Raw genomic sequence first — 115343 nt, forward strand, 5'->3', positions numbered from 1 at the left:
TCCTCACAGCCGCCATGTTCGGCACCATGATCCCCTTGTTGCTGGAGCGATTGAAGGTCGATCCCGCCATGGCCACCGGACCCTTCGTCACCACGCTCAACGACATCACCGGCCTGCTCACCTACTTCACCGTGGGCCACCTGATGTACGGACTCTTCTCCTGACCGTGCGCATCCTGCTGGCCGATAGCGTCCATCCCCTCCTGGCCGAACGCCTGGCGGCCGCCGGTCACGCATGCGAGGCGGTGCATACCCTCGATGATGCCGCACTCGCGCAGGCGGTGGCCGACGCCGAAGGACTGGTGGTGAGGAGCCGGCAAGTGGGAGCGGCCCTGCTGGCACGGGCGAAGCGGTTGCGCTTCGTCGGCCGCGTGGGTTCCGGCCTGGAGAACATCGACACGGGCTGGTGCCTGAAGCATGGTGTGCGCGTGTTCAATTCGCCCGAAGGGAACCGCGACGGTGTGGGGGAGACCTGCGTGATGCTGCTGCTGGCGCTGATGAAGGCGCTGACACGCGCCAACGCCCAGGTGCACGGCGGCCTGTGGCTGCGCGAAGAGAACCGGGGCACCGACCTGCGCGGCAAGACCGTGGGCATCATCGGCCACGGCCACATGGGAAGCGCCTTCGCCGAAAAGCTGCGTGGCTTCGGGGTGCGCATCCTGGCGCACGACAAGTACAAGGACGGTTTCGCGCGCGCCGGCATCGAGGAGGTGCGCCTCGACGTGCTGCTGCGCGAGAGCGACGTCATCAGCCTCCACCTGCCGCTCACCACCGAAACGCATCATTACGCCGACCGTGACTTCTTCCTGCGCCTGGGCCGCCCGATCTGGTTCCTCAATACCTCACGCGGGCCTGTGGTGCACACCGCGGCCCTGCTCGACGCGATCGACCAGGGGCGCGTGATCGCCGCAGGACTGGACGTGCTCGAATTCGAGCGCCATGACCTGAGCGGGCTTGACCCGTCGATCGATCCGGCCACCCAACAGCGGCTCTTCGGCCACGGGCGCGTGCTGCTGACGCCACACATCGCCGGCGTTACCTTCGAGGGACGCGTGAAAATGGCCGAGACCCTCGCACACAAGATCCTCCAAGCCTTTCCCCATGGCCCGTCGTAGCCCCTCGTTGGCGGCCGCCGCCCTGGTGATCCTCAACGCCTGCCAACCCATGGAGAACCTCCATCCCGACGTCCACGGCCATCGCGGCAGCAGGGGCCTCATGCCGGAGAACACCATCCCCGCCTTTCTCAAGGCCATCGACCTGGGCTGCGACTTCCTGGAGCTGGACGTGGTGCTCAGCGGTGATGATGAGGTCATCGTATCCCATGAGCCGTGGATGAGCGGGCGCATCTGTGTCACACCAGATGAAGAGCGCATCACGCCCGACCGCGAGCGCTCGATCAATCTGCACCGCATGACGGTGACCGAGATCCAGGAATACGATTGCGGCGGACTCGCGCATCCGCTCTTCCCCGACCAGAAGCGCGTGTTCGCCTACAAGCCCACCTTGCGGCAGGTGGTGGAGACCTGCGACGAGCATGCGCTGCTCAGCGGCATGGTCAGCCCCTCCTACAACGTGGAGATCAAGAGCGACCCCGAATGGTACGGCACCTACCAGCCCCCGCCCGCGGACTACGCGCAGCGCGTCATCCGCGAGATCGACGACCTTGGCATCGCCAATCGCTGCATCGTGCAAAGCTTCGATCCCGCCATCCTGGAAGCGATCCATGCCGAACGGTCCGACATCCCGCTGGCCTTCCTGGTGGAGAACACGGACGGGCTGAAGAAGAACCTGAAGCGGCTCACCTTCAAACCGCACATCTACAGCCCGCACTACGGCCTCGTGGACAAGAAGCTGTTGGAGGCCTTGCGCGAAGAGGACATCGAACTGGTGGTATGGACCGTGAACGAGAAGAAGGACATCCGCCGCATGCTCGACCTCGGCGTGGACGGCATCATCAGCGACTACCCGGACCGCGTGGTGATGGAGATGGAGGGCCGCGAGTGATCAGCGCACCACCAGGCGGGCCGTCACCCGGTTGCGTTGTTCCACCAGCAGTTCGCGCCCGCCGAGGAGCTTCTCCAGTGTGGCCTCGTCGAAGTGCCGCACGGTGACCAGTTCGCAGCCGTCATTGAACTTCACCTCATAGCTGCCACGCAGCTCATCCATCAATTGGTGCGCACGGGGCGTGTCGTCCACCACCACGTGGAAGGCCACGGCGCTGTTCTGCATCAGGTCGATCCGCACGTTGGCCCGCGCGAAGAGGCCGAAGATGTGGTGCAGGTTCTCCTCCACCATGAAGCTCAGGTCGCGCGGCGTGATGCTGATGAGCAGCTGCTTCGGCTTGATGATGAAGGAGGGGACCAGCGAGTCGCTCTCGCTCACATCGTTGATGGTGCTGCCCGGCGCGTCCAGGTCCATGAAGGAGCGCACATAGAGCGGGATGTGCTTCTGCTGCAAAGGCTGCAGGGTGCGCGGGTGGATGACGCTGGCGCCGAAGTAGCTCAGTTCGATCGCCTCACGGTAGCTGATGTGCGACAACAGCTTCGTGTCCGGGAAGCGGTTCGGGTCGGCGTTGAACATGCCGGGCACGTCCTTCCAGATGGTGACGCTCTCGGCGTCCAGCAGGTAGGCGAAGATCGCCGCACTGAAGTCCGATCCCTCGCGGCCCAGCGTGGTGGTGAGGCCTTCTTCGGTGGCACCTGTGAATCCCTGCGTGACCACCGGGAAGCGGACCGGCTCCTGCCCTTCACCACTGGCGAACTGCTCCTTCACCAATGCCGCGCTCGCTTCCCAATCCACGCGGGCCGCACGATGCAGCGCATCGGTGCGCACAAGGTCACGCGCGTCCATCCAGGAGCAGACCTCCATGGCTTCGCTGAGATAGGCGCTCACGATCTGCGTGCTCCACAACTCGCCGTAGCCCACGACCTGGTCGTAGTCCTGGTCGGCGTTGGTGGTGGGCGTACCGGTAAGCAACTCATCCAATTCATCGAAATACTCCAACAACCAGATTTCCGCCTCCTCGAAACCGGGGGCCACTTCGCGCAACACGCCCAGATGCCGCTGCCGCAAGGCCTCCATCTGATCGCGCACGTCCTTGCCATCGCGCCAGTCCCACACCACACGTTCCAGCGCGTTGGTGGTCTTGCCCATGGCACTCACCACAATGAGGATGTCCTCGCCGTCAAAGTGCTTCAGCACACGCGCGACATTGCGCACACCTGCCGCGTCCTTCACGCTGGCCCCTCCGAATTTGAAGACCTTCATGGCTTCATGAGTCTGGACATCACTTCGCGCGTCATTCTGCCATTCTCCCACTGGGTATCGAACTCAGCGCCCAACCGCGCATAGAAGCGCATGGCGCCCTTGTTCCAGTCGAGCACCTGCCAGGTGAGATGGTGGTAGCCGCGGTCCAAGGCATCCTGCACACAGGCGCGGAAGAGCCGCTCCCCGACCCGCTGGCCACGTGCACTTTCGGTAACGACGATGTCCTCCAGGTAACCCACCCGGCCACGCCAGGTGGAGTAGCGCTCATAGCATACCGCTATCCCGACCAGCCTGGCGGTTCCATCACCCGATCGCTCCGCCACCCACCCCCACCAGACCGGCTTCTCACCAAAGCCCGCATCCAGCATCTCCGCTTCGGTCACCGTAACCGCCTCCGGCTCCTTCTCGAAGGTGGCCAGCTCACGCACCAGTTCCAGCATCGCTGGCACATCGCGGGCTTCGGCACGGCGGATGATCGCGTCCATCGCCGGCAAAGATGGACACTGCGCATCTTTGCGGCGCTTGGCCGTGTGGCGCAAGAGCATTGGGTCGACCCGGTGGGTCGACGGTACAGTACCAAAGCAACAAGTCCCGAGATGTCCCGCATCACCACCCTCGCCGAATTCATCGTGGAACGCCAGGCGGAGTTCAAGTACTCCACCGGCGAGCTCAGCCGCCTGCTCACCGCCATCCGCCTCGCGGCCAAGATCGTGAACCGCGAGGTGAACAAGGCCGGGTTGGTGGAGGACATCATCGGCGCCGCCGGCAACGAGAACGTGCAGGGCGAGGAGCAGCAGAAGCTCGACGTGGTGGCCAACAACCTCTTCATCAACGCGCTGCGCAACCAGGGCGAGTGCTGCGCCGTGGGCAGCGAGGAGAACGACGACATCATCATCTACGAGAACGAGCGCTCCAGCAAGGGCAAGTACATCGTGCTGATGGACCCGCTGGACGGCAGCAGCAACATCGATGTGAACGTCTCCATCGGCACCATCTTCAGCATCTACCGCCGCCTGGACGACAACAAGCCCGTGACGCACGCCGACTTCCTGCAGCCCGGCAGCGCACAGGTGGCCGCCGGCTACGTGATCTATGGCAGCAGCACCATGCTGGTGTACACCACCGGGCATGGCGTCAACGGCTTCACGCTGGATCCCAGCATCGGCACCTTCTGCCTGAGCCACCCCGATATGAAGGCGCCACAGCAGGGCAAGATCTACAGCGTGAACGAGGGCAACTACAACGACTTCGCGCCCGATGTGCAGGTCTACATCAACAGGTGCCGCGAGCAGCGCATGAGCGCCCGCTACATCGGCAGCCTGGTGGCCGACTTCCACCGCAACCTGCTGAAGGGCGGCATCTACCTCTACCCCGCCACGGCCAAGGCGCCCCAGGGCAAACTGCGGCTGCTCTACGAGGCCAATCCCCTGGCCCTGATCGCCGAACAGGCCGGTGGTATGGCCACCGATGGCACCCGGCGCATCCTGGACATCGTGCCCACCGAACTGCACCAGCGCTGCCCATTGTACATCGGCAGCAAGGCGATGGTGGAAGAGGCGATGAAAGGGTGAGGCCCGCCCCGGTGGGGCATGGCATGCCATGTGGCGTTCCCTTCAGCGACGACGCATCACCGTTGCAGCACGATGCGCGCGGACCTGAGTGGCGCTCCTTCCGACCGCAGCGTCAGGAGGTAGAGCCCATCCGTCCAATCCGCAGGCAGCTCCAAAGACCACATCGGCACCAGATCGCCGACCCGATCCATGTGCATGCGCGCGCCAGCGGCATTGAAGACCTCGACCACACCACGCCTGCCGATCATGTCCGGATCTAGTTGAACGATGATGCGTTCACTGGCCGGGTTCGGATGGACACGCAGACCGCTTGGGGGGGCCATCACGCCGATGTTGGTCCCGTCGAACTCGATCACTTTCATAAGGAATACATCCGGTCCCCCGTTCGACGTGTGGTTCTGCGTGCCCGGGCCGGGATCGAGATCGGCCGTGGAAGCGAACCAGCCGGTCACATACAGGTCGCCCGCATCATCCAATACCAGTGCATTGGCCTGGTCAGCGCCTGTGCCACCCATGATGCCGGCCCGGATGAACGCACCGCCATCATCGAGGCTCAGCACGAACATCTCGTCGTTGCCGGCCGCCACCACCTGATGGACCTCCGGGCCGGGATCAAGGTCCGCGGTCCCTTGGAAGATGCCCACCACATGGACCACACCGTCCGCATCAGCCGCGATCCCAAAACCTTCGTCATACCCGGTGCCGCCCATCGACCGGGCCCATACCAGGTCGCCGTCCGTGGTGAATTTCAGCACATGGATGTCATGGTCGCCCACAGCGGTCATCGATGCCGTTCCCGGTCCCGGGTCGAAGTCGATGGTGCCGCTGAAGCGGCCGGTGGCGTACAAGTGCCCCTGGTGGTCGAGGGTGATCTTGCGGCCATAGCCACGCGGCTCGGTGTGGTAGGTGGTGGTGGTGATGGGGATGGACCGCACCCACACGAAGTTGCCGTTCGGGTCGAGCTTGTGGTAGAACACGTTCCAGGTGCCCACCGAGGTGAGGTTCGCGGTGCCGGGCCCGGGATCGAAATCCACCGTGCCCCGGAAGTAGCCGGAGGTGTAGATGTTGCCTTCGTCGTCCAGCACCAAGGAATGCGCCCGGCTCTCGTGGGGTGCGGTGCCGAAGTTCACGGCCCAGATGAAGTCCCCGTCGTTGGTGAGCTTCAACACGAAGATGTCCTCGTGACCAGCGGTGAGGAGGTGGACACCGGGTCCTGGGTCGAAATCGCGCGGACCACCCTGATAGTAGAACCGCCCGGCCACCACCACGTTGCCTTCATGGTCGATGGCCATGCTGTAGCCCTGGTCCCACCAGGTGCCCCCGACGATGCCCTTGGCCCACACGAAATTGCCGTCGGGATCGAATTTCGATATGTAGATATCGGCCTGGCCGGTGGTGGCGGCGGTCATGGTGAAGGTGCCGGGTCCGGGGTCGAAATCCGCCGTGCCTGAAAACCCACCCGTGGTGTACACGTTGCCTTGGTCGTCCACGGCGATGGAAAGCGGCGCATCGTAGTGGGGGCCACCCATTCTTCGCGCCCAGACCAGATCGCCTTCCATGGTGAACTTGGTCACGTAGATGTCATTGCCTCCGGCCGAGGTCAGATCCACCACGCGGGGTCCGGGATCGAAGTCCACCGTACCATTGAAAAGTCCGGTCAGATAGACATGTGTGCCATCCAGGGTGAGCGCAACGCCCCTGTCAGTCCCGTTCGAGCCCATGGTGGCCACCCAGGAGGGTGCCAGTACTTGGGCATTGAGCCCGGAGGTGATCAACAGGAATGCAGCGAGATGGAGGAATTCGTGGCGCATGGCGTTGGGCATTGGTGGCCCGAATAGAAGTTGTCCAACACCCCGGACCTTCAAGCATCGAGTGAGCGGCCACTTTCCCGATCGAATGGCGAAGGGTGCCCACCGTCCGCGCGCTCGGTGGCCCTCCCCTAGCTTTGCCATCCCGACCCGATGCCCTACTTCCGTGGGTACCGGGCTTCGGGCTTTTGTGCATCCATGGAATTGACCCGCCTCACCATCCTCAAGCTGGAGGATATCCTCTCCCTTTACACCTCCGACCCCCGCTGCGCCCAGGCCGCCCATGCCCTGGCCACCGAACGCGCGCGAGTGCAGCTCACCGGCCTCGTGGGCAGCGGGCGGGCCTTCACCGCCTCGGCCATCAGCCGGCAGGTGGGCGGCACCCATGTGTTCGTGCTCACGGACAAGGAAGAGGCCGCGTATTTCATGAACGATCTGGAGGCGCTTCGGAACGTGCAAGGGGAAGAAGGTGCGAGGGTGCGAGAGAAAAAGAGCGAGGACCTGTTCTTCTTTCCCGCACCATCCCGTTCGCCCTATGACCCAGAAGGCCACCACGATGGCGAACGGGTGAGCAGGACCGAGGTGCTGGAGGTCTTGATGAAGAAGCCGAAGCACCTGGTCCTTGTCACGTATCCGGAAGCGTTGGTGCCATTGGTCGTGGGCCGCGAAACGATGCAGCGGAACACCCTCGCCATCAAGCGCAACGAGGAACTGCCGATCGAAACGCTCGAGGAATGGCTGCAGGCGACCGGCTTCACGCACGCGGACTTCGTTTACGAGCCAGGCCAGTACAGCGTGCGTGGCGGCATCGTGGACGTGTTCAGCTACGGCAGCGACAGGCCTTACCGCATAGAGCTCTATGGCGACACCGTGGAGAGCGTACGCCGCTTCGACCCGCAGGACCAGCTGAGCGTGGAGCGCCTCGCCGAAGCGGTGATCGTGCCCGATCTGCAGGATGAGGATGCCGCACGGCAACAACTCTTCTTCCAGCAGCTACCCGCCGATGCCATCATCTGGTACAGCGACCCCAAGGCCCTGAGCGATGCGGCCGCCAAGCAACTGAAGCGCCTGCGCGAAGCCTACGAGCGCCTGCCGGACAAGGACGCGCACCCGAAGCCGGATGATCTGCTGGCGAAGGACGGGGAGTTGGTGGAGGCGGTGTTCGGGTTCAGGAATGTGCGGTGGGGAGGGCAGTTGCCGGTTGTTGGTTCTCAGTTGTCAGGTGGGGCCGCACTTATGCACCGTGACCCATCGCCAGAAGAGATCTCGGTCACGATACGGCCGGACAACCAACAACCGCCAACCGACAACCGCTTTCTCATCCATATCGAATTCTCCCAGAAACCCCAACCCGCCTTCGCCAAGGACTTCCAGCAGCTCTCCGCCGACCTCCACAACCGCGTCACCGCCGGCTTCACCAACCTCATCGCCTGCAGCAACGCCCGCCAGAGCGAACGCCTCTACACCATCTTCCAGGACATGGAGCACGAGGTCTGCTTCACGCCGCTGGTGCTGGACCTCCACGAAGGCTTCATCGACCCCACGCTGAAACTGGTGCTCTACACCGACCACCAGATCTTCGAGCGCTACCACCGCTTCCGGCTGAAGGAGGGCTTCCGCAAGAACACGCAGGCGCTCACGCTGAAGGAGCTCACCCAGCTCAAGCCCGGCGACCTGGTGGTGCACATCGACCACGGCATCGGGGTGTTCAGCGGGCTGGAGACGCTGGACGTGAACGGCAAACCCCAGGAGGCCATCCGCCTGATCTACCGCGACAACGATGTACTGTACGTGGGCATCCACAGCCTGCACCGCGTGAGCAAGTACAGCGGCGAGGAGGGTGGCAAGTCGCCCCAAGTGAGCAAACTGGGCACCGCCGCGTGGAAGAACCTGAAGGAGCGCACCAAGGCCAAGGTGAAGGCGCTGGCCTTCGACCTGATCAAGCTTTACGCCCGGCGCAAGGCCAAGCCCGGCCACGCCTTCCCGCCGGACAACTACCTGCAGCACGAACTCGAAGCGAGCTTCATCTACGAGGACACGCCCGACCAATTGAAGGCCACGCAGGACGTGAAGGCCGACATGGAGAAGCCCACGCCCATGGACCGCCTGGTGTGCGGCGATGTGGGCTTCGGCAAGACCGAGGTGGCCATCCGCGCCGCCTTCAAGGCCGTGTGCGATGGCAAACAGGTGGCCGTGCTCGTGCCTACCACCATACTCGCGCTGCAGCACTACAAGACCTTCCGCGACCGCATGAAGGGCCTGCCCGTGACGGTGGACTACGTGAACCGCTTCCGCAGCGCCAAGGACCAGGCGCGCATCCTGAAGGAACTGAAGGAGGGGAAGATCGACATCCTGGTGGGCACGCACCGGCTGGTGAGCAAGGATGTCGTCTACAAGGACCTCGGCCTGATGATCATCGACGAGGAGCAGAAGTTCGGCGTGAACACCAAGGACAAGCTGAAGACCCTGCGCGAAACGGTGGACACGCTCACCATGAGCGCCACGCCCATCCCGCGCACACTGCAGTTCAGCCTCATGGGCGCGCGAGACCTCAGCATCATCGCCACGCCGCCGCCCAACCGCCAGCCGGTGCAGACCATGGTGCAGCCTTTCAACGAGCACATCATCAAGGAGGCCATCGAGTACGAACTCTCACGCGGCGGGCAGGTCTACCTCGTGCATGACAAGGTGAAGAACATCGAACACATCGCGGACATGGTGCGCAAGCTGGTGCCGGGCGTGCGGATCAGTGTGGGCCATGGGCAGCTCGAAGGGCACAAGCTGGAGGAGGTGATGATGGATTTCATCGAGGGCAACACCGATGTGCTGGTGGCCACCACCATCGTGGAGAACGGCCTGGACATCCCCAACGCCAACACCATCATCATCAACGAGGCGCAGAACTTCGGCCTCAGCGACCTGCACCAGTTGCGCGGCCGCGTGGGGCGCAGCAACCGCAAGGCCTTCTGCCACCTGCTCGCCCCCGGTCCGCACCTGCTGCCCGACGTCTCGCGCAAGCGCCTGCAGGCCATCGAGCAGTTCAGCGACCTGGGCAGCGGCATCCACATCGCCATGAAGGACCTCGACATCCGCGGCGCGGGCGACCTGCTGGGTGCCGAGCAGAGTGGCTTCATCAACTCCATCGGCTTCGAGACCTACCACAAGATCCTGGAGGAAGCCGTGCGCGAACTGAAGCACGAGCACTTCGCCGAGCTCTTCGAGGACCGCCAACTGGCGCGCGGCGGCACACGCGACCAGAGCGACGATTGCATCATCGAGACCGATCTCACGATGCTGATCCCCAATAGCTACGTGAGCGAGACCGCCGAACGCCTCGCGCTCTACCGCAAGCTGGACGACATCAAGGACGAAGCGGAGCTGCGGAAGTTCACGACGGAGGTCACCGACCGCTTTGGACCGATCCCCGACCAGGTGCACGAACTCATGGAAGGCATCCGCCTGCGCTGGCTGGGCCAACGCATGGGCCTGGAGAAGATGGTGCTGAAGAAGGGCACGCTGATCGGCACCTTCATCGCCGACCAGAAACACCCCTTCTTCGAGGGCGATGGCTTCAACGCGGTGCTGCGGGCGGTGCAAGCGCAACCACGGCGGTTCAAGGTGTATGAGAAAGCGGGGACCTTGCGGATCAGCGTGCAGGATGTGAAGAACGTGCACGCGGCGAAGGAGGCATTGGAGGGGGTGGTGGGGTTGACGGCGTGATGCGGATGCCCGCTGTAACAAAGCACCTGCTGCTGCGTCCCATTCCCATGAGACCCACCACGTGGTTCGGCAGCATGTTGTTGTCGACCATCTTGATGGCCCAGGACCAGAGGCCTCAGGTGCTCACCCTCGGCGTGTTCCATTTCAACTTTCCGAACCTCGACGCGCGGCAGGTCGCGGAGGATGACCGGATCGACGTGCTGGCACCGCAATATCAAGCGGAGATCACGGACATCGTTGATCGCCTCGCACGGTTCGCACCCACCGTGATCGTCATTGAACGAACACCGGCCGAACAGAGCAGGTTCGACTCGCTTTACCACGCCTACCTCGCCGGCCGGCACGCCTTGTCACGTTCCGAGGAAGAGCAGATCGGGTTCCGCCTGGCGAAGCGTTTCGGCCTGCAAACGCTCCACTGCACAGATGAATGGGGCCGATTCACCCCCAATGTGGGCTCGCTCATCAGTGGCGCCGATAGCGCAGGCTATCGCCGGTTCGAGGACTACTTCAATGCCGACCCGGACGGCGCATTGCGTTCCAAGTCCACGCGAACGCTCCAGGAAAAAGGCATCCTGGCCGCGCTACGCGAACTCAACGACCCCGCGAACATCGAACGCAGCCTCGGGGACTACCTCATCGGCCTCTTCAAATACGAGGAGCATCAAGGCGACTTCACGGGCGTGGATTTCGAGACCGGCCGCTGGTTCAACAGGAACCTGAGGATCTTCCGAAACATCCTGCGCATTCCCGTCTCCCCCCAGGACAGGATCCTGGTGATCTATGGTGCCGGGCATATGAACCTGTTGAACACCTTCTTCCGCAGCTCGCCGGAATTCAAGCTGGTGAGTACGATCGAACAACTGCGGTAAAGCCCAAAGCGCATCTTCAAAATGCCCCTCGGGCTCCGCTCGGGTCCCTCGTGGCCATGCGTCGTTGTCGGAGATCTCACAGGGGTGACCAACCATTCTCGGCTCCGACGCATTTGCTGTACGCGGAACACCTCTCGCTCGCTGCCCAAAGCGATCCTGAGATGTGCGCTAGTGCGCCGTGCTATCGCCTCCAGCGCCTTCCAATTCCGCGATCGTCCGCCGCGCCGCTTCCAAGCGTATACGGTTGTTCTTCGATACGAGCATGTTGGTGATGAACTTCTCCATGCGGTGGTGCAGCGGGATGAGCAGGCCAGCGATGACCACCATGGCCAAGAGGATCAGCAGCGGTGACTGGTCGAACACCTCGCCGAGCACTGGACTAAGCAGCAGGTTGATGAACTCGAAGAGCAGGAGCAGCGCCATCAGCGAGAGGTTCTTGATGGTCTTGGCACCCACCACCGATGTGCGGCTGATGGCCAGCAGGAAGACCAACAGCGTGATGACGATGAGCGCGATGATGCCGAACTGGATGTTGCGGGAGCGCTCCTCCTTGGCCTCCTCCCTGGCCTTCGCCTCCTCGCGATCCTTCAGTTCCTGCGTGAACAATTGGTTCTGCAGCTGGCTCCTGTTCTGCAAAGCCGTGAGCGAGTCACGCCACGCATGGGCGAGCTTCGAGTACACCAACGCGCTATCGGTCATGCCATTCGCCTCGAACGCATCGGACAAGGCTTTGGTGGACCGGATCATGAGGGATGGCGCCGCACTTCGTCGGTGGCCGCGAATCCCTTGCGCGCCCAAGCAAGCGCCTCCGAAGCACGCCCCTGGCCGATGAGCAGCTTCGCATACCCGGCCGAAGCACCGATCAGCGCATCCAGCGTTCCGGCTGAATCCGCTACTGCCAAGCACCGCTTGAAGTAGGGCTCTGCCACGTCGTTCTCGCCACGCGCAGCATGCACAGCAGCCATGATGAGCTTGTAGGCGGCGTAGCCGTAAGGATCCTTGCCCGGCACCTTCATGACATCGAGCGACCGTAGAACCCTTGACCCAAGCCATAGGCCTGTGCCTTCCGCATGTAGCGCAAGGTGCCATCGATATCCCCGACCTGCTGGTACACGATCGCGGTCTCCTTGCAGGTCAGGCTCATGCGCATGCTGTCCCCGATCTGCTGGTAGCCCTCGAAGGCGATGTTGAAGTGCTTCAGCGCCCCATTCACATCGCTGAGCTTGGTGAAGGCCACGCCGATACCGAAGTTGGCCATGGCGAGCAGCGTGTCGTTCTTGATCGCTTCCGCCAACTCAAGTCCCCGTATCGCCGCCTTCATGCAGTCGTCCGTGCGACCGACAAAAGCGTACTGGCCGGTGAGCCTGTTGATGGCGATCATCTTGGCCCGAGGGTCGGTCGCCGCCCGCTCGCGTGCTTCCAGTGAATCGATCGGAAGGCCGCGCAGCCTGGCGACCAGCGTATCAAGCGGCTGGGCGTGAAGCGAGACCACCGTGCCGAGCAGAAGCAGGCCCGCCGTGAATACACGGATGTCACACAACGGCCGGAACCGGAACATGGGTGAGATGAAAGCATAAAGATGCGGGTTCGCGGATGAACGCGCTGATGCCTCCACCAACGGTAATGAGAGCCATGTGCAGTACCCGGACCTTTACGACCATGAAAGCCGCCATCGCCACCGCCTACGGAAGCCCCGACGTCATCCACATCGCGGATGTCCTCACGCCTTCGCCGAAGATGAACGAAGTGCTCATCCGCATCCACGCCTCGGCGGTGAACGCGGCCGACTGGCGGCTGCGCAGTGCCAACCCGTGGTTCGTGCGGCTGGTCTTCGGGCCGTTCAAGCCGCGCCGGCCAATTCTGGGCGTGGTCTTCGCCGGTGAAGTGGTGGAGACCGGGACGGACGCGAACAGGTACAAGAAGGGCGACCGCCTCTTCGGCTGGACGAGCATCATGGGGCTGGGCGGCCACGCCGAGTACATCGCGCTATCGGAGAACGGTGCCTTCGCTCCGATGCCTTCCGGGATGAGCTACACCGATGCAGCGGCGATCCCCTTCGGCTTCGGCACCGCAAGGCACTTCCTCAGCAAAGCGAAGGTGGGCAAGGACCAGCGCGTGCTCATCTACGGCGCATCGGGCGCGGTGGGCAGTGCGGCCGTGCAGCTGGCGCGCAGCCTGGGCGCGGAAGTGACCGGCGTATGCAGCACCCGCAACGTGGAGCTGGTACGCTCGCTGGGTGCCCGTGAAGTGATCGACTACACGAAGGATGATCTCCTCGCCCATCGCGATCGCTTCGACGTGGTCTTCGAGACCGTGGGCAAGTTGCCGTTCAAGGAAAGCATCGCTTTAGTGAAACCGAAGGGGACGATCATCACAGGCTCGGAGATGCCCGCACAGATGCTGGCGCGTGTTTTCGCCAGCAAGGGCGGTAAGAAGGTGACCGTGATCGGTGGCACAGCGGGGGAAAGCGCGGATGACATGCGCCACCTGGCCGAACTCTGGCGGCGCGGGGAGATCCGCGCGGTGATCGACAGCACCTACCCGCTGGCGCGGATCCAGGAGGCGCACAGTGTAGCGGAGAGCGGAAGGAAAGTAGGGAACGTGGTGATCACCTGCTGATCAAGCGCGCTCAGCAGGGAACACGGCCGCTCACACCTCCTTCAGATCCACCGCCTCCACCGCCTTGATGTGCGGTGCCACACGCTTGATGGCCTCCTCCACCCCGGCCTTCATGGTCATGGGGCTCATGGCGCAGTTGGTGCATGCCCCATGCAGCCGCACGCGGGCGATGCCGTCGGCGGTCACCTCCTCCAGCGTGATATCACCACCGTCAGCTTCCAGGAAGGGACGCAGATCGGCCAGCGCGGATTCGATGCGCTCGGTAGTGTGCAGGAGTTCGCGGCGGTCCATGGTCAGGCGGTCACACGTCGACCTTCGGCCTCCAGCGTGGCAAGGCACTGTTGGAAGGCCGCACAAAGGTCGGCAAAAGCACGGGCGGCGGGCGTCTCGCCTTGCAGCACGGCAGGTCGGCCCACATCACCGGCTTCGCGAATGCTCTGTACCAGTGGCACCTCGGCCAGAAAAGGCACTTCCAGTTCCTCCGCGAGCGCGCGGGCGCCACCCTTGCCAAAGATGTGATAGCGGTTCTCCGGCAGTTCGGCCGGGGTGAACCAGGCCATGTTCTCCACGATGCCCAGCACCGGCACGTTCACACTGGGCAGGCGGAAGAGACCCACGCCCTTGCGCGCATCGATCAAGGCCACGGGCTGAGGGGTACTGACGATGATGGCCCCGCTGAGCGGCACGGCCTGCACCAGCGAGAGGTGGATGTCGCCCGTGCCCGGCGGCAGGTCCACCAGCATCACATCCAGATCGCCCCAGTCGGCATCCTTGATCAGTTGCTCCAAGGCCTTGGTGGCCATGGGCCCGCGCCATGCGATGGCCTGGTCGGTCTGTGCGAAGAAGCCGATGCTGAGCAACTTCACACCGTAGCTCTCCACCGGTACGATCCATTGCCGGCCGTCCTTCTCACGGGTGTCGGGTTTCTCGTGTGGCACATCGAACATCATGGGCATGCTGGGGCCATATATGTCGGCATCCACCAGGCCCACCTTCAAGCCACGCGCCGCCAGCCCTGCCGCCAGGTTGGCGGTGATGGTGCTCTTGCCCACCCCGCCCTTGCCGCTGGCGATCGCCACGATATGCTTCACGCCTGGCAGCACTTTCCGGAGGTTGCCGCGCTCACCGCTCAACGGCGTCACTGTGGCCATCACCGTCACATCCTGCCCCAGCACCTGCTTCAGGTTGAAGGTGACGGCTTCCTCCATGCGTTTGCGGCTGTGCATGGCGGGATTGCTCACCTCCACATGCACGCTCACGGAGTTGCCGGCGATGCGGATGTCGCGCACCAGGTCGAGCGCCACGATGTCCTTCTTCAGGTCGGGTTCGATGATGCGGGAAAGGGCGGAAAGGACGGCCTCCTTGGTGAAGCTCATGGCGGGTGCGAAGCTAACGCCTTGGCGAACCGCGTGTTCAGGGCCGCTCGCTGGCTGGCGGTGTATCCACGCGTGTCCTGGAGCGGGCGGGATCCATCAACCACAACTGGGCTATGGACGGGTCCTCGAAGAAGCCGATGTCGTAAGGCGCTCCTGGGGGCGTGGCGTTCACCATGCGATCCACGGCCAGCAGGTTCAATCCATCCTCGCTGTTCACGATCGCGATGCGTTCCAAGCCGGCCGCCATCACCTGCGGGGTGAACTCCTTCATGGACCACACCTGATCGTCGTAAAGAATGGGACCCGCCTTTCGCCCATCGCTCATCCAGAGTTTCGCGCCGGTGGCGCGCACCACCTCCAAAAGGCGCAGCAGCAAAGACCTATAGGCTTCGCCCGCCACGGGCCTCTTCCAGACCAGCTTCACCAACCGCTGCTCCGGGTGGACCTCGATGCTGCCATCAGCGTCGTCGTGCAGGATATCGACCTTCATGGGCCTCTATAGGATACCGAAAGGTACTCCGGGGGCGATCACAATCCGAGTTCCACCGCCGGATCCCAATAGCGCCTGGCGAAGTCCACCACCTGGTCGTCCGCCACTTTCACGCCCTCCTTCTCCAGCAGTTCCTGCATGCGCGTGGGTGTGCCGAAATGGTGCTTGCCACTGAGCATGCCGATCCGGTTCACCACGCGATGGGCAGGCACGACAGGGCGCACGCGGTGGCTGTTGTTCATGCAATAGCCCACCATGCGGCTGCTGCGCGCGGCGCCGAGGTACTTCGCGATGGCGCCATAACTCGTCACGCGCCCCTTGGGGATCCGGCGCACCACGGCCATCACATCGGCGAAGAAGTCGCGCTCCTGCACCGCCCCGTCGATCACCTGGCGCTTGGACATGGAGCGAATGTATGCGGGTGCGCGGACGCGCTCATGACCCGAAGCGCACGTAGCGGATCGTCCTCCCCTCGGCCAGCCAAATGCTTTCATAATAGGTGCGGATGTTGAGCACGGCCTGTTCTTCCGGGGAGACGCGATGCACCAGGTCGGTGTGGATGTTGGCACTCTTCTCGTGCAGCGGCAGCTTGTGCTCCGCGATCATCTCCAGGGTGTACTCGTACAGCACGGGGCTGTCGGTCTTCAAGTGGATGATCCCGCCAGGTTTGAGGATCTCCCGGTAGCGCGTGAGGAACAAGGGACTGGTGAGGCGTTTGCGCGGCTTGCCCAGTTGGGGGTCGCTGAAGGTGAGCCAGATCTCGTCCACTTCCTGCGGCCCGAAGCAGCGTGTGATGTGGTCCACGTGCGTGCGCAGGAACCCCACGTTGGCGAGGCCCTCCTCCTTCGCCATGCGCGCACCGCGCCACAAGCGGGCCCCCTTGATGTCGACCCCGAGATAGTTCCTTTCCGGATGAAGACGCGCCAGGCCAACGGTGTACTCGCCGCGTCCACAACCCAGCTCCAGCACCAGGGGTGCTTCACGCTTGAAGAAGTCCGCGTTCCATTGCCCGCGCAGCGGAAGCCCTTCCTTCGTCAGCGCCTCGAAGGTGGGCTGCACCACATGGGTGAAGGTGGCGTTCTCGGCGAAGCGGAAGAGTTTGTTCTTGCCCATGGCGGAAGGGGCGGCGAAAATACCGTGAAGCGCCGGTGAAGGATGGCGTGTGATCTTGCGTTGCCTGAACACGGAGTTGACATGGCCCGCCGCACCTTTGGCTCCCGGGATGTTCCATGGCGCGCGCATACTGGTGGCCCCGCTCGATTGGGGCCTGGGGCACAGCACCCGCTGTGTGCCCATCATCAGGCGTCTGCTCGAATTGGGCGCCGAACCGGTGATCGGTGCCGATGGCGGCCCGCTCGCCCTGTTGCGCGGCGAGTTCCCGGCGATACCCTGGGTGCGCATTCCGGGTGTTCGTATCCGCTATGGCAGTGGCCGTAGCCAGTTGTGGAGCATGGCCCGGCAATTCCCGGCCATGGTGCGCAGCGTGCAGGCGGAGCGCGCGTTGTTCGACCGCATACGGCACGCAATGCGCCTCGATGCGGTGATCAGCGACCAACGCTTCGGCATCCGCGCGACGGATCTGCCCAGCGTGATCGTCACGCACCAGGTCTTCCCATTCACACCCATCGCCCAAAGCGCCTTGCGCCAGTTGAACCTGAGGCACATCGCACGCTTCCACCGTTGCTGGGTGATGGACGAACCCGAAGCGCCCGGACTCGCCGGTGAGTTGAGCCATGGCGAGCGCATGCCGGCCAACGCACGCTACATCGGCACCCTGAGCAGGCTGAGGTCCGACGGCCCCGAAGCCCGCGACCCCTACCGCATCGTGGCCGTCTTCAGCGGACCCGAGCCGCAACGTGGCATCCTGGAGCGGATGCTGTTGGAACGCCTGCCCCACATTCCCGGCGAACATCTCATGGTCCGCGGCCTTCCCGGTGATACGCCGGTGCGGCGGCATTGCAACATCACGGTCGTGCCGCACCTGGCCGCCGATGACCTGGCCATGCATCTCCGCGCGGCCGAAATGATCGTGTCGCGCAGTGGATACACCACCCTGATGGACCTGGTGGCCATGGGGCGCACCGCGCTGGTGGTGCCCACACCGGGCCAGGCCGAACAGGAATACCTGGGCGCGCTGCACCGGCGTACCGGTCGTTTCGTGGTGCAGCGCCAGGACGATATCGACCTGAAGCGCGCGCTGGACCGCATCGACAGCGGGCTGGTATCACGGCCGCGCTTCGGGCAACCCCTGCTGGAGGAAGCGCTGAAGGAACTGGCCGGGTTGATCCCGCGACCCGTGGCGGCGGCCTAACTTCGGCGGTCCATGCACCGTCACGCCCTGCTTCTGTCGGCCGCGCTGTTCGCGGCGCATTTCGTTCCAGGCCAACCCGATCTCGATGCCCGGCTCCATCGCCTGGAGCAGGACCTTGAGCGGATCGAGTCGCAGCGTGCCGCGCACGTGGCGCGGATGGACTCCTTCAAGCTGGCCATCGTGCGCCGCGACCTGCGCGCCAAGGGTCTGCCCAAGGTGCATGAGAGCGAAAAGGTGGTGGAACACCCCGGCCACATGCTCGTGTACGACCAGCGCCACAAGCAATCGAAATGGGTGGCGCACATCGCCACACCCGACCTGGTCACCGGCAACCTGGCGCGCATCGATTCCTTCCTGCCCGACCCGCTGGTGGAGGCCGGTACGGCGGCGACCGTGGACTACTGGTTCAGCGGATACGACCGCGGCCACCTCGTGCCCAGCGCCGACATGCGGTGGAACTACGACGCCCTGCAGGCCACCTATCTCTACAGCAACGTCAGTCCGCAGAAGCCCGAGTTGAACCGTGGGTCGTGGGCGGAGCTGGAGGACTGGGTGCGGCGCTATGTGAACTTCAGCCGGCGGCGCGTATTCGTGGTTACCGGACCGGTGCTGCGCGAAGGGCTGCCCGTGATGCAGAAGCCCAACCGCGAGAATGACGTGAGCATCCCGGAACTCTTCTACAAGGTGGTCGCCGATCTGGACGGTGATGCGCCCAAGGGGATCGCCTTCCTCCAGGCCAACGGCGTGAACGACCACCCCACGATCAGCTACGCGGTCACCATCGACAGCGTGGAGGCGCTCACCGGCATCGACTTCTTCGCCGCCCTGCCACCGGATGTGCAACAGCACATCGAAGGTTCCTTCAACACGAAGGACTGGTACGCCGAGGGCGACCCGAACTACGGCGAGGTGGCACCCCTGAAGGCCCCGCTGCCCAAGGGCATGTTCAACACCGTGCAGGCGCGCTACCATGTGGGCAAGACCGCCACCATCTGTGGCACGGTGGTCAGTTCGCGCAAGACCGCCAAGGCACAGGCCATCTACCTGAATCTGGACCGCCTGCACCCCAACCAGGATTTCTACGCCACCATCTGGTCGTACAATGGGCCCAATTTCAGCTACGACCCGGAGACCTACCTGCTGAACAAGGCCATCTGCGTCACGGGCAAGATCACGCTGTTCGACGACATCCCGCGCATCAGCATCAACAACGAGAAGGAGATCGTCTTCTGGGACGAGATCTCCCCGAAACCGTGATCGGGGCGATCACGGCGCCTTCCGCAGCGTGAAGCTGAAGGTGGTGCCCTCCCCTTCGGTGCTCTTCACGGTGATCGTCTGGCCGTGCGCATCGATGATGTGCTTGACGATGGCGAGGCCAAGACCTGAACCGCCCTCGTTGCGCGAGCGGCTTTTCCCCACGCGGTAGAAGCGTTCGAACAAACGTGGCAGGTGTTCCTCGCTGATGCCGATGCCATCATCACTCACCTCCACCAGGATCTGGTCGCCCAAGGGGTAGCTCTTCACGTGGCAGTTCCCGCCTGGCCGTCCATAGTTGATCGCGTTGCTGAAAAGGTTGGTGAAGACCTGCGCCAGCCGGTCGCGGTCCGCGATCACCGGTGTGGGCGAGGTGAGTTCATTGCGCATTGTCATGCCCTTCTCGCTCGCCTGCAGGTCGAAACCCTCCATGGTCTCCTTCACCAGCGTGTGCAGGTCCATACGCGCGGTGCGCAGTTCCATCACGCCGCTCTCCAGCTTGGTGATCAGGTCCAGGTCCTCCACGATCTTCATCAGTCGGTCCACCCCGTTGCTGGCGCGGTTCAGGAAGTCGCGGTTCACCTTTTCATCCTCCAGTCCGCCTTCGAGCAGGGTGAGGATGTATCCCTGGATGTTGAAGATGGGCGTCTTCAACTCGTGGGCGAGGTTGCCGATGAACTCGCGGCGGAACTTCTCGCGCTCCTGCAGCTCGCGTATCTCGGCGCGGCGTGCGGTGGCCCACTCGCTCACCTCGGTGTTCACCTTGCCCAGCACGTCGCCCTCCATGTCCAAGCGCTCGGGCTCCTTGCGCGCGCGCCGCAGCTCGTGCACGGTGCGGTAGAGCACCTTGATGCGGCTGTGGATGAAGCGCTCGATGGCGAAGCCGAAGACCCCGTAGGCCACCCCGAAGAGCAGAACGGCGGCGATCAGGGCGCGCCAGACGCCACCTTCGCCCAGGGCGAGCAGGATCACCAGCACCACCGTACCACCCGAGAGCGCCACCAGCAAAGCGGCGAGCAGGGCGACCTGGCGGGGAGAAAGCTGGCCCAATGTGTGGCGGCTTGATGGTGCCGGCCGATGCTTCGGCAGGCGGCCAAAGATAGCCGCGCCCCCGGGGAAGGCCCGTCCGGCAAGGCTTTGCGGCCATCATTTAAGACAGGCTTAACATGGGCTCTGGGACTGGCCGAAGGGGCCGCATGCGGAAAACCCGACCTTCGCGCCATGCGCTTCGGCATCCTGGAGTTCCTCACCCTGGCGGGCTCGCTCGGCCTGTTCACCTATGGCATGAAGGTGATGAGCGAAGGCCTGCAGAAGGTGGCCGGCGGCCGCATGCGCGGGGTGTTGAAGGCGATGACCGCCAACCGGGCCGCAGGCGTGCTCACCGGCCTGGTGAGCACCGCGGTGATCCAAAGCAGCAGCGCCGCCACGGTGATGGTGGTGAGCTTCGTGAACGCCGGACTGATGCAGGTGCGGCAGGCCATCAGCGTGATCATGGGCGCCAACATCGGCACCACCATGAAGGCGCTCGTCTTCAGCTGGGCGGTGTTCTCCTCCACCAGCATCACCCAGTTCGCCATTCCCATCATCGGCCTGGCCTTCCCGCTGCTCTTCATGCGCACCCCGCGCGCCAAGGCCGGTGCGGAGTTCCTCATCGGTGCGGCATTGCTCTTCCTCGGCCTGGAGTTCATGCAGGTCCACGCGCCCACACCATCGGCGGACATGTTGATGATGCTGGAACGATACGCCGGCATGGGCCTGTGGAGTGTGTTGCTCTTCGTGCTGGTGGGCACCGCGCTCGCCGCGCTGCTCCAATCCTCCAGCGCCTCCATCGCACTAACCCTGGTGCTTTGTGAGAATGGCACCGTGGGCTATCCCATGGCCGCCGCCCTCGTGCTGGGCATGAACATCGGAACCACCGTCACGGCCAACCTGGCATCACTGGTCACCAACGCCTTCGCCAAGCGCACCGCACGCTTCCATCTGCTCTTCAATCTGATCGGCGTGGCCTGGGCGGTGGCGCTCTTCAGCCCCTACCTGGACCTGATCGACGCGCAGGTGACCCGCTTCTTCGGTGCTTCACCCTACACCGACGCCTCCTCCGTCAAATGGGCGCTCACCTTCCTTCACATCTCCTTCAACATGGTGAACACCCTGCTGCTCGTGGGGCTTGTGCCCGTATTGGACCGGATGATGACCCGGCTGGTGCCCGCACGCAGTGAGGTCGACGAGGAGTTCAGGCTGGAATACCTCGACGCTGACATCCCCCTCACGCCCGAAGTGTCCCTGATCGAGGCGCGCAAGGAGATCGGCCGCTTCGGACAGGTGGCCCACGAGATGCTCCGCATCATGCGTGAATTGCTGATCGTGAAGGACGCCCAACAGAGCCGCCGCCTGCTGGACCGCATGGCCAAGTACGAGCAGATCACCGACCGCGTGGAGGTGGAGGTGGGCAAGTACCTCACGCGTGTGAGCACCGAGGCGCGCAACGAGGAGGTCTCGCTGCGCATACAGGGCTACCTGGCCATCATTGGCGATCTGGAACGTATCGGCGACATCTTCTTCCAGATGAGCAAATCCGTGGAACGGAAAATGGATGAGCGGCTGTGGTTCACGCCCGAACAGCGCGAGAACCTCATGGCCATGCTCGATGCGGTGGAGCAGGCCTTCGAGGTGATGCACCGCAACCTGGGTCCGGACCAGGAAAGCGTGGCGTTGGACGAGGCGGAGGAGGCCGAGCAGCGCATCAACCACCTGCGCGACCAGCTGCGGCGCGGCCACCTGAAGAGCATCGAGGCGGGCGACTACAACGTGAAGAGCGGCCTCATCTACAACGACCTGTTCTCCAGTTGCGAGAAGGTCGGCGACCACCTGATCAACGTGTCCGAGGCACTGGCCGGGGAGATGTGACGTGCGGACGCATGCCGCCCACCACTACGGCACGACCTTGATCGCGTCGGTGACGATCGTGTTGCTCACGTTCAGCGCGCGGTCGGCCATGCGCACCTGGAAGCGCACCGTGTCGTACTGGCCGCCGGGGAAAACCGGCCATTGAAGGCCCACGGCGATGTCGCCCCGCAGTGAACGGTTGCGTCCGGTGGGCACCAGGCGTGGAATACGGTAGTAGAGGGGCAAGAGCAGCGAAGGACGCACCCAGTCGCCGTTCTGCAGTTCCTCGTACTCCACGAAGAGGTTGTGGTACCACTCGGAATCGGCGTCGAAGGGCGGTTGGATGTCACTGGGGTCGAGACCCACGTCGCCATCGCCATCGGTGAAGAAGACGACCAGCGAAGCGGAATCGCCGAACTGCTTGAAGTCCCAATCCGTGATGCGCGGCTCGTCGGGGTAGTCCTCCGTCTTCAGGCAGCCCGCCAACAGCAGGGCTGGCAGGGCCATGTACAGGGATACTTTTGCCGCCGCGCGCATCATCGCTCCAAAGTTAGCCTGCGCACCACCATGCCGCCAGCCGTTCCCCGGTCCATCGCCAGCCTCCTGGATCGGCCATTCGCGGTGGATGGTGCCGAGGCCTTCAACGCGCTGGCCCTCGAACTATTTCATCTGCATGCCGAACGGAACCCGCTCTACCGCGGATTCCTGGAGGGTCTGGGCCGCCCACCCGGCGAGGTGACCCGGACAGCGGACATCCCCTGCCTGCCCATCACCCTCTTCCGTGGACACCGGGTGCTGCTCGAAGGTCTTGGCGCCGAACTGCGCTTCACCAGCAGCGGCACCACCGGCACCACCACCAGCACGCATCATGTGCCCTTTCCGCAGCTGTACGAACGCTCCTTCATGGGGTCTTTCCGCAGGGTGTATGGCGATCCGGCCGAATGGCGCATCCTGGCCCTGCTGCCCGCATACCTGGAAAGGACCGGCAGCTCGCTGGTGTACATGGCCGAAAAGCTCATCGCGGCCACGGGCGATCGCTTGAGTGGCACTTACCTGTACCGCTACGATGAACTGGCGGAGGTGATCCGGCGGTCGGAGGACGAAAGCAGGAAGACGCTCCTGCTGGGCGTCACCTTCGCGCTGCTGGACCTGGCGGAAAAGCATCCCATGCGACTGCGCCACACCACCATCATGGAGACCGGCGGCATGAAGGGACGAAGACCGGAGCTGGTGCGCGAGGAGCTGCACCGCATCCTGAAGGAGGCTTTCCATGTGCCGGCCATCCACAGCGAGTATGGCATGACCGAGCTGCTCTCCCAAGCGTGGAGCACGGGCGATGGCATCTACCGGTGCCCGCCGTGGATGCGGGTGCGCATCCGCGAGGTGAATGACCCTTTCGCTCTCGTCCCGCCCGGCCGCACCGGTGGCATTGATGTGATCGATCTGGCCAACATCGCCAGTTGCCCCTTCATCAGCACGCAGGATCTGGGGAGGATGCGCCCTGACGGCTCCTTCGAAGTGCTGGGACGCTTCGATCACAGTGAAGTGAGGGGCTGCAATCTGATGGTGGAAGGTTAGTGCACATGCGCATGCGGCCATGTGCACATGTGCACATGTGACCATCAAGCCACCTTCACCAAGAAGTAGTTCTTCTTCCCCCGTTGCAGCAGGATGAACCTGCCACCCATCAGGTCATCGGCATCCACCACACGCTCCTCGTCCACTTTCTCCTTGTTCACGGCGATGCTGTTCTCCTTCAGCGCGCGGCGTGCTTCGCCCTTGCTGGGCAGGAAGCCGCCCACCTCAGAGAGCAGGTCCACAATGGTGATCCCCTTTGCCAGCATGTCGCGTGTCACCTCGGCCTGGGGCACACCCTCGAACACCTCCAGCCACTGCTTTTCGGCCAGCGCGGCCAGCGCTTCGGCGGTGGCATTGCCAAAGAGGATCTCCGAGGCTTGACGTGCGGCTTGCAGCTCCTCCACGCCATGCACGCGTTGGGTGATCTCCGCGGCGAGCTCCTTCTGCAGGGTGCGCTTGTGCGGCGCAGCGGCGTGGTCCGCGCTCAGGGCTTCCAACTCCTGCTGGCCGCGTGTGCTGAAGATGCGGATGAAGCGTGGCGCGTCGGCATCGCTGCTGTTGAGCCAGAACTGGTAGAACCTGTAAGGCGAGGTGCGCGCGGCATCCAGCCAGATGTTGCCGCCTTCGCTCTTCCCGAACTTGCTGCCATCGGCCTTGGTGAGCAGCGGGGTGGTCACCGCGTAGGCCTCGCCACCGCCCATGCGGCGGATCAACTCCGTGCCGGTGGTGATGTTGCCCCACTGGTCGCTGCCGCCCATTTGCAGCGTGCATCCCAGGACCTTGTTCAGATGAACGTAGTCGTAGCCCTGCACCAGCTGATAACTGAATTCCGTGAAGCTGATGCCGGTCTCCAGGCGCGTCTTCACGCTGTCCTTGGCCATCATGTAGTTCACCGTGATGTGCTTGCCCACCTCGCGGATGAAGTGGAGGAAGCCCATGTCCTTGAACCAATCGTAATTGTTGACCAGTTGGGCCGGGTTGGTCGGATGCTCGAAATCGAGGAAGCGTTGCAACTGGGCCTTGATGCAGGCTTCGTTGTGGCGCAGGGCCTCCTCGTCCAGCAGGTCGCGCTCGCTCTTCTTGCCGCTGGGATCGCCCACCATGCCGGTGGCGCCGCCCACCAGCGCCACGGCGCGATGGCCTGAAAGCTGGAAGTGCGTGAGGAACATGATCTGGACCAGGTTGCCCACATGCAGGGAATCGGCCGTAGGGTCGAAGCCGATGTAGCCGCGCTGCGGTCCTTTGGCCAGATGCTCCTCCACGCCGGGGGTGCTGTCGTGCAGCATGCCGCGCCAGCGCAGCTCGTCGATGAATCCGTTCGCCATGCCTGTGTGCCACGCCGGCCCAACGTTCCAGGGCAGCTCAGCGGCGGCCAAAGATACCCGCCGCGCCTGCCTGGCAGGCAGGATGCCACGGCAGGGCCGGACCTGGCGCGCCTAACTTGCGGCCCACCGAAGCGGCTATGGACCTGATCACCGGGGCGACAGGCATCGTAGGGGCACATCTGCTGTTGCGCCGACTGGAACAAGGCGCTGCCGTGCGGGCCCTTCGCCGGCCTGATTCCGACCTGCGTGTGGTGGAGCGGATATTCCGCCACTACCGACCAGATGCCGCCGAACTGTTCTCGCGCATCGCATGGGTGGAGGGCGATGTGCTGGACATCACCACCTTGAAGGAGGCCATGCTGGGCGTGCGCCATGTGTACCACTCGGCCGCGCTGGTGTCCTTCGATCCGCGTGACGACCGGCGGCTGATGCGCGTGAACCGCACCGGCACGGCCAACGTGGTGAACGCGGCCCTGCTCACGGGCGTGGAACGCCTTTGCCATGTGAGCAGCACGGCGGCCATCGGGCGTGGGACCGACGGCGAGATCCGCCACGAGGAACTTCCCTGGGACGCCGACCTGCGACATTCTCCCTATGCGCTGAGCAAATACGCCGCCGAGTTGGAGGTGCACCGTGGGATGGCGGAAGGCCTGGACGCGGTGTTGGTGAACCCCTGTATCGTGATCGGGCCGGGCGCGCCGGGCAGGAGTTCCATGACGTTGGTGGAACGTTTGGCGCGCGGCATGTCCCATTACCCGCCAGGCAGCAATGCGGTGGTGGACGCGCGTGACGTGGCCGAAGCGATGGAACGTCTCATGGCAGGACCCGGCGGCGGTGAACGCTTTCTGCTGGTGGGCGCCAATATCAGTTACAAGGAACTCTTCGCATCGATCACGCGGGCTTTCGGACATCGAGCGCCGGAGAAGCGGCTCCGGCCCTGGATGCTCCATCTCGCCTGGCGCATGGAACGGCTGCGAGCGCTGTTCGGTGGAAAACCCCTGGTGACACGGCACACGGCCGCCAGCGCCCTGGAACAGCGCGCCTACACCGCGACCAAGGCGGAACGTGTGCTGGGATACCGCTTCCGCGGACTGGAGGAAATGGTGGACAATGTGGCGCGCTACGTGAAAGGCGCACACGCTCACTGACGGATCCCGTCCTTGCGCTGGCCCAGTTCGGTGAGGATCTCCTCGTAGACGGGTCGCAACAACTCAGGCCGCTCACTGTAGTACTTGAAAGTGGCCTTGAAGGCTTCCTCGGTGATGCCCTGCGCCTCAAAAAGCTCCTCGTAATAGCTCTTCGCCGGGGCGGTCTGGTGGATGCCCAGGCTCAATTCATGGTTCACACGCGCTTCGATCAATTGTGCTTCCAGCAACACTTCCTTGAACTTGTCGCGCGGCAGCACGCCTTCGGGTACCGGTTCCCCGCCACCGCCGCAGGCGGCGAGGAGACAAGCGAAGCCGATCCATGCGGCGGCTCTCATCGATCGAAGAGCAATCGTTCACCACGGACCTTGCGGTCCACCTTGCCGGCATCGAAGGCCACCCGGCCATTCACCCAGGTGGTGCGCACGCGCGATCGGAAGCGTTGGCCGGTGAATGGCGACCAGCCGCATTTGTACAGCAGATTCTCCGGACCCACGGTCCAGGGATCGTCCAGGTCCACCAGCACCAGATCCGCGTGCTGCCCTTCGCGCACAAAGCCGCGATCGCGGACCTGGAAAAGACGCGCGGGCGCATGGCACATCCTGTCCACCACTTCCTCCAAGGTGAAGACGCCTTGATGCATCATCTCCAGCATGGCCACGACAGCATGCTGGATGAGCGGGCCGCCGCTGGGGCACCGCGTGTAGGGCATGGCCTTCTCCGCCAACGTGTGCGGCGCATGGTCGGTGGCCACCACATCGATGCGGCCTTCACGCACCGCACGGCGGATGGCATCGCGGTCCGCGGCGGTCTTCACCGCCGGGTTCCATTTGATAAGCGCCCCCTTGGAGGCGTGGTCGGCATCGGTGAACCAGAGGTGGTGGACGCAGGCTTCGGCGGTGATGCGCTTCCCTTCCAGCGGACCGGGATCGAAGAGCTCCGTTTCGCGGGCGGTGCTGATGTGCAGCACATGCAGACGTGTGCCGTGCTCCTTCGCGAGCGCCACGGCATCGCTGCTGCTCTTGAAACAGGCTTCAGCGCTGCGGATGCGCGGATGTTCCTCCATGGGGATGTCGTCGCCCCAGCGCTCCAGAGCGGCCCGTGTGTTGGCCCGTATGGTGGCCTCGTCCTCGGCATGGATCGCCAGGATCATATGTGCGCGACGGAAGAGCGTGTCCAGCGTCACAGGGTCGTCCACGAGCATGTTGCCCGTGCTGCTGCCGAGGAAGGCCTTCAGTCCACAAACTGTGCGCGGATCGGTGCGCAAAACCTCGTCGAGGTTGTCATTCGCCACGCCCATGTAGAAGGACCAATTCACCACCGAGTTGGCCGATGCTATCGCGTACTTCTCCTCCAGCAGTGCCTGTGTGAGCGTGTTGGGCACCGTGTTGGGCATTTCCATGTAGCTGGTGACCCCCCCGGCCGCAGCGGCCGCGCTGGCATGGGCGATGTCCTCCTTGTGCGTGAGGCCCGGCTCGCGGAAGTGGACCTGGTCGTCGATCGCGCCGGGCAGCAGATGCAGTCCTTCGGCATCGATCTCGTTGGCGCCCTGCACCGATCCGATGCCCTCCGGCGCCACGCGTTCGATGCGGCCATGGCGCAGCGACACGTCCGCTTGGAACACCAGGCCCTCGTTCACCACGGTGGCGGCACGGATCACGGTGGTGCTCATTTCCGGCGCAGGGTGGAACGCATCCTCAGAACGCCGAGGAAAGCTTCGTGGAAAATGGACATGCTCATCTTGCTGCGACCCTTCACGCGGTCCACGAAGGTGATAGGCACCTCGGCGATGCGGAAGCCCTGCAGCTTGGCGCGGTATTTCATCTCGATCTGGAACGCGTAACCGATGAAGCGGATCTCATCGAGGGGCAGGGCCGCCAACACTTCCCGGCGGTAGCAAACGAAACCGGCTGTGGTGTCGCGCACGCCCAGGCCAAGCACGATGCGGACGTAGAGCGATGCGCACCAACTGATGGCGATGCGGTGCCAGGCCCAATCCTTGACACGACCACCCTTGACATATCGTGATCCCACGCTCACGTCCGCACCATCCATGCAGGCGGCATCCAGGCGCAGGAGGTCAGCGGGCGCATGGCTGAAGTCGGCGTCCATCTCGAAGATGCGTTGATAGTTCCTTGCCAAGGCCCATTTGAAGCCTGCGATGTACGCCGTGCCCAGACCGAGCTTGCCTTCGCGGCGCAACAAATGGAGTCTTTCCGGATACGTGGCGCGCAAGCCCTCCACGATCTCGCCCGTGCCGTCCGGCGAGCCATCGTCCACCACCAGCACATCGAACTTCGGCTCCAACCGGAACACATGCGCGAGTATGTCGCGGATGTTCTCCTGCTCGTCGTACGTGGGGATGATGACCAGGCGCTCGGACAATGGCTGATCCGCTAGGAGGCCAAAGATAACCGGGCCTCTCAGCGCAGCAGGGTCACATGTCCGGTGCGCGTCACGCTTCGTCCCGTGAAGAGATCACGCGCGGCGAGTCGCCACACATAGGTGCCGATCGGTGTTTCGGTACCGTCACTCCAGCGGCCATCCCAACGGCCCTGTGGATCGCGTGTCTCGTACATGAGACGACCCCAGCGGTCGAAGATCTCGAAGTGGAAGTGCGCGGGATCGGCACCAGGCACCACCGCACCGAATAGGTCGTTGAAGCCATCACTGTCGGGGGTGAAGGCATTGGGCACGAACACGCCCAGACCGTCCTCCACGGAGATCACCTTGCACAAGGTGTCCGCACAGGCGGCCGAAGCGAAGGCCACCAGGCAAACGGTGTAGTCGCCGCCCAGGTGATCGGGGAAGGTGAAGCTGGGCTCGGGGAGGTTCGAGCCGCCCAAGGCCCCGAAACTCCATTGGTACCAGCTTGCTCCGGTGCTTTGGTTCTGGAACCAAGCCTCCGAGGCGCTTGTGCTGAGGACCTCGGGCAGCATGCTGAAGGAGGCCACGGGCTGGTCGGCCACTTGCACCAGGCCGGGAATGGTGATCGCATCCGCTCCGCATCCATTGTCGGCGGTGATGGACAGGGTGATGTCGTAACTGCCAGGGGTGTCATAGACCACGGTGATGGGGCCACAATCCTGCACCACCTGGCCATTGCCCAGCCACCAGGTACAGGTGCCCGGTCCGTTGTACCCCTGGGTGAAGGTCACGGTGGCCGGGACACAGGTGCCATCGCCGCTCATCATCACCTCGGCCACGGGCGCTTGGATCACTGCCACGGTCACCACCGCCGTGACGGCCGGACATGGAGCGGGCGCTTGCACGGTGTATACATAGTTGCCCTGGGCGTTGATGGCCGGGTCGAAGATGCCCGAGAAGGGTTGTCCGGCCGGGCCGGTCCAGGCACCGCCCGCATCAGGTCCGCCGCCGAGCTGCGCGAAGAGGTCCAATGGGCCGTCGTTGGTGCAGAGTTGCGCGGTGGTGCCGGTTCCGGCGTTCGCGGCTTGCGTCACCTGGACGGTGATGGTCGCCTGATCGGAGCCGCAGCCGGGTTCGGACTGCACCGTGTAGGTGTACAGGCCTTGCGCTCCACTTCCCGGATCGAACACGCCGCTCGCCGCGACCCCGCCCGGACCGGCCCACACACCACCCTGCTGCGCATTGCCACCCAAGAGGGATCCGAGGTCCACCACGGCATCGGTGGTACACAGTAGGATCGCGGCATCCTCACCGGCATAGGGCGCGGGTACCACGGACACCTGCACAACGGCACTGGCCGGTGGGCATGCTGGCGAAGTGCTCACCGTGTAGGTGTACACGCCCGGTGGATCAAGCAGGGGATCGAAGACGGTATTGTGCGGCAGCCCATCCGGACCGGTCCATGTGCCGCCAGCATCGAGTGTGCCGCCGAGGCCTTCGAACAGCGAGATCGTCGATGCGTCCGAGCAGACCTGCAGCGCGCCGTCGGTCCCGGCCAAAGGTGCCTGTGCCACGCCCACCAGCACCGTGGCCTGGGCATCCGGACAAACACCTCCTCCACTCACCGTGTAGGTGTAGATACCTGCCGGGCTGCTGCCTGGCGTGAACGATGGCGTCGCGTTGTTGCCATTGGGGTCCGTCCAGGAACCGTTCGCATCCGGTGTTCCGCCAAGCAGACCGAACAGCGTGATCACGCCATCACTGCTGCAGAACGTGACCACCGTGTCTCCACCGGCATCCGGCGCATCATCCACGTCAATGAGCAATTCCGCCTGCGCGGATGCGCACACGATGCCAGCCACGATGTAGGTGTATGTGCCAGGTGCGCTGGAGCCCGGAATGAAGTCGCCCAGGAAAGGCGAACCATCAGGAGCGATCCATGATCCCCCGGGTTGTGGTGCTCCGCCCAACGCATTGAACGGTGCGAAGGAAGCCGAGGTCTCGCAGAGGTGGACCGATGCGGACAAACCCGCTGTTGGTGGTGTCTCCACGGCCATGGTCACCGTGGCGCTCGCGCCGGGGCAGGGCGCCGGCGCAGCCACCGTGTAGGTGTATGAGCCCGGTAAGGAAGTCGCCGGATCGAAGCTGCCATTCATCGCACCGCCCGGGCCGCTCCAGCTGCCGTTCGCATCGGGCGTGCCGCCCAGCAGCGTGAAGAGGTCCACCGCAGCATCGTTGCCGCAGAGCGTGCCGCTGCCATCGAGGCCCGCGTCGGCCGCCGTGCTCAGCGCTATCGTCAGTGTGGCGCTCGCATCAGCGCAGGGTGCCACACCGCTCACCGTGTACACGTAGTCGCCAGCGGGATCGGCAGCGGGATCGAACACGCCGCCCATCGCGCCGTCAGGACCGTTCCAGCTGCCGCCCGCATCCGGCGTACCGCCCAGTTGCGTGAAGAGATCCACCGCAGCGCCGAGCTCGCACAGCGTGGCGCTCGCGGCGTTGCCGGCCACAGGTGGCGTTTGCACGGACATGGTCACCGTGGCGCTCGCGCCGGGGCAGGGCGCCGGCGCAGCCACCGTGTAGGTGTATGTGCCCGGCAAGGAGGTCGCCGGATCGAAGCTGCCGTTCATCGCACCGCCCGGGCCGCTCCAGCTGCCGTTCGCATCGGGCGTGCCGCCCAGCAGCATGAAGAGGTCCACCGCAGCATCGTTGCCGCAGAGCGTGCCGCTGCCATCGAGGCCCGCGTCGGCCGCCGTGCTCAGCGCTATCGTCAGTGTGGCGCTCGCATCAGCGCAGGGTGCCACACCGTTCACCGTGTACACGTAGTCGCCAGCGGGATCGGCAGCGGGATCGAACACGCCGCCCATCGCACCGTTGGGGCCGCTCCAGCTGCCGCCCGCATCGGGTGCTCCGCCCAGTTGCGGGAAGAGATCCACTGCCGCGCCAAGTTCGCACAGCGTGGCGCTCGCGGCGTTGCCGGCAACAGGTGGAGCCTCCACGGCCATGGTCACCGTGGCGCTCGCGCCGGGGCAGGGCGCCGGCGCAGCCACCGTGTAGGTGTATGAGCCCGGTAAGGAAGTCGCCGGATCGAAGCTGCCATTCATCGCACCGCCCGGGCCGCTCCAGCTGCCGTTCGCATCGGGCGTGCCGCCCAGCAGCGTGAAGAGGTCCACCGCAGCATCGTTGCCGCAGAGCGTGCCGCTGCCATCGAGGCCCGCGTCGGCCGCCGTGCTCAGCGCTATCGTCAGTGTGGCGCTCGCATCAGCGCAGGGTGCCACACCGCTCACCGTGTACACGTAGTCGCCAGCGGGATCGGCAGCGGGATCGAACACGCCGCCCATCGCGCCGTCAGGACCGTTCCAGCTGCCGCCCGCATCCGGCGTACCGCCCAGTTGCGTGAAGAGATCCACCGCAGCGCCGAGCTCGCACAGCGTGGCGCTCGCGGCGTTGCCGGCCACAGGTGGCGTTTGCACGGACATGGTCACCGTGGCGCTCGCGCCGGGGCAGGGCGCCGGCGCAGCCACCGTGTAGGTGTATGTGCCCGGCAAGGAGGTCGCCGGATCGAAGCTGCCGTTCATCGCACCGCCCGGGCCGCTCCAGCTGCCGTTCGCATCGGGCGTGCCGCCCAGCAGCATGAAGAGGTCCACCGCAGCATCGTTGCCGCAGAGCGTGCCGCTGCCATCGAGGCCCGCGTCGGCCGCCGTGCTCAGCGCTATCGTCAGTGTGGCGCTCGCATCAGCGCAGGGTGCCACACCGCTCACCGTGTACACGTAGTCGCCAGCGGGATCGGCAGCGGGATCGAACACGCCGCCCATCGCGCCGTTGGGACCGTTCCAGCTGCCGCCCGCATCCGGCGTACCGCCCAGTTGCGTGAAGAGATCCACCGCAGCGCCGAGCTCGCACAGCGTGGCGCTCGCGGCGTTGCCGGCCACAGGTGGCGTTTGCACGGACATGGTCACCGTGGCGCTCGCGCCGGGGCAGGGCGCCGGCGCAGCCACCGTGTAGGTGTATGTGCCCGGCAAGGAGGTCGCCGGATCGAAGCTGCCATTCATCGCACCGCCCGGGCCGCTCCAGCTGCCGTTCGCATCGGGCGTGCCGCCCAGCAGCGTGAAGAGGTCCACCGCAGCATCGTTGCCGCAGAGCGTGCCGCTGCCATCGAGGCCCGCGTCGGCCGCCGTGCTCAGCGCTATCGTCAGCGTGGCGCTCGCATCAGCGCAGGGTGCCACACCGCTCACCGTGTACACGTAGTCGCCAGCGGGATCGGCAGCGGGATCGAACACGCCGCCCATCGCGCCGTTGGGACCGTTCCAGCTGCCGCCAGCATCCGGTGCACCGCCCAGTTGCGTGAAGAGATCCACAGCCGCACCGAGTTCGCACAGCGTCACATTGGTGCTTTGACCGGCATCCACTATGAAGGAAATGGTGACCGTGGCGCTTGCGCTGGAAGCCGGACAGGGCGGCAACGCATCCACCGAGTAGGTGTAATCACCCGGAGGGTCGACCGCAGGATCGAACACACCCGCGAAGGGACCCGAAGGCCCCGACCATGATCCGCCAGCCATGGGTGTTCCTCCCAGCACACCGAACAGATCGACCACAGGGTCGCTGGAACAGATCGACAACGTGACATCGGATCCGGCGTCCGCCGCTGTATTCACCTCCACGGTGACGGCCGCGCTCGCGTCCAAGCAGGGGGAATTTCCCACGACCGTGTATACATACAAGCCGGGCATCTCCGCAGCCGGGTCGAAAAGCGACGATACCGGCCCGGCCGGCCCCGTCCAGCTTCCACCAGCGTCCGGCGATCCACCGAGCGAGTTGAAAAGCTCGACCGCGATATCGCTTTCACACAGGGTGATCGCGCCATCACTGCCCGCGTCCGCTGCTCCGTTCACGATCACGGTGACAACGGCGCTCGCATCCGCACAGGGTGCGGTTCCACTCATGGTGTAGGTGTAGGTGCCTGGTGTCGCATTTGTGGGATCGAATACGCCGTTGCTCGCGCCCGACGGTCCCACCCATGCTCCACCCGCGTCCGGCGATCCGCCGAGTTGTGCGAAGAGGTCCACGGCGGCGCCATCATCGCAGAGGGTGATCGCGCCATCTGATCCAGCATCCACAGCGGTGTTCACGCTCACCGTCACCGCAGCGCTGGCGTTCGCGCAGGGCGCCGTGCCGCTCACGGTATAGGTGTAGATGCCCGGTGTCGCCAAGGCGGGATCGAACACGCCGTTGCTCGCGCCCGACGGTCCCACCCATGCTCCACCCGCGTCCGGCGATCCGCCGAGTTGTGCGAAGAGGTCCACGGCGGCGCCATCATCGCAGAGGGTGATCGCGCCATCTGATCCAGCATCCACAGCGGTGTTCACGCTCACCGTCACCGCAGCGCTGGCGTTCGCGCAGGGCGCCGTGCCGCTCACGGTATAGGTGTAGATGCCCGGTGTCGCCAAGGCGGGATCGAACACGCCGTTGCTCGCGCCCGACGGTCCCACCCATGCTCCACCCGCGTCCGGCGATCCGCCGAGTTGTGCGAAGAGGTCCACGGCGGCGCCATCATCGCAGAGGGTGATCGCGCCATCTGATCCAGCATCCACAGCGGTGTTCACGCTCACCGTCACCGCAGCGCTGGCGTTCGCGCAGGGCGCCGTGCCGCTCACGGTATAGGTGTAGATGCCCGGTGTCGCCAAGGCGGGATCGAACACGCCGTTGCTCGCGCCCGACGGTCCCACCCATGCTCCACCCGCGTCCGGCGATCCGCCGAGTTGTGCGAAGAGGTCCACGGCGGCGCCATCATCGCAGAGGGTGATCGCGCCATCTGATCCAGCATCCACAGCGGTGTTCACGCTCACCGTCACCGCAGCGCTGGCGCTCGCGCAGGGCGCCGTGCCGCTCACCGTGTAAGTGTAGATGCCCGGTGTCGCCAAGGCGGGATCGAACACGCCGTTGCTCGCGCCCGACGGTCCCACCCATGCTCCACCCACGTCCGGCGATCCGCCGAGTTGTGCGAAGAGGTCCACGGCGGCGCCATCATCGCAGAGGGTGATCGCGCCATCTGATCCAGCATCCACAGCGGTGTTCACGCTCACCGTCACCGCAGCGCTGGCGCTCGCGCAGGGCGCCGTGCCGCTCACCGTGTAAGTGTAGATGCCCGGTGTCGCCAAGGCGGGATCGAACACGCCGTTGCTCGCGCCCGACGGTCCCACCCATGCTCCACCCACGTCCGGCGATCCGCCGAGTTGTGCGAAGAGGTCCACGGCGGCGCCATCATCGCAGAGGGTGATCGCGCCATCTGATCCAGCATCCACAGCGGTGTTCACGCTCACCGTCACCGCAGCGCTGGCGCTCGCGCAGGGCGCCGTGCCGCTCACCGTGTAAGTGTAGATGCCCGGTGTCGCCAAGGCGGGATCGAACACGCCGTTGCTCGCGCCCGACGGTCCCACCCATGCTCCACCCACGTCCGGCGATCCGCCGAGTTGTGCGAAGAGGTCCACGGCGGCGCCATCATCGCAGAGGGTGATCGCGCCATCTGATCCAGCATCCACAGCGGTGTTCACGCTCACCGTCACCGCAGCGCTGGCGCTCGCGCAGGGCGCCGTGCCGCTCACCGTGTAAGTGTAGATGCCCGGTGTCGCCAAGGCGGGATCGAACACGCCGTTGCTCGCGCCCGACGGTCCCACCCATGCTCCACCCACGTCCGGCGATCCGCCGAGTTGTGCGAAGAGGTCCACGGCGGCGCCATCATCGCAGAGGGTGATACTCGCATTGAGGCCCGCATCCACAGGCTGGTTCACCGTGATGGTAACGGTAGCGCTGGCATTGGCACATGGCGCAGTTCCGTTCACGGTGTAGGTGTACACGCCGGGCAAATGCGCAGTTGGGTCGAAGATGCCGGAGGCGGCACCGGAAGGTCCGGTCCAAGCGCCACCAGCATCGGCTCCACCGAGGAGCGCGAAGAGGTCCACGGGCGCGGCGTCACCGCATAGTGTGAGGCTCGCCGGTTGACCCGCATCGGGCGCGGCCACCAGGGCGATGACCAACGCCGAGGAGGCATCCGGGCAAGGCGTGGCGCCGGTGACCAAATAGGTGTAAAGGCCAGCGGGATCGGTTGACGGGTCGAAAGTGCCACCCATCAAACCCATGGGGCCGGACCACTGGCCACCGGCTTCCGGCGTACCTCCCAGTTGCCCAAGAAGATCGATTGGCGCCGCATCATCGCATACGGTCACGGCCCCATCAACCCCGGGGTCGGGGAGGGTATTGAGCACCACGGAGATGGTCGCGGTGTTCGTGACGCACGCATTGCCCACGGCATAGATGTAGTCGCCGGGGAGATCCGAATCCGGGTCGAAGAGGGGCGCATGGGGCTGGCCATCCGGGCCTGTCCAGTTGCCTCCTGCGTCGGGCGTGCCGCCCAGTTGCGCGAAGAGGTCGATCACCGCCGTACCGGTGCAACTGGGCACCACGGCACCAAGGCCCGGGTTCGGTGGCACGGGTGGCACCTGTGCCGCGGTGATGAGCACGGCCGTGGAAGCCTGGTTCGCGATCGGGCAGTCGTTGTCGGTGCCCTCCAGAAAGACGTTCACCGGCAGGATCGTCGCATCAGGCAGCCAGCAGATCGTGGCCACGGCCGGGTTCGATCCGTTCACCGTGAAGGTGGCCCCGGGCAACTGCGCGACCGCGTTGGACACCACTTGCAACACACCGCCGGCGTCGGGATCGATGAAAGTGTAGTCCACACAAAAGGCCTGACCATCGCAGACCTCGAATTGGTTCGGCGCCAGGATCACACCGCCCGTGTTGTTCGACAGGCCCTGCGGTACGGGTACCAGGCCGGGGCAAGGCACCACGGCGAACATCATGTCACGCTTGATGTAGCCGATGAGTGTGCCGTTGGCCGTGTACGTGTTCACCTGCACCACCACCACGTAATAGCCGATCACGGTGGGTGTGAACTCGATCTGCCCCGTGGCGGGATCGATGGTGATGCCCGGGATGGGTTCGGCGCCGGTGAAGCCTGGATTGTACCACACCACGGTGGGGTTCGGCGCGGCATAGAGCGCATCCACCAGGGAGAAGACCATGGTGTGCCCATTCGGATCGCTGGCACCCAGGTTATAGGAGGCGGGCTGCCCCACGCAGAAGTAAGGGATGCCATCGTCCTGGGTCAGCTGCGGAGAGGTGTCGCACAGCCCGCCGGTGTTGTTCAGCGTGGCATTGACGTACATGCCCGTGACGAAGGTGAGGTTGTTGGAAGCGTTGCGGCAGCACAGGCTCCAGGAGATGTTCCAAGCGTTGCATGGCGAGAGGAACAACTCCACTTCGTAACGGTAATAGCGGAAGCCCGGCAAGGTTCCACCATTGCAGGTGGTGTTGGGCAGTTGTGCGTCACAGACCGGGGAGACCTCCTCGTTGAAGACGTTCACCTGGTTGGTCAGCGTGAAGTTCACCCCACAGTTGTTGGAGAAGTTGATGGTCTGCGGGATCACCGCGGCACCATCGCAGTTCACGTAGGTGTGCAGGCTGATGCGGTAGAAATTGCCACCCAGGCACTCGTAGGTGATGCTGCCCCCGCTGTAGTGGTCGGCACGTGCCGCCGGGGACGAGCACAAGGCCGCCAGCAGGGTGAAGCAGAGCCACCAGGTACGTGATCGGATGCCGTCTTTGCGGTACATGCGAATGCCCTTGGGCGGACGAGGGACCACCCAGCGGCGGGAATGACCCTCAAACTTAGCTGAACGTTGTCTACACCTGACCTTCGGCCCGGCCGGATATCCCACCGCCGTTCGTGGGATCCCGCCCGGGCGGGGCTTTTACCCCGGAGATGGAATTAAGGTTGGGGGAACATCCCGTGACCAAAGCCCGACCTTACTTTTGACGCCCTTCCATCCTACCCCCCGTTCCCCCTTGCCTTCCGCCTGCCCAAGCCGCACCCGACATGCCGGGGCATCACGTCGGAGGTCGTCGGCCGTGGCCGTGGTCCTTCTGGCCCTGGTGCCATGGGCCACCGCCCAGAACGACACCTCGCTGGTAGCCCCGCCACCGGACACCACCGCCTTGGGCACGCAGCCCCAACTGCCGGTGTTCACCATCACCGCCGATGACCTGGACGCCGAACTGGGCTCGCAGGACATTTCGGGGGTGTTGCAGGGCTCCCGCGATGTGTTCACCGCCACGGCCGGCTTCAATTTCGGTTCGGCCCGATTCCGTATCCGCGGCTACGACTCCCGGCACATGCTGGTGAGCATCAACGGCATTCTGGTGAACGACATGGAGACCGGCTGGGCGGGCTGGTCGCAATGGGGCGGCTTGAACGACGTGACCCGCTGGATGCAGGTGCGTACCGGCATCGCCCCCTCCCGGTTGAATTTCGGTGGTCTCGGTGGGTACACCGACATCCATGTGCGGGCCAGTGAACTGCGGCCCGGGCTGCGGGTGAGCTACGCCAGCGCCAATCGCGCCTACCGCAACCGCCTGATGTTCACGTATTCCACCGGCATGAATGCCAAGGGATGGGCCTTCAGTGTGGCGGGTTCACGCCGATGGGCCGAAGAGGGCTACGTGCCGGGCACCTCTTTCGACGCCTATGCCTACCTGCTCAGTGCCGAGAAGAAGATCACTGATCGGCACAGCCTGGTCTTTTCCGGCTTCGGCGCGCCCATTCAACAAGGGCGGCAGGGGTTGGCCGTGCAGGAGGCCTACGACCTGGCGGGCACCAATTACTACAACCCCAACTGGGGCCTCCAGAACGGCGAGGTGCGCAACGCCCGCATGAGCTTCACCCACCGGCCCATGCTCATGGCCGCGCACTACTACACGCCCAACGAGAACACCACCTGGAACACCACCCTGTTCTACACCTTCGGGCGTGACGGCCGCACCGGGCTGCAGTGGTTCGATGCGCGCGATCCCCGGCCGGACTATTACCGATACCTGCCCAGCTTCTACCAGATCACCAACCCGGGCCTGGGCGACGAACTGGCCGACGCCTGGCGCAACGATGTGAACACCCGGCAGATCGACTGGGACCAGCTGCACTTCGCCAACGCCAAGAACCTCTTCACGGTGCAGAACGCCGATGGCATCGCAGGCAACTCGGTGACCGGCGCCCGCAGCAAGTACATCGTGGAGGAGCAAAGGGCCGACCCGTCGCGCATCGGCATCAACACGGTACGCACCAAGACCTTGGGCGAAGGCCGGACCCTCACCCTGGGCGGCAGCATCCATCACCAGCGAACACACTACTTCAAGACCATCGACGACCTGTTGAGCGGCGACTATTGGCTGGACGTGGACCAGTTCGCCACACGCGACTTCAACGACACGCTGATCTCCCAGAACGACCTGGACCGCCCCAACCGCGTGGTGCGCCAGGGCGACAAATTCGGTTACGACTACGACATCCACACGCGCTACTACAACGCCTTCACCCAGTTCGAGCGGGTCTGGGGCCGCCTGGAGTTCTATGCCGGCGCGGAGATCGGCCATACCACCTTCTGGCGCGACAGCCGCCTGCGCAACGGCCGCTTTCCCGAGGAGAGCTTCGGCGAGTCGGACCGCCAGGCCTTCTTCCACTACGGTCTGAAGACCGGCGCCATCTTCAAGCTCAGTGGCCGCCAGTTCCTCAGCGCCAACGCGGCGTACATGACCAACCCGCCCGTGGCGCGCACCGCCTTCATCTCGCCCCGCACACGCGGCGCCGTGGTACCGGGCCTTACGAACGAAAGCATCTACACGGGCGACATCAACTACATCCTGCGCTTCCCGCGCCTGAAGGGACGTGCCACCCTCTACTACACGCGCATCATGGACCAGATCTGGTCGCGCAGCTTCTACCACGACCAGTTCCGCACGCTGGTGAATTACAGCATGACCGGCGTGGACCAGTTGCATACCGGCGCCGAAGTGGGCATTGAGGCCAACCTCAGCAGCACCTGGACCCTGACGGCCGTCTATGCTGGCGGGCAATACCTCTATGACTCCCGGCCCACGGCCACCATCACCCGCGACAACAGCCCGGAGATCTTCGCCCAGGACCGCACCGTGTACTGGCGCAATTTCCGTGTGGGCGGCATGCCGCAGACCGCTGCCAGCCTGGGTCTGCGCTACAACTCGCCCAAGTTCTGGTTCGCCGGTTTCAGCGCCAACTACTTCGACGACCTCTACCTGGACCCCAACCCCGACCGCCGCACCAGCGCCGCCATCGGCAACTTCTTCGAGAGCGACCCCCAGGTGGACGCCCTGCTGGAGCAGACCAAGCTCGACGCCAACTACACGGTGGACGTGTTCCTGGGCAAGAGCTGGATGTACAAGCGGAAGTACCGGATCGCGGTGAACGCCACGGTGAGCAATCTGTTGGACAACCAGGATTTCCGCATCGGCGGATTCGAGCAGCTCCGCTACGACCGTACCGACATCGACCGCTTCCCCCCCCGGTTCAGCTACCTCTTCGGGCGCAACTATTTCGCCATGCTGACCTTCAGCTTCTGACCCCATGAGCACACGCTTTCCAACACAGGCACTTTCGCTCCTCGCCCTCACCGTCCTGCTGACGACGGGCTGCAAGAAGGAGTTCGATGAACCGCCCATCCGGCAATTGCCCGTGGGCCAGGTCCTCACCGTGGCCGAACTGCGCGGCCTCTTCCAGGGCACGCCCGTGCGCTTCGGTGGTGACAGCTCGGTGTATGCGGTGGTGACAGCCGATGAGCAGAATGGCAACCTCTACCGCAACATCTTCGTGCAGGACCACACGGGCGCCATCCAACTGCGCCTGCAGAACCCCGGCGGCCTGTACCAGGGCGATTCCATCCGCATCTACCTGCCCGGCACCGTGCTCAGCACCTTCAGCGGCATGCTCCAACTGGATTCGGTGGACGTGGACAACAACGTGGTGAAGCAGGCCACGCAGGTGTACAAGGCGCCCACGCTCCTGACGATTCCGCAGGTGACACCCGCCATGCAGGGCATGCTCATCCGGCTGGAGAACGTGGAGTTCGCCACCAGCCAGCTGGGCCTGACCTACGCCAACGCGGTGGACCAACAGACGCAGAACCGCACGCTCACCGACTGCGACGGCAACACCATCATCGTGCGCACCTCCGGCTACGCCAATTTCGCCGCGCAGCAGCTGCCCACCGGCAATGGCGGCTTCGTGGCCGTGGTGGGCCAGTTCAACACCGACATGCAGTTGTTCATCCGTGACATCAACGAGGTGCAATTGACGGGCACCCGCTGCGATGGTGGCGGCCCAGGCCCCTGCGACTACGATGTGCAACCCGTGCAGGGCTTCACACAGACCTTCGCCGACGTGCCCGCGGACAATGTGGACTACGCCAACCCGGATTGGCTGAACATCGCCCATGTGGGATCGCGCCTGTGGCGTGGACGCGTTTTCCAGAGCGATCGGTACGTACGTGCCACTTCCTTCGGATCGAACCAGACCAACGAGGCCTGGCTCATCACACCGCCGGTGGCCATGGGCGGTGGGCAGGTGGGGCTGAGCTTCCGCTCGGCCACGGCCTTCTGGAACGAGGCCTCCTGGCCACATCCCCTCACCGTGAAGGTGAGCAACGACTTCGACGGCTGTGACATCGCCGCCGCCACCTGGTATACGGTGACGGGCTACGCGGCCTCCACACAGGCCACCCCCAACTATACCTTCGTGAACAGCGGTCTGGTGGAACTCACCTCCTTCCTGCCCCAAGGCGCGAGCGGCGAACTGCACGTGGCCTTCCTCTACAACGGGCAGCACCCCGGCGGCGTCACCACCACGCTGGACCTCGATGACATCAGCATCTCACAATGACCAACACGCCTTCGTGGCGACCAAAACCGATCCCCATGAGACACATTACCCTGATCGCCTGTGCCGCATTGCTCGCCCTGCCGATGAGCGGGCAGGTCATCTTCCAGAGCGGCTTCGAGGACTGGACCGGCAACCTGCCCGATGATTGGTACGGGGTCCGCAGCAACCTGCCCCAAAGCGGCGTGGAGCAGGTGAGCACCAATGTGCACAGCGGCGACTTCGCCGTGCGCCTGATCAAGGCGTCCACCGGCCACCAGCGTTTCACCACACAGGACCTTACCGTGGTGAACGGCGAGACCTATGAGGTGAAGTTCTGGGTGCGTGGTGAAGGGCAGATCCGCATCGGCCTGTACGACGGGCGTCCCACCGGATCGGGTTACGCGCCCTATGTGCCGCAGGCCTTCGTCACCATCACGGGCAACACCTGGCAGGAAGTGAGCCTGAACATCACCGCCGCCATGGACGCCACCGACGCGCAGTTCATCCTTAGCCTGCAGAACACCGTGGCGCCCGAGCACCTCGTGGTGGACGATGTGACCATCACCGCACAGACCGTGGAACCGCCTCCCACGCTCACCATCCAGCAGATCCAAGAGACCACCGACCCGGGCGGCGCATCGCCGCATGTGGGCGTGACCGTGGCCACCGGTGGCGTGGTCACCGCCGTGCTCAGCAACGGCTTCTTCCTGCAGAACGGCGGCGGACCCTGGAGCGGCATCTTCGCCTTCAGCACCATCAACACGCCAGCCATCGGCGATGCGGTCACCTTCACCGCCAGTGTGGAGGAATACTTCGGCATGACCCAGCTCACGCAGTTGAACAACTTCGTGGTGAGCAGCAGCGGCAACGCCCTGGTGGTGACCGATGTGGGCACGACCCAGGTGAACACGGAGACCTATGAGGCCGTGCTGGTGAAGGTGTCCAACGCCACCTGCACCAACGCGAACGCCGGCTTCGGCCAGTTCATCGTGGATGACGGCAGCGGCGGATGCCTGGTGGACGACGTGATCTACTCGTACACGGCGACACAGGGTACGATTTACAACGTGACCGGCCCGGTGCAGTACGCCTTCAACGAGTTCAAGATCCTGCCGCGCGATGCCGGTGACGTCAGTGTCGTCACCAGCGTGGGCGAAATGCTTTTCGCCGACGCGCGCATCTACCCGAACCCGTCCAGCGGATCGCTGTGGCTGGAATTGCCCGCGATCGACGGCCGCATCGAAATGACCCTGACCGACGCCATGGGCCGCATCGTGCATGAGGCGGTGCTGGTCCAGGAGCGCAGCGTGGTGGATGTGAGCGGCCTGGCCTCCGGCAGCTACCTGCTGACCTTGCGCAGCACCACGGGCCTGTGGAGCACCCGCGTGGCGGTGGCCCGCTGATGGGACGAAGCGAACAAGGCGAAGGCCCGCTGCGGACGTCCGCAGCGGGCCTTTCTGCTTCTGGGACGGAGCGGGATCAGTTGCCGGCGTCCTTCACCAGGATGAGGAACACCGGGAAGTGGTCGCTGAACCCGTCCTGGTAGGTGTCGCCCACGTAGGTGCGCCAAGGGTAGCCAGCGAAGTTGCCGTCCTTCTGCCGCAGGTAGGGTTCGTTGAAGATGCGCACACCGTAGTAGCGATAGCGGCCTCCCTCGCCGGTGACGAGCGCCGGGGAGATGATGATCTGGTCGAACAAGTTCCAGGCATCGCGCCAGGCCAATGAGCCTATACCTTTCTGATAGGATGCCCACATGGGATTGAAGAGCAGTCCGTCCTGCGCCTTGGCCTTCTCGCCCGTGCTCCGCAGGAAACGCAGCACGCTGGGGTTCACGGGATCGTCGTTCAGGTCGCCCATGTACATGATGCGCGCATTGGGCGTTACGGCGAGCAGGGAATCGATGATGCTGCGACCCAGTTCAGCGGCCGCCTTGCGCAGTGGAGCGGAGCGCTTCTCGCCGCCGCGTCGCGAGGGCCAGTGCGCCACGATCACGTGCGTGGTGTCACCATCGAGCACGCCGCTCACCAGCAACTGGTCGCGGGTACGGAAATCGGGGTTGTCCGGCAGCGTGAGCGTGTAGCTCTTGTGGTAAAAGGGCTTGAAGAGCTTCGGGTTGTACATCAGCGCCACGTCCACACCACGGCGATCGGGGCCGGGCACATGCACCACCTGGTAGCCGCGGTCCTTGATGGGGGGCGTGGCGGCGAGATCCTCCACCACCTGCTTGTTCTCCACCTCGCACAGACCCACGATGGCCAGCCCGCGCGGATCAAGGTCCTTGCCCATGTCGCCGATCACCTGCGCCAGCCGGTCCAACTTGCGGTGGTAGCGCTGGGTGTTCCACTGCTTGGGCGCACCCGGCGTGTACTCCTCATCGTTCAGACCTGGAGTGTCCAGCGTGTCGAAGAGGTTCTCCACGTTGTAGAAGCCCACCAGCAGGGGCGCGTATTCCTGTTTGGTGTTCTGCGCGGCGATCGGTCCATGCCAGAGCAGCGTGAGGAGAAGAGGGGTCAGCGCAAGGTGTCGCATGGGGTGTCCGGAGCGGGCGGCCAAATTAGACCAGCGCGGGCGGCCCGGCGCATGTTGGATGTGAAGCTGGTGTGAAGGTGAGGTCGATCCGGCGTGCGCTTCCTCCAATGGCATGCCACGTGGGCCTCATGACCATGCCGAAGCGCCTTTCTTTGTGGCCTCCGGTACATGATGCGATCCATCCTTCTCCTACCCTTCCTCGCTTCGCTGGGCCATGTGCTGGCGCAGATCCCGATCGCCCAGGCGCGCGACCTGCCCGTCGGATCGGTGGTGACCGTGCGCGGCATCGTGCTCAACGGCGCGGAACTGGGATCCATCCGCTACGTGCAGGACCCCACGGCCGGCATCGCGGTCTTTCCGGGCGCGGGATCCATCGGGGGTTTCAACCCGCCGCGCGGCGCGGACATGACAGTGACCGGCCCGCTGAAACTCTTCAACGGCCTGCTGGAGATCGATCCGGTGCAGAGCTTCACCGTGCACAGCACGGGCAATGCCCTGCCCACCGCGCAGGTGGTGACGCCCAATGGGATGGGCGAGAGCAACGAGAGCGAACTCCTGCGGATCAACGCCTGTCAGTTCAGCGGCGGCGGCAACTTCAGCAGCGGCACACGCGGCTTCACCAGCAACGGCCAGCAGGGTGTGATCTTCCTGCGCAGTGGGCACCCGCTCGTGGGCACGCCGGTCCCCGCCGGCATCGTGGACCTGGTGGGCATCTGCTCGCAATTCGCCACGGGGAACCCGCCCGTGGGCGGCTACCAGTTGCTGCCGCGTGACGCGAGCGACTTCCCTGCCTCAGGCACCATCACGGTGACGAGCGATGTGACGCAGAAGGACATCACCTCCTCGGGCTTCAAATTGGAGTGGAACACCAATGTGGCGGGAAGCTCGCGTGTGCGCTTCGGCCTCACACCCAGCTACGGGTCGGTGGCCTCGGCCACGGGCACGCACACCGCGCACAGCGTGCAGCTCGGCGGCCTGACGCCCGCGACCTTCTACTACGCGCAGGCCTTTTCCGTACTGGGCACGGACACCGCCTTCGCGCCACCGGGCATCTACTCCACGGCCTCGGCCTTCGCGGGCGACATCAAGGTCTACTTCAACCGGCCGGTGGACAACAGCGTGTCGCAGGGCAGCCCGGCCATCCACATCGGCAGCGCCATGCTGGACACCATCATCGCCTACATCGATCGCGCGGAGAGCACGCTGGACATCGCCGTGTACAACACCAACAGCAATGCCATCGTCAGTGCCGTGAACGAGGCCCGACAGCGCGGCGTGCAGATCCGCTGGATCGCTGAGGGCTCCACGGGCAACACCGCGCTCTCCAGCCTGCATCCCGCGATACCGGTGCTGTACCGGCAGAACAGCCAGGGCAGCGGCATGCACAACAAATTCATCGTGGCCGATGCCGATGGTGGTCCCACCGCGCATGTGCTCACCGGATCGGCCAACTTCACCAATCAGAGTTTCACCAGCGACGCCAACAACCTGGTGATCGTGCGCGACATGGCTCTGGCGCGGTGCTACCGCAGGGAGTTCAACGAGATGTGGGGCTCGAACGGCGCCATGCCCAACGCCGCCAACAGCAGGTTCGGCTCGGCCAAGAACGACGACACACCGCACCTGTTCAATGTGGGCGGCACCCTGGTGCAGAGTTGGTTCTCACCCAGTGATGGAACCACGGCGCGGATCGCACAGTCGCTCGCCACCTCGGACCAGCGGATCGAGTTCGCGCTCTTCGCCTTCACCACCAGCACGCTTTCCAACGTGCTGCTGGAGCGACAGGCGCAACCATCCGTGACGGTGCGCGGCATCATCGAGGAGGACGATATGGTGATGTGGCTCTATGAGGCATTGCTGGCCGGCGGGGTGGACGTGCGGCCCGATGGCGCACCGAATTTCCTGCACCACAAGTACGCCATCGTGGACCGCCACATGCCCGGTAGCGATCCGCAGGTGATCACCGGCTCGCACAACTGGAGCTTCAACGCCGAGAACCACAACGACGAGAACACGCTGATCATCCACAGCGCCGAGGTGGCCGACCAGTTCTACCAGGAGTGGCATGCGCGCTGGATCACCGCCGTGGCCATCGACGAAGAGCATATGATCGCGAACGGACTGCTGCTTTGGCCCAACCCCACGGACAACCTGCTGTTCATCGGGCTGGGGGCGCACATCACACCCACGGCGGAGGTGCGCATCACGGACATGGCCGGGCGTGTGGTCCATGCCGAACGTCTGGCGCAATTGCCGGCGGCACTGGACGTGTCATCCCTGGCACCGGGCAGCTACGTGCTGGACCTGATCGCCAACGATCTCCGTGCGCAGCGCCGTTTCGTGCGCTACCGCTGATCGGCCAGCTTCGGGAAGAACAGCGGGTTGCGCTGGTTGTACAGCCGCAGGAAGCGGAAGAGCGCCTCGGTGCTGTTCCGCTGCTTCTTGGACAAGGCGCGGAACTCCTCCTGCAACACGGGGTCGTGGCGCAATGCGGCGTCCATGCCCGAGGCGTTGAAGGGCAGGAACTCGCCGCTGCGCATATCGATGATCTGCTGCACCAGCACCGTGCGCGTGACCCCGCCGTAGGGATACATGTAGGGATCCCAGTCCCGGTAGCTCATCTCGTAGGTCATGTGGCTGAGCATGCCCATGAGCCCGATGCGGTAGAAGCCGTTGCCCGCCGCGATGTACACCGCGTTGTTCTGGCAGAAGCCCCACAGCCGGTCCTTGCGGATCACCTGGCGCTCGCCGCCCCCGGGCTGCCAGTAGAGTTTGCTCACCGAACGGCGGATGTCCTTTACGGGCAGGCCCTGATCATCGCGCAGCAAGGCGATCGGCACGGTGGGCTTGTTGAAGCGAAAGGCCTCGAAGTCGGCATAGACACCATCGCTCAACTCGAAGCCGCCGTAGTACTCCACCCAAACCGTGTCCTGCTGGGCATGGAGCGCCGCGCCCCAGCAGAAGATCATCGCGCTATGGAGCAAAGCACGCATCATGCGGAAGCGGCTTGCCGGATATGGGCGATCACCTCATCGGGGGCTTGCGCATGCACCCAATGGCCGGCGAAGGAAACCGTCTCCACCCGGGATGCGGGGAACTGCTCCCGGATCGCGGGCAGGTCCTCGCGCAGGATGTAGCCGCTCTGCCCGCCACGGATGAAGGTTGTGGGCACCGTCACGGTCTCCGGGCCGATGGATGCCAGGATGCCCGGTAGGTTCTTCTCCAACCCGGCCACATTGGGGCGCCAGGCCAATTGGCCCTCGCTTGCCCAGTAGAGGTTCTTCAGCAGGAATTGCACCACGCCCGGCTCCTTCACGTGGCGTGCCACATGTTCCTCCACCTCGCGCCGCGTGCGGCCGGGAGCCAGATCCGCCGTGGCGAGCGCGTGGATGATGTGGTCGTGGTTGTTGGCATGCTCACGCGGGCTGATGTCCACCACGATCAAGTGCTTCAGCAGTTCCGGCCAGCGCTGCGCGAAGGCCATGGCCGCCTTGCCACCCATGCTGTGCCCCACCAGCACGATGTCGCGCAGGCCCAGCCTGTCCACCAGCGCATGCATGTCGGCCGCCATCAGCGGGTAGTTGGTCTCCGTGGTGTGCGGCGATCGGCCGTGGTCGCGCAGGTCGGCCACCACCACGTGCAGCGGTGGCGATCCATCCGTGGGTTCCGAGAGTTCACGCGCAATGCTGCCCCAATTGTCACCGCTGCCCAGCAGGCCATGCAGGATCACCACGGCGGGCGCATCCGCAGGGCCCAGGCGGCGGTGGAAGAGATCGACGGTCATCGCAATTCGCGCAGGTAAAGGGCCACGGAATTCTCCAGGCCGTAGGTGAGCGCGTCGCAGATCAGGGCATGGCCGATGGATACTTCCAGCAGGCCGGGCACGTTCCGCTGGAAGAAGCCCAGGTTGTGCAGGTCCAGGTCATGTCCGGCGTTGAGCCCCAGGCCCAGTCCGGCGGCCCGTTCCGCGGCAAGCACGAAAGGCGCAACGGCCGCTTCGCGATCGGCGTGGAAACCCCGCGCATAGGGCTCGGTGTAGAGTTCGATGCGGTCGGTGCTCGTGTCGGCGGCATGGCCGATCTGTTCGGTATCGGTCTCCATGAAGATCGAGCTGCGGATCCCGGCCGCCCGGAAACGCGCGATCACCTCACGCAGCGCCGCCTTGTGCGCCCTGGCGTCCCAACCCGCGTTGCTGGTGAGCACCCCGGGGGGGTCGGGCACGAGGGTCACTTGCGCGGGCCGCACCTGAAGTACGAGGGCGATGAACTCCTCCGAGGGGTAGCCCTCGATGTTGAACTCGGTGGTGAGCAGCGGGGCCAGGGCCAGCACATCGGCGCGGCGGATGTGCCGCTCATCGGGCCTCGGATGCACGGTGATCCCCTGCGCTCCGAAGCGCTCGATGTCCAGCGCCATGCGCACCACATCGGGGTTGTTGCCGCCCCGCGCGTTGCGCAGCGTGGCCAGCTTGTTGATATTCACGCTCAGCCGCGTCACCCTTGCGATCTCTACCTTGGTCCGCCGCGCGGCGGTGGCCAAAAGTAGGCAGGCCCCACAGCGCACGCGCCCAGCACATGCACGCCATCGACCTCATCACGCCCGACATACCACCCCTGAAGCCGCAGGACGACATCGGCCGCGCGCTCGACTGGATGGAGGAATTCAAGGTGGCCCACCTGCCCGTGGTGAAGGACCGCCTGTTGGTGGGCCTGGTGAGCGACGCCTCGCTGGTGGACCACAACGACCCGCACGCCGCCGTGACCAGTGTGATGGAGCAGGTGGAGGTGCCCTTCGTGAAAGGCGGCCAGCACATCTACGAGGTGATGAAGCTCTTCAGCGAGCGCGGCCTCACCGTGGTGCCGGTGCTGGACGAACTGGGGCGCTATGCCGGTTGCATCAATGAACACGAGGCCCTGCGCCGCCTGGCCGAGGTGACCAACATCCAGGAGCCGGGCAGCGTGGTGGTGCTGGAGATGAACCAGGTGGACTACAGCCTGCACCAGCTGGCGCGCATCGTGGAGGAGAACGACGCGAAGATCCTCAGCGCCTTCAGCCGCAGCATGCCGGACAGCACGCGCCTGGAGGTGACCCTGAAGATCAACCGTGAAGAGATCAGCCCGGTGCTGCGCGGATTCGAGCGCCACGACATCTTCGTGAAGAGCACCTACCAGGGCTCCAAACTGCACGAGGACCTGCGCGACCGCTACGAGGGGCTGATGCGCTACATCAACCTGTGACGCCCCGGCCTGCCATGCGACCGGCAAGCTTGTTCCCCTTCTTGCTGCTCTTCCTGTCGCCCGGCGCCCTGCATGCTTCCGGTCACGCCATGCCCGCCGCCGCGGACACCACCGTGCTGCGCATCGTGGAGATCGTCATCGTCGGCAACAAGGTCACCCGCGAACGCATCATCCTGCGCGAACTGCTTTTCGCCCCCGGCGACACCCTCACCGGTGCGCGCTTCTACGAAAAGCTCGAACGTGGCCGGCAGAACCTGATGAACACCGGCCTCTTCAACACCGTGGTCCTGCTGCCGGTCTACCTGGACCCACGAACGGTAGTGGTGGAAGTGCGGGTGAACGAGCGCTGGTACCTCTGGCCTGCCCTGATCTTCGAGCTGGCCGACCCCAACTTCAACACCTGGTGGCTCACACGCGACCTGGACCGCGTGAACTACGGCCTCTACCTCTACCGCTACAACTTCCGCGGCCAGAACGAGACGGTCTACGTGAAGGCGCAGTTCGGCTACACGCGCCAGTTCGCCCTGCGCTACAAGGTGCCTTACGTGGATCGCCGGCAACGCTGGGGCCTCAGCATCGGCGGCAGCCACTTCCAACAGGCGGAGGTCACCGCCGGCACGGTGGACAATGTGCGCATCCTGCTGGCCAACCCGGAAGGACCCAACCGCACCGAACGCAAGGTGGACGCCGAACTCACGCTGCGGCGCGCGCACGATGTGCGGCACTACTGGCGCATCGGCTGGACACAGGCCGAAGTGACCGACACGGTGACGGCCACCGCCCTGGACTACTTCAAGGGCGACGCCACCACCACCGAATTCCTGAGCCTGGGCTACAGCCTGGTGTGGGACCGGCGTGACATTCGCATCTTCCCGCGTGCCGGCCACTATGCGGAACTGAGCGTGGCCCGGCTGGGGCTCGGCATCGCCGATCGGAACGCGCCGGACATCACCACCACCTACCTCGCTTGGAAACATTGGTGGCGCACCGGCGACCGGGTGACCCTGGCGCTGGCCCTGCGCGGCAAGGCCACCTGGGGCACGCCGCCCTATTACGTGCAGGAGGGCCTCGGCTATCGGCATTACGTGCGTGGCTACGAGTACTACGTCATCGACGGCGAGCACTTCGCCCTGGGCCGCGCCAACTTCGTGTACCAACTGGTGGCCCCGCGCGACTACCGGGTGGAGCGCATGCCCATGGAGGCCTTCCGCACGCTGCACTTCGCCCTCTACGCCAATGCCTTCGTGGATGCCGGCCGCGTGTGGGACAGCCGCTACGCGCAGCAGAACTTCCTCGCGGAACGCTGGCTCTCCGGTTACGGTGTGGGCCTCGATCTGGTGAGCAGTTACGACCAGGTGATCCGCGGCGAATACACCCTGAACGCCTTGGGCGAGCACGGCTTCTTCCTACATTTCAGTCAACCATTCTGAACCACATGCGCACGGCGGTGAACGGACGGACCATGGACGCGGACAGCGCGCCGCTGGTGCTTGAGGTGTTGTCCCGTATGGCCGCCCACGGGCTGGAACCCCTGATCACGCCCGCCTTCGCCGCGTGGCTGCAGGACAGCGGCGGCAGCCATGCCTGGCCCGTGCTGCCCGAGGGCGATCCCGCCCAACAGGACATCGACCTGTTCATTGGCCTGGGGGGCGACGGCACCCTGCTGGACACCGTGACCCTCGCCGGCCGCAGCGGCATACCCGTGCTGGGCATCAATCTGGGCCGGCTGGGCTTCCTCTCCAGCGTGCGCATCGAGGAAGTGGACGAGGCGCTGAAGGCCCTGCGGCAGGGACGCTACGCCCTGCAGGACCGCAGCCTGCTGGAAGTGACCGGCCACGACGAACTGCTGGGCGCCCGGAATTTCGCCCTCAACGAGGTGAGCATCCACAAGCGCGACAGCGCCAGCATGATCGCCGTGCACGTGCATCTGGGTGAGGACTACCTCAACACCTATTGGGCGGACGGCCTCATCATCGCCACGCCCACCGGCAGCACCGCCTACTCGCTCAGTTGCGGCGGCCCCATCCTCTACCCCACCGGCGAGGCCCTGGTCATCAACCCCATCTCCCCGCACAACCTCAACGTGCGCCCCTTCGTGGTGCCCGACCACTACACCATCCGCCTGCGCCTGGAAGCCCGGCAGGACCGCTGCCTGCTGAACCTCGATGCCCGCTCGGTGACGATCGACGGACAGAGCACCGTCACCATCCGGCGTGCACCCTTCACCGTGAAGCTGGTGCAACTCGATGGCCAGGATTTCCTCCACACCCTGCGCACCAAGCTCAACTGGGGGCTGGATCTGCGGAGCGGCCGCATCGGGTGAAGGAGAAGCACCCCGGCGATCCCTGGGCGAATGATCCCCTCTGGGCTGGCTCGAAGCGCCAACATGCAAGTGATGGATCCCTAGCCAAGAATGGTTCCAGACCCGAACCGCGCAATGGGCTCACAGGTATCACACCGGCCAGGTGACGCTTCGGTGTTGCTCTTGGAGCATATCTTCTTCCGCCAGACTTGTATAGAAATGAAGCATTTCGTCATTGCATCGCTTGGAAATCTGATGTTGGCATGCTACGTTCGTTCCACCCTATTCCATCGATCATGCGCTTTTATCCCCCCCCCCCCGCAAGATCCCTTTCCTGCTTATCGCCTGCGCGGCCGCAGGTCTTTTTGCTGAAAGCGCCTTCGCCCAACCGCTCAACATCACGCTCGTCCGCAGCAACTACAACGGCTATGGCGTCAGTTGCTTCGGGGGCACAAATGGTAGCATAGAGGCCATCGTCACCGGGGGAACAGCACCCTACACCTATTTGTGGTCCAACCAGGACACCACAGCCGCCATCAGCGGCCTGGCAGCGGGTTACTACCGCGTAACGGTGTCGGATGCGGACAGCACATCGCGCTATGCGGAGATCACCCTCTCGCAGCCCATGGCCCTCATTGTGGGCTTGACGCCCTACACCTGGCCCAACGGCTACAACGTCAGCTGCCACCAGTGCTACAAAGGCAGCATCCAGACCAGCGTGCAGTATGGCGTGCCACCCTACACCTACCTGTGGCAGGATGCCATCACCACGCAGCACCGCACGGCCATCGGTGCAGGCAACTACCAATTGGTGGTCACAGACCACAATGGCTGCCAGAACCAACCCGGGGCGCTGTTCCTTTCGGAACCCGCCGACAACAACTGGGACAAGGGTGGCAATGCGGGCACGGACCCGGAGGTGGATTACCTGGGCACGTCGGATCCCACGGACTTTGTGCTGAAGAGCAACGGAACGGAGCTCGTCCGCCTGCTTGCAGGAGGGGGTATCAAGCTGGGCCTGCCGTCCGGGATCCTCGGTCTGGACGATGACGGCGAGCTGCGCGCTTTCCTCACCAAGCCTTGGTGCTGGCCGGCCGGGGACACGACGGTGGCCCCTTGGTACACCTGCGGGAATGTCATCGACAACCCGAATGGCATCTACTTCATCGGCACGGTGAACAATGCTCCACTGCCCTTGCGCACCAACAACCAGCAACGCATGGTCATCACCAGCGAGGGGCGCGTGGGGATCGGCACCAACCCACCGGCTGGCGCGGTGGATGGCTACCGGCTCTTTGTGGAGGATGGTATCGCCACGCGCGATGTGCTGGTGAAACTGGGTGAATGGCCGGACCATGTGTTCGGGGAGTACTACCACTTGATGCCGATAAAGGATCTCAGGGCGTTCTTGAAGCGGCACCGGCATTTGCCGGGCATACCGTCGGCTGTCGAAGTGGAGGCCAAGGGAGGCGTGGAGGTTGGCGACTTGCAGCGCCGCATGCTGGAGGTCATCGAGCAGCAGGCGCTGTACATCCTGCAATTGGAAGAGAAGTACCAAGGATTGGAGCAGCGGATCATCACCCTTGAAGCGTCCAAATGATGCGCTGGGCATCCATCACCTGTGCGGTCATGTTCGCCAAGCTGTCATTCACAGCCATGCTTCGCGCGCAAACACCCTACCCGGACCACTCCATCCAGGATGTGTCTTGGAGCAGCGGCACGCACCATTTCGCCGTGGTCACCCAGCACATCATAGCACCGGGCACCCCCACCTTGCCTGTCCTGATCACAGGTACGGCCGATGCCGAGTTCGTTTCCGGTTCCCAGGTCCGCTTGGCACCAGGTTTCCATGCGGGTGGCTTCAATACCGAAGGCCGTTTCAGGGCCTATATCGACGAAAGCCTTGGTCAGCCTGCGGACCTGATCATTATCGCCCCGGACCCGCAAGGGGCCTTGGTGGACAACATCGTGCACGTGCCGAAGTGGGAGAAGTTCGAGGTGGGTTTGCGCTTGCCCCAGGAGTATCAAGATGCTACCGAGCGTTTTTTCGACCACTACTATTCCGGCGGAGTGATGGAGGATGCTACGCCGGGCAATGTCCATCCTGTGTATGACCTTAACCCGTATGCGGACGACTCGCTCCAGTTGGTGATGACGCTGACCTCCCCATCAGGTTCCAAGATAAAATGGGGCTTCTTCATGAGGGAGGGTAGATGGTCCAGTGAAGATCCTGATGCCAAGCTTGTCGAAGCCCCTGATGATCCGCTATACCCCTACCACATTCGATTCCGTATCGCTCCGGATGTGGAAGGGCCTTGGCGTTTCGACTTGGCGGTAAAAGCTCCTCACACCCAGACGCTGGCCGATCAAGCTCTCCCCGAGCATGACTATTGGGGCTATAAGTTCCACTGCGGCCCTCCGGTGCCAGGCAACAGGGGCTTCTTGAAGGTCAGTGAAGCTAACCGCCGCAACCTCCAGCTCGAAGATGGTACACCCTTCTTCGGTTTGGGACCCAACCTTGCCGACAAGGCCAGTAGCGACTGGTACTTCCTCATGCGTGACTACAACTTGATGAAACAAGCACTGGAAGACCTTCATTCGATGGGAGGCAATTTCTCTCGTATGTATCTCATGCGCTCGATCTTCGCTCCGGAATGGGTGAATCTAGGCGTTTATGATTCTTACCGAGCACCTCAAATTTGTTTGTCCAACCCACCTTGGGATCTCATCTATCGCGGTAACTGCCAATATCAATGTTGGGCGTTCGATCAATTGCTCGATCATATCCATGATAATGGCATTTACGTGCAATTATGTGTTGACCCCTATCCGCCTATCAAGGCCTACGAGATCCCAATATGGGGACCCCATGCATACGTCTTGAACTATCTGAACCCTATCAGGGATCCAAGTACTGGAAGGTATGACCTCAAAGAGTTCTTCTATGAGGGAGGTGATCCTGCCAACAAGAACAGCGGAGTATTCTAGAGGCCATCTCAAAAATAGTTGAGGTGTCCTGAGCCATGAACAACGGGCGTTTGACAACCGAAGAAGGGAGGGTCTTGATCCTTTCACCGTGCATGTCCTCTTTCGATGTCCAAAACGATGGACTGCACGGACGCCCAGTGGGAAGCGGTCAAGGACCTGCTCTCACCTATTCAAGAGAGGACCGAGACGCGTGGCAGGAAGCCACTGGATGCTCGGGAGGTGTTCAATGGGGTATTATGGATCTGCCGGACAGGAGCCAGATGGCAGGATCTTCCACCGCGCTACCCTCCTTACCAGTCGTGCCATCGGTACTTCCAGCGCTGGTGTCAGCAGGGCGTATGGGACAAGGTGCTGTGGGCCTTGGCGCAGGACCTCAAACGAAGAGGGAAGATCGACATCACAGAATGCTTCATCGATGGCACCTTCTCCAGTGCCAAAAAAGGGGGCTCCATATCGGCCCGACTAAGCGAGGTAAAGGCACCAAGATCATGGTCGTCACAGACGCTGCTGGTCTTCCTATCGCCGTACGGACCTTCGGAGCCAGCACCCACGAAGTGAAGCTCGTGACCCAAACGCTGGCCGCGCGTTTCATGGAAGAATTGCCCCAAGTGCTCATCGGCGACAAGGCCTACGATAGCGATCAGCTCGATCGCAAGCTCAAGCGCAGGAAGGTCCGCATGATCGCACCGAACCGCGCAGGGCGTTCAAAATCCCAAGATGGAAGGGAGCTTCGCAGATACAAGCGGAGATGGAAGGTGGAGCGATGCTTCGCCTGGCTCAACAACTTCAGGCGTACTGTGGTCCGCTACGAGTATCACAGCATCAACTTCCTGGGCTTCGTCCAGCTCGCTTGTGCCATGATCCTCATGCGCAAACTATTTTGAGATGGCTTCTACTACTGGAAGAGGAAGTACAAGTATATCATGTCCCGCTGGGGCTATTCTGTCAATATCGCGGCATGGGAGCCTTTCAATGAGGTCGATCAGATGCTTACGTATAGCTATGATGACCTGAGTATCCAAGAACCTCATCCACTTTGGGATATGTGTCCGATCAATAGGATAGAATGGCCCATGGATTCCTTGCTGCCTGTCATCATCGATGAATGGTTGACGGACATAACGGATCATGTCCGCGGTGATGTGGAGCACGATGATCTCGTTTCTTCACCGTTGGGAGAAAAGAACAAGCTCTGGCTCATGAGCTATACTGGAGGGACGGGACCGGCCAACAGCGCCCATTACTTGCCCTTTTCCAATGAAGCGGTGGACCTGATCGATGTTCATCACGGTATCCATCCCACACTGGTCGATCAGGGCCTTCCTGCCTGGCATCTGAGAGGTGCGTTCGACCAAGTGCAGGACTTCCGGACCCAGTACCCGCCCACCACTGAGGCCCTCCGCAAACCTTTCAGTCACGGGGAGTTCAACCATTATACCCACCTGACCGGATTCAATTCTCTGGTTGAGGGGATCTTCCACAACTATGATGTCTCATTCCACAATGAGCTCTGGGCTTCGGCTTTCAGTGGCAAGTTTGCGACGGGGACCACTTGGTTGTGGGGCAGGGTGTTCTGGTGGGAGGATGCATTGCCGCAACCGCCGAATGACCCCAATAATCCATTCCAATGGAGTCCACTCCAGCAATCTTCGAATGTTCTTGGGGAAGATAATGAAATGTATGTTGGAGGTATTTCCATTCCTGTTAGGAACAAGAGGATACACCACCACTTCAAGCCGCTGGCCGATCTGCTGGCGCACCCCAGTTGGCAGGACTACGAATTTTTCAACGGGGACTACACCGTACACAAGGTGTTCGATGAAAGCGATGCGAACGAGATCGAGGCATACTACCTGAAGAACACGGACAACAACGTCGCCATCGGCTGGGTGCATAACCGCAACGCCTGGGTGATGAACAGCTTCTACCTCAGAAGCAACACTCAGAATTTCCTCGGCTGCGATCCGCCGAGCACACAATCCATCACGCTCACCGGTTTCGAGCAAGCCACTGACTAGAAGCCATCTCAAAATAGTTTGCGCATGAGGATCATGGCACAAGCGAGCTGGACGAAGCCCAGGAAGTTGATGCTGTGATACTCGTAGCGGACCACAGTACGCCTGAAGTTGTTGAGCCAGGCGAAGCATCGCTCCACCTTCCATCTCCGCTTGTATCTGCGAAGCTCCCTTCCATCTTGGGATTTTGAACGCCCTGCGCGGTTCGGTGCGATCATGCGGACCTTCCTGCGCTTGAGCTTGCGATCGAGCTGATCGCTATCGTAGGCCTTGTCGCCGATGAGCACTTGGGGCAATTCTTCCATGAAACGCGCGGCCAGCGTTTGGGTCACGAGCTTCACTTCGTGGGTGCTGGCTCCGAAGGTCCGTACGGCGATAGGAAGACCAGCAGCGTCTGTGACGACCATGATCTTGGTGCCTTTACCTCGCTTAGTCGGGCCGATATGGAGCCCCCTTTTTTGGCACTGGAGAAGGTGCCATCGATGAAGCATTCTGTGATGTCGATCTTCCCTCTTCGTTTGAGGTCCTGCGCCAAGGCCCACAGCACCTTGTCCCATACGCCCTGCTGACACCAGCGCTGGAAGTACCGATGGCACGACTGGTAAGGAGGGTAGCGCGGTGGAAGATCCTGCCATCTGGCTCCTGTCCGGCAGATCCATAATACCCCATTGAACACCTCCCGAGCATCCAGTGGCTTCCTGCCACGCGTCTCGGTCCTCTCTTGAATAGGTGAGAGCAGGTCCTTGACCGCTTCCCACTGGGCGTCCGTGCAGTCCATCGTTTTGGACATCGAAAGAGGACATGCACGGTGAAAGGATCAAGACCCTCCCTTCTTCGGTTGTCAAACGCCCGTTGTTCATGGCTCAGGACACCTCAACTATTTTTGAGATGGCCTCTACTACATCACCTGGTTCCCGACGCGGATGAACACCACCGTATGTCCCGATGACGATGAGGATCTTTCCGGTACGGGAATGATCACGCTCGACCTTTCCACCGCGCCTTTGGGCGGCACGCTCAACAACTACATGGACACACTCCACGCCGACTATGCCTTCATCATCACCCCCGCTCCCTTCGTGAAGAACATGCTCTTCGCAGCCGAAGATGAAGTTCCCGCCATGGATACCGGATGGGACTTCGTTCTGTACCCGAACCCGGCACGGGATGAACTGTACGTGAAGATGCCGGACGATACCCCTCACGACATCACCCTCCTCGACCTTTCAGGCCGACGGATCCAAGCATGGAGCAGCGTGACCGGCCCAATGCTGCGTCTTCCCCTTGGACAACTGGCCAAGGGAGCCTACTATGTGAGAGTTGCCGAAGAAGCACACAGTAGGACGAAGAAACTTATTATTCACTGAGACATGCGGATTCAAACATTCCTAACGATCGCGGTCGCGTGGCCATGTACCATACATGCCCAACAGACGTTCGAGAGGCTGTATCAATCGGGTACCAGTTACAGCTTCGACCTGATCGAACTGCCCGGCCATAGCATCCTTACAGCAATGGGCGCAACGCTGCTATTGGACCCGGAGGGCTATGTCGATCACGCGAGCTTCTTCCATGAGGGGGGCACATATTTGGTGCAAACGATGAGGGCGGCTGGTGATAATGAGTTCTACTTCACCACAGGTCTCAATGCGGGTTCATGCGCATCGAGCAATACCGGTGCCACGCTTATCCATCCGGTACTCGGCAAGATGGATTCACTTGGGAGCGTGCTCGCTTTGAAATATTATGATTTGAACCCAGGGATTTGCTGGGGCATTCCCGGTGGATTGGAAGTATCAGAGGATATGGGTGCGATTACTTGGGGGCGGGAACGAAATTTCTATGCGATGAAACTCGATTCCGAATTTGAACATGTCTGGTTGAAGAAGATTGAACATCAAGGTGGTTTTCAGTTCATCAAGGAGCTTCCCGGCGGTGACCTCTTGGCGGGTATCAATATGGATACGGCTGGGGCGGTGGTAGCACGGATGGATTCGGACGGCAACTTACTCTGGTGCAAGAGCTATATCCGTCCCAGGGGCATGGTCCACGATGTAGTGATCGAGCCGGACGGTTCCTTCCTCATCAGCGGCTTCACCGATAGCACGGCTTCCACCAACCCGTTCATCCCGTACCCGCCCAGCTATCACCCCAAGCTGTTCATGATGAAATTGAACGGCCAGGGGGAAGTGCAGTGGTGCCGTGGCTACGACAGTGCGCCGAATCTATGGTATTTGCATAATGCCTCACGTATTGTAAAGACCCTTGACGGCAAGTATGCCGTGCTGGCCACCTTGGGCTATCCGCAGAACAACTCCTTCTTCAGGCCCTTTCTGATGAAGACCGATATGAACGGGGACACACTCTGGATCCGGTCGGTCGGGGCGAACGGTTACGATTACCAAGCCCAGGATCTTCTGGCTTATTCGGACGGAGGTTTCCTTTTCAGTGGTATCGTTTGGGGCGATATGCCGGGTCTGAATAGCAGCCTGAATTACATCTATAAAACCGATTCATTGGGGCATTTCACGTGCTTGGAAAAGCACCATCCCTTACAGGTCCTGGACCTATTCCCTGCGGATAGCAGCTTCGTCCTCACGTCAGTGGATGGCGCAGCAACCTCTTATCCCGTTCTTGTTAACGACAGCATCTTGGATCCCCAATTGCTACTGTTGTACGATGCATGCATAGTGACCAACGGAGTATCTACCATGCAGGCCCGCAAGCCCCGCATCTATCCCAATCCCACCCCGGGCCGCTTCACCATGGAGTTCACCGACCCACTGTTGCGGGACAGCTTCTACAGCGTGTATGATGCCACGGGCCGGTTGCTCTACCAGCGGCCGCTGCCCACCGGTGCCACCTTGGAGGAGGTAGACTTCTCGCGCTTCGGGCGGGGCACCTATGTGTTGCGGGTCACGGACCCCGAGGGGCAGCGGCATGAAAGGGTGGTGGTGGAGTAGCTTCGGGGTATGGGCCGGTCCTTCACCCGTGAGCTCAGGGTCCCCGAAGACGGGAGACCCTGCGAGGGCGGAAGCCTGTTCTTCGCGTCCGACGATGAGGTGCCGCCTGTTGAAGCCGGTTGGGATTACACGCTGTACCCCAACCCCACACGCGACGCCCTGTTCCTGCGCTTTGTGGACGATGCGCCGAAGGACATCACGGTCCTGGATGTGGCAGGCAGGCGGGTGGCATCACAGACCAACGTGACTGCGACCACCCATTACCTGCCCCTCGGCCAGTTGGCCAAGGGCGCCTATTGGGTGCGTGTGACCGATGGGGAGAACATGAAGGCCAAAAAACTGATCATCCACTGAGCCATGAGATCCTTAATCCTGTTTGTTCACGCGCTCGTCTGTTCCATTGGGGCACAAGCGCAACCGACTTTTCAGAGAATATACACTGGGTCAGGGGGGGGGGCAATTAATGGAAATGTCCAACGGCAACTTCCTCACAAGAATAACACGACAAAATGGGATATCAATAATGAATCCGGAAGGACAGATCATCTACTCACATAGTTATATCATTGATTCGCTTATTGGAATAATCGCGGTCCGTATGTACACAGACAATGATTTGTTTTTTGTCTCCGGATATCGAAAAGACTCATGCTCCCATTCCGGGTCCTCTACCATCCCATTCACACACCCGGCCATCGGAAAAATGGACTTGGGGGGGGTATGGATCTGTACCACTATCGCTTGGGTGGATCAGATTGCTGGGGATACCCGATGGATCTGCTGGTCTCGAACACGAAGGGTGTCATCACTTGGGGACTTGCTCCTGCATTCTTCGCTTTGAAAGTCGATTCCTCCCTGGCACCCGTGTGGGCCAGGCGCTTCAGCAACAACGGCGGCTTCCAGTTCATCAAGGAGCTTCCGGGAGGCGATCTACTTGCAGGCATCAACATGGACACGGCTGGAGCGGTGGTGGCACGCATGGATGCGGACGGCAACTTCCTTTGGTGCAAGTCCTACATCCGGCCCCGAGGAATGGTGCATGATGCGGTGATCGAGCCGGACGGCTCTTTCCTCATTACCGGCTTTACGGATAGTACGGCCTCTACCAATCCGTTCATTCCGTACCCGCCCACTTACCACCCCAAGCTCTTCATGATGAAGTTGAACGGCGATGGAGAGGTGCAGTGGTGCAAGGGCTACGACAGCGCGCCAAACCTGTGGTATTCATACCATGCCTCACGGATTGTCAGGACCCTTGACGGCAACTATGCGGTATTGGCCAACTTGGGTTATCCGCAACACAACTTCTTCTTCCGGCCTTATCTGATGAAAATCGATCTGAACGGTGACACACTGTGGACCCGCTCGATGGGTGCATATGGCTACGATTACTACACTCTGGATTTACTCGCCCATTCCGATGGCGGTTACATATTCGATGGTGGTGTCTGGGGAGACTTGCCGAATATGCATACCGGCCTGCCTTACATCTTCAAGACCGATTCTTTGGGGCATTTCTCTTGCTCAGAACATGTGCATCCGGTGCAGGTGCTGGATCTCTTCCCCACTGACAGCAGTTTCGTGCTCACCTCCATCGATGGTGCCACCGTTCACCCTGCCTTTGTGAACGACACCATCTTCGACCCCATCAACGTGTACGATGCCTGCCTGGTGACCAGCCTGCCGCAGCACCACCCCACCAAGCCGCGCAGCATGCGGGTCTACCCCAACCCCAGCCCCGGCCGCTTCACCGTGGAGTTCCCCGATCCGCTGCTGCGGGAGAGCTATTACAGCGTGTACGATGCGCTGGGCCGCTTGCTCTACCAACGGCCACTGCCCACCGGCGCCACGCTGGAGGAAGTGGATCTCTCACGCTTCGGGCGGGGCACCTATGTGCTGCGGGTAACAGACCCGGAGGGGGTGAGGCATGAAAGGGTGGTGGTGGAGTAGGGCTTGCACCGCCAAGCCGTACCCGCCCGTCGTCCGGGCATGTCCGGGCCTGCGCCCCCGGAAGTTAAATTCGGCCCCCGAAGGCCGGGGATACCATTGCCCGGCCCCCTGCGTTAGGCAGCCGATGACGCGCATCCTGTTGCTGTTCCTGGCCCTGGCCGCCGCCACGGCGCACCACGCGCAGGTGAACGAGGTGGGCATCACCGGCGGAGCGCTCTACTACATCGGCGACCTGAACCCCACACGGCACTATCCGAAGGACACCCGTGCGGGCATCGGCCTGGTGTTCCGCCACAACATGAACGACCGCATGGCCCTGCGGCTTCAGGGACTTTACGGCAACCTGCAGGCCTACGACAGCAACAGCCCGGATACCCTGCAGCAACTGCGCAACCTGCACTTCCGCACCCGGCTCTACGAGGCCTCCGCCCTGCTGGAGATCAACTTCTTCAAATACCGCTCGCGCGACAAGGGCAGCCGTCTGTGGACCCCCTTCGTCTTCGGCGGCCTGTGCTACTTCCGCACCAGCCCCCAGGCCCTGCTGAACGACACCTGGTACGACCTGCAGCCGCTGGGCACCGAAGGCCAGGGCACCACCATGAACCCCGGCAGCCAACCCTATAAGACGGACCACATCGGCATCCCCTTCGGCGCGGGCTTCAAGTTCAACTTGGGCAAGCTGGACCTGCAGATCGAGTGGGGCCTGCGCCGGACCTACACGGACTACATCGACGATGTGAGCGGCACCTACGTGGACCAGGACCAATTGCTGGTGGAGAACGGACCCCTCTCCGCCGCCTTCGCCGACCGCAGCGGCCTGAACGATCTGCCCGGCTTCAGCAACACCGGCCGCGCCCGCGGCAACAGCAACACCCGCGACTGGTACCAGTACACCGGTCTCACGCTCACTTACATCATCAGCCGGTTCTCCGACTGCGACGAGCAGTACAATTGGATGCGCAAGAAGCGCTGAACCGGCCGCTTTGGCCAACTTTGCCCCCCTTTGGCGAAGACCGACAAGACAACGGAAGCCCTGCGTGAGCGCATCGACCTGGAACGGGTCCCGCGCCACGTGGCCATCATCATGGACGGCAACGGCCGCTGGGCCAAGCTCCATGGTGAGCACCGCGTGGTGGGCCATGCCAACGGGGTGCGCAGCGTGCGCGAGGCCCTCACCGGCTGCCGCGAGATCGGCGTGGGCCACCTGACGCTTTACGCCTTCAGCACCGAGAACTGGAACCGCCCCCGCAGCGAAGTGGACGCCCTGATGGACCTGCTGGTGAAGACCGTGGTGAAGGAGATCGACGAGCTGGACGAGAACGGCGTGCGGCTGAAGGCCATCGGCGACCTGGCCAGCCTGCCGGGCGATTGCCGGGAGATCCTCCAGCAGGGCATCGGCCGCACGGCGGGCAACGAGCGCATCACCCTCACCCTGGCCCTGAGCTACAGCGCCCGCTGGGAGATCGTGCACATGGCGCAGGAGCTGGCGGCGAAGGCCCGTGCCGGCGCCCTGGATCCCGCCACCATCGATGAAGCCATGGTGGCGGCGCACCTGTCCACGGCCGGCAGCCCCGACCCCGAACTGCTGATCCGCACCAGCGGTGAGTTGCGCATCAGCAACTTCCTGCTCTGGCAGATCGCCTACGCCGAGCTGTGGTTCACCCCCGTGCTCTGGCCCGACTTCCGCAAGGAGCACCTCTTCCAGGCCGTGCTCGATTTCCAGAACCGCGAGCGCCGCTTCGGCCTCATCAGCGAACAGGTGGCGCCCGGCCAATGAGCTACAGGATACTCGCCTTCCTGCTGGCGGCCATGGCCGCTTTGGCCTCCGTGGCCCAAACGGAGCGTGAACCGCTCATCGACTACGACTACCCGCAGGAGTACGAGATCGGCGGCATCACCGTGAGTGGCACGCTGAGCACCGACCCCAACGCCGTGAAACTCTTCACCGGCCTGCAGGTGGGCGACAAGATCACCGTGCCGGGCGAGCAGGTGGCGCGCGCCATCCGCAACCTTTGGGACCAGAAGCTTTTCAGCGACGTGCGCTTCGAGGTGGCCGAGATCCGCGGCCGCACCATCTTCCTGCACATCGCGGTGGTGGAACGCCCGCGCCTGAGCCGCTTCAAGTTCAACGGAGTGAGCAAGAACGAGGCGGACAAGCTGCGCGAGGAGGTGAAACTGGTGCGCGGCCAGCAGGTGAACGAGGCCCTGCTCGCCAACACGCGCACCCTCATACACCGCCACTACCGCGACAAGGGCTTCCTGAAGGCCACCACCACCATCACCGAAAAGCCGGACACGCTGATGGACAACAGCGTGCTGCTGATCCTGGACGTGGACAAGGGGCCGCGCGTGAAGATCAAGGACGTGGTCTTCCACGGCAACGAGGAACTGCCTGACAAGCGTCTGCGCAAGGCCATGAAGAAGACCAAGCGCAAACGCTGGTGGAACGTCGTGGGCAGCAGCAAATTCCTCCCCAGCGACTTCAAGGACGACAAGGGCCGGGTGATAGACCTCTACAACGAGAAAGGGTACCGCAACGCCACCATCACCGGCGACACCATGTTCTTCGTCTCGCCCAACAGGATCCAGGTGGAATTGACCGTGGACGAGGACGAGCGCTTCTACTTCCGCAACGTCACCTTCACCGGCAACACCAAGCACAACGATGAGGTGCTGCGCGGCATCCTCAACATCCGCAAGGGCGACGTGTACAACCGCCGCCTGCTGGAAAGCCGCCTGTACATGAACCCCGCCGGGCGCGACATCAGTTCGCTCTACATGGACGACGGCTACCTGGGCTTCTACCCCGAACCTGTGGAGATCCTCGCCGAGGGCGACAGCATCGACATCGACATTCGCATCCGCGAGGGCAAGCAATACCGCATCCGCAACGTCATCATCAAGGGCAACACCAAGACCAACGAGCACGTGGTGCGCCGCGAGATCCGCACACGGCCCGGCCAGCTCTTCAGCCGCAGCGATGTGATCCGCACCCAGCGCGAACTCGCCACACTGGGCTACTTCAACCCGGAGAACATGGGGGTGAACCCCATCCAGGACCCGCGCACCGGCACGGTGGACCTGGAGTACACCGTGGAGGAGAAACCCAGCGACCGCCTGGAGTTGAGCGGCGGCTGGGGCGTGGGCCGGTTGATCCTGTCGCTGGGCCTGTCGTTCACCAACTTCTCCATGCGCAACGTGCTGAAGAAGGACGCCTGGGCCCCGCTGCCCAGCGGTGACGGCCAGACGCTGAACCTGCGCGCGCAGACCAACGGCCGCTTCTTCCAGAGCTACAGCATGAGCTTCGTGGAGCCCTGGCTGGGCGGCCGCAAGCCCAACGCGCTCAGCTTCTCGGTGTACCACACCGTGCAGACCAACGGGGTGGACAAATTCATCAACACCTCCGAAGGCCGCGAGATCAACCCCCTCCGGCAGTCGCTGCTGATCACCGGCGCCACGGTGGGCCTGGGCAAACGGCTCACCTGGCCGGACGACTACTTCATCCTGCGGATGAACCTCGGCTACCAGCTCTACGACCTGCGCAACTTCAGTTCCGGGCAGGTGATCTTCGCCTTCACGGACGGATCGGCCAATGTGCTCTCACCCCAGATCTCCATCTCGCGCAATTCGGTGGACCAGCCCTTCTTCGCGCGCACGGGCTCGGACATCACCTTCTCGGTGAAGGCCACCCCGCCCTTCTCCCTCTTCCAGCCCGATCGCGACTGGGCCAACCTGCCGCCCGAGCAGCGCTACAACTGGGTGGAGTTCCACAAGTGGAAGTTCACCACGCAATGGTTCAACAAGCTCACCAACAGCAAGAGCGGCCACAACCTGGTGTTGATGGCGCGTGCGGGCTTCGGTTTCCTGGGCCGCTACAACGCCGCCGTGGGCGATTCGCCCTTCGAGCGCTTCTTCATGGGTGGCGTGCCCCTCACCGGTTTCCAGCTCGATGGACGCGAGATCATCAGCCTGCGCGGCTACGACGACTTCTCCCTGGCGCCGCAGGTGGGCAACTTCATCGTGGGCAAGTACACCACCGAATTGCGGTTCCCGGTCTCGCTGAACCCCTCGGCCACCATCTATACCCTGGGCTTCTTCGAGGCGGGCAACACCTGGCAGAACTTCGACCGTTTCAACCCCTTCCGCCTGTACCGCAGCGCCGGGGTGGGCCTGCGCCTCTTCCTTCCCATGTTCGGCCCCATGGGCCTGGATTACGGCTGGCGCCTGGACGATGTGCCCGACCTGCCCAACATGGGCCGTAGCCAGTTCCACTTCACGATCGGCATAGACTTTGGCGAACTCTGAGGCCGATCGCCGTAATTTTAGCTGCTTCAGCACCCTCCCATGCGACATCTCCCCATCCTGCTGGTGGCCTTGGCCCTGATCGGCCTGCCGGGTATGGATGCGAGCGCCCAGCGCATCGCGTTCGTCAACACCAAGTACATCCTGGACCAGATGCCGGAGTACACCTCCGCCCAGAAGGAACTGGACCGGCTCTCGCGCACTTGGCAGGACGAGATCGACGACCGCCACGCACAGATCAAGCGCATGCGGGAGGCCTACAACGCCGAGGGCATCCTGCTCACCGAGGAAATGAAACGCTCGCGCTTGGAGGACATCCAGGACCGGGAGCGGGAGGCGCGCGACCTGCAGAAGCGGCGTTTCGGCCCCAATGGCGACCTGTTCAAGAAGCGGCAGGAACTGATCCAGCCCATCCAGGACCGGGTGTACACGGCCATCAAGGAAGTGGCCGGCACCAGCTACCTGGCCATCTTCGACCTCAGCGCACAGAGCGGCAATCTGCTCTTCGCCAGCGAGAAATACGACAAGAGCGACAGCGTGCTGCGCAAGCTCGGCATCCGGCCCGGCAAGGGCGGATCGGAGAGCGGGCGCGACGATGATTTCGGGCAGGACCCCGAGGACAGCCCCGCACCGCCGCAGGGCGACCCGCGCGGCGGAGGACAGAACTCTGGAAGCGGCATCGGAGGAGCCGGTGGCGGCGCCGGAGGCGGTGGCCGCGGCGGAGGAGGTTCAGCCCCCCCTAAACCACGATGAACAAATGAACATGAAGACCCTTTTGATCACCCTTGGCCTGCTGCTGTCCGCAGCTCCGGCCGCCCTGGCCCAGCACACCAAGTTGGGCCACATCGACCGGCAGAAGCTGATGTTGCTGCTCCCCGAGCGCAAGGACGCCGAGACCAAGATGCAGAAGTTCGCCGAGGAGCTGGACAAGCGCCTGCGCGCCATGGGCACCGAATACCAGCAGAAGGTCAGTGAGGCCCAGGCGAATGCGGAGAAGATGACCAACACCGAACGCGAGATGGTCGTGCGTGAGATCAACGAGTTGGAACAGCGCATCCAGGCCGCCCAGGAAAAGGCCCAGGAGGACCTGGCCAAGCAGGAGGAGGAATTGCTGCGGCCCATGGTGGAGCGCACCAACAAGGCCATCCGCGAGGTGGCCGAGGCGAACAACTTCACCTACATATTCGATACCAGCGCCGGCTTCGTGCTCTATTGGGACAAGGGTGAGGACATCCTGTCCCTGGTCAAGACCAAGCTCGGCATCTGAGCGATCCCGTGCCCCCCGACGCCCGCCCCATCGGTGTATTCGATTCCGGCATAGGCGGACTGACGGTGGCCGCTACCATCCTGCAGGCGCTCCCCACAGAGCGCCTGCTCTATTTCGGCGACCAGGCCCACCTGCCCTATGGGCAACGCTCGCTGGAGGAAGTGCGCGGTTTCAGTGTGGCCATCACCGGTGCGTTGCTCGCCGCGGGCTGCAAAATGATCGTGATCGCCTGCAACACGGCCAGCGGGGCCGCACTGCGACACTTGCGCGCGCTCCATCCCGAAACGCCCTTCGTGGGCATGGAGCCCGCCGTGAAACCCGCCGTGGAGCATACCACCACCGGCGTGGTGGGCGTGATCGCCACCACGGCCACCTTCCAGAGCGAGGTCTATGCTTCCGTGGTGGAACGCTTCGGCCGCGGGGTGGAGGTATTGCACCAGCCCTGCCCCGGCCTGGTGCGCAGCATCGAATCCGGCGACCTGGACGGCCCCGGCACGGAGACCATGCTCCGCGGCTGGCTGGAACCCCTGATGGCGCGTGGCATCGATGCGCTGGTGCTGGGCTGCACGCACTACCCCTTGGTGCGGCCCCTCATCGAGCGTATCGTGGGTCCCGGCGTGCGCGTGATCGACCCCGCACCAGCGGTGGCCCGGCAAGTTGTGCGCCTGGTCCGTGAGCATGGCCTGGCTGCACCACCTGACCAACAAGGTGGCATGGTCTGTCACACCACAGGTGAGGCAAGGGCTTTCGCGGACATGATGGCCCGCATCGGCATGCCTGACTTTCCCGTAAGCGAGGTGCACTGGGAAGCCAATGGCTCGCTCAGGCTTCCTGCTTGAACCAGCCGGCGTACTTCAGGTAGTTCGCCGCGATCCGTTCGATCTCGTTCTTGGAGAGGTCGGCGCTCACAGGGCCGATGCGCCTGGCGGGAACCCCGGCCATGAGGCTGCCCGGCTCCACCACGGTGTTCTGTGTCACCACGGCCCCGGCGGCGATCACGCTGCCCTCCCCGATCACCGCATGGTCCATCACGATGGCGCCCATGCCGATGAGCACCTTGTCCTTCACCGTACAGCCATGCACGATGGCGTTGTGTCCGATGCTCACATCGTCGCCAATGGTGAGCGCCGCCCGCTGATAGGTGCAATGGAGCACCGCGCCATCCTGCACGTTCACCCGGTGGCCGATGCGGATGCTGTGCACATCGCCGCGCACAACGGCGTTGTACCACACGCTGCAATCGTCACCCATCACCACATCACCGATCACCACGGCGGTCTCGGCCAAGAAGGACCGTTCCCCCATCACCGGCGTGAAGCCCCGAACGCCGCGGACCAGGCCCATGTCAGTGCTTTTCGGAACGTTGGCAGCACGATGGCAGCGCCTGGAAGGCCTTGGGGTCGGCCGGCAGCTCGTCGGCGCTGTAGCCGATGCGTGTCACGGCCACACGCACACCGTCCGCATCCGTGCGGCGCGGATCGTAGTCCACATGGATGACCCCCCGCTCCAGGTCCACCTCCACTTGCTTCACACCCTTGGCGAACAGCAATTCGCTCTCGATGGTCTTCTTGCATGTGCCACAGACCGCGGAAGTGCGGATCGTCAGGCTTTCCATCTTCTTCTTGTCCTGGGCCTGCCCGGCGATGGCCGGAAGCAGGAACAACAGCATGATCAAGGTCCTCATGGTCGGTCGGTCGGGTTTTCCTTCTTCCGGGGCAGGGTGTAACGCAATCCGCCATAGACCATGGCCAGGTTAGTAGGCCCCCAGATCAGCGAAGCGTCAAAGTACGGGCCGAAAGGATCCTCCGGCGCGATGATCTGCCTTCGTTGCAGCGTGTTGGTGATGTTCTCCGCACCGAGGTAGAGGTCCCACTGGCCCATCACCCGCGTGAGCTGTGCGTGCATGGTGGCGAATGACGGCGCGCGTTCGCCGAAGCGGTAGGCCTCGGGATTGGTGGAGGTATCGGGGATGCGGCTCTCACCGAAAAGCTGCAGGCCAATGTCGAAGCGCCATTGCTCCTTGCGGTCGGCATAGGCCAGGTCGATCATGCCGCGGTGCATGGGCGTGAAAGGCCGCTCCAGCAACCGGCCATCGTAGGTGGTGCGCGCATCATACCAACGGTAGTTCAGCCGCAGGGTGAGCGGTGCGGCCAGCTGCACCTGCACATCGGCCAGCATGCTGGTGCCATAGGAGAGTCCATCCAGCATGTAGAACGCTATGGTCTGTGGCGAGCGGTCCAGGTCCATCACCACCTGCTGGGTGAAGCGCGTGTGGTAGGCGTCCACACCCACCTCCCACTTGCGGTCCAGGAGTTTGAACTTGTGCAGCAGCGACGCGCCGAAATTCCAGGCGCGTTCCAGGCCAAGCGGGCCCTCCACCACCACGTTGCGCGAACTGGCCAGCACGGTGGCGCTTTCGGCCAGCGGGTTGGCGCTGCGGAAGGCATGGCCGGCCGAAACGCGGGCCACGGTGAGCGGACCCAGGTCATACTTGATGTGCAGGCGAGGACTCACCGTATTGCCGAAGTGGTCATTCGCGTCGGCACGCAGGCCGAGCACGGATGTGAGCTTCTCGCGTTTGCGGGTATACTCGGCGAAGATCCCCGGCATGCGCTCGGTGCGCGTGAAGGCACTGTCGCGGAAAGCCTCCCGGTAATCATCATACTGGAAGGCCAGACCGGTCTTCACGGCATCCTCGCATCCGCCGAGTTGCTGCTGGTACACCAGATTGCCGTAGAAGCTGGTCTGCGTGCCATCGTATCCACGTTCACCGTACAGCGAGCGCACATCGTGGTGCTTGCCCGCGGCGATGAGACCGATGCTCTTGTCGCGTGCCTCGCCGAACACGAAGCCATATTTCCCCAGCACGTCCACCATCTCGTTGCGGATGTCGATGCCATAGAGCATGTCCGGACGGTGGCCCACATGTTCCGGTGGAACGGGCATCGCGCCATGCTCGGCGGATTGCCCCCCGGTGCGGCGGTCGTCCACGTAGCGCGCTGCCAGTTGGGCCGTCCGCTTGTCGTCCCGGTATACCCAGCGGTCCATCACGTTGATGCGCCGCGTGATGGGCATGTCCATGAAGCCATCGCCGTTCTGGTCCATTTCGTTGTCGAACCAGTTGCCGTGCACCAGCAGCAGGTTGTCGCTGTGTTGCCCGGTGCTTTGCGCGCTGTGGATGTTGGCCTCCAGACGGCCCTGGGTATTGCCGTACATGTTCAGGTAGAACGGCGACTCGTCGGCCGGTTGCAACAGGCACACGTCGATCTGTCCGGTCATGGCATTGGGGGCGTTCACCGCCGTGCCCACGCCCTTGCTGAGGTTGATCTCGTTGATCCAGGTGCCCGGGATGAGCGTGAGCCCCGAAGCGGTGGACAGCCCGCGGATGAAGGGGATGTTCTCCAGGCTGATCTGCGCGTACTTGCCATCGAGGCCCAGGAGGCGGATCGTCTTCGTGCCACTGATGGCGTCGTTGTAGCTCACGTCCACCGAGGCGTTGGTCTCGAAGCTCTCGCTCAGGTCGCAACAGGCGGCGCGCTTCAGTTCCATGGCGGTGATGATCTCGGTGGCCAGTTGCGAGCGCGTGTCCAGCAGGGTGCTGCTCTGCCGCTCGATGATCTCCACCGCCCGCAGATCGGCACCGGGCCGCAGGGTGAAGGACACGGGCCTGCCGGGATGGGCGGCCAGCAACACGGTGTCCGGCGCATAGCCCACGAAGGAGGCCACCAGCCGTGCGGGCCAGCTATCGGGTGGCGGCACCTCGAACCGTCCCTGCGCATCGGTGGCCGTGCCGATGGTGGTACCCACCCACAGCACACTGGCGCCGGGGAGGCTTCTGGGGTCATCGGCCTCTGTGCCGAGCACCACGCCCATGATGGGATCCTGCGCCACCAGGCACAGGGGCAGCAAAGCCAGCGAAAGGATCGGATATCTGTAGGAACTTGTCATGGATGGTCTTTGGGGACGTGCGAACGGAACGACACGAGATGGCGCATGGGCCACCGACCGGCGGATCGACGCCGGCAATAAGACCGATCCTAGATGCGGAAGAGGCGATGCGCCACCAGACGCTCCGTGCCACTGGACGGTGGCGGCCGTGTGAAGACCTCGCCACGCGACCCGGGCGCTTCGCGGGTTCCCGGGTCGAACACCTGCGGGATGAAGCAGGTCCACATCGGGGAGAAGACCATCTCAGGCGCCGGAACGAAAGGCAACACTTCGCCGCCGGCCTGGCCGAACACACAGCAGACCGGACTGATGGCCGGCCCCTCCGGAAGCTCATTCTCCGGGCAGCAGTCATCGATCTGGCCCAGGGCCCAAACGCTGTGCCCCCCGATCAGGCAGGTCATGCGCGAGAGGGCCATGCCGCTGGTGGCGAACAGCAACAGCATCGTAACGGCCAGTGTGGCCCAGCGATGGCGATGCAGAAGTTGGCGCATGGTGCGTCAAAAGTAAGGTGAACGAGCCTCGCCCGGGGGAGCGGAAACGGCCATTCCACTTGGGAAGCCAGCCAGGCGACACACCTACCTTTGCCACCGCCTCGCACCATGAGCACCACCGCCCGCCCGCCCGTATCCGTTTACGCCGAAAGCACGCCCAACCCGGCCAGCATGCGCTACGTGAGCAGCCGCCTGTTGGTGGCCGACGGCCGGCTCTTGGAATTCCGATCCCCCGATGAGCCCAATGGTGTGTCGCCCCTGGCGGAGCACATCTTCAACCTGCCCTTTGTCACGGGGGTGTTCATCTCAGGCAACTTCATCACCGTCACCAAGAACGCTTCCGTGGATTGGGACCTGGTGCAACTGGAGTTGCGCGAGTACCTCCAGGAGTACCTGAACACGGATGGCCGCGTGGTATACGAGGACGCCCCCGCCCAGGCCCTGGCCGACGCCAATGAGCGCGCCAGCACCCATGCTGAAGCGAGAGGCCCCGACGATGAGAAGATCATCCGCGTGCTGGAGGAATACATCCGCCCGGCCGTCGAAGGCGACGGCGGGCATATCGCCTTCAAGTCCTTCGACGGAGGCGTGGTCACCGTTTCGCTGCGCGGCTCATGCAGCGGCTGCCCCAGCAGCATGGTCACCCTCAAACAGGGCATCGAGAACCTGCTGAAACACGAGGTGCCCGGCGTGCGAGAGGTGGTGGCGGAGGAACTCTAATTTCGAGGGACGACGTCCCTCGAAACTGGCCCCACCCCACCGAATGACCTTGGGCAAGCGACTTCCGCGACGCGCGGGCATCTACTTCTGCACCTTCGCATGCTGGGACCACTTGCATTCGATCGCCCGCACCAATTGTCACGACGCCATATACGAGAAGCTGCAACGTTGGGTGGACAAAGGCTGCGCGGTCAACGGCTACGTGATCATGCCGAACCATGTGCATCTGCTCCTCTACGTGCCGGAACAACTCTCGGTGAATGACGTCCTGGCCAACTGCAAACGCTGGTGGGCCAAAGTGATCCTCGACCGGCTCACGGTGGCCCGGGACACCATCATGCTGGAGCGCTTGCAGCGGGATGTCGACACGTCCCGCTTCGCGAAAGGTCAATGGTTCCGGGTGTGGGAACCTTCTTCCGACATCAAGTACTGCGCATCGAACAGCATGGTGGTCCAGAAGCTCCGCTATATCCACCAGAACCCATTGCAAGCCCATTGGATGCTGGCCAGAGTGCCCGAAGAATATCCGCATTCCTGCGCAGGCCAATACGCGGGTGGCCCAACAGCCGGGATGACCGTCACGCCTTGGATGGCCCACTCCAACTGAACGGGAAGTAACAGGCATGTGCAATTCCCTGGGGTGAAGCATCCTGTAGGAAACGTACGGCCATGAAGCGCATCTCCTCCCTCCTGCCCACCCTGCTCATCGCGGCCGCCACATGCAGCGCCCAAGCCACGGGAGAGATCCGCGGACGGGTATTCGACCAGACCGGTTCGCCGGTGCCCATGGCGCATGTGGTGGCCATCCAGCATGATCGAACGCACGGCGTGGTTACCGATCTGGAAGGAAGATTCGTCATCAAGCCCCTGCCTACCGGCCTCTTCACGGTGCGTGTTTCGCACGTCGGATTCCAGACGCGCAGCTTCACCGGCGTGGAGGTCACCGGCGACCGGGCGAGCCTGATGCGCGACATCCGTCTGGGCTTCGCCACCACGGTGGATACATTCGAGGTGTCCGGCTTCCGACGCCCGCTCATTGAAGCCGACAACCCCACCCGCATGAGCCTGCTGGCCGACGACTTCGCACGCGACCCGAACAAACGCGACCCGATACAATTCATCGGCAAGAGTTTCGTGGGGGTGACGGCCTCCCTCACGGGCGACGGATTGCATTTCCGGGGCTCGCGTACGGAGAACATGGTGTCCTTCATCGACGGCGTGAAGGTGAGTGGCGGTGTGCCCCGCGTCCCACCATCGGCCATCAGCAGCGTGAGCGTGTACACCGGTGGCCTGCCCGCACGTTACGGTGATGTCACCGGTGGCGTGGTGGCGATCGAGACCAAGAGCTACCAGGAGGTCTTCGAGGCCGAACGGACAAGGCGACAACGCTTGGCCGAAGCCGCTTGGGAAGACGAAGAGGATGGACTTTGAACGACGGCCAGCATGTTCATGCGCGGTACATCCAGTGATGCGGCGGACGACGACACGGTGGTGGCGCGGCTGCGCACCGGCGACCGGCGCGCGCTGGGCACCTTGTGGGACCGCTACGCGCACCTGCTCTACGGCGTGGGGATCAAATACCTGAAGGACGCCGAGCGCGCCAAGGACACCGTGGCCGAACTCTTCGCCGTGCTGCCTGAACTGTTGCGGCGCCATCAGGTGGAACACTTCCGCCCCTGGGTGCATACCGTGATGCGCAACCGCTGTCTGATGGTGCTGCGCAGTGAAAGGCCCGGCCGGTCCCTGGACCTGGAGCGTGTGGACATACCCGGCCACGACGAGGCAGGTGAGGCCCTGCTCCGAGAGGCCGGTCTGCAACGGTTGGAGAACGCCATCGCCCAGCTGAACGCCGACCAACGCACCTGCATCGAAGCCTTCCACCTGCGGCGCATGAGCTATGCGCAGGTGGCCGCGCTCACAGGCCACGATGTGGAACAAGTGCGCAGCCATCTCCAGAACGGCCGCCGGAACCTGCGTCTGATACTCCTTCGCCATGCCGACCAGAACGACCGATAAGCCCTTCGCCGCCGGGCCACCCTTGGACCGCGCCACCCTGCTGGCCTATGCTGAAGGCCGCCTGGATGCCGCGCGAACGCATGCCGTGGAGCAACAGCTCGAAGCCGATCCATTGCTGCGCGAAGCGATGGAGGGGTTGATGGTGCCCGGAGCGACCACTGGTTTGGAAGCCCTCGACAAATTGCGGCCCGCCGGTCCGGGCTGGGGACCCTGGGCCTTGGGCGGCGCGTTGGTGGTCGTGGCCGGCGCCTGGCTGGTGTTGTCTCCCATGTTGGATCCCCATGATGCCGCGATCGACCCGCTACCAGCAGGGCCGGCGCCCACGCACCATTCCGCGGAACCACCGATCGTGATCGACCCGGCCGAGATCGCGGCTGCGGAGGAGCAGCCGGAAACACTGCTAATCGGCCACCGGCCCGGCGACCGGCACCTGGAGACCACCGTGCCGCCAGTACCACGTGAACCCGGACCTGAGCCATTGCGCGGAAGTGATGTGCGCCCAAGGCCCGGAGATATGCAAGCCACACCGGCCGCGGCGAAACCAGCCCGTGCCATCACCAGGCTCGTCTTCGTGCAAGGCTTCAAACTCGCGCACCCGGACGATCTCCATCCATCAGATCCACATACAGGCCGAACGGGAAGCGGCGTACTGGCGCGCTTCCCCGACAGCGGATCGCAGCGATCCACCGAAGGCGAGCAACGCATGATGGGCTATCTGCCCTTCATGGACGAGGCCATGACGCGCTTTCGACAGAACGACCACAAGGCGGCGCTGGAGGAGTTCCGCTTTCTGCTGACACAATACCCCGATGATGTGAACGCGATCTTCTATGCGGGGCTGTGCGCATACAACCTCGGCATGTACTACCGGCATCGCAACTTCTCGATCGTGCCGCATCGCATGAGGTGCGCGTGTTCGACGAGGAGGCCGCCTGGTACCACGCGCTCACATCACGGCGAATGGGCGAACAGGCGCAGGCGCAGGAGGCCTTCCGGCGCATCGCGGCGCAGGGCGGATTCTACGCGGAGCAGGCCGGGGCGATGCTCGATTGACCCCGGCGTCGCCGCCTGCCCACGCGGACTACCTTCGCAGCCCGCGCCCTGCACGGCGGACATCATGGAACAGCACGACCCCACCCGCATCGGCGGTGTACCGGTGGAGGAGATCGCCCACCTGGTGGGCACCCCGGTGTATGTGTATGACGCGGCCGTGATCGAACGGCAGGTGAAGCGCATGCAGGCGGCCTTCTCCGGCATGCCCACCCGCATCATGTACGCCTGCAAGGCGCTGCCCAACATCCACATCATGCGCCTTGTGCGCAAGCTTGGCACCGGCCTGGACACGGTCTCCATCCAGGAGGTGGAACTGGGCCTGCACGCGGGCTTCCGCCCTGAGGAGATCCTCTTCACTCCCAACATGGTGCCCTATGAGGAGTACCGCCGTGCGGTGGAACTGGGCGTGCATGTCAACATCGACTCCATCCCCGTGCTGGAGCACTTCGGCCAGGAGTTCGGCGGAAGCGTGCCCGTATTCCTGCGCATCAACCCGCACATCATGGCGGGCGGCCACGAGCGCATCAGCGTGGGCCACATCGACAGCAAGTTCGGCATCTCCATCCACCAATTGCGGCATGTGGAGCGCATCATGGCCACGCACGGCCTGCACGTGCATGGCCTGCACATGCACACCGGCAGCGACATCCTGGACACGGGTGTTTTCCTGCAGGCCGCGGAGTTGCTGCTGGACCGCGCTGACCTCTTCCCGGAATTGCGACACCTCGATCTGGGCAGCGGCTTCAAGGTGGCCTACCAGGAGGGCGACGTCACCAGCGACATCGAAGAACTGGGCCAGCGCCTGGCGGAACGCATCGGCATCTTCAACAAGCAGCGCGCGACGCCCGTGGAGGTGTGGTTCGAGCCGGGCAAGTTCGTCGTGAGCGAAGCGGGCACGCTGCTGGTGCGCACCACCCTGGTGAAGCAGACCACCGCCACGGTGTTCGCCGGCGTGGACAGCGGCCTGAACCAATTGATCAGGCCCATGCTCTACGGCGCCTACCACCGCATCGAGAACGCGAGCAACCCGGAAGGCCGCACGCGGATCTACACCGTGGTGGGGAACGTTTGCGAAACGGACACCTTCGGCCAGGATCGGAAGATCACCGAGGTGCGCGAGGGCGACCTGCTGGCCATCCGCAACGCGGGCGCCTATGGTCACGCCATGGCCAGCAACTACAACGGCCGCTTCCGCCCGCCCGAGGTGCTGGTGCGCGACGGCAGGGCCACGATCATCCGGCGGCGCGAGACGCTGGAGGACCTGCTGGCCACGCAGGAGGAGGTGGAGCTGGCCGGGGCCTGAAAAGACGAACGGGCCGCCGCAAGCGGGGCCCGTCCATCTCCCTGATCCCAACCCAACCTACAAAGACAACACCTTGAATTCCGTGCGGCGGTTGCGCTGGTGCTGCACATCCGAGCACTGCTCGCACTTGCAATCCTCCGACGGTTTGCTCTTGCCATAACCCTTGGCCTTCACTCGGTCGCGTGCGATGCCCCTGGACACGATGTAGTCCACGGCACTCTTCGCGCGGCGTTCGGAAAGGCCCAGGTTGTAGGCGTCCTTGCCGCGGCAATCGGTGTGCGAGCTCAGCTCGATCTTCACCGTGGGGTTCTCCACCAGCACGGCCACCAGCTTGTCCAGCTCCAACGCCGCGTCCGGCCTGATGTCGGACTTGTTGTAATCGTAGAAGATGTCGTCCAGGCGCACCACCTGGTCCACCTTCAGCGGGAAGAGCTTGAAGTCGGTGACGATGGCGGCGCTGGGCTTGCCCTTGGTGGTGAGTCTCGCGCTCTGCTTGAAGAAGCCCTCCTTGTCCACCTTCAGGCGGTAGTCCGTCTCCTGCATCAGGGGGAACTGATAGCGGCCGCTGGCGTCGGTGACGATCTCCGCGATGATGTTGTCCTTGGCGTCCGTCAGCGCCACCTGCGCGCCTTCGAGCGGCTGGCCCGTTTCGCCGTGCAGCACCAGGCCCTCGGCGGCGTAGTCGTACTTGTCCATCTCCACCAGCACCTCCAGCAAGGGATCCGAATCGGTGATCACCTGCATCTCGTGCTGGAAATAGCCGTTGCGGTTGGCCACCAGGATGTACGCGCGCTGGTAGGGCGCCTCCACGTTGAAGCGGCCGCCCTCCATGGTCTCAAGTTTCGCGCGTGGCATGTAGTTGCCTTCAGCGTCCTTCAGCACGATGGTGGCTCCTTCGATGGGTTGGCGGGTGGCGCGGTCGATGACACGGCCGGCGAGGAAGACCATGGGCAGGCGCATGGTGAAGCCGTAGATGTCGTCGCTGCCCAGCCCTCCGGGGCGGTCGCTGGCCATGAAGCCGGTGGAATCGTTGATGAGGATGAGGCTGTGGTCGTTGTGGCCCGTATTCATCGGGTGCCCCAGGTTGAACACGTTGCCGGCACCATCCTTCGTCAGGCGCACCCGGAAGAGGTCCAGTCCCCCGAGTCCCGGATGGCCGTCGCTGGCGAAGTACAGCAGGCTGTCCATCCACATGAAGGGGAACATCTCATTGCCGGGCGTATTCACCCGGGGGCCCATGTTCTGCGGCGCGCCCCACTGGTTGCCGAGGTTCTCGCAGAACCAGATGTCCGTGCCCCCCTGGCCACCGGGCATGTCGCTCACGAAATAGAGGAAGCGACCGTCCGGCGAAACGGACGGGTGGCCCATGTTGTGGTCGGGTTCGTTGTGGTCGAAGGGGATCAGATTGCCCCATTCGCGCTGGCCGAACTCACCAGTGACGATGTCCGTGAAGTAGATGCCCAGCTTCAACTCGTTGCGCTGGCTGCGCTTGTGCACGCCATAGTGGACGTTGTTGCGCGTGAAGTACATGCGCTTGGCCAGCGAGTCGTAGGTCACCGTGCCGTCGTGCCAGCGGCTGTTCACATCCCTGCGCATCACCATGGGCTCCTCGGCGCTCTCGCCTTTGAGCAGTGCGCTGTGGAGATTCAGGTAGGGCTGTTCGTCCCAGGCGTAGGTGCGGCGCCTGCCCGCCCCTTCTCCCCGCGCGCTGCTGAAGAGCAACAGCTCCTCCAGTATGCTCATGCCCAGGTCGGCTTGCGGCGAATTGATGGGCACGTTGCGGATCCTGGCGCTGCTGGTGTCCGCCAGCCAGCGCTGGAACCGTCCGGGATCGCTCAGGTAATCCTTCGCACGTGGATCATCCGGACGCGCTTCCGCGTACTTCGCGTACCACTCCATGGCCGCATCGTACCTGCCATTGGCACGGAGCTGGTCGGCGTAGTGCATCAGGTCATCGGGCTGTGGTGCCGGTGCCGTGGCCAGGCGGGCGTACACGCGCTCCGCATCGGTGGTGCGGCCCATCTTGCGGTAGGCCATGGCCAGGCGGCGCAGATCGGCCGCATCGGCCTTGCCCTTCGCGTCCAGGTTCTCGTAGATGGCGGCCACGCGCGGATGGTCGAACACCTCGGCGGAGCGGTCGGCCATGCGCGCCTTCAGCTTCTGCGCGTGGAGGTCCTGTGCCAGGGGGAAGGCCAGGATCAACAGCGCACCGCACAGCGCATGGGACAGGGGGAAGGGCTTGTGCATGTCCATCATCAGAAATAGCGTGGTGAACGGACACCTTTCAACTTGTTGCCGAACTCGAATCCGATCATGATCTCGTGCGATCCACCGCTGTAGTCGCGGAAGGGCGAAAGCGGATAGTCGTAGGAGTAGCCCACGGTGAGGTCGTCCGAGAGGTGGTACTGCACCAGTGCGCCGATGGCGTCGGTGTGCCGGTACATGGCGCCCAGCCAGAACTTCTCATAGAAGAGGAAGTTGGCGCTGAGATCGAAACTGAGCGGCGCGCCCTGCACGGCCTTCAACAGGGCGGTGGGCTTGAATTTGTGGTAGAGGCCCAGGTCGAACACGTAGCCGCCGGTAAGGAAGTAGTGCGGGCGCTGGCCGGGCTCGGAAACGAAAATGAGCGAGTCGGTCTCGAAGAATTCCGTGCGCAGCAGCTTGGGCGTGCTCACCCCCACGAAATAGCGGTCGCTGTAGTACATCACCCCGAAGCCGAACTGCGGGTCCAGCTTGGTGTTCACATTGGCCTGGAACACCTGGTCGTTCGGTTCCAACGGATTCAGTTCCGCGAAGCGGCCCTGCAGCACGTTGAGGCCGCCCTTGAGGCCGAAGGCGAGTTTCGCCGGACCCATGTGGATGCGGTAGGCGAGGTCGGCCATGAAGGTGTATTGCGTGATGGGGCCGTGCGTGTCGCGCATGATGGTGCCGCCCACGCCGAGGCTTTCATGCCACACGGGGCTGTGCACGGTGAGGGTCTGCGTGTTCGGCGCTCCCTCGAAGCCCACCCATTGGTGCCGGCTCAGCCCCTTGAGGCTCACACGATCGGCGCTGCCCGCATAGGCCGGGTTCAAGGCCAGCAGGTTGAACATGTACTGGGTGAACTGCGGGTCCTGCTGGGCCAGCACGCCGGTGCCCAGGAGCATCCCCAGCACGCCGCTCATCCATCGGGTCGCTTCTCTCATTCTCATCGGGGTCTCTGTTGTGGCGCTTCTGCTTTCGCCCGTGCGGTCGTTCTATCGGCGCAGGTAGATGAATCCGGTGTAGGCCTCGGTGTCGTTGCCGAGGTCGAGTACATAGTAGTAGGTGCTCTCGGGCAACTTCTCACCGAAGACAGCACCATACTGGCTGGTGCCATCCCAGTCGTTGTTGTAGGGACTGCGGTCCAGGATCTTGTTGCCCCAGCGGTTGAAGACCTGGAAGCTGTTGTTCGGATACGACTCCAGGTTGCGGATCACGAAGGTGTCGTTGACGCCGTCACCGTTGGGCGAGAAGGCGTCGGGGATGGTGAGCGTGAGGCAGTCCTTGATGAACACCAGCATGGTGTCCGCCGTGGTGCCGCACACACCGTTGTCCACCGTCCACACGAACCAGTTGTTGCCTTGCTGCATGCCCGTCACCAGCGTCATCGGGTCGAAGGCGTCCACGATGTTGCCCGTGCCCATCAGCAGCGACCATGCCCCGAAAGCTGTGCTGGTGGCCGGCACGGCGTCGAGGTTGGTGGTGCTCACGTCCTGGCAGAACTGCTGGTCCGGTCCGGCATCGGCGGGCGGCACGGTGTGGTCGAAGACCTGGATGACCATCTCATCGCTGGTGCTTCCGCAGGCCCCGTTGTCGATGGTCCACACGAAGACGTTGGTGCCGAGACCAAGGCCGGTGATGGCCGTGAAGGGCGAGGAGGGATCGGCGATGTTGCCCGCGCCGGAAGCGAGGCTCCATATGCCCGTGCCGGGCGGTACCGGGCTGCTGGCGAACATCGTCACCGCCTGGGTGATCGGCGTGCAATAGCTCTGGTCCGGACCGGCCGCCGCGGCCTGTGCGCCACCGTCGAAGATGAAGATGGTCACCTGGTCCGTGGTGGTGCCGTTGGAGCAGGGGCCATTGTCCACCGTCCATTGCAGCGTCACCTGGCCAACCGTCAATCCGCTGAGCGTGGCGTTGGGGTCGTTCGGATCGCTGAGCGTGCCGCTTCCACTGATGATGGTCCATGTGCCGATGGCCGGCACGCCCACCGCGTTGGCCTGCAGGGTCACGCTGCTCGCGGGTGTGCAGATCTCCTGGTCCGGACCCGCGTTGGCCGAACCCTGAGTCTGGTCGTACACCACGATGGTCACGAGGTCCTCGGTGGTGCCACAGGGGCCGTTGTCGATGGTCCACAGGAAGGTGTTCACCCCGATGGAGAGGCCGCTCACCGCACTGGTGGGCGATGCCGGGGAAGCGATCGTGCCGGTGCCGCTCACCAGCGTCCATAGCCCCGTGGCGGGGAACACCGGTGCGTTGCCCGCGAGCGTGGTGCTGGTCTGCGGCGTGCAAAGCTCCTGATCGGGTCCAGCGTTCGCGGGCGGCGCGTTCCCATCGAAGATGAACACGCTGATGTCCGCTGAACTGGTTCCGCAGGCACCATTGTCGATCGTCCAGAGGAAATCGTGCTGTCCCACACCTAGGTTGAAGACGGCCGTGTTGGGATCGTTCGGATCGGCGATGGTGCCCGTGCCGCTCAGGGAGGTCCAGGTGCCGGTGGCCGGGAAGACGGGGTCGTTGGCCTGCAGCACCGCGCTGTTCGTGGGTGTGCACCAGCTGATGTCGTCACCGGTCATCGCATCGGGCGCGTCACCATCGAAGACCGATACACGCACCGTGTCGCGGCTGGGCGGACCGAAGCCGCACTGGCCGTTGTAGATCTCCCACACGAACTCATGCACACCTATGTCCAGTCCGGTGACGAGCGTGTTGGGGTTGTTCGGCTCCACCACGGTGGACCCACCCTGGGTCACGGTCCAGGTGCCCACGCCAGGTATCGCCGGGGTGTTGCCCTGCAAATTGGTCTCGCTGTCGGGCGTGCAGAGTTCCTGGTCGGGACCCGCGTCCGCCACGGGCGCCGACGGATCGTACACGTACACGCTCACCGTGTCGGAAAGGATGCCGTTGTTCGGGCAGGGATCCCATTCCAGGGTCCAGACGAAGGTGTTGATGCCTTGTGCCAGACCGGTGATGAGGGTGTTGGGATCGTTCGGCGAGACCGGCGTGCCGCTGCCGCTGATCAGGGTCCAAGTACCCTGTGCGGGTGGTGGCGGTGTTTCACCCTGCAACTGGATGCTCGTTTCAGGCAGGCACAATTCCAGATCGGGGCCGGCATTCGCCGCGGCCGTGGTGTCATCGTAGAGGATGATGGTCACCTGGTCGATGGTGAGGCCGTTGGAGCATGGGCCGTTGTACACCGTCCACTGGAAGGTGTTCACCCCGATGGCGAGTCCTTGGATCAGCGTCAACGGGTCGCTGGGATCCACCGGTGTGCCCGCGCCGGCGACCACCGTCCAGGTGCCCTGCGCGGGAAAGATCACAGGGCTGCCTGCCATGTACACGGAGTCCTGCGGTACGCACAACTCCTGGTCCAGGCCGGCGAAGGCGTCGGCGTTCTTGGGGTCGAAGACGAAAATGCTCACCTGGTCCGTGGTGGTCACACATTCACCGCCCTCGAGGGTCCAGACGAAGATGTTCTCACCCACCTCCAATCCACTCACCGTGGTCACAGGCGCATTGGCGTCGGCGATGACCCCCGTGCCCTGCACCAAGGTCCATGTGCCAATGGCGGCGCCCACCGGTTCATTGCCCGTGAGCGTGGCGGTATCATCCGGTGCGCACAATTCCTGGTCGGGACCCGCATCGGCCGGAGGCGCATCGGCGTCGAAGAGCGTGATCGTCACCTGGCTCGTGGTGACGCCGTTCGGGCAGACACCATTGGCCACTGTCCATTCGAACACATTCACGCCGATACCCAGGTCGGTGATGGTGGTGTTGGGGTCGTTCGGGTCGGTGATGGTGCCCTGGCCGCCGATCAGGGTCCAGGTGCCCTCCGCAGGGAAGGTCACCGGGCTGCCTGCCATGGTGGCGCTGGTCAATGGCGTGCATACCTGCTGGTCGGGTCCGGCGTCCGCATCAGGGTTGTTCTCATCGAAGACCAGGATGGTGACCAGGTCCGTGGTGAGCGGATCGATGCACACCCCGTTGCTCACCGTCCAGAGGAAGGTGTTCGCGCCGATGGACAGGCCTGTGACCCCCGTGATCGGACTGTTGGGACTGGCGATGATGCCCGTACCGCTCACCAAGGTCCAGGTGCCCGTGGCGGGGAAGATGATGTTGCTGCCGAAGAGCGTGGTACTTGTGGTGGTGCCCGTGGGTGTGCACAACTGCTGATCGGGTCCCGCGTCGGCCAGCGGATTCTCCTGCTCGTAAAGCGTGATGGTCAACTGGTCGCTGGTGGCACCGCCCGGACATGGGCCATTGTCCACGCTCCATTCCAACACGGTCACACCCACTTGCAGGCCGGTGATGGTGGTGTTGGGACTGTTCGGGTCGGCGATGATCCCGCCGCCACTGATGATCGTCCAGGTGCCGATCGCCGGGAAGACCACCGCACTCGCACTGAGCGAAGCGCTGCTGGTGGGCGTGCACAGGTCCTGATCGGGACCCGCGTTGGCCACCGCGTTGTTCAGATCGAAGACCTCGATCGTCACCTGATCGCTGGAACCCGCGTCGCAGGGTCCATTGCTCACCGTCCACTGGAATACGCTGGTGCCGATCTCCAGGTCCAGCACGGTGGTCACCGGGCTGTTCGGACTCACGATGGTGCCCGTGCCACTAACCAAGGTCCATTCCCCGGTGGCCGGGAAGATCACCGCACTGCCGGTCAGTGTGGTGCTCGTCGTGGTGGCGGTGCAGAGCTGTTGGTCCGGCCCGGCGTCCGCCAGCGGATTGTTCTCATCGAAGACCAGGATCGTCACCTGGTCGCTGCCGACACCGGTGGCGCAGGGGCCGTTGTCTACGGTCCACGCGAATACATTGGCGCCCACGGGCAGGCCACTGATCGTGGTGTTCGGGTCCGCGGGATCGGCGATGGTGCCGCCTCCACTCACCAGCGTCCAGATGCCCGAGGCCGGGAAGGTCACCGGCGCGGCCTGCATCACGGTGCTGGTATTCGGCGTGCACAGCTCCTGGTCGGGGCCCGCGTTCGGTTGCGCGTTGTTCTGGTCGAAGAGGAAGATGCTGACCTGGTCCGTGGTGATGCCGTTGGCACAAGGGCCGTTGCTCACCGTCCAGGCGAAGATGTTCTCACCCACGGCGAGACCCGTCACCGTGGTCACCGGGCTGTTCGGCGAGGTGATGACACCCTGCCCACTGACCAAGGTCCATTCGCCGGTGGCCGGGAAGATCAGCGGGCTGCCACTCAGCGTGGCCACGGTCAGCGGTGTGCAGAGCTCCTGGTCGGGACCGGCGTTCGCCACGGCGTTGTTCTCATCGAACACCGTGATCGCCACATCATCGAAGGTGATGCCTTGGGCACAGGGACCGTTGCTCACAGTCCACCGGAAAACGTTCACGCCCACCGGCAGACCACTCACCGTGGAGGTCGGCGAAGTGGGATCGGCGATGGTGCCACCACCACTGATCAGGGTCCACAGCCCGGTCGCCGGGAAGATCACCGCGCTGCCTGCGAGCGTGGTGCTTGTCTGCGGCGTGCAGAGTTCCTGATCCGGACCAGCATCGGCCACGGGGTTGGTCTCATCGAAGATGAAGATGCTCAGCTGGTCGGTGGTCTGCGCGGGATCGCAGGGGCCGTTGCTCACGGTCCAGGCCAGGATCGTTTCACCCACGCCAAGGCCTGTGACCGCCGTGGTGGGCGAAGCTGGGCTGGCGATCACGGCACTGCCGCTCACCACGGTCCAGAGGCCGGTGGCGGGGAAGGTGGCGGTGCTGCCCGCCAGCACCGTGCTGCTCACCGGTGTGCAGAACTGCTGGTCCGGACCGGCGTTCGCCGCCGAATTGCTCTGATCGAAGACCAGGATGGTGACCTGGTCGGTGGTGAGGCTGTTGGCGCAGGGTCCGTTCTCCACGGTCCAGGCGAATACGTTGGCACCCACGCTCAGACCACTTACCGTGGTGTTGGGGTTCGAAGCATCGGCGACGATGCCCGTACCGCTCACCAGCGTCCATTGGCCCGTGGCGGGGAAGATCACCGCACTGCCGGCCAGCGTGGTGCTGGTCTGTGGTGTGCAGAGTTCCTGGTCCGGCCCGGCATTGGCCACCGGGTTCTGCGCATCGAAGACGAAGATGGTCACCTGATCGGTGGTGGTGCCGCAGCTGCCGTTGTCGATGGTCCATGCGAAGGTGTTGGCGCCCACCGGCAGACCTGTGATGGTGGTGTTGGGGTCGTTCGGGGCTGTGATCACGCCTCCACCATTCACCAACGTCCAAGTGCCCACGGCCGATCCCGTCACGGCGTTGGCGGCCATGCTCACACTGCTCTGCGGTGTGCAGATCTCCTGGTCGGGACCCGCGTTGGCCGGCTGCGCATCGCTGGCGAAGACGAACACGCTCACCAGGTCGGAGGTGTTGGCATTGGGGCAGGCGCCATTGTTGATCGACCATTGGAAGATGTTCTCACCCAGTGCCAATCCACTCACGGCCGTCACAGGCCCAGCGGGGTTGGCGATGGTGCCGCTGCCACTGACCAGGGTCCATTGCCCTGTGGCGGGGATCGTCAACGCGTTGCCCACCAGGGTGGTGCTCGTTTGCGGCGTGCAGAGTTGCTGATCGGGTCCCGCGTTGGCCGGCGGCTGGTTCGGATCGAAGACCAGTATGGTGACCTGGTCGGTGGTGATGCCGCATTCGGCGTTGTCGATGTTCCACTGCAGGATGTTCACCCCGATGGACAGACCGGTGACCGTGGCCGTGTGCGATGTGGGGTCGCTGAAGTTCGCCGACCCCTGCACCACGGTCCACTGGCCGGTGGCCACACCTTCGGGCTCATTGGCGGCCATCACCACGGGCACGGCGGTGCCGCACACCGCCTGATCGGGTCCGGCCAGTGCGGGTTGCGCGTTGCCATCGGCCACCACGGTGATGAGCGTGCTGCTGCTGATGGGATCGGGACACACGCCATTGTTCACCGTCCACGTGAAGGAGTAGACCCCCGAGGCCAGGTCGATCACCAGCGTGCTGGGGTTGGTGGGGTCCACGATGGTGCCAGGACCTCCACTCATGGTCCACAACCCGGTGGCGGGGAAGATCACCGGGCTGCCATTGAGCGTGATGGTGTTGCCCGCGGTGGTGCATATGCTCTGGTCCGATCCCGCATCCGCAGAAGGCTGCAGCGGATCGTAGACGAAGATGCTCATCTGGTCCGTGCTCAACCCGTTCTGGCATGGACCGTTGTTCACCGTCCATTGGAAGATGTTCTGGCCCACGGCGAGTCCGGTCACTGCCGTGTTGGGATCGCCTGGGCTGACGATGGTGCCGGTGCCGCTCACGAGTGTCCACAATCCCGTGGCCGGCCCGATCAGCGCACTGCCTGCCATGGTGGCGCTGCCACTGGAGGAGCACAGGCTTTGGTCAGGACCGGCATCGGCGGTGGGCGTGCCCGCATCAAATACCGTCACTGTCACCTGGTCGGTGGTGATGCCCTGCGCACAGGGGCCATTGTCCACCGTCCATTGGAACACATTCACACCGATGGACATGCCCGTCACCAGCGTCGTGGGACTGTTGGCATCAGCGAACGATCCACCTCCGCTCACCACGGTCCAGGTGCCGATGGCGGGGAAAATGGGCACACTGCCGGCCATGGTCACCTGGTTGGGCGCGGTGGGCACGCAGATGCTCTGATCCGGGCCCGCGTTGGCGGCCGGGTTCTGGTTGCTGAAGCGTTGCACCGTCACCTGGTCGCTGCTGCTGCCGCAGGGTCCATTGCTCACGGTCCACTGGAACACGCTCTCACCCACGAGAATGTCGTTGACCACCGTGGTGGAGCTGGTGGGGTTGACGATGGTGCCCGTGCCGCTCACCAACGTCCAAGTACCTGTGGCCGGAAAACTCACCGGGCTGCCAATGAGCGTGGTGGTGGCCGTGCCACAGATCTGCTGGTCCGGGCCCGCGTTCGCGGCGGGTTGCGCCGGATCGAAAAGCCGGATGGTCACTTGATCGGAGGTCACCGCACCGGGGCATGGTCCGTTGCTCAGTGTCCATTGGTACACATTGTCGCCAATGGACATCCCACTCACGGTGGTCGTGGGGCTGGCGGCGTTCGCGAAAACACCCGTGCCACTGACCACGGTCCATTGGCCGGTCCCTGGTGGGAAGGCGGCGTTCGCTGCGAGCGTCACGCTCGCCACGGGCGCACACAGCTCCTGGTCAGGGCCGGCGTTCGCGGCGGGGGCGCTGCTGCTGAAGACGGTGATCGTCACCTGGTCACTGGTCACGGATGGTACGCAGGGGCCGTTGTTGATCGTCCATTGGAACACGTTCACGCCCACGCCCAGGCCCGTGACCGTGGAGGTGGGGCTGCCCGGTGCGGTGATCGTGCCGCTGCCGCTGATCAAGGTCCAGGTACCAGCGCTGGGCGGCGTGGGGGCATTGCCGGCCAGCGTACCTGTGGCGGTGCTTTGACCGATCGGCGTGCAGAGCTGCTGATCGGGTCCGGCGTTCGCGGCCACCGCGTTCGCATCGAACCGCACCACCGTCACCTGATCGGTGGTCACACCATTGGGGCAGGGGCCGTTGCTCAGGGTCCACTGGAACACATTGGTGCCGATGGACAGGCCATTCACCGCGGTCGTGGGGCTCGCGGGATCCACGAAGGTGCCCGTGCCGGTGATCACGGTCCACTGGCCGGTGGCGGGTGGCAGCGGTGCGTTGCCCGCGAGCAATGTGCCTTGGGAGCACACCTGCTGGTCGGGTCCCGCGTTCGCGGCCGGGCTGGCCGGGTCGAACACCGTGATGACCAGATCATCGAAGGTGGAGGCCGGATCGCAGGCTCCGTTGTTGATGGTCCAGCGCAACACATTCGGTCCGATGGACAAGCCATTCACCGCGGTGGTGGGGCTGGCGGCGGTGACGAATGTGCCACTGCCGCTCACCACGGTCCACTGGCCGGTGGCGGGCGCTGCCGCCGCGTTGGCCGCAAGCGTGGCGCTGTTCGCGGGCGCGCACAACTGCTGATCGGGGCCGGCGTTCGCGGCGGCCTGGCCGCTGTTGAACACCGTGATCGTCACCTGGTCGAAGGTGGGCGCGCCACAAGGGCCGTTGCTGATCGTCCAGCGGAACACGTTGTTGCCGATGCCCAGCCCGCTCACCGTCGTGGTCGGGCTTCCCGGGTCGGCGAAAACACCCGTACCACTCACCACGCTCCATTGGCCGGTGGCGGGCACCGCGGCCGCATTAGCGGCCAGCATGGTGGAGGTCTGCGGTGTACACAAGGCCTGGTCGGGACCCGCGTTCGCCACCTGCTGTCCGGGATCGTAGGCCGTGATGGTCACCTGGTCCGAGGTGGTGCCACAAGTGCCGAAATCGAGCGTCCACTGGAACACGTTCGGGCCGGGGCCCAGGCCGGAGACCGTGGTGGTGGGGCTGTTGGGGTTGGCGAATGTGCCACTGCCGCTCACCACCGACCATACCCGGCCGATCTGTGGGTATGGCAACACCCCTTGCATGGTGGCGGTGAAACCGCACACCTCCTGGTCGGGGCCCGCATTGGCAGGCGTCACCGGTGGTGTCACCTGCACCACGAAGCCATAGTTGTTCACACCATTCAGGATGCAGGCATCATCCGCCACGGTGACCGAGAAGAGGTTCTGGCCGATGTTCGCCGGCGTGGGTGTCCAGCAGAATTGTCCTGTGGGCAATGGACTTCCCGTCACTGTGAACGTCGCGCCAGGTATGCCACTGTTCCAGGTCATGGTCACGACCTGCCCGGGATCGATGTCGTTGGCGGCCACATTGAAGCAGATCTGTTCATTGGCGCATACGGTGGTGGCGAACTGCCCCGTGCCATTGATGCCGCTCACCGAGGGATTGTTGTTGGCGCAGACCACGATCGCGAACTGCACGTCGCGCAGGTAGGTGCCGATCTTCACTCCATTGCGCCATTCGGACACCTTGACCGTGACGACACTGAACTGCTGGATGCTCGGCACGAACGTGATCGTGCCCGTCACCGGATCGATCTGCACCGCGTTCGCACCGCCGGAGGTGATGATGGGCTGCAGGAAACTGTATCCCGGGTTGTAGGGGATCAGCGAGCCGTTGGCGCCCAGGGCCGGTGCCAGCTCGAAGGAGAGCGAGTCGCCATCGATGTCGTTGAAGCCGTGGTTGTAGCTCACCGTCTGGCCCACGCAGGCGAAGGGCGTGGGGTCGTTGAGGTAGCGCGGTGAGTTGTTGCAGGGCGTGAGGGTGCTGTTCAATTCAGCGTAGAGGTACAGGTTCCGGCTGCCGGGGTTGTTGAGCGAAGTGATGGCGTTGTTGCGGCAGCACAGGTCCCAGTCGATAAGCCAGTCTGTACCGCAGGCCGCGTAGGCACTGAGGTCCACCACGGTGCTGTAGCGGTAGCGCTGGATGCCGTACTGACCGGCGGAATTCACGCAACGGTCGACGGCCGACAGGCAGATGGGCGTGACGATCTCCACATCGTCCAATCCGAAACAGGGCTCCAGCGTGACGTTGCACTGGTCGCTGCGCATGCGGAAGCGACGGCCATTGTTGCAATTGCTCGGGGCCGCCACACCATTGCAGTCGCGATAGAAGTTCAGGCGCACACGATACAGGTTCGGGCCGATGCACTCATAAGTGAGCTCGCCGCCCATGGCGTGCGTGGCATGCGCTTCCTCCGCGGCACCGATCAGGAACGCGCCCGCGACAGCGAGCAGTCGGACCGACTTCTGGATGGCACCGAGGGACTTCGCAGCGAGGAGGAACGGGCGTCGTGGTTCAAGCATGGACCTTCCGGTATGTGGCCCCGTCCGATCATGCGGGCCTTCAAGCTCGTCCGAGAAATGTTCCTCCTGATCGCCGGGCCATCCATTGGACCGCCCTGTCGTCCGGGGGTCACTTCCGCCAGTGGGCGCCGGTCCTAGGACCGCGATAGGGCTTGCAGGGCATGATCAACGGCAGGGTTCCCGGCAAACGTAGACGCGCCGCAAGCCGCGCCGGGTGCGGCTTCCTGCCACGTTGTCAACACCGGCGTGTGGACCCGGGCGTGGGTCCGCTCAGCGCGAATGGCGCCGCACGAAGTCCTGCCAGGCGTCGTATTGGCGCATGGTCAGCACCCCGCGGATCTCACTTTTGCGGGCTTGGGCCAATGACCGCAAACGCGCGTCGCGATCGGCTTCCGAACGAGGAGCCTCGGCCATGGCCTTGCGCAACTCTGCACGGTAGTCCTCCTCGATCACGCGCAATCGGCGTACCTGGTCCTGCGGCAGGCCCCAGGTCATCATCAGGCTGTCGGGCAAGGGGTCCCAACCCACCCTGGACAATAAGGCGGTATCCTGGGCAGATATCGTGGCCGTGAAGAGGCCGATCAGCACGATGAGGATGATGGTACGCATCTCCGGAGGAACGTTGGGACGAAAGATGGTGGACAAGTAACGGGCCAAGAGCCTGATCGTGCATACTTCAACCGGTCTGTTGATATCCTGCCCCTTCAAGGAACCGGTTCCGGTTGATAACCCCTTCCCGGCCAGGCCCCCCTACCCACCCCGTTCACGGTAGGTTCGATCCACATTAACCAAACCCGCGACCATGGATACAAGGATGCTACTCGCAGGTCTCGCCGCTGGCGTGGCCGGATTCCTCGCCGGATGGGTACTCTTCGGCATGCTGCTCATGGGCTACTACGAAGCCAACATGATCAGCTATGAGGGCTTGATGAAGGGGGAGGGTGAGATGAACCTGGGTGTATTGTTCCTGGGCAATGTGTTCTTCGGCCTGCTCTTGTCCTGGGCGGCCTGGCGCATGGGCGCCACCAACGCCATGGGCGGTCTGCGCACCGGCCTGGTCATCGGCGTACTGGTCTATGCCAGCATGGCGATGATGTTCTACAGCATGTGGAATCTTTACGCCAATGCCACGGCGATGGTGGTGGACGTGCTGGCCAACACGGCATGGGCGGGTATCATGGGCCTGGTGGCCGGCCTGGTGCTGGGCATGGGGAAGAAAGCGGCTTGAACGAAGCTTGATGCGATGTCCCGCAGGTGGGCCTACCGGCATCTGCGGGACATGCCTCTTCCCTCAGCGCCGCTGCCCGGGCACTTGGGCCGGGCGTTGACCGCCTGCTGGTGGCGCTCTCTGGGGCAGCGCTTTCTTGACCTGCCCATCCTCGTACTCCACGCTCTTGGTGGGCTTGCCATGGCGGTCGTAAAAGGTCATGGTGCCATGCAGGCGGCCTTCACGGTAGGTCATCTCCTGCACCAGGCGGCCGCGCTGGTCGTACACTTTGCACGCGCCGTGCGGGTCGCCGTTCTGATAATGCTGTTCGCGCATCTTCACCCCGGCATCATCGAAATAGGTCCAGGGGCCGGTGGCGCGGCCATCCTTGTAGGTACCCTCGGCGATCGGTGTCCCGTGGATGCTGAAGGTGGTCCACCGCCCGCTCTTCCTTCCCTGCGCATAGCTGCCCTGCTCGCGCACCCGCCCACCGATGGACTTCCCTTCAGGGCTTTCGTGGTAGAGCTTCCAAGCGCCGTGCTTCAGATCCTCCTTGTACACGCCTTCAAAGTCGGGATCGCCGTTGGGGAACCAGCCCTGCCAGACCCCTTCCATCCGGCCGGCCACGAAGCCGCCCATGGTCTGCCGCTGACCGTTGGCGAACCAACTGGTCCACTGCCCCTCTTCCTTGCCATTCACATACGGTCCTTCCTGCAGTTTCTGGCCACTCTCGAAGCGTGTGGTCCAGGTGCCGGTCTTCAGTCCCTGGTCGAAGGCCCCCTTCTTCCAAAGTTGCCCACCTTCATAGTAGTACACCCATTCGCCTTGTTCCTTGTCATCCGCGAAGGTGCCCGTGCTGCTGAGTTGTCCGTTCGGGTGCCAGTAACGCCAGGCACCCTGCCGCGCGCCCTTGGCGAATGCGCCCTCCATGTCCTTCGCGCCGGTCGCTGTGTACCAGGTCCACAAACTGTCCTTGAGCCCGTCGCGGTGGTGGCCGGCCACGTCCAAGCCGCCGTTCGTGCGCCAGCGCGAATACTCCCCATGCAAGCGGCCCTGGTGCCAGCCTTCGCGCTTTTCCGGCAGGGCGGCCGTGGTCCAGTACTCCCATACGCCGTGCTTCACACCACTGCGGTATCCACCCCTGGCCTTGGGGTTGCCCGCCGGCCAGTTCTCCACAGAAGGCCCGCTCTTCACGCCCAGCACATAGTTGCTCTCCTCCTGGAGCGCCCCGCTGGCGTAGTAGGTCCGGAGGGTCCCATCGCCGTTGCGCAGCGTATGCGTGCCGTCGCGGTCCCAGGCCTCCAGCACCAGCACCAACGTGTCCTGCCATCGTTCCACCAGCATGGGCAGGCTGTCCGGATACCAATAGCGCCATTCGCCGGTCTTCTTTCCATTCGCGTAGTGTCCGCGCTCCATCGGCCTGCCATCACGGTAGTAGCTGGTGCGCAGGCTGTCCTCCACACCGCGCTTGAACCATCCATCGTGGAGCAGGCCGCCATCCGGATGGAAAATGCGCACGCGGCCGTCGCGCTCGCCGGCCTTGAACTCGGCCTGTTCCAGGAGCCGGCCCTGCCGGTCGTAGAACTTCCATTCACCCCATTCCCGGCCATTGACCATCAGGCCCTCGCTGCGCTTGATGCCGGCCTTCTCGTCCCAATGGTCCACGAAAGGCACCACGGTCTGTGCCGCCATGGGAAGCCACATGGTGTGCGCGAGGAGCGATGCGAGAGCGATGCGCGGGAAGATGGACATGGCGGGGCGAAAGTAGCTGCGTGCCGAAGGGCGGCGATGACCCCTGCCGGTCGCTCCATCCACAACGCGAAGGTGATGCGGTATGATATGCCACAGCGAACCCAGGACCGAATGGTGCGTTCCTCCGCATGCCGCACGGCTAAATTGCGGCACGGATGCGTGGACGGATGAAGCGGACGGGACTCTTGGCCGGGTTGCTCGGCATGGTGGTGCTGTTCGCGGCGTGGACCGAGGCCACCCGCCCGGTGCATGGCCCGCACGGGAGGTTGGAACTGGCGTTGCTGCGCGGCGGCAGCGATCTGGAAGTGTATGTGGGGCAATGGTTCGCCACCGCCGGCCGTTGCGCGGGATGCCATGGGCATGACATCATGGGCATCGCCAGCGTGGACGCGCAGGGCAATGATGTGAACGTGGTGGACGACTGGCGGAGCACCATGATGGCCAACAGCGCCCGCGATCCCTTCTGGCGGGCGAAGGTGAGCCACGAGGTGCTGTTGAACCCGCAGCACCAGGAGGCGATCGAAAGCACCTGCCTGGGCTGTCATGCGCCGCTGGGTTTCCATGAGGAACGCCTGCTGGGCCATGCGCCCTTCACCATGGCCATGCTGGACAGCAGCCGCCTGGGTATGGATGGCGTGAGTTGCCTGGCCTGCCACCAGCAGAGCGAGGCCCTCGCTGGATCATTCTTCAGCGGCCACCTCGAATTCGATTCGGCACGCGTCTACGGCCCCTACCAGGACGACCTGATCAACGCCGACATCATGGAGTTCTTCGTGGGCTGGCGACCGGGCTTCGGTGAGCACATCATCAACAGCAAGGGCTGTGCGGGTTGCCACACCCTGATCACGCACACGTTGGACCTGACCGGAGTGCCCACGGGCGGCCACTTCGTGGAACAGGCGACCTACCACGAATGGCTCAACAGCGTCTACAGTGTGGACGGCACGCACTGCAACACATGCCACATGCCGCGCATCGACGACCCCATCATCCTCGCGGCGGAATACATTTTCCTGAACCCCCAATCACCCTTCGGCCTGCATCACCTGGTAGGCGGCAACACCCACATGCTGCGGCTGATGAAGCAGAACCGCGAGCTGCTTGGCATCCCCGCCACCGAGGCGCAGTTCGACAGCACCATCGCACGAACCGAGCGCTTGTTGAAACAGTACACCCTCGACCTGGAGTTGTGGAGCACCGGTCGCACGGAGGACACGGCCTATTTCGCCCTTCGGCTCACGAACCGCGCGGGACACCGTTTCCCCAGCGGCTATCCCTCGCGCCGCGCTTTTATCACCTTCGTGGTGCTCGATGCTAAGAACGACACGGTCTTCAAGAGCGGTGTCCTCGGCGGCGACCTGGAAGTGCAGGGGCACGGATCGCCCTATGAGCCGCACCACGATTTGATCAGCTCCATGGAGCAGGTGCAGGTCTACGAGCTGGTGATGGGCGACGTGACCGGCAGCGTGACCACCGTGCTCGAGCGCGCGAACGAGCCGCTCAAGGACAATCGGCTTCCACCGCTTGGCTTCACCACTTCGCATCCGGTGTACGACACCACACGCATCGCCGGTGTGCCAGCCAGCGACATCGACTTCAACCGCGATGCGCTGGGCCAGGAAGGCAGTGGCAGCGACATGGTGCGCTACCATGTGCCGACGCTGGGGAACAATGGTGCGTTGCGCGCCTTCGCCAGCGTGTACTACCAGCCGGTACCGCCCGGATGGAACGCCGAGATGTTCAGCCACTCGAGCCCGGAGATCGATGCCTTCCGCGACATGCTGGCGGCCAGCGACGGCAGCCCCACACGCGTGGCGGCCGATTCGCTGCTTCTCGGTCCCGTGGGGATGACGGAGTTCGCCGCGAATGCCGTGGTGGTACACCCCAACCCCACGGCGGATGGCGTGGTGCATGCAACGGCGAAAGGAAGCGCACGGATCGAAGTGCATGGCGTGTACGATGCGATGGGCCGCCGAATTCCCGCCACGGTGGAGCGCATGGAACATGGGCTGCGGATCATGCTGCCCGCCACGCCGGGCGTCTACCACCTGTTGCTGCGCGTGGACGGCACGGAAGTGCTGAAACGCGTGGTGCGACATGCCGGCGCACGGTGATGGAGACCACCCTGGCTTCCATCCATGTGTATCCGATCAAATCGCTCGGCGGGTTCAGCGCTGCGGAAGCGCCGCTCACGGACCGCGGTCTTCAACACGACCGCCGCTGGATGCTCGTGGATGGGCAGGGGCGCTTCCTCTCCCAACGTGAGGTGGCCGGCATGGCCCGGCTGCACTGCGCGCCGGCCGCCGATGGTTTTCGCGTGACGGACCTGCGCGATGGGGCGGCGATCGACCTGCCGTGGACGATCGCCACGCATCGGAAGGAACGCGTGAACATCTGGGACGATGCGCTCGATGCGCTCCACGGCGAAGCGCGGTGGGACCTCTGGTTCAGCGATCGCCTGGAACGCGAGGTGCGCTTGGTGCACATGCCCGACGCGTCGCAACGCCCCACCGACCCCACCTATGCGCGGGCCTTCACCTCGCTGAGCGATGGCTTCCCCTATCTCGCCATCTCGCAAGCCTCGCTGGATGAGCTCAACGCGCGCATGTCATCGCCGATCCCCATGGACCGTTTCCGCCCCAACCTGGTCATCGCAGGCGGAAGCGCGTTCCAGGAAGACGCGTGGCGCGATGTGATGATCGGCTCCGCGCGTTTCCAGTTCGTGAAACCCTGCGCGCGCTGTGTGATCACGACCACCGACCAGCGCACCGGCGCGCGCGGGAAGGAGCCGTTGCGCACGCTGGCCACCTTCCGCAGCGCGGGCCAGAAGGTGATGTTCGGCATGAACGTCGTGGGCGATGTCAGTGGCAAGATCCGTGCTGGCGATGCCGTGCGCCCATTGTGAGCGGCGACCGCTTCGATCGAACCGAGCGACCTTTGGGGCGTCCCATACATTCCATGCTGTCGGCCCGCATTCGCTTCATCCCTCTTCTCTTTCCCCTCCTGCTGACCCGCGTCGGGCAGGCACAGGGCACGATCCAAGGCACCGTACTGGACAGCGCGGCACGCACGCCCATGGGCTTCGTGAACCTGGTGGCCACGCAGGTCGATGACAGCACGCGCCGGACCGGCGGCATCACCGATGTGGAGGGCCGGTTCAGCGTGGGGCCATTGGCACCGGGGCGCTACCGTTTGAAAGCATCCTTCGTGGGCTACAAGCCGATGGACAGGGTGGTGGAGGTGGGCGTCGCCGCGACGGATCTCGGTTCGGTGACGATGACGAGCATCGCCATGCTGCTGCCCGAGGCCGAAGTGGAAGCGATGCGCGTGCGGGCGGAACAGAAGGGCGACACCACACAGTTCAACGCGGACGCTTACAAGACCGCGCCCGATGCCAGCGCTGAGGACCTGTTGAAGAAACTGCCGGGCGTGACGAGCGAAGGCGGCACCTTGAAGGTGCAGGGCGAGGAGGTAAGGCGTGTGCTGGTGGACGGCAAGGAGTTCTTCGGCGAGGATCCGAACCTGGCGTTGAAGAGTCTGCCCGCGGAGATCGTGGGGCGGATCCAGGTGTTCGAACAGCAGAGCGACCAGGCGCGCTTCACCGGATTCGACGACGGCACCGGTGGCAAGGCGATCAACATCATCACAAGGCCCGGCATGGCGCATGGCGTCTTCGGCCGCGTGTATGCCGGTCACGATGCCACCGATCTGTACAGCGCAGGAGGCAATGTGAACCTGATGCAGGGTCCGAGACGGATCACGCTGGTGGCCATGAGCAACAACATCAACCAGCAGAACTTCAGCGACCAGGACCTGCTGGGCGTGACCGGCGAAGGAGAAACGCGCGGTGGCCGTGGCGGCGGCGGACGGGGCGGTGCGGGCATGCGCGGTGGGCGGCCCGGTGGCGGCGGTTCCGGCAATTTCATGGTCGGCCCACAGGGCGGCGTGGCCACCACACACGCCATAGGCCTCAACTATGGCGACAACTGGGGCAAGCGCACGGAGGTCGCCGGATCCTACTTCTTCAACATCTCCGAACGCGACCAGCGCACCGCTCTCGTGCGACAGCAGATCCTGCCCGGCGACAGCGGCCTGTTCTATTCCGAGGACCAACGGCAGGACACGCGCAACGCCAACCACCGGCTCAACCTGCGCATCACCCACAAGGCCGACTCCGCCAACACCTTCATCTTCACCCCGCGCATCAGCCTGCAGGACAACCGATCGGACTCCCGCACCGACGGCCTCAACGCCTACCCTTCAGGACTGGTGGAAAGCAGCACGCTCAACATCAACACCAGCGACCGCGCGGGATGGAACGTCAGCAGTGGCCTGCTATGGCAGCACAGTTTCGCGAAGAAGGGCCGCACCTTCAGCGCGCAGGCCGACGTGGAGGCGAACGACCGCGCCGGCGACCGGCTGACGCGTTCGATCAACCTCTTCGACCTGCTCACCGACACCACGGTGCTGGACCGCTTCACGGACGATCTGGTCAGCGGCCACCGCCTGGGCGGCCGGCTCACCTGGACCGAACCGCTGGACGCGCTCCATACGCTGCAGCTGAACTACGCGCCCAGCTACACCGATGGCATCACGGACCGAACAGCCACCGCACCGGATCCCGAGACGGGCCTCTATACGCTGCTCGACACCAGCCTGAGCAACCGTTTCAGCAGCACCTTCGAGCGGCACCGCGGCGGCATATCCATGCGACGCAACACGGAAAAGTGGATGTTGAATCTCGGCGTTGATGGGCAATACGCCGTGCTCACCGGCGACCGCGAATTCCCGACGGCCTTCGCCATCGGCCGCGCCTTCTACAACGCGCTGCCCAACGCCATGGTCACCTACACCCCGGCCAAGGGCACCAGCCTCCGATTCTTCTACCGCACCAGTACGCGCGAGCCTTCCATCGACCAGTTGCAGGATGTGGTGGACATCAGCAATCCGCTCTTCCTGCGCACGGGCAACACCCTGTTGCTGCAGAGCTATTCGCACAACGTGTTCATGCGTTACGGGCGCACGCGGGCCGAGAAGGGCACCAGCTTTTTCGCCCTGGTGGGCGGCGGCGTCACACAGGACCACATCGGCACCAGCAGCATCGTGGCGCTCAACGCGCCGGTGGAAACGGGCGGCATCACCATTCCCGTGGGCGGCCAGTTGAGCAGGCCCGCCAATCTCGATGGCGCACGGAACCTGCGGGGCTTCTTCACCTATGGCCTGCCGGTGAAGCGCCTCAAGAGCAACCTCAACTTCAACGGCAGCTACACCTTCAACCGGCTGCCCGCCTCGATCAACGGACAGGTGAACCTCGCCGACAACCATTCCCTGGGCCAGGGTGCCACGCTGGCCAGCAACATCAGCGAGCGCCTGGACTTCACCCTGGGTTATATGGTCAACCAGGGCTTCGTACGCAACAGCATCCAGCAGGGCGCGGACAACGATTTCATCTCCACCACGGCGAACTTCCGCCTGCAATGGACCACGTTGAAGCACACCGTGCTGCGCAGCAACATGGCCTACACGCGCTTCGACGGCCTGGCCGAGGGGATCGATGCGGACTATCTGCTGTGGAACGCCTCGCTCGGCTACAAGCTGTTGAAGGACCGCTCACTGGAGATCTCCCTGCAGTGTTTCGACATCCTGGGACAGAACAACAGCATCGCGCGCAACATCACCGAGACCTGGATCGAGGACAGCCGCACCAACGTGCTGGGGCGCTATGTGATGCTGATGGTGACCTGGAACCTGCGCCATTTCAAGATGATGGCACCTGCGGAAGAGGGCGCCCCGGGCGGCGAACGTCGGCGTGATTGATCACGGCCCTTCTATCTTCAGATCGGCATGAACGGCAACATCCTCGCCGACAAAGGCACCCGCCTCTTCCTCATCCTCGGCGGCTTCTTCGCGGCCAACGCGCTTATCGCCGAGATGATCGGCGTGAAGCTCTTCCAACTGGAGGACCTGCTGGGCATGGCCAGGGCCGACTTCAGCCTGCTGGGCCAGGAGCACCTGAGCTTCGTGCTCAGCGTGGGTGTGCTGCCCTGGCCCATCGTGTTCATCATGACCGATGTGGTGAACGATTACTACGGCGTGCGTGGCGTTCGCTTCCTCACCCTGCTCACCGTGGTGCTCATCACCTTCATGTTCGCCGTGCTCTTCCTCGCCATCCACATGCCGCCGGACCAGGGTTGGTGGCTCACCAGCAGCGCACAGAACGGTGTGCCCGACATGCAGGCGGCCTTCGCGGCCATTTTCGGGCAGGGCATGAACATCATCATCGGCTCGCTCACCGCCTTCGTCATCGGCCAGTTGGTGGACGCACTGGTGTTCCGCCGGATCAAGCGGATCACCGGGGACAAGCGCATCTGGCTGCGCGCCACCGGCAGCACGGTGGTGAGCCAGTTCATCGACAGCATCGTGGTCACCTACGTGGCCTTCTGGATCTTCCGCGACATGAGCTTCGCGATGGCGACCGCACTGGCGCTGACGGCCTATGCCTACAAATTCGTGGTGGCCATCCTCAGCACGCCGCTGATCTACGCGGCGCATTGGGGCATCGAACGCTACCTGGGGAAGGAGCGTGCGCAGGCCATGCGCGCGGAAGCACTCAGAAGCCGGAACGACTGAACTGCAACGGGCTCAGCCGGGGGTCTCCCACTTCACCACGCTGTTGTCCACAGGGGGCAGCTTGCGCAGGTAGTCGTAGATCGCCCCCAGGTCCTCGTCGGTCATGGTGGCGTACATCACCCAGGGCATCACGGTCTGGAACTCGGCCTTCTCCCAATTGATACGGTGCGGCACGAAGCTGCTGTCCGCGTACATCTTGAAGCGGTCGATGAACTGTTGCTTGCTCCAGTTGCCGATGCCGGTCTCGTGCGGGGTGATGTTCGGCGAGCGCAGCGTGGCACCATTGGGGAAGGTGAAGGCGAAGCCGCCGGCGAATGGTTCACCCAAGCGCTCGCCCTTCTCCATCCGCGTGTGGCACTCGATGCAGGAAGCCGCGTTGGTGAGGTACTCGCCGTAGCTGGGGTCGGTGGGTTTGGGCAGTGGGCGCGGGTTCGCCGGCTGGGGCACGGTGCGCATGATCAGGTTCACCGGAAAGTCCAGCTCGCTGGCCGGATAGGGCTCCGAGGCGATGGGCTCCAGGGAGCGCAGGTAGGCGATCAGGCTGTAGACATCCTCCGTGGCGAGCTGGTTGTAGTTCGGGTAGGGCATCACCGGGAAGAAGGGATGGCCGTCCTTGCTCACGCCGCTGGTGATGGCCCGGTAGATCTCGCCATCGCTCCAATCCTTCAGCGCGAAGGGTGTGATGTTGCGGGAGTAGAACTCGCCGGGGAAGTTCATGGTGCGATCGAACTTCTCACCGCCGGCGCCCATGGTCTCCACCTTGGGCGGTGCGGCGAAGAGGTCCCAATCGCGCTGCGCATGGCAGTCCATGCACACGCACACGCTGTTGGCCAGGTAGCGGCCGCGCTCGATGCGTTCGGGGGTGAGGTCCACCCGCAGATCGGCCGGTGCGGCCACATTGGGCAATGCGAAGGAGACATAGGCGATGGCGCCGCCGACCGTGAGCACAATGAGCAGGAGCAGCACGCCGAGGATCTTCAGCAACTTCTTCATGGTGACAGGGGTTTGGTGATAGGGACTTGTCTGTGACGCCGGTAACCTAATCAAGTTACAGCCCTTCGACCAACCCCATGATCCCGAACTTCGCAAGGCCATGGCCAAGCGCAAGCGCATCACCCGCCAAGCGTTGGACGCCATCGAGCGGGCCGCCAAGCGCCAGGCGCAAAAGGATGCCGGCGCGCTGGACGGGCGCTACAGGCCGCGCGTGGTGCCCAGCGGGCGGCGCTACACCCGCAAGGGCCGCAAGGGGCGTGGCCCGGAGGAGGCTTGAGATCCTGCTGGATCACAAGGTTGGCGTACAGCGGGCATCCCAGCGGCCCGGCCCGCGTTCGGCCGGGGCGTACATTCGGCGGCCATGCTCCGCTCCCGCGTCATCCTGCTGTCCATCCTGGCCTCGCTGGCCGTGCTGGGCGCCTGCCGCCGGGAACCCGCCTTGCCACCGGTGAACAACGACCCCGCCGCCGGAGTGGTCTTCGATCCCGCACAGGTGCCCTACCCGGTCCTTTCGGCCTACGCCTTCTTCACCGGCCCCCTGGCATCGTTGCAGCCCAACAGCGGCGTCCTGCCCTACACGGTGATCGATGCGCTCTTCAGCGACTATGCGAAGAAAGAGCGCCACGTGTGGATGCCCCCCGGGGTTCGGGCAACGTGGGAGGGTGAAGCGGACGTCTTGGGATTCAGCGACGGCACCGTGCTGCTCAAGACCTTCTACTACGACGACGTCCTCCCCGCCAACAGCCGCCGCATTGTGGAAACACGCCTCATGTACCGCCTCGATGGGGAATGGCATTTCGCCAACTACGTGTGGAACGCGCAACAGACCGAGGCTTTACTGGACATGTCCGGATCGGTGACCGCCATCGACTGGGTGGATGAAGGCGGCATCACGCGGCATGTGGACTACCGGATCCCCGCCGAGCCCGAATGCCGCGCCTGCCACAAGGCCCATGGCGAGTTCATCCCCATCGGCCCCAAGCCCCGCAACCTGGCCACCACCTACCCCTATGCCGACGGCGAGGCGCAGCAATTGCCGCGCTGGGTGCAGACCGGCTATCTCGATCCCGCGCACCCCGCGGTGACCAGCCCCCTGCCCCGATGGGACGACCCTGCCGTGGACCTGACCGAGCGCGTGCGCGCTTACCTGGAGATCAACTGCGCGCACTGCCATTCGGCCAGCGGCTACTGCAACTTCAGGCCGATGCGCTTCGCCTGGGAGGAGACCACCGAACCGGAGAACCTCGGCATCTGCGTAACACCGCACGACCCCATCGAACCCTGGCTGTCGCACATCATCTCGCGCGGCCGACCCGACCGGTCGATGGTCTCACACCGCATGACCTCCACCGCCGTGGAGGTGCGCATGCCCATCCTCGGCCGCACTTTGCAGCACGAGGAAGGCGTGGCATTGATCGACGCTTGGATCGACAGTCTGGAACCCACCTGCCCTTGAACCCCCGGAACCATGAAACACCTCCTACCCCTGCTTCTGCTGATTTCCGCCACGCAATGGCTCCATGGCCAGAACACCTGCAACACGGCCCTGCCGGTGGAGGTGGGCACCTACGTGGTGCCGGGCATCGATGGTGATCCACCCATCCCCTCCTGCATCGGTGGGGGCAACGCCAACAACGGCGAGTGGTACGTCTTCTGGTCCACCGCCAACCAGAACCTGGTGGTGTCCAGCGACCTGCCCGGCAATGGCAACGTGGACACCCGCGTGCAGATCTACATCGGTGCCTGCGGTGCGCTCAGTTGCGTAGGCGGGGATGACGACGGCGGTACGGGCTTCCTGAGCCACGTGACCGTGCCGGTGAACGCCAACACCCTGTACTACATCGTCTGGGACAATCGCTACTCCTCCGCCGGTTTCTCCTTCTCCGTAAGCGTGGGCTCACAACCCCCGCCGGCCAATGGGCCCACCTTCACCGCGCAACCCGGCTTCACCGGCAGTTCGCCGCTGGCCATCGTGGACATGAACGGCGACCACCTGGACGACGTGGTGATCGTGGGGTCCAACTTCGTGATCATGCACCACCAACAGCCCGGCGGCGGCTTCCTCCCGGTCAACATCCCCACGCCGCCCGCCCTGCACACCCCGAGTTGGAGCCTGGCCGCGGGCGACCTCACCGGCAATGGCCGCAACGACCTGATGTACGGCGGTGGCCAGGGCGTGTCGTTCATGTTCCAGAACGCATCGGGCACGGGCTTCACCCATCAGGGTTTCCCGCAGTACATCTTCAGCCAGCGCACCAACATGGTTGACCTGAACAACGATGGGCTTCTCGATGCCTTCGTGTGCCACGATGTGGACGCGAACGTGTACTTCCTCAATGGCGTCCAGGGCACACCCGGCATCCTCACCTACTACCAGGGCGGCATGGGAAGCACCTGCGGCAACTACGGATCGATCTTCACCGATGTGGACAACGACGGGCTGGTGGACTGCTTCGTGGCCAAGTGCGGCTGCGACCCGGTGGACCTGATGATGCTCAACAACGGCAACCTCTCCTGGACGAACATCGCGGCGCCCAATGGCATGGCGGACAACCACCAGAGCTGGAGCAGCGCCTGGGGCGATTTCGACAACGACGGCGACATGGACGTGCTGATCGGCAGCAGCTCCAGCAACTACCACAAGCTGATGCGCAACAACGGCAACGGCACCTTCACCAATGTCACCGCCGGATCGGGCTTCGACGCCTTCCTGGGCACCTCCATCGAGTGGACCACGCATGACTTCGACAACGATGGCTTCCTGGACATCATGGGCGGTGGCCGCCTGATGATGGGCAACGGCGATCTCACCTTCAACCTGCGCCCGGGCAACATCAGCAACGGACCCATCGGCGACCTGAACAACGATGGTTTCCTCGACTACACCAACGGCACCACGGCCTACTTCAACAACGGCAACGACAACCACTGGCTGAAGGTGGTGACGGTGGGCACGGTGAGCAATATCAACGGCATAGGCGCCCGTGTGGAGGTCCTCACCGCCCAGGGCATGCAGATCCGCGACATCCGCAGCGGCGACGGCTTCAAATTCATGAGCAGCCTCACGGGCCATTTCGGTCTTGGGCAGGCCACGCAGATCGAACAGGTGACCGTGTACTGGCCCTCGGGTATCGTGCAGACCATCCACGAACCGGCCATCGACCAGATGCTGGTGATCGTGGAGGGCGTGGGCACCGACGTGACGGGTATCTCCGCGGAAGAGACCCTGGGCCTGTATCCCAATCCCACCGGTCAGTGGATCGGCTGGAACGATCGACTCGACCTCGGCGGTGGCCGCATGCGCATCCTGGATGCCGCCGGACAGATCGTACTGGAGGGCTCCATCGCCACCACGCAGGTGGACGTGTCCTCCCTGCCCGCCGGCGTGTACCTCTTCCGTGCGGAGAAGGAAGGCCGCGTGCTGATCGAGCGCTTCGTGAAACGCTGAGGGGCGTCCCCGCTTCAGCGCAAGCCGGCACCCCTGGTGAGACCTCCGCCCGTGCCTGTGCCTCCGCTATTGCCGCCCTGTCCGGTGGTGCCGCCGCGGGTGCCACCCACTTGATGGATGGCTTGCCGCGGTCCGGGACCGTCGCCGCCGGTGTGGCGACCATCGCGGGTGCGCGTGGTGCCGGGACGTGGTGCGCCCGCGCCGCTGGAAGCGGAACGAACACCGCGGGTCTCCTTGTCGACCTTGACAGGTGCCGGGGAAACCGCCTCCTGGATATACCGCTGTGGGCAATCCACCATCACCTGCGAGCGGCGAACCCCCACCACGGCGCATCCCGTGGCCTCGTTGCCCAGCGCATCGCGCACGGTGATGCACACGCCGTTCAGGTCGCGCTTGTCATCGATCAGTCGATAGGGCGGCACACCGCCCACCACATGCCAGCTGATCCGCGAAGGGGTCGCCACCACCCCTTGGTCGGCACCCACCCCGGTGATGTGGCGGCCTGCACGTGCGCCGTCCGCGGCACGCCATGCACCGGTACCAACGACCCACGTCCGGTCATGGGGTTGGATGGGCTGATCCACGATCCATAGCTGGCCGTTGCAGTCGGCCACGTACACCACCAAATGCATGTCGCTCGCGTTCACCACCACCTGCATGGCGCGTAGTCCGGTGGCGATCATCAGGGCGGCGGCGGAAAGGAGCAGGAAACGCATGGCGGAACAGGGCATTGGTGGATGGAAGGTAGCACCTCGGTCCAAGGTCCACGTGGCAACAAGTATCATACCCATCACCACCTTCCACAGCCTCTTACCTTCGGAACCCATGTCCAAGAACATCTCCTCCCTTTCCGGCCGGCCGGACAAGGAACTGAAGGATCCCCTCTGGGAACGCCTGCAACAGGCCGCTGAAGCGAACGACGGAGCACCCGCCCCCGAGGCCCTCACCGAAACAGCCGACGACTTCCTCATCGGTGAGGCCATCACCTACGGAACGTCATCCTTCTACGACTTCCTGAAGCGCGAGAACAAAGGCATCAAGGCCTACGTGTGCAATGGCAGCACCTGCCTGGTGGCGGGCACGCAGGACAAGGTGCACCACGAACTCAGCAAGCATTTCAAGACCGAGGAGATCGGCCACATGTGCTGCCTGGGGCGGTGCCATGAGAATAGCGCATTCAACATCGGAGGCCACAACTACAGCGGGGATGCGATCACCAACCTGGACGAGATCATCACCGCACCTCCGGCACCGTCGACCCTCCGGGTCGACATAGGTGCATACCCGAACATGGATGCCTACCACGTCGGCACCTCCATGGAGTGGCCGATCCTCACCGCGCCGATGGCCCATGAGCTTGCGGACCACTATGCGCTTTGGGAGCGCGTGCTGAAGAGCAACCCCGAGGACATCCTCAACGAGATCAAGGTCGCGAACATCCGGGGGCGCGGCGGCGCGGGCTTCCCGATGGGTTTCAAGCTGCAGGCCTGCCGCGATGCGCAGGACGTGAGCGGCGGCGAAGGCACGCGCAAGTACATCGTGTGCAACGCCGATGAGGGCGATCCCGCCGCCTTCAGCGACCGCTACCTGCTGGAGCAACGGCCGCATCTGGTGTTGCTGGGCATGATGATCGCCGGCTATTGCGTGGGTGCCGACACCGGCGTGCTCTACATCCGCGCCGAGTACCCCGAAGCGGTGGAGATCGTGAAGCAGGCCATCGCCGATCTGGAAGCGAACGGATGGATCGGCAACGACATCAAGGGCAGCGGCTTCAACTACCGTTTCAAGGTGATCAAGGCCGCGGGCAGCTACGTGTGCGGCGAGGAAACGGCGCTGCTCAACAGCATCGAAGGCAAGCGCGGCGAAGTGCGTACCCGTCCGCCGTACCCGGCACAGCAGGGCCTCTTCAATCGTCCCACGGTGGTGAACAACGTGGAGACGCTGGCCTGTGTGCCCTGGGTGATCGAGAACGGCGGCGCCAACTTCGCGCTGCTCGGCAGTGAGAAGAGCAACGGCACCAAGCTCGTGAGCCTGGACAGCGCCTTCAATCGCCCAGGCATCTACGAAGTGGAGTGCGGCACACCGCTGCGCACCGTGATCGACGACCTTGGTCAGGGCTTCAAGAAGAAGGTGAAGGCCCTGCACATCGGCGGTCCCTTGGGCGGCATCGTGCCCATGAGCAAGATCGACGCGTTGAGCATCGACTTCGAATCGTTCCAGAAGGAGGGCTTCCTGCTCGGCCACGCCAGTGTGCTCTGCATCCCGGAGGACTTCCCGATGGTGGAATACCTCGAGCACCTCTTCGAGTTCACCGCCGTGGAAAGCTGCGGCAAGTGCTTCCCCTGCCGCATCGGCAGCAAGCGCGGCGAGGAGCTGCTGCACAAGGCCCGCACCGAGGGCGTCAAGATCGACCGTGCGCTGTTCAACGACCTGGTGGAGACCATGGAGATCGGCAGCCTGTGCGCGCTGGGCGGAGGATTGCCGCTGGGGGTGAAGAACGCGCTGCAGTACTTCCGGGGGGAGCTGGAGGGGTACTTCCGCTGAGCGAACCGCGGATGAATGCACCGCTGGCGCGGTGAAATGCCAAGTGCAGCCGCAGATGACGCAGATGGATACACCGTGCGCGCGGTGGCAAGCTGAATGCAAGCCGCAGATGGCGCAGATGAATGCGCACTTCGAGAACACACCTGCCTGCTCTTCACCCCATTGCATTCCCTACCTCAGCGGCGGTAGCCGCTCAAATCTGCGTCATCTGCGGCCGCATTTTCTTCCCATACGATCAGCGGCTACTTTCACGTCATGGATATACGCGACCCGCAGACGCACGCCATCATCGGCGCTGCCATGACCGTCCACTCCGAACTGGGGCCGGGGTTCCTGGAGAGCGTCTATCACCAAGCGATGGCCATTGAAATGACGCTCCTCGACATTCCATTCGAACGGGAAGTGATGCTGCCCGTCTTCTACAAAGGCCAGCGGCTCGATGCGTTCTTCCGCGCCGACTTCATCTGCTATGGCGAGGTCGTTGTGGAACTGTAAGCCATCAGCAACACGACCAAGGCCGACGAAGCACAACTCCTCCACTACCTCAAGACAACGGACCTGCAACGCGGCCTACTGCTGAACTTCGGAGCCAAGAGCCTGCAATACCACCGGAAAGTATTGGGTTACGAGGAATGACCCGCGACGCTCCAACCGCAGAGTCTGCATAAGCTCAGAATACAAGCCGCAGATTTCGCAGATGACGCAGATGAATGCGAACGTCGAACGGACAGCTGCATTCTCATCCACTCACCACTCATTTCCTCCTAAGCGGCGGTAGCCGCTCAAATCTGCGTAATCCGCGAGATCTGCGGCTGCATTCCCCTCCCATGCCCATCCACGTCTGGACCCCAAGCGGCGTTAGCCGCTCAAATCTGCGGCATCTGCGTAATCTGCGGCTGTATTTGAAAGCGCCGCAGGCGCCCCCTCCCCATCTGTGGCCCTACCCACCCCTTCCTATCTTCGTGTCTCAACCCTTCCGCCCATGACCCGGATGCCCGATGCCCGCGCCAAAGCCGAGGCCACGCCCATCACCGCCACCGGCACCGACGTCGCCTACATCAACGGCGAGGCGCACCCCATCATCCAGGGCGAGACCATCCTCGACCTGCTGCGCCGCACCATGGGTCCCGAGCCGGTACCTACGCTCTGCGACGCGCCCAACCTGGAGCCTTTCGGAAGCTGCCGCGTGTGCAGCGTGGAGGTGGCACTTGCGGCCGACGGTCCCACCCGCGTGATGGCCAGTTGTCACACGCCCGTGGCCAAGGGGCAGTTCATCACCACCCACAGCGAGCGCATGAAGCGCCTGCGCAAGAACATCGTGGAACTGGTGCTCACCAGCTACCCGGTGGAGAAGCTGAAGACCGAGGACCACGGCGCCAACGAGCTCTACAACGTGGTGCAGCAGATCGACTTCGATGTGGACAGCGTGCGCTACCCCAAGGGCGCACACCCGCTGGATGCCGCCGGTCCGGATGCGCGCTTCGCGAAGGACACCAGCCACCCCTACATGGTGAGCGACCTGGAGAGCTGCATCAACTGCTACCGCTGCGTGCGCGCCTGCGACGAGGTGCAGGGTGAGATGGTGCTCACCATGGCCGGACGCGGCTTCAACAGCTGGATCGCGAAGGGCACCGGCGAAAGCTTCAAGGACAGCGACTGCGTGAGCTGCGGCGCCTGTGCACAGGCCTGCCCCACCAGCGCCATCACTGATGTGTTCAAGAGCAAAGAGACGAAGGCCGATGAAGTGGTGCGCACCATCTGCACCTACTGCGGCGTGGGTTGCAACCTGGAGGTGAAGGTGAAGGACGGTCGCGTGGCCGCCATCACAGCACCCTACAATGCGGCATCGAACCAGGGACACACCTGTTTGAAAGGCCGCTACGCCTTCCGCTTCTACGACCACCCGGAACGGTTGCGCACACCGCTGATCCGCAAGAACGGAGAACTCGTTCCCGCTACTTGGGATGAAGCCTATAACTACATCGCGGACCGTTTCGCAGAGATCGTGGAGAAGCACGGCGGCGATGCCATCGGTGGCGTCAGCAGCGCGCGCTGCCCCAACGAGGAGAATTACCTGATGCAGAAATTCTTCCGCGTACAGGCCGGCACCAACAACATCGACAGCTGCGCACGTGTGTGCCACAGCCCCACGGCCCTCGGCATGCAGAAGACCTTCGGCACGGGCGCGGCGACGAACAGCATCATCGACTTGGAGTACACCGACACCATCATGGTGATCGGCGCCAACCCCACCGACGCGCACCCGGTGACCGGCGCCAAGATCAAGCAGCAGATCATGAAGGGCAAGACGCTCATCGTGATCGACCCGCGCCGCACCGAGCTGGCACGTTACGCGCAGTTCCACCTACAGCTGAAGCCGGGCACCAACGTGGCGCTGCTCAACCTATTCATGCACTACATCGTGAGCGAGGGGCTGGTGAAGCAGGAGTTCATCGACATGCGCACGGAGGGTTGGGAGGACTTCAAGCGTGAGCTGCTCACCGTGGACATCGCCGCCATGGAGCGCGAGACCGGCGTGGACCGCGAGCTGGTGCGCAAGGCCGCCATCGCCTACGCCAGCTCAGCGAACGCCATGAGCTTCCACGGCCTGGGCGTCACCGAACATTTCCAGGGCACCTTCACCGTGATGCAGATCGCCGACATCGCCATGATGACCGGCAACATCGGTCGCCGCGGCGTGGGCGTGAACCCCCTGCGCGGACAGAACAACGTGCAGGGCGCCGCCGACATGGGCTGCCAGCCCCACCAAGGCGCCGGCTACTTCGCGGTGGACAATCCCGAGTACGCGGAGCTCTACAACACTTTCTACGGCGTGGACGTGCCCAGCCACGTCGGCTGGAAGATCCCCCAGATGTACGATGCCGCGATCGCCGGCAAGCTCAAGGCCATGTGGGTGATCGGCGAGGACATGGGCCAGACGGACCCCAACACCAACCACGTGCGCAAGGCCCTCGGCGCGCTCGAACTCTTCGTGGTGCAGGAGCTCTTCATGACCGAGACCGCCAAGCTCGCTCACGTGGTGCTGCCCGGCGCCAGCTTCTTGGAGAAGAGCGGCACCTTCACCAACGGCGAGCGCCGCATCCAACGTGTCAACGCTGCCGTGCCACCCGTGGAAGGCACCAAGCCCGATGGCCAGATCATCTGCGACATCATGGAGCGTTATGCGAAGAAGACCGGTCGCGCGAGTGGGAACCAATACGGCCTCACCCCCGGCCCCTCTCCCAAGGAGAGGGGGGAAATGCCCGGTACCGGAAACGTAGGCAGTGAGCGAGGAGCCAAGTTCGGTGTATATGATCCAAGCTGGGTGCTCACCGAGATCAGCCGCATCGTGCCTTTCTTCAAGGGTGTGAAGTGGGACGAGCTCGGCATCAACGGCAAGCAGTGGCCCGTGGCCGAGGACGGCAAAGGCACCGAGATCCTGCACACCGAGACCTTCAAGCGCGGTCGCGGCCAGTTCATCTTCAACGCCTGGGAGAAGAGTCCCGAGGTGCGCACGAATGAGCAGGACTATCCCTACATCATCACCACCAACCGCGAGCTGGAGCACTACAACTGCGGCGCCATGACGCGGCGTACCGGCAACGGCGAGATCCTCACCGAGGACGTGCTCCTCATCAACCCCGAGGATGCCGCCAGGAACGGCATCGCCGAGGGCGACATGGTGTGCGTGGAAAGCCCGCGCGGCAAGGTGGACATCAAGGCCCGCATCACCGATGAAGTGAAGCCCGGCATTCTCAGCAGCACCTTCCACTTCCCGGAGATCATGTTGAACATCATAACCAGCAGCGTGAGCGACAGTCTGGCGATGTGCCCGGAGTACAAGGTGGTGACGTGTCGGATCCGGAAGGCGAAGAAGGCGCATTTGCGGAAGGCGGGGGAGGTGGTGGAGAAGGCTTAGGCTTCCGACAGCCCAGCCTCAGTTGTTTTCCGAATAGCCGGATCGGCGGATCATTCACTAGGGTTCGATATGTTCGTAGGTCAGAATCCCATGCTATGATCCTCAAGACCATGCTGGACCGGCTTCACGCGAGCCTCACTTCAGGTCCTTCGCTAAACGCACGTCCGCACAATAGCCGCCAACGGATGGATGTGATGGAGCTTCAGCACCTCAAGAGTATTAACCCGGCGAAGCTGATCGCCACTCTGCTCAATGGAAAGGGAGTGACCGAGGTACCGGCCAAGGTGCCTGTGTTCGTGAAACCCGAAGTGCCCGAAGAGCAATGGAGTGATGAGCAGAAGAAGGCGAAAGCCCTGCACGACCGTCAAGCGCGCGTGCTTAACAAATTGCGCGAAATAGCTGAGGACGCGAACGACTACTACAATGATCACGGTGAGCAAGCGCTTTTCATCGGATTCCCGCTCGTGTCAATTCCATCACGTAGCGATCGCGGCGCCGCAACGAAAAGAGTCCTTGCTCCAGCATTGCTGTTGCCCATCAACATGCGTGTGCGACGGGGTGCAGGCGCAGGCGTTACGATCGAGCTTATTGGAGATGGTGCGGATCTGATCCAGCCAAACCCCGGACTGCTCGCTTGGATCGAACAACAGACAGGTAAGAACACGGACGACCTATTCGCTGATGATGCCGGTGAGGAACCATGGAGAGAGATCGCCGAGGTGCTGGCGCGGATCGAACAAGCTGCTGGCATCGACAAGCCAGCGCCATTTACTTCGGATAGTCTCCTGCAAGCTGCTCCAAAGACCGAAGACCTGCCTAACGAACCGGTCGTTCTGCCAAGTGCCGTTCTCGGCCTCTTTCCGCTGACGAATCCAGGGTTGTTGCGTGATACGAAATGGATGCTCGAAAAGGAGGTAGAGCTGATCGGACCGGTCAAGGCATTTCTCACCCCGGATGCATTAGCTGAACCCGAGGACATCATCTTGCCTGAAGTGGTTGAACATGAGAATACGATATCTGGGGTCCCCACACCAACAAAGGACTTCTCCAATGAGCTACTGGTGACCCATGCGGACCCATGTCAAGCAGAAGCCGTGCATCACGCGCGCATGAGCCAAGCATTGGTTGTTCACGGACCGCCCGGTACTGGAAAGAGCCAGACGATCGCGAACATTATCGGAGACCACTTGGCGCGGGAGCAGCGCGTACTCTTCGTTTGCGACAAGCGGACAGCGCTTGATGTGGTGAAGTACCGCTTAGATAGCATGGGGCTTGGAGGTCTGTGCGGGGTGGTACATGACCCGCAGCGCGACCGTAAGGACCTCTATCTGAAGATGCGAGAACAGCTTGAGCAGCTGGCCGAGGAGAAACCTCTACCGGACCCAGCGTCAACCCTCTCATTGATCAATGACCGATTGAATCTCCTGCACCGTGAGCTTCGTGGGTATTTCGACCGGCTGCACATAGAGGCTACTGACAGCCCCTCATTTCATCGACTTTGCGGCGACTGGCTTGAACTACACTTGAATGAAGTCGCAACCCTGCCGGTTGTTGCGGGACTAACGGCCGAATTGATCGAGAGGAACCGCACTGACATTGAAGAGATCACCAAACGAGCCATCAAAGCCCGCTGGCCCGAAAGTCCCTTGCGAGACTCGCTCCGCATGACCCTTTTGGAGTATCAGTCTATCGACGTCCGGCGCCTCAATGCCGACTTGGCCGATGCGATGAAGGCGGCCTTGATGATCGATGCTGAACACGGGCAGAATGAACTTCCCTTGCCGGAAGTCGAACCCTTCGATCGCATTGCCGAGGCGCGCAAATCATTGGCTGAAGCAATGACCAAGGCAACGGCCCAAGCACCGCTGGAGTTGGTTGGTCCGATACAGCAGTTGTCAGACCGGTCGGTATTGACGAAGGAGATCGAACTGCATCAAAAGGACCTTGGGCCTTTGGAGCGAGCACTTGATCGCGAGATCCACTTGCAGCTTGGCGGGCGTGCGCCTGAACTGACGGTGTGTAACCAACACCTGCTTCGGATTAAGGAATGGGAGGTGGTAAGCACAAGTTGGCGACGGTGGTTCGCGGGGAAGGTGAAACGTGCGGCCAAGGAAGCACTGGAACCTCTAGGGCTGGGCTTGCTCCAAGAAGATATCCAACGGGCCAAGGCTTACCTCGAAGGCTCACGTGTGCGCCATATTTGGACAGATTTGTATAGCCGGACGGCGGGGTCAACAGGATCAACCTCCCTTGACGATCAGACCTTGCTCCGCTTCGCAAAGGGTGCGCCTGGCCTGTGCGCGTTGATGGACCAAGTCCATCTCCCGATCCACAGCTCGATACGAGATCTTGCCTTTGCTTCGATGCGGTCAAGCAATGACATGCTCGGGTTTGCAGAACGGCTGCATTCGTCAGCACGCTTGAGCACCGCGCTCCATGAGCTACAGAAGAAGTTGACGGGGCTTGGACTTTTTACGGACAGTATCGTCTCGGCCCGGCTAGATGAAATGAGGAAAGGGCACTCAATGGCTTCCTGGTTGGACCGTGTCATTGAATTCTTGCCCACCTTGGAGGATGCCATGCGAATGCTTGATCGCTTTTCCACACTTCCTGACCCTTTGAAAGAGGCTATGAAAGCGGTCCTTGCTCAAGGGTTGTCCTTTGAGTTCGCAGAACCTGCGCTTCGCAGCATTGCACTTCAGCTAGCCATCAGCGACAGGCTGAAGGCTGACCCGGAGCTATCGCGGATTGATACGGAAAGAATTGAGGCTGGCTTCTCAGAATTACTTGCACGCACCCAAGAGAAGACAGAGCGTGTACGCGACCGAATCATGCACCTATGGCAGAAGCGCTGGCGGCGAAGACTGCTTGCTTCTACGGGAGGTCGGCTCAATAACCTTGGCGCGGCTCTGCGCCAGCGGCTCTTCGTCCGGGGCCAAAAGGCCATGAAGCTGCGCCAGATGATCGCAAGTGGAGCAAGCACTCCGGACGGCGATCCGCTGTTCGATCTGTGCCCAGTGTGGATGGCAAGTCCTTCCACTGTAGCTCAGATCTTTCCTCGAGAGCCTCTGTTCGATGTCATCGTCTTTGATGAAGCGAGTCAATGCAGACTTGAAGAGGCCCTCCCTGTCCTGCTAAGAGGTAAACGTGTGGTCATAGCCGGAGACCCCAAGCAACTGCCCCCAACACGCTTCTTTGAAGGAGCGCTAACGGAGAGCGACGACAGCGATGCGGAAACGGCTGAGGATCTATTCGTGAGCCGCCAGTCCCAAGCGGAAGACCTGCTTAGCTCTGCGTTGAACCTCAATGTGCAGGAAGCGTTCCTGGATGTCCACTACCGCTCTCGCAATGAAGGGCTGATCGGCTTCAGTAATGATGCATTCTATGGCAGTCGCTTGCAGCCTATCCCGGGGCATCCGAAGAACAAACTGATGAGGACTCCCATTGAGCTCATCCGTGTGGATGGAACGTATGTCGACCGGACCAACCCGAAAGAAGCGGAAGCCGTCGTTGACTTGGTGGCTGCACTTTTGAACCAAGACACCCCGCCCTCTATAGGTGTAGCATGTTTCAATATCACCCAGCGCGACGCCATCTTGGATGCACTGGACAAACGGGCTTCAGAGAGCGCGGACTTTGCCATGCGCTTGCAGAATGCGCGTCAACGGAGGGGCAGGGATTCCTTCGAGGGGCTCTTCGTGAAGAACCTGGAGAACGTCCAAGGTGATGAGCGCGACCACATGATCATCTGTACCACCTTCGGGTTGGACAAGGAGGGCAAGTTCCGCCGAAATTTCGGTGCGCTTTCTCGGGCCGGCGGCGAACGTCGCTTGAATGTGCTCGTGACAAGGGCTCGGGACAAGGTGCATGTGCTGACCTCTATCCCTCGCTCTGAGTACGTGAGCACAACACCCCTGGCCGAAGGCCAGAGCATGACCGGGCGTCATCATCTGTACGGCTATCTGCGATATGCAGAGTACTTGGCGGAGGTCTTCAAGAAATGGCAGGATGAGGTGAACGCGTTGCATGATCGGATTATTTCGGATAGTGAAGTGCAGGAGACAAAGGCCCCCTCACGGGTCGCCGAAAGCCTTGGCAGCTGGTTCAGCGAGAAGCACGGCATCGGCAACTGTGTCTACTGGGGGAATGATGGATTCTGTGTGGATATTGCGCTGACACATCCTGGACATCCAGCCGACGTGACCATTGGCGTGCTCACGGACTTTACACGCTATCGGAAGACTCCGGACCCGATCGCATGGGAGCTTTTCAGAAGCACCGTTCTGCTCTCCCAAGGTTGGGATCTACACAGGCTTTGGACGCCTGCGCTGTTCAAGGATCACGGGAAGCACTTGGCGGATATCCGAGGACGGCATCAGGCTGTTGCCATGACCGCTCAGGTGAACTGACTACCGATGGATGATCGACAACGCCTGCCTGATATAAGCCAGCAACTCGGCGCTGTCTATGGGATTACTATCCATGTCGGAGTGGTAATGGGTCTTGGAATAGTCATTGACCTGACCCAGGCTCTCTGCCACAGCTTTTGAGGCGGCGAGGGGTGAGTCTGGCCGTGCATCGCGAATCTTTCCAACCATGTCACCCAAGTAATCCTTGCTATTGAACTGACTTGGGTACTTCACTCGGTAGTACCCTTCCAAGGCTTGACGCATAGCCCGGACCACTGTCCTGCAACGGTCATCATCGTTCGACGGGTTCCCTGCAAACTCCTGAAGGGTCAAGTAGTCCTTGATATGTGGCTTTGTAGCTAAGGAGAGTAAGTCAACAGGTGAAAGGGTTGAATTCCCTTTGTGTCGAAGTATGAAGGAACGTACTCCATCGACATGGATTCTCTCCACCTCGCGGGCGAAATCCAGATCGTGCGATAAAACAAGCGTCTGACCAAATGTGGACGCTACTTCCTTGATCCGTTCAATCGTTCTCTGCCGTCGTGAACTATCCTGGCCGTGGAAGGGATCGTCGAAGACCACTACACTGTCGGCTTTGGCCGTCTCGCCGTCCAGCATGGAAAGGAAATACGCTAACGCGAGCGTGCTCTTGTCACCACTACTGAGCGTATTGGAAAGCGACGGTTTGCTGGGATCGGCAGCTTCGGTTGCGGAAGTCTTGATCTCATGCCCATGGAGCGCAAGGACGATCTCACCTGAAGGCTGACCGCCGGTGAAATTCACCCCCGTGCGCTCTATCCGGAACTCCACTCCGAAAGCCTTCAAGTACTCATTAATCCTGGTGCCGTACTCGGAAAAGACACGGACCGACTCCTTCTTCAAGGCTTCGTTCGCCGTCCGCTTGTTGTTATCCGCCTGCACCTTAGCCTGCTCTGCCGTAGTCAAACGAGCAATAGCATCAACCGCCGTAGTCATGTGCCGCGTTTTCGTGGCCTTGAGCTGAGACAA

The 115343-nt window shown here is 63.4% G+C and carries 88 protein-coding genes (2 of these 88 cut by a window edge); 52 read left to right on the forward strand and 36 right to left on the reverse strand.

What is annotated here, in order from left to right; all coding sequences use genetic code 11:
• The 3 genes in view from mgtE to KIT10_09200 are tightly spaced (at most 2 nt apart) and all read left to right on the forward strand, a layout consistent with a single transcriptional unit that may run on beyond the window.
• On the forward strand, positions 1–164 hold the end of the coding sequence (gene mgtE, locus KIT10_09190; GenBank protein MCW5899428.1) for a magnesium transporter. 1204 nt of this gene lie to the left of the window's left edge; the window shows 164 of its 1368 coding nt (coding positions 1205–1368); its start codon lies off the left edge, out of view; its stop codon occupies positions 162–164.
• A 2-nt stretch (positions 165–166) separates the two neighbouring features.
• Positions 167–1114 (forward strand): hypothetical protein, encoded by a 948-nt coding sequence (locus tag KIT10_09195; GenBank protein ID MCW5899429.1) that lies wholly within the window; start codon positions 167–169, stop codon positions 1112–1114.
• A complete protein-coding gene (locus KIT10_09200) occupies positions 1101–2003 on the forward strand; it encodes a glycerophosphodiester phosphodiesterase (protein MCW5899430.1) in 903 nt (300 codons plus the stop codon). The genes KIT10_09195 and KIT10_09200 overlap by 14 nt, the downstream gene beginning before the upstream one ends.
• On the opposite strand, the gene KIT10_09205 is transcribed toward KIT10_09200, so the two are convergent.
• Both KIT10_09205 and KIT10_09210 read right to left on the reverse strand, forming a co-directional pair.
• Complete coding sequence (locus KIT10_09205; protein ID MCW5899431.1) at positions 2004–3266, reverse strand: aspartate kinase; 1263 nt, start codon at positions 3264–3266, stop codon at positions 2004–2006.
• Positions 3263–3751, reverse strand: a complete 489-nt coding sequence (locus KIT10_09210; protein ID MCW5899432.1) for a GNAT family N-acetyltransferase — start codon at positions 3749–3751, stop codon at positions 3263–3265. Before KIT10_09210 ends, KIT10_09205 begins: the two co-directional genes overlap by 4 nt.
• Before the next feature lie 111 nt (positions 3752–3862).
• Here KIT10_09210 and fbp point away from each other — a divergent pair, with 111 nt between their 5' ends.
• The gene (fbp, locus tag KIT10_09215) at positions 3863–4837 is read left to right on the forward strand and encodes a class 1 fructose-bisphosphatase (GenBank protein ID MCW5899433.1); all 975 of its coding nucleotides are present in this window, start codon (positions 3863–3865) and stop codon (positions 4835–4837) included.
• A 56-nt stretch (positions 4838–4893) separates the two neighbouring features.
• On the opposite strand, the gene KIT10_09220 is transcribed toward fbp, so the two are convergent.
• Entirely contained in the window at positions 4894–6648 is a 1755-nt protein-coding gene (locus KIT10_09220) for an SBBP repeat-containing protein (GenBank protein ID MCW5899434.1), read from the reverse strand.
• Positions 6649–7071: 423 nt separating this feature from the next.
• On the opposite strand from KIT10_09220, the gene mfd reads away from it, so the two are divergent.
• On the forward strand, positions 7072–10365 hold the full coding sequence (gene mfd / locus KIT10_09225; protein ID MCW5899435.1) for a transcription-repair coupling factor: 3294 nt from the start codon (positions 7072–7074) through the stop codon (positions 10363–10365).
• 47 nt (positions 10366–10412) lie between these two features.
• Entirely contained in the window at positions 10413–11234 is an 822-nt protein-coding gene (locus KIT10_09230) for a hypothetical protein (protein MCW5899436.1), read from the forward strand.
• Between the two features lie 168 nt (positions 11235–11402).
• On the opposite strand, the gene KIT10_09235 is transcribed toward KIT10_09230, so the two are convergent.
• The 3 genes from KIT10_09235 to KIT10_09245 are packed head-to-tail and all read right to left on the reverse strand — an operon-like array spanning position 11403 to position 12792.
• Positions 11403–11981, reverse strand: a complete 579-nt coding sequence (locus KIT10_09235) for a hypothetical protein (GenBank protein ID MCW5899437.1) — start codon at positions 11979–11981, stop codon at positions 11403–11405.
• A complete protein-coding gene (locus KIT10_09240) occupies positions 11978–12250 on the reverse strand; it encodes a tetratricopeptide repeat protein (GenBank protein MCW5899438.1) in 273 nt (90 codons plus the stop codon). The genes KIT10_09235 and KIT10_09240 overlap by 4 nt, the downstream gene beginning before the upstream one ends.
• Positions 12247–12792, reverse strand: a complete 546-nt coding sequence (locus tag KIT10_09245) for a hypothetical protein (GenBank protein ID MCW5899439.1) — start codon at positions 12790–12792, stop codon at positions 12247–12249. Before KIT10_09245 ends, KIT10_09240 begins: the two co-directional genes overlap by 4 nt.
• 101 nt (positions 12793–12893) lie before the next feature.
• On the opposite strand from KIT10_09245, the gene KIT10_09250 reads away from it, so the two are divergent.
• Positions 12894–13853: an NAD(P)-dependent alcohol dehydrogenase gene (locus tag KIT10_09250; GenBank protein ID MCW5899440.1), complete on the forward strand. Its 960-nt coding sequence runs from the start codon at positions 12894–12896 to the stop codon at positions 13851–13853.
• 30 nt (positions 13854–13883) lie between these two features.
• On the opposite strand, the gene KIT10_09255 is transcribed toward KIT10_09250, so the two are convergent.
• The 5 genes from KIT10_09255 to trmB are packed head-to-tail and all read right to left on the reverse strand — an operon-like array spanning position 13884 to position 16832.
• A complete protein-coding gene (locus KIT10_09255; protein MCW5899441.1) occupies positions 13884–14144 on the reverse strand; it encodes a NifU family protein in 261 nt (86 codons plus the stop codon).
• Positions 14145–14146: 2 nt separating this feature from the next.
• Positions 14147–15229: an Mrp/NBP35 family ATP-binding protein gene (locus tag KIT10_09260; GenBank protein MCW5899442.1), complete on the reverse strand. Its 1083-nt coding sequence runs from the start codon at positions 15227–15229 to the stop codon at positions 14147–14149.
• Positions 15230–15266: 37 nt separating this feature from the next.
• Positions 15267–15719 (reverse strand): hypothetical protein, encoded by a 453-nt coding sequence (locus KIT10_09265; protein ID MCW5899443.1) that lies wholly within the window; start codon positions 15717–15719, stop codon positions 15267–15269.
• A gap of 38 nt (positions 15720–15757) precedes the next feature.
• A complete protein-coding gene (locus KIT10_09270) occupies positions 15758–16123 on the reverse strand; it encodes an MGMT family protein (protein MCW5899444.1) in 366 nt (121 codons plus the stop codon).
• A gap of 31 nt (positions 16124–16154) precedes the next feature.
• The gene (gene trmB, locus KIT10_09275) at positions 16155–16832 is read right to left on the reverse strand and encodes a tRNA (guanosine(46)-N7)-methyltransferase TrmB (protein MCW5899445.1); all 678 of its coding nucleotides are present in this window, start codon (positions 16830–16832) and stop codon (positions 16155–16157) included.
• A gap of 109 nt (positions 16833–16941) precedes the next feature.
• Here trmB and KIT10_09280 point away from each other — a divergent pair, with 109 nt between their 5' ends.
• Complete coding sequence (locus KIT10_09280) at positions 16942–18030, forward strand: hypothetical protein (GenBank protein ID MCW5899446.1); 1089 nt, start codon at positions 16942–16944, stop codon at positions 18028–18030.
• A 12-nt stretch (positions 18031–18042) separates the two neighbouring features.
• Positions 18043–19287 (forward strand): DNA/RNA non-specific endonuclease, encoded by a 1245-nt coding sequence (locus KIT10_09285; protein ID MCW5899447.1) that lies wholly within the window; start codon positions 18043–18045, stop codon positions 19285–19287.
• Between the two features lie 9 nt (positions 19288–19296).
• On the opposite strand, the gene KIT10_09290 is transcribed toward KIT10_09285, so the two are convergent.
• The gene (locus tag KIT10_09290; protein ID MCW5899448.1) at positions 19297–20334 is read right to left on the reverse strand and encodes a sensor histidine kinase; all 1038 of its coding nucleotides are present in this window, start codon (positions 20332–20334) and stop codon (positions 19297–19299) included.
• A gap of 171 nt (positions 20335–20505) precedes the next feature.
• Here KIT10_09290 and KIT10_09295 point away from each other — a divergent pair, with 171 nt between their 5' ends.
• On the forward strand, positions 20506–22191 hold the full coding sequence (locus KIT10_09295) for a Na/Pi cotransporter family protein (protein MCW5899449.1): 1686 nt from the start codon (positions 20506–20508) through the stop codon (positions 22189–22191).
• A gap of 24 nt (positions 22192–22215) precedes the next feature.
• On the opposite strand, the gene KIT10_09300 is transcribed toward KIT10_09295, so the two are convergent.
• The gene (locus KIT10_09300; GenBank protein ID MCW5899450.1) at positions 22216–22707 is read right to left on the reverse strand and encodes a hypothetical protein; all 492 of its coding nucleotides are present in this window, start codon (positions 22705–22707) and stop codon (positions 22216–22218) included.
• A gap of 30 nt (positions 22708–22737) precedes the next feature.
• Here KIT10_09300 and KIT10_09305 point away from each other — a divergent pair, with 30 nt between their 5' ends.
• On the forward strand, positions 22738–23748 hold the full coding sequence (locus KIT10_09305) for an acyl transferase (protein MCW5899451.1): 1011 nt from the start codon (positions 22738–22740) through the stop codon (positions 23746–23748).
• A gap of 44 nt (positions 23749–23792) precedes the next feature.
• Here the strand turns inward: KIT10_09305 and KIT10_09310 are convergent, their stop codons facing one another.
• Positions 23793–25073, reverse strand: a complete 1281-nt coding sequence (locus tag KIT10_09310) for a tyrosine--tRNA ligase (GenBank protein MCW5899452.1) — start codon at positions 25071–25073, stop codon at positions 23793–23795.
• A 137-nt stretch (positions 25074–25210) separates the two neighbouring features.
• On the opposite strand from KIT10_09310, the gene KIT10_09315 reads away from it, so the two are divergent.
• Positions 25211–26221, forward strand: coding sequence for an NAD-dependent epimerase/dehydratase family protein (locus KIT10_09315; protein ID MCW5899453.1), 1011 nt, complete (start codon positions 25211–25213; stop codon positions 26219–26221).
• Here KIT10_09315 and KIT10_09320 read toward each other — a convergent pair.
• From KIT10_09320 to KIT10_09335, 4 genes are read right to left on the reverse strand one after another with little or no spacing between them, the layout of a single operon-like run.
• A complete protein-coding gene (locus tag KIT10_09320) occupies positions 26215–26556 on the reverse strand; it encodes a DUF4296 domain-containing protein (GenBank protein ID MCW5899454.1) in 342 nt (113 codons plus the stop codon). The two genes, KIT10_09315 and KIT10_09320, sit on opposite strands and share 7 nt — an antisense overlap.
• On the reverse strand, positions 26553–27890 hold the full coding sequence (locus tag KIT10_09325; protein MCW5899455.1) for a dihydroorotase: 1338 nt from the start codon (positions 27888–27890) through the stop codon (positions 26553–26555). Before KIT10_09325 ends, KIT10_09320 begins: the two co-directional genes overlap by 4 nt.
• Entirely contained in the window at positions 27887–28603 is a 717-nt protein-coding gene (locus KIT10_09330) for a polyprenol monophosphomannose synthase (GenBank protein MCW5899456.1), read from the reverse strand. Before KIT10_09330 ends, KIT10_09325 begins: the two co-directional genes overlap by 4 nt.
• A 38-nt stretch (positions 28604–28641) precedes the next feature.
• Positions 28642–37257, reverse strand: coding sequence for a gliding motility-associated C-terminal domain-containing protein (locus KIT10_09335; protein ID MCW5899457.1), 8616 nt, complete (start codon positions 37255–37257; stop codon positions 28642–28644).
• Between the two features lie 295 nt (positions 37258–37552).
• Between KIT10_09335 and KIT10_09340 the strand changes: the two genes are divergently transcribed.
• From KIT10_09340 to KIT10_09350, 3 genes are read left to right on the forward strand one after another with little or no spacing between them, the layout of a single operon-like run.
• Complete coding sequence (locus KIT10_09340) at positions 37553–40072, forward strand: TonB-dependent receptor plug domain-containing protein (protein MCW5899458.1); 2520 nt, start codon at positions 37553–37555, stop codon at positions 40070–40072.
• 4 nt (positions 40073–40076) lie between these two features.
• Entirely contained in the window at positions 40077–41387 is a 1311-nt protein-coding gene (locus tag KIT10_09345) for a choice-of-anchor J domain-containing protein (GenBank protein ID MCW5899459.1), read from the forward strand.
• Positions 41388–41422: 35 nt separating this feature from the next.
• Entirely contained in the window at positions 41423–42769 is a 1347-nt protein-coding gene (locus KIT10_09350) for a carbohydrate binding domain-containing protein (protein MCW5899460.1), read from the forward strand.
• Positions 42770–42845: 76 nt separating this feature from the next.
• On the opposite strand, the gene KIT10_09355 is transcribed toward KIT10_09350, so the two are convergent.
• The gene (locus tag KIT10_09355) at positions 42846–43895 is read right to left on the reverse strand and encodes an endonuclease/exonuclease/phosphatase family protein (protein ID MCW5899461.1); all 1050 of its coding nucleotides are present in this window, start codon (positions 43893–43895) and stop codon (positions 42846–42848) included.
• A 168-nt stretch (positions 43896–44063) separates the two neighbouring features.
• On the opposite strand from KIT10_09355, the gene KIT10_09360 reads away from it, so the two are divergent.
• The gene (locus KIT10_09360; protein ID MCW5899462.1) at positions 44064–46250 is read left to right on the forward strand and encodes a T9SS type A sorting domain-containing protein; all 2187 of its coding nucleotides are present in this window, start codon (positions 44064–44066) and stop codon (positions 46248–46250) included.
• Here the strand turns inward: KIT10_09360 and KIT10_09365 are convergent.
• Genes KIT10_09365 through KIT10_09375 form a run of 3 tightly spaced genes read right to left on the reverse strand, consistent with a single transcriptional unit; the run spans position 46241 to position 48389 of the window.
• On the reverse strand, positions 46241–46864 hold the full coding sequence (locus tag KIT10_09365; protein MCW5899463.1) for a hypothetical protein: 624 nt from the start codon (positions 46862–46864) through the stop codon (positions 46241–46243). The genes KIT10_09360 and KIT10_09365 overlap by 10 nt on opposite strands.
• A 23-nt stretch (positions 46865–46887) precedes the next feature.
• Positions 46888–47679 (reverse strand): alpha/beta fold hydrolase, encoded by a 792-nt coding sequence (locus KIT10_09370; protein MCW5899464.1) that lies wholly within the window; start codon positions 47677–47679, stop codon positions 46888–46890.
• Complete coding sequence (locus KIT10_09375; GenBank protein ID MCW5899465.1) at positions 47676–48389, reverse strand: pyridoxine 5'-phosphate synthase; 714 nt, start codon at positions 48387–48389, stop codon at positions 47676–47678. The genes KIT10_09370 and KIT10_09375 overlap by 4 nt, the downstream gene beginning before the upstream one ends.
• 77 nt (positions 48390–48466) lie before the next feature.
• Between KIT10_09375 and KIT10_09380 the strand changes: the two genes are divergently transcribed.
• From KIT10_09380 to KIT10_09415, 8 genes are all read left to right on the forward strand, one after another.
• Positions 48467–49129 (forward strand): CBS domain-containing protein, encoded by a 663-nt coding sequence (locus KIT10_09380; GenBank protein MCW5899466.1) that lies wholly within the window; start codon positions 48467–48469, stop codon positions 49127–49129.
• Positions 49130–49158: 29 nt separating this feature from the next.
• Positions 49159–50559, forward strand: coding sequence for a BamA/TamA family outer membrane protein (locus KIT10_09385; protein ID MCW5899467.1), 1401 nt, complete (start codon positions 49159–49161; stop codon positions 50557–50559).
• 5 nt (positions 50560–50564) lie between these two features.
• A complete protein-coding gene (locus tag KIT10_09390) occupies positions 50565–51452 on the forward strand; it encodes an NAD kinase (protein ID MCW5899468.1) in 888 nt (295 codons plus the stop codon).
• Positions 51453–51720: 268 nt separating this feature from the next.
• Complete coding sequence (locus KIT10_09395; GenBank protein ID MCW5899469.1) at positions 51721–53031, forward strand: SprB repeat-containing protein; 1311 nt, start codon at positions 51721–51723, stop codon at positions 53029–53031.
• A 29-nt stretch (positions 53032–53060) separates the two neighbouring features.
• The gene (locus tag KIT10_09400; protein MCW5899470.1) at positions 53061–54419 is read left to right on the forward strand and encodes a hypothetical protein; all 1359 of its coding nucleotides are present in this window, start codon (positions 53061–53063) and stop codon (positions 54417–54419) included.
• Positions 54420–54536: 117 nt separating this feature from the next.
• A complete protein-coding gene (locus tag KIT10_09405) occupies positions 54537–54977 on the forward strand; it encodes a transposase (protein MCW5899471.1) in 441 nt (146 codons plus the stop codon).
• Positions 54908–55303, forward strand: coding sequence for an IS5 family transposase (locus KIT10_09410; protein ID MCW5899472.1), 396 nt, complete (start codon positions 54908–54910; stop codon positions 55301–55303). The genes KIT10_09405 and KIT10_09410 overlap by 70 nt, the downstream gene beginning before the upstream one ends.
• A 189-nt stretch (positions 55304–55492) precedes the next feature.
• The gene (locus KIT10_09415; protein ID MCW5899473.1) at positions 55493–56437 is read left to right on the forward strand and encodes a hypothetical protein; all 945 of its coding nucleotides are present in this window, start codon (positions 55493–55495) and stop codon (positions 56435–56437) included.
• Between the two features lie 8 nt (positions 56438–56445).
• Here the strand turns inward: KIT10_09415 and KIT10_09420 are convergent, their stop codons facing one another.
• Positions 56446–56841 carry an IS5 family transposase gene (locus tag KIT10_09420; GenBank protein MCW5899474.1) on the reverse strand — a complete coding sequence of 132 codons (396 nt, stop codon included), beginning with the start codon at positions 56839–56841 and terminating at the stop codon, positions 56446–56448.
• Entirely contained in the window at positions 56772–57212 is a 441-nt protein-coding gene (locus KIT10_09425) for a transposase (protein ID MCW5899475.1), read from the reverse strand. The genes KIT10_09420 and KIT10_09425 overlap by 70 nt, the downstream gene beginning before the upstream one ends.
• A 196-nt stretch (positions 57213–57408) precedes the next feature.
• Between KIT10_09425 and KIT10_09430 the strand changes: the two genes are divergently transcribed.
• The 10 genes from KIT10_09430 (at position 57409) to murI (ending at position 67755) form a co-directional block, all read left to right on the forward strand.
• The gene (locus KIT10_09430) at positions 57409–57801 is read left to right on the forward strand and encodes a T9SS type A sorting domain-containing protein (GenBank protein ID MCW5899476.1); all 393 of its coding nucleotides are present in this window, start codon (positions 57409–57411) and stop codon (positions 57799–57801) included.
• 3 nt (positions 57802–57804) lie between these two features.
• Entirely contained in the window at positions 57805–59397 is a 1593-nt protein-coding gene (locus tag KIT10_09435; protein MCW5899477.1) for a T9SS type A sorting domain-containing protein, read from the forward strand.
• Between the two features lie 9 nt (positions 59398–59406).
• On the forward strand, positions 59407–59751 hold the full coding sequence (locus KIT10_09440; GenBank protein MCW5899478.1) for a T9SS type A sorting domain-containing protein: 345 nt from the start codon (positions 59407–59409) through the stop codon (positions 59749–59751).
• Between the two features lie 483 nt (positions 59752–60234).
• Complete coding sequence (locus tag KIT10_09445) at positions 60235–61347, forward strand: T9SS type A sorting domain-containing protein (GenBank protein MCW5899479.1); 1113 nt, start codon at positions 60235–60237, stop codon at positions 61345–61347.
• A gap of 124 nt (positions 61348–61471) precedes the next feature.
• The gene (locus KIT10_09450) at positions 61472–62320 is read left to right on the forward strand and encodes a hypothetical protein (GenBank protein MCW5899480.1); all 849 of its coding nucleotides are present in this window, start codon (positions 61472–61474) and stop codon (positions 62318–62320) included.
• 30 nt (positions 62321–62350) lie between these two features.
• Positions 62351–63124, forward strand: a complete 774-nt coding sequence (locus tag KIT10_09455) for an isoprenyl transferase (GenBank protein MCW5899481.1) — start codon at positions 62351–62353, stop codon at positions 63122–63124.
• On the forward strand, positions 63121–65652 hold the full coding sequence (gene bamA, locus KIT10_09460) for an outer membrane protein assembly factor BamA (protein ID MCW5899482.1): 2532 nt from the start codon (positions 63121–63123) through the stop codon (positions 65650–65652). The genes KIT10_09455 and bamA overlap by 4 nt, the downstream gene beginning before the upstream one ends.
• Positions 65653–65691: 39 nt before the next feature.
• Positions 65692–66402 carry an OmpH family outer membrane protein gene (locus tag KIT10_09465; GenBank protein MCW5899483.1) on the forward strand — a complete coding sequence of 237 codons (711 nt, stop codon included), beginning with the start codon at positions 65692–65694 and terminating at the stop codon, positions 66400–66402.
• Between the two features lie 10 nt (positions 66403–66412).
• Positions 66413–66916: an OmpH family outer membrane protein gene (locus KIT10_09470; GenBank protein MCW5899484.1), complete on the forward strand. Its 504-nt coding sequence runs from the start codon at positions 66413–66415 to the stop codon at positions 66914–66916.
• A gap of 8 nt (positions 66917–66924) precedes the next feature.
• Positions 66925–67755, forward strand: a complete 831-nt coding sequence (gene murI / locus KIT10_09475; GenBank protein ID MCW5899485.1) for a glutamate racemase — start codon at positions 66925–66927, stop codon at positions 67753–67755.
• On the opposite strand, the gene KIT10_09480 is transcribed toward murI, so the two are convergent.
• From KIT10_09480 to KIT10_09495, 4 genes are all read right to left on the reverse strand, one after another.
• Positions 67739–68260, reverse strand: a complete 522-nt coding sequence (locus KIT10_09480) for a gamma carbonic anhydrase family protein (protein MCW5899486.1) — start codon at positions 68258–68260, stop codon at positions 67739–67741. The two genes, murI and KIT10_09480, sit on opposite strands and share 17 nt — an antisense overlap.
• 1 nt (position 68261) lies before the next feature.
• Positions 68262–68600: a heavy-metal-associated domain-containing protein gene (locus KIT10_09485; GenBank protein MCW5899487.1), complete on the reverse strand. Its 339-nt coding sequence runs from the start codon at positions 68598–68600 to the stop codon at positions 68262–68264.
• Entirely contained in the window at positions 68597–70864 is a 2268-nt protein-coding gene (locus tag KIT10_09490; protein MCW5899488.1) for a TonB-dependent receptor, read from the reverse strand. The genes KIT10_09485 and KIT10_09490 overlap by 4 nt, the downstream gene beginning before the upstream one ends.
• 89 nt (positions 70865–70953) lie before the next feature.
• Positions 70954–71355 carry a hypothetical protein gene (locus KIT10_09495; GenBank protein MCW5899489.1) on the reverse strand — a complete coding sequence of 134 codons (402 nt, stop codon included), beginning with the start codon at positions 71353–71355 and terminating at the stop codon, positions 70954–70956.
• 108 nt (positions 71356–71463) lie between these two features.
• Here KIT10_09495 and KIT10_09500 point away from each other — a divergent pair, with 108 nt between their 5' ends.
• From KIT10_09500 to lysA, 5 genes are all read left to right on the forward strand, one after another.
• A complete protein-coding gene (locus KIT10_09500) occupies positions 71464–72075 on the forward strand; it encodes a NifU family protein (protein ID MCW5899490.1) in 612 nt (203 codons plus the stop codon).
• 49 nt (positions 72076–72124) lie between these two features.
• On the forward strand, positions 72125–72682 hold the full coding sequence (locus tag KIT10_09505) for a transposase (protein ID MCW5899491.1): 558 nt from the start codon (positions 72125–72127) through the stop codon (positions 72680–72682).
• A gap of 62 nt (positions 72683–72744) precedes the next feature.
• Entirely contained in the window at positions 72745–73506 is a 762-nt protein-coding gene (locus KIT10_09510; GenBank protein ID MCW5899492.1) for a TonB-dependent receptor, read from the forward strand.
• An 18-nt stretch (positions 73507–73524) separates the two neighbouring features.
• Complete coding sequence (locus tag KIT10_09515; GenBank protein MCW5899493.1) at positions 73525–74091, forward strand: sigma-70 family RNA polymerase sigma factor; 567 nt, start codon at positions 73525–73527, stop codon at positions 74089–74091.
• A gap of 1117 nt (positions 74092–75208) precedes the next feature.
• Complete coding sequence (lysA, locus tag KIT10_09520; GenBank protein ID MCW5899494.1) at positions 75209–76447, forward strand: diaminopimelate decarboxylase; 1239 nt, start codon at positions 75209–75211, stop codon at positions 76445–76447.
• A 57-nt stretch (positions 76448–76504) separates the two neighbouring features.
• Here lysA and KIT10_09525 read toward each other — a convergent pair whose 3' ends face one another.
• From KIT10_09525 to KIT10_09540, 4 genes are all read right to left on the reverse strand, one after another.
• Positions 76505–78703: a carboxypeptidase regulatory-like domain-containing protein gene (locus KIT10_09525; GenBank protein MCW5899495.1), complete on the reverse strand. Its 2199-nt coding sequence runs from the start codon at positions 78701–78703 to the stop codon at positions 76505–76507.
• Positions 78703–79632, reverse strand: a complete 930-nt coding sequence (locus KIT10_09530; protein ID MCW5899496.1) for a type IX secretion system membrane protein PorP/SprF — start codon at positions 79630–79632, stop codon at positions 78703–78705. Before KIT10_09530 ends, KIT10_09525 begins: the two co-directional genes overlap by 1 nt.
• A 51-nt stretch (positions 79633–79683) precedes the next feature.
• Positions 79684–89433 (reverse strand): gliding motility-associated C-terminal domain-containing protein, encoded by a 9750-nt coding sequence (locus KIT10_09535; GenBank protein MCW5899497.1) that lies wholly within the window; start codon positions 89431–89433, stop codon positions 79684–79686.
• A 270-nt stretch (positions 89434–89703) separates the two neighbouring features.
• Positions 89704–90042, reverse strand: a complete 339-nt coding sequence (locus tag KIT10_09540; protein ID MCW5899498.1) for a hypothetical protein — start codon at positions 90040–90042, stop codon at positions 89704–89706.
• Between the two features lie 205 nt (positions 90043–90247).
• Here KIT10_09540 and KIT10_09545 point away from each other — a divergent pair, with 205 nt between their 5' ends.
• Positions 90248–90661, forward strand: a complete 414-nt coding sequence (locus tag KIT10_09545; protein MCW5899499.1) for a hypothetical protein — start codon at positions 90248–90250, stop codon at positions 90659–90661.
• Positions 90662–90724: 63 nt separating this feature from the next.
• Here the strand turns inward: KIT10_09545 and KIT10_09550 are convergent, their stop codons facing one another.
• On the reverse strand, positions 90725–92392 hold the full coding sequence (locus KIT10_09550; GenBank protein MCW5899500.1) for a hypothetical protein: 1668 nt from the start codon (positions 92390–92392) through the stop codon (positions 90725–90727).
• A gap of 185 nt (positions 92393–92577) precedes the next feature.
• On the opposite strand from KIT10_09550, the gene KIT10_09555 reads away from it, so the two are divergent.
• Genes KIT10_09555 through KIT10_09570 form a run of 4 tightly spaced genes read left to right on the forward strand, consistent with a single transcriptional unit; the run spans position 92578 to position 99022 of the window.
• On the forward strand, positions 92578–94506 hold the full coding sequence (locus tag KIT10_09555; GenBank protein ID MCW5899501.1) for a hypothetical protein: 1929 nt from the start codon (positions 92578–92580) through the stop codon (positions 94504–94506).
• Positions 94506–95297 carry an MOSC domain-containing protein gene (locus KIT10_09560; GenBank protein MCW5899502.1) on the forward strand — a complete coding sequence of 264 codons (792 nt, stop codon included), beginning with the start codon at positions 94506–94508 and terminating at the stop codon, positions 95295–95297. Before KIT10_09555 ends, KIT10_09560 begins: the two co-directional genes overlap by 1 nt.
• Positions 95298–95350: 53 nt before the next feature.
• Positions 95351–98209, forward strand: coding sequence for an outer membrane beta-barrel protein (locus KIT10_09565; protein MCW5899503.1), 2859 nt, complete (start codon positions 95351–95353; stop codon positions 98207–98209).
• Between the two features lie 27 nt (positions 98210–98236).
• On the forward strand, positions 98237–99022 hold the full coding sequence (locus tag KIT10_09570; protein MCW5899504.1) for a queuosine precursor transporter: 786 nt from the start codon (positions 98237–98239) through the stop codon (positions 99020–99022).
• A gap of 12 nt (positions 99023–99034) precedes the next feature.
• Here KIT10_09570 and KIT10_09575 read toward each other — a convergent pair whose 3' ends face one another.
• The gene (locus KIT10_09575; protein MCW5899505.1) at positions 99035–100015 is read right to left on the reverse strand and encodes a c-type cytochrome; all 981 of its coding nucleotides are present in this window, start codon (positions 100013–100015) and stop codon (positions 99035–99037) included.
• Between the two features lie 100 nt (positions 100016–100115).
• Between KIT10_09575 and KIT10_09580 the strand changes: the two genes are divergently transcribed.
• From KIT10_09580 to KIT10_09590, 3 genes are all read left to right on the forward strand, one after another.
• A complete protein-coding gene (locus KIT10_09580) occupies positions 100116–100292 on the forward strand; it encodes a hypothetical protein (protein ID MCW5899506.1) in 177 nt (58 codons plus the stop codon).
• A gap of 84 nt (positions 100293–100376) precedes the next feature.
• Positions 100377–101471, forward strand: coding sequence for a hypothetical protein (locus KIT10_09585; GenBank protein ID MCW5899507.1), 1095 nt, complete (start codon positions 100377–100379; stop codon positions 101469–101471).
• Between the two features lie 12 nt (positions 101472–101483).
• The gene (locus KIT10_09590; GenBank protein MCW5899508.1) at positions 101484–103463 is read left to right on the forward strand and encodes a VCBS repeat-containing protein; all 1980 of its coding nucleotides are present in this window, start codon (positions 101484–101486) and stop codon (positions 103461–103463) included.
• 14 nt (positions 103464–103477) lie between these two features.
• Here the strand turns inward: KIT10_09590 and KIT10_09595 are convergent, their stop codons facing one another.
• Positions 103478–104179, reverse strand: coding sequence for a hypothetical protein (locus KIT10_09595; GenBank protein ID MCW5899509.1), 702 nt, complete (start codon positions 104177–104179; stop codon positions 103478–103480).
• A gap of 109 nt (positions 104180–104288) precedes the next feature.
• On the opposite strand from KIT10_09595, the gene KIT10_09600 reads away from it, so the two are divergent.
• The 5 genes from KIT10_09600 to KIT10_09620 all read left to right on the forward strand — a co-directional run bounded on the left by KIT10_09600 (position 104289) and on the right by KIT10_09620 (position 114335).
• Positions 104289–106007, forward strand: a complete 1719-nt coding sequence (locus tag KIT10_09600; GenBank protein ID MCW5899510.1) for a hypothetical protein — start codon at positions 104289–104291, stop codon at positions 106005–106007.
• Between the two features lie 255 nt (positions 106008–106262).
• Positions 106263–106502 (forward strand): GxxExxY protein, encoded by a 240-nt coding sequence (locus tag KIT10_09605; GenBank protein MCW5899511.1) that lies wholly within the window; start codon positions 106263–106265, stop codon positions 106500–106502.
• Positions 106503–106505: 3 nt separating this feature from the next.
• Positions 106506–106643, forward strand: coding sequence for a GxxExxY protein (locus tag KIT10_09610; protein ID MCW5899512.1), 138 nt, complete (start codon positions 106506–106508; stop codon positions 106641–106643).
• 346 nt (positions 106644–106989) lie between these two features.
• Positions 106990–109926 carry a molybdopterin-dependent oxidoreductase gene (locus KIT10_09615; GenBank protein ID MCW5899513.1) on the forward strand — a complete coding sequence of 979 codons (2937 nt, stop codon included), beginning with the start codon at positions 106990–106992 and terminating at the stop codon, positions 109924–109926.
• A gap of 95 nt (positions 109927–110021) precedes the next feature.
• A complete protein-coding gene (locus tag KIT10_09620; protein ID MCW5899514.1) occupies positions 110022–114335 on the forward strand; it encodes a DUF4011 domain-containing protein in 4314 nt (1437 codons plus the stop codon).
• On the opposite strand, the gene KIT10_09625 is transcribed toward KIT10_09620, so the two are convergent.
• On the reverse strand, positions 114336–115343 hold the end of the coding sequence (locus tag KIT10_09625) for an AAA family ATPase (protein ID MCW5899515.1). It continues 1311 nt past the right edge of the window; only the last 1008 of its 2319 coding nucleotides appear in the window; its start codon lies off the right edge, out of view; it ends in the stop codon at positions 114336–114338.

Source organism: Flavobacteriales bacterium, from assembly GCA_026129465.1.
Lineage (GTDB): Bacteria > Bacteroidota > Bacteroidia > Flavobacteriales_F > PHOS-HE28 > PHOS-HE28.

Bases quoted from the DNA above. Each gene is read 5' to 3' on its own strand.
- KIT10_09350 (MCW5899460.1), top strand. From the start codon at position 41,423: ATGAGACACATTACCCTGATCGCCTGTGCCGCATTGCTCGCCCTGCCG.
- KIT10_09270 (MCW5899444.1), bottom strand. From the start codon at position 16,123: ATGTCCAAGCGCCAGGTGATCGACGGGGCGGTGCAGGAGCGCGACTTC.
- KIT10_09345 (MCW5899459.1), top strand. From the start codon at position 40,077: ATGAGCACACGCTTTCCAACACAGGCACTTTCGCTCCTCGCCCTCACC.
- KIT10_09605 (MCW5899511.1), top strand. From the start codon at position 106,263: ATGGATATACGCGACCCGCAGACGCACGCCATCATCGGCGCTGCCATG.
- KIT10_09480 (MCW5899486.1), bottom strand. From the start codon at position 68,260: ATGGGCCTGGTCCGCGGCGTTCGGGGCTTCACGCCGGTGATGGGGGAA.
- KIT10_09410 (MCW5899472.1), top strand. From the start codon at position 54,908: ATGGTCGTCACAGACGCTGCTGGTCTTCCTATCGCCGTACGGACCTTC.
- KIT10_09540 (MCW5899498.1), bottom strand. From the start codon at position 90,042: ATGCGTACCATCATCCTCATCGTGCTGATCGGCCTCTTCACGGCCACG.
- KIT10_09405 (MCW5899471.1), top strand. From the start codon at position 54,537: ATGGACTGCACGGACGCCCAGTGGGAAGCGGTCAAGGACCTGCTCTCA.
- KIT10_09365 (MCW5899463.1), bottom strand. From the start codon at position 46,864: ATGATCTTCTGCTGGGGCGCGGCGCTCCATGCCCAGCAGGACACGGTT.
- KIT10_09335 (MCW5899457.1), bottom strand. From the start codon at position 37,257: ATGTACCGCAAAGACGGCATCCGATCACGTACCTGGTGGCTCTGCTTC.
- KIT10_09565 (MCW5899503.1), top strand. From the start codon at position 95,351: ATGCTGTCGGCCCGCATTCGCTTCATCCCTCTTCTCTTTCCCCTCCTG.
- KIT10_09600 (MCW5899510.1), top strand. From the start codon at position 104,289: ATGTCCAAGAACATCTCCTCCCTTTCCGGCCGGCCGGACAAGGAACTG.
- KIT10_09470 (MCW5899484.1), top strand. From the start codon at position 66,413: ATGAAGACCCTTTTGATCACCCTTGGCCTGCTGCTGTCCGCAGCTCCG.
- KIT10_09490 (MCW5899488.1), bottom strand. From the start codon at position 70,864: ATGACAAGTTCCTACAGATATCCGATCCTTTCGCTGGCTTTGCTGCCC.
- KIT10_09440 (MCW5899478.1), top strand. From the start codon at position 59,407: ATGGGCCGGTCCTTCACCCGTGAGCTCAGGGTCCCCGAAGACGGGAGA.
- KIT10_09515 (MCW5899493.1), top strand. From the start codon at position 73,525: ATGCGCGGTACATCCAGTGATGCGGCGGACGACGACACGGTGGTGGCG.
- KIT10_09430 (MCW5899476.1), top strand. From the start codon at position 57,409: ATGATCACGCTCGACCTTTCCACCGCGCCTTTGGGCGGCACGCTCAAC.
- KIT10_09360 (MCW5899462.1), top strand. From the start codon at position 44,064: ATGATGCGATCCATCCTTCTCCTACCCTTCCTCGCTTCGCTGGGCCAT.
- KIT10_09265 (MCW5899443.1), bottom strand. From the start codon at position 15,719: ATGAAGGTCGATATCCTGCACGACGACGCTGATGGCAGCATCGAGGTC.
- KIT10_09570 (MCW5899504.1), top strand. From the start codon at position 98,237: ATGAACGGCAACATCCTCGCCGACAAAGGCACCCGCCTCTTCCTCATC.
- KIT10_09560 (MCW5899502.1), top strand. From the start codon at position 94,506: ATGGAGACCACCCTGGCTTCCATCCATGTGTATCCGATCAAATCGCTC.
- KIT10_09315 (MCW5899453.1), top strand. From the start codon at position 25,211: ATGGACCTGATCACCGGGGCGACAGGCATCGTAGGGGCACATCTGCTG.
- KIT10_09500 (MCW5899490.1), top strand. From the start codon at position 71,464: ATGAGCACCACCGCCCGCCCGCCCGTATCCGTTTACGCCGAAAGCACG.
- KIT10_09390 (MCW5899468.1), top strand. From the start codon at position 50,565: ATGCGCACGGCGGTGAACGGACGGACCATGGACGCGGACAGCGCGCCG.
- KIT10_09450 (MCW5899480.1), top strand. From the start codon at position 61,472: ATGACGCGCATCCTGTTGCTGTTCCTGGCCCTGGCCGCCGCCACGGCG.
- KIT10_09510 (MCW5899492.1), top strand. From the start codon at position 72,745: ATGAAGCGCATCTCCTCCCTCCTGCCCACCCTGCTCATCGCGGCCGCC.
- KIT10_09310 (MCW5899452.1), bottom strand. From the start codon at position 25,073: ATGGCGAACGGATTCATCGACGAGCTGCGCTGGCGCGGCATGCTGCAC.
- bamA (MCW5899482.1), top strand. From the start codon at position 63,121: ATGAGCTACAGGATACTCGCCTTCCTGCTGGCGGCCATGGCCGCTTTG.
- KIT10_09250 (MCW5899440.1), top strand. From the start codon at position 12,894: ATGAAAGCCGCCATCGCCACCGCCTACGGAAGCCCCGACGTCATCCAC.
- KIT10_09530 (MCW5899496.1), bottom strand. From the start codon at position 79,632: ATGAGAGAAGCGACCCGATGGATGAGCGGCGTGCTGGGGATGCTCCTG.
- KIT10_09435 (MCW5899477.1), top strand. From the start codon at position 57,805: ATGCGGATTCAAACATTCCTAACGATCGCGGTCGCGTGGCCATGTACC.
- lysA (MCW5899494.1), top strand. From the start codon at position 75,209: ATGGAACAGCACGACCCCACCCGCATCGGCGGTGTACCGGTGGAGGAG.
- KIT10_09620 (MCW5899514.1), top strand. From the start codon at position 110,022: ATGATCCTCAAGACCATGCTGGACCGGCTTCACGCGAGCCTCACTTCA.
- KIT10_09615 (MCW5899513.1), top strand. From the start codon at position 106,990: ATGACCCGGATGCCCGATGCCCGCGCCAAAGCCGAGGCCACGCCCATC.
- KIT10_09420 (MCW5899474.1), bottom strand. From the start codon at position 56,841: ATGGTCGTCACAGACGCTGCTGGTCTTCCTATCGCCGTACGGACCTTC.
- KIT10_09235 (MCW5899437.1), bottom strand. From the start codon at position 11,981: ATGATCCGGTCCACCAAAGCCTTGTCCGATGCGTTCGAGGCGAATGGC.
- KIT10_09300 (MCW5899450.1), bottom strand. From the start codon at position 22,707: ATGCGCGCGGCGGCAAAAGTATCCCTGTACATGGCCCTGCCAGCCCTG.
- KIT10_09200 (MCW5899430.1), top strand. From the start codon at position 1,101: ATGGCCCGTCGTAGCCCCTCGTTGGCGGCCGCCGCCCTGGTGATCCTC.
- KIT10_09380 (MCW5899466.1), top strand. From the start codon at position 48,467: ATGCACGCCATCGACCTCATCACGCCCGACATACCACCCCTGAAGCCG.
- KIT10_09580 (MCW5899506.1), top strand. From the start codon at position 100,116: ATGGCCAAGCGCAAGCGCATCACCCGCCAAGCGTTGGACGCCATCGAG.
- KIT10_09485 (MCW5899487.1), bottom strand. From the start codon at position 68,600: ATGAGGACCTTGATCATGCTGTTGTTCCTGCTTCCGGCCATCGCCGGG.
- KIT10_09280 (MCW5899446.1), top strand. From the start codon at position 16,942: ATGTTCCATGGCGCGCGCATACTGGTGGCCCCGCTCGATTGGGGCCTG.
- KIT10_09295 (MCW5899449.1), top strand. From the start codon at position 20,506: ATGCGCTTCGGCATCCTGGAGTTCCTCACCCTGGCGGGCTCGCTCGGC.
- KIT10_09355 (MCW5899461.1), bottom strand. From the start codon at position 43,895: ATGCGACACCTTGCGCTGACCCCTCTTCTCCTCACGCTGCTCTGGCAT.
- KIT10_09425 (MCW5899475.1), bottom strand. From the start codon at position 57,212: ATGGACTGCACGGACGCCCAGTGGGAAGCGGTCAAGGACCTGCTCTCA.
- KIT10_09255 (MCW5899441.1), bottom strand. From the start codon at position 14,144: ATGGACCGCCGCGAACTCCTGCACACTACCGAGCGCATCGAATCCGCG.
- KIT10_09370 (MCW5899464.1), bottom strand. From the start codon at position 47,679: ATGACCGTCGATCTCTTCCACCGCCGCCTGGGCCCTGCGGATGCGCCC.
- KIT10_09550 (MCW5899500.1), bottom strand. From the start codon at position 92,392: ATGTCCATCTTCCCGCGCATCGCTCTCGCATCGCTCCTCGCGCACACC.
- KIT10_09575 (MCW5899505.1), bottom strand. From the start codon at position 100,015: ATGAAGAAGTTGCTGAAGATCCTCGGCGTGCTGCTCCTGCTCATTGTG.
- KIT10_09585 (MCW5899507.1), top strand. From the start codon at position 100,377: ATGCTCCGCTCCCGCGTCATCCTGCTGTCCATCCTGGCCTCGCTGGCC.
- KIT10_09320 (MCW5899454.1), bottom strand. From the start codon at position 26,556: ATGAGAGCCGCCGCATGGATCGGCTTCGCTTGTCTCCTCGCCGCCTGC.
- KIT10_09205 (MCW5899431.1), bottom strand. From the start codon at position 3,266: ATGAAGGTCTTCAAATTCGGAGGGGCCAGCGTGAAGGACGCGGCAGGT.
- trmB (MCW5899445.1), bottom strand. From the start codon at position 16,832: ATGGGCAAGAACAAACTCTTCCGCTTCGCCGAGAACGCCACCTTCACC.
- KIT10_09245 (MCW5899439.1), bottom strand. From the start codon at position 12,792: ATGTTCCGGTTCCGGCCGTTGTGTGACATCCGTGTATTCACGGCGGGC.
- KIT10_09305 (MCW5899451.1), top strand. From the start codon at position 22,738: ATGCCGCCAGCCGTTCCCCGGTCCATCGCCAGCCTCCTGGATCGGCCA.
- KIT10_09465 (MCW5899483.1), top strand. From the start codon at position 65,692: ATGCGACATCTCCCCATCCTGCTGGTGGCCTTGGCCCTGATCGGCCTG.
- KIT10_09285 (MCW5899447.1), top strand. From the start codon at position 18,043: ATGCACCGTCACGCCCTGCTTCTGTCGGCCGCGCTGTTCGCGGCGCAT.
- KIT10_09400 (MCW5899470.1), top strand. From the start codon at position 53,061: ATGTTCGCCAAGCTGTCATTCACAGCCATGCTTCGCGCGCAAACACCC.
- KIT10_09590 (MCW5899508.1), top strand. From the start codon at position 101,484: ATGAAACACCTCCTACCCCTGCTTCTGCTGATTTCCGCCACGCAATGG.
- KIT10_09535 (MCW5899497.1), bottom strand. From the start codon at position 89,433: ATGCTTGAACCACGACGCCCGTTCCTCCTCGCTGCGAAGTCCCTCGGT.
- KIT10_09220 (MCW5899434.1), bottom strand. From the start codon at position 6,648: ATGCGCCACGAATTCCTCCATCTCGCTGCATTCCTGTTGATCACCTCC.
- KIT10_09495 (MCW5899489.1), bottom strand. From the start codon at position 71,355: ATGCGCCAACTTCTGCATCGCCATCGCTGGGCCACACTGGCCGTTACG.
- KIT10_09415 (MCW5899473.1), top strand. From the start codon at position 55,493: ATGGATTCCTTGCTGCCTGTCATCATCGATGAATGGTTGACGGACATA.
- KIT10_09545 (MCW5899499.1), top strand. From the start codon at position 90,248: ATGCTACTCGCAGGTCTCGCCGCTGGCGTGGCCGGATTCCTCGCCGGA.
- KIT10_09525 (MCW5899495.1), bottom strand. From the start codon at position 78,703: ATGATGGACATGCACAAGCCCTTCCCCCTGTCCCATGCGCTGTGCGGT.
- fbp (MCW5899433.1), top strand. From the start codon at position 3,863: ATGTCCCGCATCACCACCCTCGCCGAATTCATCGTGGAACGCCAGGCG.
- KIT10_09240 (MCW5899438.1), bottom strand. From the start codon at position 12,250: ATGAAGGTGCCGGGCAAGGATCCTTACGGCTACGCCGCCTACAAGCTC.
- KIT10_09595 (MCW5899509.1), bottom strand. From the start codon at position 104,179: ATGCGTTTCCTGCTCCTTTCCGCCGCCGCCCTGATGATCGCCACCGGA.
- mfd (MCW5899435.1), top strand. From the start codon at position 7,072: ATGAACGATCTGGAGGCGCTTCGGAACGTGCAAGGGGAAGAAGGTGCG.
- KIT10_09230 (MCW5899436.1), top strand. From the start codon at position 10,413: ATGAGACCCACCACGTGGTTCGGCAGCATGTTGTTGTCGACCATCTTG.
- KIT10_09260 (MCW5899442.1), bottom strand. From the start codon at position 15,229: ATGAGCTTCACCAAGGAGGCCGTCCTTTCCGCCCTTTCCCGCATCATC.
- KIT10_09210 (MCW5899432.1), bottom strand. From the start codon at position 3,751: ATGGACGCGATCATCCGCCGTGCCGAAGCCCGCGATGTGCCAGCGATG.
- KIT10_09325 (MCW5899455.1), bottom strand. From the start codon at position 27,890: ATGAGCACCACCGTGATCCGTGCCGCCACCGTGGTGAACGAGGGCCTG.